The sequence below is a fragment of the Snodgrassella sp. B3837 genome (genome assembly GCF_026535955.1).
In the GTDB taxonomy this organism is placed as follows: domain Bacteria; phylum Pseudomonadota; class Gammaproteobacteria; order Burkholderiales; family Neisseriaceae; genus Snodgrassella; species Snodgrassella alvi_E.
The window spans coordinates 456-115,798 of sequence record NZ_JAFNPI010000015.1 but is presented as its reverse complement, the minus strand read 5'-3'; the positions used below and the strand labels follow the sequence as shown (position 1 = coordinate 115,798).

Annotated in this window: 104 protein-coding genes, 6 tRNA genes and 1 other RNA gene (1 of these 111 only partly in view); 45 read left to right on the top strand and 66 right to left on the bottom strand. The window is 44.0% G+C overall.

Translation table 11 applies throughout. The features are described 5' to 3' along the window. The 3 genes from hisH to hisB form a co-directional block, all read right to left on the bottom strand. On the bottom strand, window positions 1-27 hold the 5' end (the start) of the coding sequence (gene hisH, locus J3U67_RS05635) for an imidazole glycerol phosphate synthase subunit HisH (protein WP_267390675.1). The gene continues 621 nt to the left of window position 1, outside the view; only the first 27 of its 648 coding nucleotides appear in the window; it begins with the start codon at window positions 25-27; the stop codon falls past the left edge of the window. Between the two features lie 147 nt (window positions 28-174). Then, window positions 175-882 carry an ATP-binding cassette domain-containing protein gene (locus J3U67_RS05630; protein ID WP_267404219.1) on the bottom strand — a complete coding sequence of 236 codons (708 nt, stop codon included), beginning with the start codon at window positions 880-882 and terminating at the stop codon, window positions 175-177. Window positions 883-1,175: 293 nt separating this feature from the next. Then, complete coding sequence (hisB, locus tag J3U67_RS05625; RefSeq protein WP_267404217.1) at window positions 1,176-1,769, bottom strand: imidazoleglycerol-phosphate dehydratase HisB; 594 nt, start codon at window positions 1,767-1,769, stop codon at window positions 1,176-1,178. A 241-nt stretch (window positions 1,770-2,010) separates the two neighbouring features. On the opposite strand from hisB, the gene J3U67_RS05620 reads away from it, so the two are divergent. From J3U67_RS05620 to J3U67_RS05565, 12 genes are all read left to right on the top strand, one after another. Continuing rightward, window positions 2,011-2,973, top strand: coding sequence for a PhoH family protein (locus J3U67_RS05620; protein ID WP_267390678.1), 963 nt, complete (start codon window positions 2,011-2,013; stop codon window positions 2,971-2,973). Window positions 2,974-2,982: 9 nt separating this feature from the next. Beyond that, complete coding sequence (locus tag J3U67_RS05615) at window positions 2,983-3,822, top strand: SDR family NAD(P)-dependent oxidoreductase (protein ID WP_267404215.1); 840 nt, start codon at window positions 2,983-2,985, stop codon at window positions 3,820-3,822. Between the two features lie 60 nt (window positions 3,823-3,882). Further along, the gene (locus tag J3U67_RS05610) at window positions 3,883-4,503 is read left to right on the top strand and encodes a TetR/AcrR family transcriptional regulator (RefSeq protein WP_267404213.1); all 621 of its coding nucleotides are present in this window, start codon (window positions 3,883-3,885) and stop codon (window positions 4,501-4,503) included. Between the two features lie 151 nt (window positions 4,504-4,654). Continuing rightward, window positions 4,655-5,647, top strand: a complete 993-nt coding sequence (locus J3U67_RS05605; RefSeq protein ID WP_267404211.1) for an MDR family oxidoreductase — start codon at window positions 4,655-4,657, stop codon at window positions 5,645-5,647. 150 nt (window positions 5,648-5,797) lie between these two features. Beyond that, window positions 5,798-6,406 carry a Maf family protein gene (locus J3U67_RS05600; RefSeq protein WP_267404209.1) on the top strand — a complete coding sequence of 203 codons (609 nt, stop codon included), beginning with the start codon at window positions 5,798-5,800 and terminating at the stop codon, window positions 6,404-6,406. Window positions 6,407-6,429: 23 nt separating this feature from the next. After that, window positions 6,430-6,672: a hypothetical protein gene (locus J3U67_RS05595; RefSeq protein ID WP_100140436.1), complete on the top strand. Its 243-nt coding sequence runs from the start codon at window positions 6,430-6,432 to the stop codon at window positions 6,670-6,672. A gap of 273 nt (window positions 6,673-6,945) precedes the next feature. Beyond that, window positions 6,946-7,557, top strand: coding sequence for a LexA family protein (locus J3U67_RS05590; protein WP_267404208.1), 612 nt, complete (start codon window positions 6,946-6,948; stop codon window positions 7,555-7,557). A 10-nt stretch (window positions 7,558-7,567) separates the two neighbouring features. After that, complete coding sequence (locus J3U67_RS05585; protein WP_267404207.1) at window positions 7,568-8,959, top strand: 3'-5' exonuclease family protein; 1,392 nt, start codon at window positions 7,568-7,570, stop codon at window positions 8,957-8,959. Further along, the gene (locus J3U67_RS05580; RefSeq protein WP_267404206.1) at window positions 8,943-10,211 is read left to right on the top strand and encodes a Y-family DNA polymerase; all 1,269 of its coding nucleotides are present in this window, start codon (window positions 8,943-8,945) and stop codon (window positions 10,209-10,211) included. The genes J3U67_RS05585 and J3U67_RS05580 overlap by 17 nt, the downstream gene beginning before the upstream one ends. A 712-nt stretch (window positions 10,212-10,923) precedes the next feature. Beyond that, window positions 10,924-11,469 (top strand): cysteine hydrolase family protein, encoded by a 546-nt coding sequence (locus J3U67_RS05575; RefSeq protein WP_267404204.1) that lies wholly within the window; start codon window positions 10,924-10,926, stop codon window positions 11,467-11,469. 233 nt (window positions 11,470-11,702) lie between these two features. Beyond that, a complete protein-coding gene (locus J3U67_RS05570; RefSeq protein WP_267390688.1) occupies window positions 11,703-13,031 on the top strand; it encodes a hypothetical protein in 1,329 nt (442 codons plus the stop codon). Next, entirely contained in the window at window positions 13,028-13,933 is a 906-nt protein-coding gene (locus J3U67_RS05565) for a glycosyltransferase family 2 protein (RefSeq protein WP_267390689.1), read from the top strand. The genes J3U67_RS05570 and J3U67_RS05565 overlap by 4 nt, the downstream gene beginning before the upstream one ends. A gap of 707 nt (window positions 13,934-14,640) precedes the next feature. Here J3U67_RS05565 and J3U67_RS05560 read toward each other — a convergent pair. The 3 genes from J3U67_RS05560 to J3U67_RS05550 form a co-directional block, all read right to left on the bottom strand. Next, a tRNA-Lys gene (locus J3U67_RS05560) sits at window positions 14,641-14,716 on the bottom strand. Window positions 14,717-14,718: 2 nt separating this feature from the next. Beyond that, a tRNA-Asn gene (locus tag J3U67_RS05555) sits at window positions 14,719-14,794 on the bottom strand. Window positions 14,795-15,393: 599 nt separating this feature from the next. Continuing rightward, on the bottom strand, window positions 15,394-16,164 hold the full coding sequence (locus tag J3U67_RS05550; protein WP_267392179.1) for an exodeoxyribonuclease III: 771 nt from the start codon (window positions 16,162-16,164) through the stop codon (window positions 15,394-15,396). A 74-nt stretch (window positions 16,165-16,238) separates the two neighbouring features. On the opposite strand from J3U67_RS05550, the gene pyrE reads away from it, so the two are divergent. Then, complete coding sequence (gene pyrE / locus J3U67_RS05545; protein WP_267392177.1) at window positions 16,239-16,877, top strand: orotate phosphoribosyltransferase; 639 nt, start codon at window positions 16,239-16,241, stop codon at window positions 16,875-16,877. 90 nt (window positions 16,878-16,967) lie between these two features. Further along, window positions 16,968-17,537, top strand: a complete 570-nt coding sequence (locus J3U67_RS05540) for a DedA family protein (protein WP_267392175.1) — start codon at window positions 16,968-16,970, stop codon at window positions 17,535-17,537. Between the two features lie 153 nt (window positions 17,538-17,690). Here J3U67_RS05540 and J3U67_RS05535 read toward each other — a convergent pair whose 3' ends face one another. The 3 genes from J3U67_RS05535 to J3U67_RS05525 form a co-directional block, all read right to left on the bottom strand. Then, window positions 17,691-18,809: a porin gene (locus J3U67_RS05535; protein WP_267392174.1), complete on the bottom strand. Its 1,119-nt coding sequence runs from the start codon at window positions 18,807-18,809 to the stop codon at window positions 17,691-17,693. Between the two features lie 931 nt (window positions 18,810-19,740). Further along, window positions 19,741-20,859 carry a porin gene (locus J3U67_RS05530; protein ID WP_267392173.1) on the bottom strand — a complete coding sequence of 373 codons (1,119 nt, stop codon included), beginning with the start codon at window positions 20,857-20,859 and terminating at the stop codon, window positions 19,741-19,743. A 498-nt stretch (window positions 20,860-21,357) separates the two neighbouring features. Further along, window positions 21,358-24,099 carry an Rne/Rng family ribonuclease gene (locus J3U67_RS05525; protein ID WP_267392171.1) on the bottom strand — a complete coding sequence of 914 codons (2,742 nt, stop codon included), beginning with the start codon at window positions 24,097-24,099 and terminating at the stop codon, window positions 21,358-21,360. Window positions 24,100-24,663: 564 nt separating this feature from the next. Between J3U67_RS05525 and J3U67_RS05520 the strand changes: the two genes are divergently transcribed. Further along, window positions 24,664-25,653: an RluA family pseudouridine synthase gene (locus J3U67_RS05520; RefSeq protein ID WP_267392170.1), complete on the top strand. Its 990-nt coding sequence runs from the start codon at window positions 24,664-24,666 to the stop codon at window positions 25,651-25,653. Window positions 25,654-25,687: 34 nt separating this feature from the next. On the opposite strand, the gene galU is transcribed toward J3U67_RS05520, so the two are convergent. Both galU and J3U67_RS05510 read right to left on the bottom strand, forming a co-directional pair. Then, window positions 25,688-26,569, bottom strand: a complete 882-nt coding sequence (gene galU / locus J3U67_RS05515; RefSeq protein ID WP_267392169.1) for a UTP--glucose-1-phosphate uridylyltransferase GalU — start codon at window positions 26,567-26,569, stop codon at window positions 25,688-25,690. A 156-nt stretch (window positions 26,570-26,725) separates the two neighbouring features. Then, a complete protein-coding gene (locus J3U67_RS05510) occupies window positions 26,726-28,372 on the bottom strand; it encodes a dihydroxyacetone kinase subunit DhaK (RefSeq protein WP_267392168.1) in 1,647 nt (548 codons plus the stop codon). A gap of 455 nt (window positions 28,373-28,827) precedes the next feature. Between J3U67_RS05510 and sppA the strand changes: the two genes are divergently transcribed. The 4 genes from sppA (at window position 28,828) to cysE (ending at window position 33,730) form a co-directional block, all read left to right on the top strand. Continuing rightward, window positions 28,828-29,787, top strand: coding sequence for a signal peptide peptidase SppA (gene sppA / locus J3U67_RS05505; RefSeq protein ID WP_267392167.1), 960 nt, complete (start codon window positions 28,828-28,830; stop codon window positions 29,785-29,787). A gap of 285 nt (window positions 29,788-30,072) precedes the next feature. Continuing rightward, window positions 30,073-31,125: a quinone-dependent dihydroorotate dehydrogenase gene (locus tag J3U67_RS05500; RefSeq protein ID WP_267392166.1), complete on the top strand. Its 1,053-nt coding sequence runs from the start codon at window positions 30,073-30,075 to the stop codon at window positions 31,123-31,125. Between the two features lie 284 nt (window positions 31,126-31,409). Further along, the gene (gene rng / locus J3U67_RS05495) at window positions 31,410-32,906 is read left to right on the top strand and encodes a ribonuclease G (RefSeq protein WP_267392165.1); all 1,497 of its coding nucleotides are present in this window, start codon (window positions 31,410-31,412) and stop codon (window positions 32,904-32,906) included. Window positions 32,907-32,935: 29 nt separating this feature from the next. Beyond that, the gene (gene cysE, locus J3U67_RS05490; protein WP_267404202.1) at window positions 32,936-33,730 is read left to right on the top strand and encodes a serine O-acetyltransferase; all 795 of its coding nucleotides are present in this window, start codon (window positions 32,936-32,938) and stop codon (window positions 33,728-33,730) included. A 332-nt stretch (window positions 33,731-34,062) separates the two neighbouring features. Here the strand turns inward: cysE and J3U67_RS05485 are convergent. Continuing rightward, window positions 34,063-34,139: transfer RNA gene (locus J3U67_RS05485), tRNA-Met, on the bottom strand. A 255-nt stretch (window positions 34,140-34,394) separates the two neighbouring features. On the opposite strand from J3U67_RS05485, the gene ychF reads away from it, so the two are divergent. The 4 genes from ychF to J3U67_RS05465 all read left to right on the top strand — a co-directional run bounded on the left by ychF (window position 34,395) and on the right by J3U67_RS05465 (window position 39,503). Further along, window positions 34,395-35,486, top strand: a complete 1,092-nt coding sequence (gene ychF, locus J3U67_RS05480) for a redox-regulated ATPase YchF (RefSeq protein WP_100157306.1) — start codon at window positions 34,395-34,397, stop codon at window positions 35,484-35,486. 351 nt (window positions 35,487-35,837) lie between these two features. After that, window positions 35,838-37,103 carry a tyrosine--tRNA ligase gene (gene tyrS, locus J3U67_RS05475; RefSeq protein WP_267392163.1) on the top strand — a complete coding sequence of 422 codons (1,266 nt, stop codon included), beginning with the start codon at window positions 35,838-35,840 and terminating at the stop codon, window positions 37,101-37,103. Between the two features lie 40 nt (window positions 37,104-37,143). Further along, on the top strand, window positions 37,144-38,496 hold the full coding sequence (gene argG, locus J3U67_RS05470) for an argininosuccinate synthase (protein ID WP_267404200.1): 1,353 nt from the start codon (window positions 37,144-37,146) through the stop codon (window positions 38,494-38,496). Window positions 38,497-38,825: 329 nt separating this feature from the next. Then, window positions 38,826-39,503, top strand: coding sequence for a phytanoyl-CoA dioxygenase family protein (locus J3U67_RS05465; protein ID WP_267404199.1), 678 nt, complete (start codon window positions 38,826-38,828; stop codon window positions 39,501-39,503). A 279-nt stretch (window positions 39,504-39,782) separates the two neighbouring features. Here the strand turns inward: J3U67_RS05465 and J3U67_RS05460 are convergent, their stop codons facing one another. Together J3U67_RS05460 and J3U67_RS05455 are read right to left on the bottom strand one after the other, a co-directional pair. Continuing rightward, window positions 39,783-40,622: a hypothetical protein gene (locus J3U67_RS05460; protein WP_267404198.1), complete on the bottom strand. Its 840-nt coding sequence runs from the start codon at window positions 40,620-40,622 to the stop codon at window positions 39,783-39,785. Between the two features lie 327 nt (window positions 40,623-40,949). Continuing rightward, the gene (locus J3U67_RS05455; RefSeq protein WP_100140463.1) at window positions 40,950-41,678 is read right to left on the bottom strand and encodes an OmpA family protein; all 729 of its coding nucleotides are present in this window, start codon (window positions 41,676-41,678) and stop codon (window positions 40,950-40,952) included. A 465-nt stretch (window positions 41,679-42,143) separates the two neighbouring features. Here J3U67_RS05455 and J3U67_RS05450 point away from each other — a divergent pair, with 465 nt between their 5' ends. Beyond that, window positions 42,144-43,094 carry a LysR substrate-binding domain-containing protein gene (locus tag J3U67_RS05450; RefSeq protein ID WP_100140464.1) on the top strand — a complete coding sequence of 317 codons (951 nt, stop codon included), beginning with the start codon at window positions 42,144-42,146 and terminating at the stop codon, window positions 43,092-43,094. A 71-nt stretch (window positions 43,095-43,165) separates the two neighbouring features. On the opposite strand, the gene fabG is transcribed toward J3U67_RS05450, so the two are convergent. The 8 genes from fabG to J3U67_RS05410 form a co-directional block, all read right to left on the bottom strand. Then, window positions 43,166-43,912 (bottom strand): 3-oxoacyl-ACP reductase FabG, encoded by a 747-nt coding sequence (fabG, locus tag J3U67_RS05445; RefSeq protein ID WP_267404396.1) that lies wholly within the window; start codon window positions 43,910-43,912, stop codon window positions 43,166-43,168. Between the two features lie 8 nt (window positions 43,913-43,920). Beyond that, entirely contained in the window at window positions 43,921-44,865 is a 945-nt protein-coding gene (gene fabD, locus J3U67_RS05440) for an ACP S-malonyltransferase (RefSeq protein ID WP_267404197.1), read from the bottom strand. Window positions 44,866-44,903: 38 nt separating this feature from the next. Next, entirely contained in the window at window positions 44,904-45,767 is an 864-nt protein-coding gene (locus tag J3U67_RS05435; RefSeq protein WP_267404168.1) for a hypothetical protein, read from the bottom strand. A 22-nt stretch (window positions 45,768-45,789) separates the two neighbouring features. Next, entirely contained in the window at window positions 45,790-46,752 is a 963-nt protein-coding gene (locus J3U67_RS05430) for a beta-ketoacyl-ACP synthase III (RefSeq protein WP_267392155.1), read from the bottom strand. 76 nt (window positions 46,753-46,828) lie between these two features. Continuing rightward, window positions 46,829-47,854 (bottom strand): phosphate acyltransferase PlsX, encoded by a 1,026-nt coding sequence (plsX, locus tag J3U67_RS05425; protein WP_267392154.1) that lies wholly within the window; start codon window positions 47,852-47,854, stop codon window positions 46,829-46,831. A gap of 3 nt (window positions 47,855-47,857) precedes the next feature. Next, window positions 47,858-48,385, bottom strand: a complete 528-nt coding sequence (locus J3U67_RS05420; RefSeq protein ID WP_100140469.1) for a phosphoribosyltransferase — start codon at window positions 48,383-48,385, stop codon at window positions 47,858-47,860. Window positions 48,386-48,548: 163 nt separating this feature from the next. Continuing rightward, complete coding sequence (gene rpmF, locus J3U67_RS05415) at window positions 48,549-48,728, bottom strand: 50S ribosomal protein L32 (RefSeq protein ID WP_100140470.1); 180 nt, start codon at window positions 48,726-48,728, stop codon at window positions 48,549-48,551. A gap of 31 nt (window positions 48,729-48,759) precedes the next feature. Next, window positions 48,760-49,263: a YceD family protein gene (locus J3U67_RS05410; RefSeq protein ID WP_267404166.1), complete on the bottom strand. Its 504-nt coding sequence runs from the start codon at window positions 49,261-49,263 to the stop codon at window positions 48,760-48,762. 51 nt (window positions 49,264-49,314) lie between these two features. On the opposite strand from J3U67_RS05410, the gene J3U67_RS05405 reads away from it, so the two are divergent. The 4 genes from J3U67_RS05405 (at window position 49,315) to J3U67_RS05390 (ending at window position 52,396) form a co-directional block, all read left to right on the top strand. Then, window positions 49,315-49,905: a Maf family protein gene (locus J3U67_RS05405; RefSeq protein ID WP_267404164.1), complete on the top strand. Its 591-nt coding sequence runs from the start codon at window positions 49,315-49,317 to the stop codon at window positions 49,903-49,905. Further along, window positions 49,902-50,615, top strand: coding sequence for an SAM-dependent methyltransferase (locus J3U67_RS05400; protein ID WP_267404162.1), 714 nt, complete (start codon window positions 49,902-49,904; stop codon window positions 50,613-50,615). Before J3U67_RS05405 ends, J3U67_RS05400 begins: the two co-directional genes overlap by 4 nt. Window positions 50,616-50,699: 84 nt before the next feature. Next, window positions 50,700-50,776 (top strand) — tRNA-Pro (locus J3U67_RS05395). A gap of 330 nt (window positions 50,777-51,106) precedes the next feature. After that, window positions 51,107-52,396 (top strand): dicarboxylate/amino acid:cation symporter, encoded by a 1,290-nt coding sequence (locus tag J3U67_RS05390; protein WP_100140473.1) that lies wholly within the window; start codon window positions 51,107-51,109, stop codon window positions 52,394-52,396. Between the two features lie 136 nt (window positions 52,397-52,532). On the opposite strand, the gene metG is transcribed toward J3U67_RS05390, so the two are convergent. The 10 genes from metG to J3U67_RS05340 all read right to left on the bottom strand — a co-directional run bounded on the left by metG (window position 52,533) and on the right by J3U67_RS05340 (window position 64,003). After that, window positions 52,533-54,590, bottom strand: a complete 2,058-nt coding sequence (gene metG / locus J3U67_RS05385; RefSeq protein WP_267404160.1) for a methionine--tRNA ligase — start codon at window positions 54,588-54,590, stop codon at window positions 52,533-52,535. Between the two features lie 95 nt (window positions 54,591-54,685). Next, complete coding sequence (locus J3U67_RS05380; protein WP_267392147.1) at window positions 54,686-55,249, bottom strand: ubiquinone biosynthesis accessory factor UbiJ; 564 nt, start codon at window positions 55,247-55,249, stop codon at window positions 54,686-54,688. Beyond that, window positions 55,243-55,848 (bottom strand): TIGR00730 family Rossman fold protein, encoded by a 606-nt coding sequence (locus tag J3U67_RS05375; protein WP_267404158.1) that lies wholly within the window; start codon window positions 55,846-55,848, stop codon window positions 55,243-55,245. The genes J3U67_RS05380 and J3U67_RS05375 overlap by 7 nt, the downstream gene beginning before the upstream one ends. Window positions 55,849-55,911: 63 nt before the next feature. Then, entirely contained in the window at window positions 55,912-56,988 is a 1,077-nt protein-coding gene (pheA, locus tag J3U67_RS05370) for a prephenate dehydratase (protein ID WP_267404156.1), read from the bottom strand. Window positions 56,989-57,055: 67 nt separating this feature from the next. After that, a complete protein-coding gene (locus J3U67_RS05365) occupies window positions 57,056-58,279 on the bottom strand; it encodes a multidrug effflux MFS transporter (protein WP_267404154.1) in 1,224 nt (407 codons plus the stop codon). A gap of 34 nt (window positions 58,280-58,313) precedes the next feature. Then, window positions 58,314-59,312: an ornithine carbamoyltransferase gene (gene argF / locus J3U67_RS05360; protein ID WP_267404152.1), complete on the bottom strand. Its 999-nt coding sequence runs from the start codon at window positions 59,310-59,312 to the stop codon at window positions 58,314-58,316. A gap of 10 nt (window positions 59,313-59,322) precedes the next feature. Further along, a complete protein-coding gene (gene dapE, locus J3U67_RS05355) occupies window positions 59,323-60,480 on the bottom strand; it encodes a succinyl-diaminopimelate desuccinylase (protein WP_416384676.1) in 1,158 nt (385 codons plus the stop codon). A 121-nt stretch (window positions 60,481-60,601) separates the two neighbouring features. Then, window positions 60,602-61,660, bottom strand: a complete 1,059-nt coding sequence (gene alr, locus J3U67_RS05350) for an alanine racemase (protein ID WP_267404150.1) — start codon at window positions 61,658-61,660, stop codon at window positions 60,602-60,604. Between the two features lie 30 nt (window positions 61,661-61,690). Beyond that, a complete protein-coding gene (locus tag J3U67_RS05345) occupies window positions 61,691-62,599 on the bottom strand; it encodes a hypothetical protein (RefSeq protein WP_267404148.1) in 909 nt (302 codons plus the stop codon). Between the two features lie 147 nt (window positions 62,600-62,746). Further along, complete coding sequence (locus tag J3U67_RS05340) at window positions 62,747-64,003, bottom strand: D-amino acid dehydrogenase (protein ID WP_267404146.1); 1,257 nt, start codon at window positions 64,001-64,003, stop codon at window positions 62,747-62,749. Between the two features lie 179 nt (window positions 64,004-64,182). Here J3U67_RS05340 and J3U67_RS05335 point away from each other — a divergent pair, with 179 nt between their 5' ends. After that, window positions 64,183-64,647 (top strand): Lrp/AsnC ligand binding domain-containing protein, encoded by a 465-nt coding sequence (locus J3U67_RS05335; RefSeq protein ID WP_100140483.1) that lies wholly within the window; start codon window positions 64,183-64,185, stop codon window positions 64,645-64,647. Between the two features lie 44 nt (window positions 64,648-64,691). Here the strand turns inward: J3U67_RS05335 and J3U67_RS05330 are convergent, their stop codons facing one another. Further along, complete coding sequence (locus J3U67_RS05330) at window positions 64,692-65,567, bottom strand: LysR family transcriptional regulator (RefSeq protein ID WP_267404145.1); 876 nt, start codon at window positions 65,565-65,567, stop codon at window positions 64,692-64,694. A 121-nt stretch (window positions 65,568-65,688) separates the two neighbouring features. On the opposite strand from J3U67_RS05330, the gene J3U67_RS05325 reads away from it, so the two are divergent. After that, the gene (locus J3U67_RS05325; RefSeq protein WP_100151808.1) at window positions 65,689-66,192 is read left to right on the top strand and encodes a phenolic acid decarboxylase; all 504 of its coding nucleotides are present in this window, start codon (window positions 65,689-65,691) and stop codon (window positions 66,190-66,192) included. Window positions 66,193-66,617: 425 nt separating this feature from the next. Here the strand turns inward: J3U67_RS05325 and J3U67_RS05320 are convergent, their stop codons facing one another. The 3 genes from J3U67_RS05320 to J3U67_RS05310 form a co-directional block, all read right to left on the bottom strand. Further along, window positions 66,618-67,013, bottom strand: coding sequence for an ACT domain-containing protein (locus J3U67_RS05320; RefSeq protein ID WP_267392138.1), 396 nt, complete (start codon window positions 67,011-67,013; stop codon window positions 66,618-66,620). Window positions 67,014-67,488: 475 nt separating this feature from the next. Then, window positions 67,489-68,403: a prephenate dehydrogenase gene (locus J3U67_RS05315; RefSeq protein ID WP_267404393.1), complete on the bottom strand. Its 915-nt coding sequence runs from the start codon at window positions 68,401-68,403 to the stop codon at window positions 67,489-67,491. A gap of 46 nt (window positions 68,404-68,449) precedes the next feature. Beyond that, window positions 68,450-69,250, bottom strand: a complete 801-nt coding sequence (locus J3U67_RS05310; protein ID WP_100157322.1) for a 3'-5' exonuclease — start codon at window positions 69,248-69,250, stop codon at window positions 68,450-68,452. Between the two features lie 325 nt (window positions 69,251-69,575). Here J3U67_RS05310 and J3U67_RS05305 point away from each other — a divergent pair, with 325 nt between their 5' ends. Both J3U67_RS05305 and J3U67_RS05300 read left to right on the top strand, forming a co-directional pair. Beyond that, the gene (locus J3U67_RS05305) at window positions 69,576-70,427 is read left to right on the top strand and encodes a DsbC family protein (RefSeq protein WP_100140488.1); all 852 of its coding nucleotides are present in this window, start codon (window positions 69,576-69,578) and stop codon (window positions 70,425-70,427) included. Window positions 70,428-70,630: 203 nt separating this feature from the next. Beyond that, window positions 70,631-70,987 carry a DUF488 domain-containing protein gene (locus J3U67_RS05300; protein WP_267404138.1) on the top strand — a complete coding sequence of 119 codons (357 nt, stop codon included), beginning with the start codon at window positions 70,631-70,633 and terminating at the stop codon, window positions 70,985-70,987. A gap of 947 nt (window positions 70,988-71,934) precedes the next feature. Here the strand turns inward: J3U67_RS05300 and accD are convergent. The 9 genes from accD to J3U67_RS05255 form a co-directional block, all read right to left on the bottom strand. Next, a complete protein-coding gene (gene accD, locus J3U67_RS05295; protein WP_267392133.1) occupies window positions 71,935-72,807 on the bottom strand; it encodes an acetyl-CoA carboxylase, carboxyltransferase subunit beta in 873 nt (290 codons plus the stop codon). Between the two features lie 67 nt (window positions 72,808-72,874). Further along, the gene (gene trpA, locus J3U67_RS05290; protein WP_267404136.1) at window positions 72,875-73,660 is read right to left on the bottom strand and encodes a tryptophan synthase subunit alpha; all 786 of its coding nucleotides are present in this window, start codon (window positions 73,658-73,660) and stop codon (window positions 72,875-72,877) included. A 159-nt stretch (window positions 73,661-73,819) separates the two neighbouring features. Beyond that, window positions 73,820-75,181: a PFL family protein gene (locus J3U67_RS05285; RefSeq protein ID WP_100140492.1), complete on the bottom strand. Its 1,362-nt coding sequence runs from the start codon at window positions 75,179-75,181 to the stop codon at window positions 73,820-73,822. Window positions 75,182-75,190: 9 nt separating this feature from the next. Beyond that, window positions 75,191-75,466 carry an ACT domain-containing protein gene (locus tag J3U67_RS05280; RefSeq protein ID WP_100140493.1) on the bottom strand — a complete coding sequence of 92 codons (276 nt, stop codon included), beginning with the start codon at window positions 75,464-75,466 and terminating at the stop codon, window positions 75,191-75,193. Between the two features lie 51 nt (window positions 75,467-75,517). Next, complete coding sequence (locus J3U67_RS05275) at window positions 75,518-76,699, bottom strand: MFS transporter (protein ID WP_267404133.1); 1,182 nt, start codon at window positions 76,697-76,699, stop codon at window positions 75,518-75,520. A gap of 47 nt (window positions 76,700-76,746) precedes the next feature. Next, a complete protein-coding gene (gene trpB, locus J3U67_RS05270) occupies window positions 76,747-77,949 on the bottom strand; it encodes a tryptophan synthase subunit beta (RefSeq protein WP_100157328.1) in 1,203 nt (400 codons plus the stop codon). Between the two features lie 702 nt (window positions 77,950-78,651). Further along, on the bottom strand, window positions 78,652-79,296 hold the full coding sequence (locus J3U67_RS05265) for a phosphoribosylanthranilate isomerase (protein ID WP_267404131.1): 645 nt from the start codon (window positions 79,294-79,296) through the stop codon (window positions 78,652-78,654). A 39-nt stretch (window positions 79,297-79,335) separates the two neighbouring features. After that, the gene (gene truA, locus J3U67_RS05260) at window positions 79,336-80,187 is read right to left on the bottom strand and encodes a tRNA pseudouridine(38-40) synthase TruA (protein WP_267404129.1); all 852 of its coding nucleotides are present in this window, start codon (window positions 80,185-80,187) and stop codon (window positions 79,336-79,338) included. A gap of 424 nt (window positions 80,188-80,611) precedes the next feature. Then, on the bottom strand, window positions 80,612-83,020 hold the full coding sequence (locus tag J3U67_RS05255; protein ID WP_267404127.1) for a FimV/HubP family polar landmark protein: 2,409 nt from the start codon (window positions 83,018-83,020) through the stop codon (window positions 80,612-80,614). Between the two features lie 375 nt (window positions 83,021-83,395). Between J3U67_RS05255 and J3U67_RS05250 the strand changes: the two genes are divergently transcribed. The 5 genes from J3U67_RS05250 to J3U67_RS05230 are packed head-to-tail and all read left to right on the top strand — an operon-like array spanning window position 83,396 to window position 86,206. Next, window positions 83,396-83,932, top strand: a complete 537-nt coding sequence (locus J3U67_RS05250) for a septation protein A (RefSeq protein WP_267404125.1) — start codon at window positions 83,396-83,398, stop codon at window positions 83,930-83,932. Continuing rightward, complete coding sequence (locus J3U67_RS05245) at window positions 83,932-84,225, top strand: YciI family protein (RefSeq protein WP_267404123.1); 294 nt, start codon at window positions 83,932-83,934, stop codon at window positions 84,223-84,225. Before J3U67_RS05250 ends, J3U67_RS05245 begins: the two co-directional genes overlap by 1 nt. Beyond that, the gene (locus tag J3U67_RS05240; RefSeq protein WP_100157332.1) at window positions 84,218-84,496 is read left to right on the top strand and encodes a BolA family protein; all 279 of its coding nucleotides are present in this window, start codon (window positions 84,218-84,220) and stop codon (window positions 84,494-84,496) included. Before J3U67_RS05245 ends, J3U67_RS05240 begins: the two co-directional genes overlap by 8 nt. 34 nt (window positions 84,497-84,530) lie before the next feature. After that, entirely contained in the window at window positions 84,531-85,397 is an 867-nt protein-coding gene (locus J3U67_RS05235; RefSeq protein WP_267404121.1) for a SurA N-terminal domain-containing protein, read from the top strand. A gap of 50 nt (window positions 85,398-85,447) precedes the next feature. Continuing rightward, a complete protein-coding gene (locus J3U67_RS05230; RefSeq protein WP_267404119.1) occupies window positions 85,448-86,206 on the top strand; it encodes a peptidylprolyl isomerase in 759 nt (252 codons plus the stop codon). An 83-nt stretch (window positions 86,207-86,289) separates the two neighbouring features. Here J3U67_RS05230 and J3U67_RS05225 read toward each other — a convergent pair whose 3' ends face one another. From J3U67_RS05225 to rlmD, 3 genes are all read right to left on the bottom strand, one after another. After that, window positions 86,290-86,724 (bottom strand): GNAT family N-acetyltransferase, encoded by a 435-nt coding sequence (locus tag J3U67_RS05225; RefSeq protein ID WP_267392123.1) that lies wholly within the window; start codon window positions 86,722-86,724, stop codon window positions 86,290-86,292. A gap of 299 nt (window positions 86,725-87,023) precedes the next feature. Next, window positions 87,024-87,599: a YceI family protein gene (locus J3U67_RS05220; protein WP_267404392.1), complete on the bottom strand. Its 576-nt coding sequence runs from the start codon at window positions 87,597-87,599 to the stop codon at window positions 87,024-87,026. 173 nt (window positions 87,600-87,772) lie between these two features. Beyond that, window positions 87,773-89,074 carry a 23S rRNA (uracil(1939)-C(5))-methyltransferase RlmD gene (rlmD, locus tag J3U67_RS05215; protein WP_267404117.1) on the bottom strand — a complete coding sequence of 434 codons (1,302 nt, stop codon included), beginning with the start codon at window positions 89,072-89,074 and terminating at the stop codon, window positions 87,773-87,775. Window positions 89,075-89,203: 129 nt separating this feature from the next. Between rlmD and J3U67_RS05210 the strand changes: the two genes are divergently transcribed. Further along, window positions 89,204-90,220: a L,D-transpeptidase gene (locus J3U67_RS05210; RefSeq protein WP_267404115.1), complete on the top strand. Its 1,017-nt coding sequence runs from the start codon at window positions 89,204-89,206 to the stop codon at window positions 90,218-90,220. A 30-nt stretch (window positions 90,221-90,250) separates the two neighbouring features. On the opposite strand, the gene J3U67_RS05205 is transcribed toward J3U67_RS05210, so the two are convergent. From J3U67_RS05205 to tpiA, 12 genes are all read right to left on the bottom strand, one after another. Next, window positions 90,251-90,499, bottom strand: coding sequence for a GIY-YIG nuclease family protein (locus tag J3U67_RS05205; protein ID WP_267404391.1), 249 nt, complete (start codon window positions 90,497-90,499; stop codon window positions 90,251-90,253). Window positions 90,500-90,758: 259 nt separating this feature from the next. After that, complete coding sequence (gene dnaE / locus J3U67_RS05200) at window positions 90,759-94,205, bottom strand: DNA polymerase III subunit alpha (protein WP_267404113.1); 3,447 nt, start codon at window positions 94,203-94,205, stop codon at window positions 90,759-90,761. Window positions 94,206-94,716: 511 nt separating this feature from the next. Next, a non-coding RNA gene (gene ssrS / locus J3U67_RS05195) (6S RNA) lies at window positions 94,717-94,896 on the bottom strand. 6 nt (window positions 94,897-94,902) lie between these two features. Then, the gene (locus J3U67_RS05190; protein WP_100140509.1) at window positions 94,903-95,205 is read right to left on the bottom strand and encodes a cell division protein ZapA; all 303 of its coding nucleotides are present in this window, start codon (window positions 95,203-95,205) and stop codon (window positions 94,903-94,905) included. Next, window positions 95,205-95,531: a hypothetical protein gene (locus J3U67_RS05185; RefSeq protein ID WP_100140510.1), complete on the bottom strand. Its 327-nt coding sequence runs from the start codon at window positions 95,529-95,531 to the stop codon at window positions 95,205-95,207. The genes J3U67_RS05190 and J3U67_RS05185 overlap by 1 nt, the downstream gene beginning before the upstream one ends. Window positions 95,532-95,624: 93 nt before the next feature. Further along, a complete protein-coding gene (locus J3U67_RS05180) occupies window positions 95,625-96,602 on the bottom strand; it encodes an NAD(P)H-dependent glycerol-3-phosphate dehydrogenase (protein WP_100151824.1) in 978 nt (325 codons plus the stop codon). A gap of 325 nt (window positions 96,603-96,927) precedes the next feature. Next, the gene (gene fabF, locus J3U67_RS05175) at window positions 96,928-98,175 is read right to left on the bottom strand and encodes a beta-ketoacyl-ACP synthase II (protein ID WP_267404108.1); all 1,248 of its coding nucleotides are present in this window, start codon (window positions 98,173-98,175) and stop codon (window positions 96,928-96,930) included. A gap of 95 nt (window positions 98,176-98,270) precedes the next feature. Then, window positions 98,271-98,510: an acyl carrier protein gene (gene acpP, locus J3U67_RS05170; protein WP_025331393.1), complete on the bottom strand. Its 240-nt coding sequence runs from the start codon at window positions 98,508-98,510 to the stop codon at window positions 98,271-98,273. Between the two features lie 244 nt (window positions 98,511-98,754). Then, the gene (locus tag J3U67_RS05165) at window positions 98,755-100,782 is read right to left on the bottom strand and encodes a prolyl oligopeptidase family serine peptidase (RefSeq protein WP_416384678.1); all 2,028 of its coding nucleotides are present in this window, start codon (window positions 100,780-100,782) and stop codon (window positions 98,755-98,757) included. 254 nt (window positions 100,783-101,036) lie between these two features. Beyond that, window positions 101,037-101,122: transfer RNA gene (locus tag J3U67_RS05160), tRNA-Leu, on the bottom strand. A 20-nt stretch (window positions 101,123-101,142) separates the two neighbouring features. Further along, a complete protein-coding gene (gene secG, locus J3U67_RS05155) occupies window positions 101,143-101,505 on the bottom strand; it encodes a preprotein translocase subunit SecG (protein WP_100151827.1) in 363 nt (120 codons plus the stop codon). A gap of 14 nt (window positions 101,506-101,519) precedes the next feature. Continuing rightward, window positions 101,520-102,275 carry a triose-phosphate isomerase gene (gene tpiA / locus J3U67_RS05150; RefSeq protein ID WP_267404104.1) on the bottom strand — a complete coding sequence of 252 codons (756 nt, stop codon included), beginning with the start codon at window positions 102,273-102,275 and terminating at the stop codon, window positions 101,520-101,522. A gap of 504 nt (window positions 102,276-102,779) precedes the next feature. On the opposite strand from tpiA, the gene J3U67_RS05145 reads away from it, so the two are divergent. From J3U67_RS05145 to J3U67_RS05135, 3 genes are all read left to right on the top strand, one after another. Beyond that, window positions 102,780-103,436, top strand: coding sequence for a protein-L-isoaspartate O-methyltransferase family protein (locus J3U67_RS05145; RefSeq protein ID WP_267404102.1), 657 nt, complete (start codon window positions 102,780-102,782; stop codon window positions 103,434-103,436). Window positions 103,437-103,792: 356 nt separating this feature from the next. After that, on the top strand, window positions 103,793-104,020 hold the full coding sequence (locus J3U67_RS05140) for a ChaB family protein (protein ID WP_267392110.1): 228 nt from the start codon (window positions 103,793-103,795) through the stop codon (window positions 104,018-104,020). A gap of 237 nt (window positions 104,021-104,257) precedes the next feature. Then, on the top strand, window positions 104,258-104,581 hold the full coding sequence (locus J3U67_RS05135; protein WP_267392109.1) for a rhodanese-like domain-containing protein: 324 nt from the start codon (window positions 104,258-104,260) through the stop codon (window positions 104,579-104,581). Between the two features lie 590 nt (window positions 104,582-105,171). Here J3U67_RS05135 and J3U67_RS05130 read toward each other — a convergent pair. Beyond that, a tRNA-Arg gene (locus J3U67_RS05130) sits at window positions 105,172-105,247 on the bottom strand. Window positions 105,248-106,156: 909 nt separating this feature from the next. Between J3U67_RS05130 and J3U67_RS05125 the strand changes: the two genes are divergently transcribed. From J3U67_RS05125 to ubiG, 4 genes are all read left to right on the top strand, one after another. Further along, entirely contained in the window at window positions 106,157-107,224 is a 1,068-nt protein-coding gene (locus J3U67_RS05125; protein WP_267392108.1) for a metallophosphoesterase, read from the top strand. Between the two features lie 290 nt (window positions 107,225-107,514). Further along, window positions 107,515-108,927 (top strand): amino acid permease, encoded by a 1,413-nt coding sequence (locus tag J3U67_RS05120; protein WP_323811371.1) that lies wholly within the window; start codon window positions 107,515-107,517, stop codon window positions 108,925-108,927. Window positions 108,928-109,038: 111 nt separating this feature from the next. Next, window positions 109,039-110,703 (top strand): ArnT family glycosyltransferase, encoded by a 1,665-nt coding sequence (locus J3U67_RS05115; protein ID WP_267392106.1) that lies wholly within the window; start codon window positions 109,039-109,041, stop codon window positions 110,701-110,703. Window positions 110,704-110,705: 2 nt separating this feature from the next. Next, window positions 110,706-111,455, top strand: coding sequence for a bifunctional 2-polyprenyl-6-hydroxyphenol methylase/3-demethylubiquinol 3-O-methyltransferase UbiG (gene ubiG / locus J3U67_RS05110; RefSeq protein ID WP_267392105.1), 750 nt, complete (start codon window positions 110,706-110,708; stop codon window positions 111,453-111,455). 80 nt (window positions 111,456-111,535) lie between these two features. On the opposite strand, the gene ubiT is transcribed toward ubiG, so the two are convergent. The 5 genes from ubiT to J3U67_RS05085 form a co-directional block, all read right to left on the bottom strand. Continuing rightward, window positions 111,536-111,973, bottom strand: a complete 438-nt coding sequence (gene ubiT / locus J3U67_RS05105) for a ubiquinone anaerobic biosynthesis accessory factor UbiT (protein WP_267392103.1) — start codon at window positions 111,971-111,973, stop codon at window positions 111,536-111,538. Further along, the gene (locus J3U67_RS05100; RefSeq protein WP_267392195.1) at window positions 111,960-112,883 is read right to left on the bottom strand and encodes a U32 family peptidase; all 924 of its coding nucleotides are present in this window, start codon (window positions 112,881-112,883) and stop codon (window positions 111,960-111,962) included. The genes ubiT and J3U67_RS05100 overlap by 14 nt, the downstream gene beginning before the upstream one ends. A 16-nt stretch (window positions 112,884-112,899) precedes the next feature. Then, on the bottom strand, window positions 112,900-113,910 hold the full coding sequence (gene ubiU / locus J3U67_RS05095; RefSeq protein ID WP_267392102.1) for a ubiquinone anaerobic biosynthesis protein UbiU: 1,011 nt from the start codon (window positions 113,908-113,910) through the stop codon (window positions 112,900-112,902). Window positions 113,911-114,568: 658 nt separating this feature from the next. Next, the gene (locus J3U67_RS05090; protein ID WP_267404100.1) at window positions 114,569-114,778 is read right to left on the bottom strand and encodes a hypothetical protein; all 210 of its coding nucleotides are present in this window, start codon (window positions 114,776-114,778) and stop codon (window positions 114,569-114,571) included. A 142-nt stretch (window positions 114,779-114,920) separates the two neighbouring features. Next, a complete protein-coding gene (locus tag J3U67_RS05085) occupies window positions 114,921-115,181 on the bottom strand; it encodes a hypothetical protein (protein ID WP_267404098.1) in 261 nt (86 codons plus the stop codon). Window positions 115,182-115,343 lie beyond the last annotated feature (162 nt).

The following is a 115,343-nucleotide window of genomic DNA, read 5'->3' as shown; positions in this document are numbered from 1 at the left end:
ACCATAATTGACAATAGCTACTTTCATTTTCACATCTTTATCAGAATTTACTGTATTAACTTTAAGCAAGGTAATCCGGAATTTGGTTAAAAATAACGGGCTGTATGCAAATAAACAGCCCGTTATCATACCTTAAACCAAGTTAACTGAAAATCTGAAACCAAACCATTCTCATTATACGTAGCTAAAATTCCAAAGTGGAAAGAAACCACTTTCTTCCTTTAGCATCTCCATAGGTTCGGCTTCCACATTACTTTCTACATTATTATCTTGTCGACAAGCCAATTCTTTCACATCCAGCTCACTGGCTAAAACCAGTCCATCCATCAGCAATGCTTTCATCACTGTCTGCAAATCAACATCCCTGTCTGCTTCAGCATGCTGCTGCATCGCTTTATTCAACAAAATGACTTGTGGCCGCACACATAAACTGCGCGCCACCGCTACTAGAAACTGTTCACCAGCGGATAAATCTGCCGGAAATTTCAATGCCTGACGATATAAACCCACCTGAGACAGATAATTTAATGCTTTACTATGCGCTTCTAAACGATCCAGATGCAATACTTTCATTTGCATCAATGTCAGATTATCGACCACATTCAAATGCGGAAACAGATCAGCATGTTGCCACACTCTCACTATCTTAGTTATAGCATCATGAGACTGTTCAGTTTGCAAATCGACCTGCATTAATTTGTCTAAATAATATTCAGATTCAAAATCAGGCTGAAAACTAGCCTGAGTTTCATACTTCATATTCTCAGCATCGTTGTGCTGCCAATATTGGATAGGCCTTACATCAATTACCATTACATCATCATTCATTTGTCTACCTTGCTCTAAATCAAGGTCATTACATATTCCAATCAGCTTATCCATATCCGAACCTGTCAGACTGGCAATAAAAAAAATTACTAAAACAACCATCAGACCCGACAGATACACACTATCACAAAAAAACAAAAAAATACACAAATAAAAGAATATTCATAAATGTTAATTATAAAAAATTTTATTTGCACAACAAATTGAATAAAAACATTATTATACTTATAACGATGTTTACAATAACACCTTATCTGTTCTTTCAAAGCAATAAATCACATAAGCAGGATTAAAAAATAATCCGCTAATGTACACTCATTAACGGATTATTGAAATCAAACTAATATTTATGCAGTCAAAGTACCCTTAGTAGAAGGCATTACTCCAGCCATACGCTCATCCGCAGCTACAGCCATACGCAGAGCACGACCAAACGCTTTGAAAATTGTTTCAGCCTGATGATGCGCATTCACACCACGCAAATTATCAATATGCAGCGTGATCATTGCATGATTGACCAGTCCATGAAAAAACTCACTAAACAAATCAACATCAAAGCGTCCTATTAACGCACGACTATATTCAACGTTATACACCAGTCCCGGTCGTCCCGATAAATCAACCACGACACGGCTTAGCGATTCATCCAGCGGCACATAACTGTATCCATAGCGGGCAATTCCACATTTATCGCCTAACGCCTGCTTCAGTGCCTGCCCCAGAGCAATACCAATATCTTCAACAGTATGATGGTCATCAATGTGCACATCGCCGCGACAGCGGATATCCAAATCAATTAAACCATGACGGGCAATCTGATCAAGCATATGCTCCAGAAAAGGCACTCCCGTATCAAACCTGCCTACACCAGTACCATCAAGATTTAAACTTATCTGAATTTTCGTTTCACTGGTATTCCGTGTAATCTTCGCAGTTCGCATGCAATTTTCCATCCGCAGAATCATTGATAAGCTTGCGGGCGTATATTGCCAGCAGCATCCCTCTATTTACCGCCACAATCTATACCAAGTCCTGCCCGCAGGCAAGGCCAATCAGCCATTTTTAAATAGCCAATCAACAATTCAGCCCCTGTAACAGCAAATATTATTATCATCAAGTCACCCTTGCTTTCGACCAGCTTGACTACATATTAAAAATTGTTCAATTGCATTAAGTCTAACCATGAGTCAAACCAGCCATTACCAGCTCGAACCCATAGATAACACTGCCTTGCAACGCCTGTGTGGCGTTCTGGATCAACATATTGCCACTCTGGGCAAAGCACTGAATCTGGAAATTACCCGCCGCTTTGACCATTTCACTTTAACCGGCACTCAAATCACACAAGGAATCAACGCACTGGAGAGTCTAGCCACAATTGCACGCCAACGCGACCTAAATGACAGCGATATCCAGCTGGCTGCTGTAGAGGCCAAAACCACCACCCAGCCTGAAACCAATCATCAAGAACCCAAAACTTGGACCCTGCGTACTCGCCGCGGTAACATTGGCGGCCGTACCCCGCGGCAGAACAGCTACATACAGGCCTTATTAAAACACGATGTAGTATTCGGATTAGGTCCTGCAGGTACAGGTAAAACCTATCTGGCAGTAGCAGCAGCTGTCGATGCCATCGAAAAACATCAAGTAGAACGAATTGTACTGGTACGGCCTGCCGTAGAAGCAGGTGAAAAGCTCGGTTTTCTGCCCGGTGATCTGACACAGAAAGTCGATCCCTATCTTCGTCCCTTGTATGATGCTCTTTACGATCTGATGGGTTTTGACCGCGTCACTAAACTACTTGAAAAAGGCTTGATAGAAATTGCTCCTCTCGCTTATATGCGCGGGCGTACACTAAACGGAGCCTACATCATTCTGGACGAAGCACAAAATACCACACCGGAACAGATGAAAATGTTTCTTACCCGTATTGGATTTGGTGCCAAGGCTGCTATAACCGGTGATACCAGCCAAATTGATTTACCTAAAAATATCAAAAGCGGCCTGAAAGATGCCCGTGAAAAGCTCAGCAACATTGACGGTATTTATTTTCATGTATTCACCAGTGAAGATGTCGTACGCCATCCATTGGTACAGAAAATTGTCGATGCCTACGAAGCCGCTGCGGAAAACGAACTCCGATAAGGTCATCACATGCAAAAAAACATTCTGATTACCGGCTGCTCCAGTGGCATTGGCTACGCCACCGCCAAATTATTACGCCAAGACAACTGGCGAGTTTATACCAGTTGCCGTAGCGCTGAAGATGTTGCACGTTTACGTGCAGAAGGTTTTCACTGCCTCCAGCTGGATATTACCAGCGATGAACAAATACAAACCGCTTTTGATACAGTACTGAGTGAATTCGGCCATCTGGATGCGCTATTCTGCAATGCCGGCTACGGACAAACTGGTGCCGCTGAAGACATCAGCCGCACTGCTTTGCATGAACAATTTAATACCAATGTATTCGGTACATGGCAATGCATCAATGCTGCCATGAAAATATTTCGGCGTCAGCAATACGGCCGTATACTGGTCAATTCCAGCATACTTGGATATGCCGCTATGCCGTGGCGTAGTGCCTACAACAGCTCTAAATTTGCACTGGAAGGATTATGCGATACTCTACGCTTGGAAACCCATGCGAGCGGTATTTATATCAGCCTTCTCGAACCCGGACCTATAGCCACACGTTTTCGACCCAATGCACTGGTTAAATTCAAACAGTACATTGATGTAGAGAACAGCGTTCATCGTTCTGCCTATCAGGCTCAACTCAACCGCTTGCAAGCCACAAGCAGCGTCGCTCCCTTTACATTAACGGCTGAACAATGTGCCAGCGTTTGTGCGCGCGCCCTGAATGCCCACAAACCTAAAGCTCGCTATCCGGTTACCGTACCGGCACATCTTTTCTGGTATTTAAAAAAAATTTTTCCTATCACGTGGCTGGACTGGCTTTGTCGTAAAGCCGTCAGTAAACAGGGAAAGTAACAGCTCTTCAATCTGCCTGAAACAGACCATACCAAAAATTCAGAACAACACAATAGTACGATGACAGAACCAGCCACAACGCCAACGTTATCCCGTAAAGGCCGTAATACCAAAATTGCGCTTATCCGCAGCGGCGTAGAAGCCATGACCACATACGGCTACAACAGTGCAAATATTGAAAGCATACTTAAAAAAGTAGGCGTCCCCAAAGGCTCTTTTTATTATTATTTCAAAAGCAAAGAAGAATTTGGCTATGCCATACTCGATTACTACAATAGTTTTTTTACCAAAAAACTACAACAGCACTTACTCAACGAAAACATTTCTTCTGCACTAGCCAGAATCAAGGCATTCTGTACAGATGCCAGAAACAGCATGTCTGAATACCATTTCAACCGCGGCTGCCTAGTTGGTGAGCTAATGCAGGACGAATGCTTGCTTCCGCCGGATTACCCCGCTTTACTCAGCAATATTTTACACAACTGGCAGCACCTCATCGCCAGCTGCTTACGGTTGGCCCAGCAGCAACATGAAATAAACCAGCAAACAGACTGCAACCAACTGGCGTGTTTCTTTTGGCTAGGTTGGGAAGGAGCAGTCAGCCGAGCCAAACTGCTGAAAAATGCCAAACCACTAGACACATTTACCCAACAGTTTTTCAATTTAATCAAATCCGCCTAACGCACCCCAGCTGCCAGCCACATTAGCTACTTCAACACGTCTTTTTCGCTTTAACCAAACCAACCGCATTGACCAATTGCTCATTACTGACAACCAGCCTATAATCAAAATTAGACCATCCGTCTAGTTACCCCCTAAAAGGCATAATGTCATGTTATCCAAGGCCATATTCTTAGAAAAAACTGAAAACGATTTTTCCTGTAGCATCCAACAAATCAGAGAAGAAAATCTGCTACAACAAACAGGCGATACCCTGATACAAATTCAGTTTTCTAGTCTGAACTATAAAGATGCTCTGGCCATCACTAATAGCGGCCCCATAGTAAGGCAATGGCCGATGGTACCCGGCATAGACGGTGCCGGTACCATTATTCGCAGCAGCAGCGAGCACTTTAAAGCTGGAGATCGCGTCATCTTAAACGGCTGGGGCTGTGGCGAAACCCATTGGGGCTGTCTGAGTCAGTATGCCTATCTTAAATCAGACTGGCTTATCCCCTTACCAGCCGGCTTAAGCACCCAGCAAGCCATGATGATCGGTACGGCCGGATATACAGCCGCCCTTTGTGTTCAACGCATCATCAAACATGGCATTACTCCAGAACATGGCAACATTCTTATTACCGGCGCCACAGGAGGTGTCGGTTCCGTTGCCATTATGTTACTGGCTCAATTAGGCTATACCCTTACCGCTGCTACCAGCAAAATCAGTAACACCGATTATTTGCAACAACTAGGCGTACACCACTTCATTGACAGTAAAACACTAGCCAATGCAGAAAAACCATTACAAAAACAACAATGGGCAGCTGCTATAGATGTACTCGGTTCACACAGCTTGGCTAACATCTGTGCCCAGACCCAATATGGCGGTATCGTCACCGCATGCGGTCTGGCTCAGGGCATGGATTTACCGGCCACAGTAGCCCCTTTCATACTTAGAGGCATTACTCTAGCCGGTATCGACAGCGTTATGGCACCTTACTCTCAACGCATAGCAGCATGGGATTTTCTGGCCAAACATCTGAATACACAGCAACTACAGCACATTGCCCACACTATCAGCCTGACTGAGTGCCCTGAAACAGCTCAAGACATCATTAAAGGCAAAATCAGAGGTCGGTTTATCGTTGATGTAAACCTCTAACCAGACAAAACCAGCCCGCTGCTCGTAACTGGATCTAGACCAAAATCCAGCCGCACCGATATCCAGAGAAAAAACCATTTTGCGTAAGGCAATGCTAAAATAACCACAATCAACCGATAACATACACACCCAACACACCATTCCTTATCAATGAACCCGCCTACCGTCTACCTTGCTTCCGGCAGCCCCCGTCGGTATGAAATCCTCACCAATCTTGGCTACCATGTATTGCGGTTGCCCGCAGAGATTGATGAAACGCCCTACCCAGACGAAAACGCCACTAAATATGTGCAGCGCATGGCACGTATGAAAAACAGCGCAGCACTCAGTACATGGCACCAGACACAGCAACAGCCACCGGAATTTCCGCTGATCAGCGCCGACACCACCGTTAGCCTGAATAACCTCATTCTGGGCAAACCAGTCAACACCGACGATGCGGCACGCATGCTCAAACTACTTTCAGGCCGCCAGCATCAGGTACATACCGCCGTTTCCATCTACTGGCACAACCAAACCCTGCACAGCCTGCAAACCAGCACTGTACACTTTGCACCCTTACAGGATGAACAGATTACTGCTTACATTGCCAGCGGCGAACCACTGGACAAAGCCGGAGCCTATGGCATCCAAGGGCTGGGCGGAATGCTGGTTCAGCACATCAGCGGTAGCTTTACCGGTATCATGGGCTTACCCGTTTATGAAACCACCCAGCTACTCAACCAATGCGGCTGCACTCCACTTACCAATCCAGATTAATCCACACAATATCTATATTCATCATGAAAATACTGCCTTTACTACCTATTTTCGCCATTACCAGTCTGGCTGCCTGCTCACACCATGAAAATTATCGCAGCGCCAGTGAAGCTGCAGCCATCACCGCCTCCGATGTACAAAACGCTCACCTTGAAGCTACCACTACTCTCGACCGGATTGCTGATGAAACTGCCTCAGATAGCATTATCCCATCAACCTCTGTTAATTCTTCCCGACCAGCCTCTATACCTCAGCAACCAAACTAGACAACTCCCAGCTATACTTACACACCTAAAATTATCCAAACGCATATTGACTGCGCAACGATCTCACCCATTCACCTGCAATTAATAACAATGATTCAGAATAATCAAAAAATCACAAAACCGGTTAGCTTATATCAACAGAAGTAATATCCAACCGCATAACCCACATAAAAACAAATCATTATCAGCAGGCTACAGCTAGATACAATTGACGCAGAAAAATCACAGCCCTACCATTCTTGATTAAATAACTTAATCAAGATGAGCATATTAGTGGTTGATACAACAGCAAAATCCAACACACACGGTGGTAGCAGAACCGGCGCTGGGCGCAAAGCCAGAATTGCCGGACCAAAAATAGTCAAACGCATCCCCGTCAGCCTAATACCTACAGTAGAGCACCTGATTGATCAGCTGGCTGACAGTCCATTACAACCAGCACAACATCTACCACTCGACTGCTGGAAAATAGCCAGCGACCTCAGCCAGCTCAACATCCCGCTAGCCACAGAAACCATTCCTGCTGGTTTCCCTAGTCCAGCAGAGCCATACATCAGCGACTATCTGGATTTCAACCAATACCTGATCAAAAATCAGGCCGCCACCATTGCCGTACGCTGCGGCGGAGATTCCATGCACGACGCCGGCATCAGCCGCAACGACCTGCTTATCATCGACCGCTCCCTGCCCCCCAGACACCGCGACATCGTCATGGCCGATTTAGGTAACGAATTCACCATCAAACGCCTGCACAGACTCGACAACGGCAACGTCGAACTGCATTCCGAAAACAACAGTCAATCCTATCCTAACTTCAAATTCAGCGAAGGAGACACCCTCGCCATCGTCGGCGTCGTCACCTATGTCATCAAACACGTCCGCTAACCCATAAACCATGTACTCAGACCAGCAACTAGCCTTTGTCGACATCGAAACCACCGGTGGTCGCACCACCAGCGACCGCATAACCGAAATCGCTGTCGTCTATACTGAAGCCGGCCAACAGCAGCTCTTCCATACCCTGCTTAACCCCGGCACCAGCATTCCGCCTTTTATTCAAGCACTCACCGGCATCAGCAACCAAATGGTAGAACAGGCACCATACTTCAATGACGAAATTGCCAGCCAGCTTGCCGCCATCTTCAAAGATCGCATCTTCGTTGCCCACAACGTACGCTTTGATTACGGCTTCATCAAAGCCGCCTTCAAGCGACTCGGCCACACCTTTAATCCGCAGCAACTGTGTACCGTCAAACTGTCACGCCTGCTCTACCCCGAACACAAGCATCACGGTTTGGACAAAATCATTGCCCGCCACAATATCGACATGCACAACCGCCACCGTGCCTTTGCCGATGCCCGTGCCATCTACGACTTCTGGCAGCAACTCAAACACAACTTTTCCGCCGACACCCTGCAACAGGCCTGCAAAACCATCATGCAGCGCCCCAGTCTGCCCTCCCACCTCAACAGCGACGTCCTGAAAAACATCAGCGACGACTACGGCGTCTATCTCATATACGGCGACAACGACCTGCCCCTGTATATAGGCAAGAGCAAACAAGTTAAAACTCGTCTGCTGAGCCACTTCAACCAAGATGTGCACAACAGCAAAGAAATGAGCCTGTCACAACAGGCCAGAAAAATAGACATCATCCCCTGTAGCGGCGAACTGGATGCCTTGCTAACCGAATCAGCACAAATCAAACAGCGTCAACCCATCCTTAACCGCCGCCTGCGCCGCCAGAAAGACCTGTTTAGCTTCAGGGTCGACACCAATGCGCACGGCTACGACACCTTGAGTATCGTCCCCATGCGCCATGTTCTACTTAACCAGCAACAGCGCTACTACGGCCTGTTTCACAGTAAAAGCGATGCCCAGAAAACCATCAACAGCACCATCAGCAGCACCGACCTGTGCCTGCAAACCCTCGGTATCGAAAAAGGCAGCAGCAACCGCCCCTGTTTCCGCCACCAGCTACACCAGTGCAGCGGCGCCTGTGTCCACAAAATCAGCGCCGACATGCACAACCTCAAACTGGCATTGGCCTTACAAAAAATCAAACTGGCCGCTTGGCCATTTAATCACTACGCCTACGTCAAAGAAAAACAGAAATATCACCTCTTCCACCACTGGATTCATCTGGGCAGTGCCAGCAATAGCGACGAACTGCACACCATCCTTAGCCAACCACAAGGCCAGCTGGATCGCGACGTCTACCAGATCATCCAGCAACACAAACACTGCCTACAAGCCCTGAATCCCGCCCATGTTTGCCCTGATTGACGGCAATAACTTCTATTGCTCCTGCGAAAGAGCTTACCGCCCCGAGCTCAGACAACAGCCTATCATCGTACTCAGTAACAACGACGGCTGCGTCATCTCACGTTCCAACGAAGCCAAAGACTTAGGCATCAAAATGGGCGTACCCTACTTCCAGATTCAGCATCTCATACAGCAAGGCAAACTAACCGTTTTTTCATCCAACTACGAACTGTATGCTGACCTATCACGGCGCATGATGAGCACCATCGCTTCCCTTGTGCCCGCCATCGAAATCTACTCCATCGACGAATGCTTTGCTGACCTGCAAGGACTAAGCAACCTGCACCAGATTGGACACAACATCCGCAACCGCATCCAGCAATGGGTTGGCATACCCACCTGCGTCGGCATTGCCCCCACCCGAACACTGGCCAAATTCTGTAACCACCTAGCCAAACGCCACCGCCACCATTTCAACGGCGTTGTCGTCTGGACAGACTGGAGTCACAACATCCAGCAACGTGCTCTCGCCAGCGAACCCATCACCGAAATCTGGGGTATCGGCCGCCGAATCGGCCACAAACTAGCCGCACAGGGTATCCACACCGCCCTTGACTTCATCAACGCCCACACACCTACCCTGCGCAAACAGTTTGGCGTTGTACTCGAACGTACCCAGCGCGAAATGCAGGGTATCCCCTGTAGCGAACTCATTATTGAAGAAGCCAACCGCCGGAATATCGTACGCAGCCGCAGCTTCGGCAGAATGGTCACCAGCATCGAAGGCCTGCAAGCAGCCATCAGCCATCACATCACTGCTGGTGCCGCCAAACTGCGCGAACAGCATAGTCAGGCACATATCATCGGCGTATTTATCTACACCAACCGTTTTCGCCACGACCTGCCCCAATACAACGGCTACCAATTCATCAAACTGCCACAGGCCAGCGCCGACACCATCACCCTGAATCAAATCGCCCAAAATTTACTGCGCCGCATCTACCGCCCCGGCTACGAATACAAAAAATGCGGCATCGAACTGGGCGGCATCGAACCAACACATCACTTCCAACAACTGGATTTACTCTGCCCCAGCCAACACAACCACCGCCCCGAACTGATGGCCACATGGGACAACATCACCAACCACTACGGCCGCAGTAGCATCCAGCTGGGTAGCGAACTGCAATCCAACCACTGGCTCATGACCCGTGCCCAACTTAGCCCCTGCTACACCACTCAGATAACTGACTTAGCTGTAATCACCAGTTAAAAATACACATGAATTAAACCATAATAAGTTTTTTATATAAAAATAATTAAATATCAGCTTATCTAGCAATACAGCAATAATTTATCTAAACAAATTCTATAACTGGGAAATCTGTGCAATAAATGCCTTTTAAATTTAGCTAATCTGGAACCTTCTATTTTTTGTTTCACACTCCCTGAGCATCAGAATCCACCATCCCGCATTCTAAAAAATTTCCAAATTTCTTTATTCCGTTAAATATTCATCTCAATTTTCTAGTCCAGAAATCTTGATTCATTAAGAAAAAGAAGAATAAGTACAACATACTAATACCAAAAACATTCAGGTACGAAAAATCACAGTTTTCCCATATCAGAAAACAGTAACCGGTTTACCTGCCAGAACAAATGCATAACACATGAGTCTAGAAGCATTTTCTACAACTATTTACACACCAAATTTTTCAGTTCGGTATTTTGCCCTGATGTGGGAAAAATAAAAGGAGTATTTAACGAGAGAGTGAACAGCCATAGCTAAACAGTATTAATAAAATTTAAATACCCTCACTTAATAACAGAAGCCAACAGACCGTCTTAATTCCTACATTAAAAGATATTGAAACAGTCACAAAAGCTTATAAAATGAGTCTATTTTCTACAGACTTCTTCTAAGCAGAAGAGTTATTATTTGATCTTATGAGATATCATCAAAAACCACAATTTAAACATCATATATGAAAGCACTGATTTCAATCGATTACACCAATGACTTTATCGCAACAGACGGCGCGCTTACAACCGGAAAAGCCGGACAATCAATTGAAAACGCGATGGTGAATTTAACCAAAACCTTTATGGAACAGGGAGATTTCGTAGTATTTGCCATAGATGCACACAAAGCAGATGATAATTATCACCCTGAAAACAAACTTTTCCCGCCACATAATATCATCGGTACTCAGGGGCAAGAATTGTATGGCGTACTCAAACAACTATACAGACAAAATCAAACCAACCCACAAGTATACTGGCTGAATAAACGCCATTATTCCGCTTTCAGCGGCACCGATCTGGATATACGCTTGCGTGAAAGAAATATTACCGAAATACATTTAACCGGTGTATGCACCGAAATTTGCGTCCTACATACCGCCGTCGATGCCTATAATCTGAACTATAAAATAGTCATACATCAGAGTGCCGTTGCCAGCTTCGACTCTATTGGTCATGAGTGGGCATTAAATCATTTTCAAAACACTTTGGGTGCAACTATAGTATGATGATTTAATTTTGATAACTGAAATTAAAAGGAATAAACTAATATATTTCTAAAATAAGAGAAAATCATAACAATACTATTAAGTATAAGTGATGAAACTAATAAATCTTTATAATTATATAATGTATTGTTTTATACATATAGACATATATTAATTTTTAACTTAATCTATTATTTATTGGCAAATAGTATTTAATTATTTTAATAACACTAAGATAATAAGGAAAACAGGATTTGAACAAATATAATTTACATTTATTAATTATATCCATATTTTTAATACCATTATCTATCTATTTAGTTTATCCAGGCATAATATATGGCGACACATATAATCAATATTATCAAGCGTTGACCAATAACTATGAAGATTGGCACCCTCCAATATTAAGCCATATATGGCGCATTCTTTTAATTACAACAGGTACTAAATATTCTTTATATGCTATATTAATTATTATCAATAGTCTTTCACTAGTATTATTATTATCAAACTTAAAAAAAAGATACGTTGCACTACTTTATTTAATTTTATATTTTTCACCTTTATTTTTTAGTTATTTTGGCTGGGTTTATAAAGACTTTTTTCTTGCAACATTAATATTATTGATTAGTGGACTATTACCAATATATCTAAAGCATAAAAATATAATATTTAGAATTATATTAATACTTTTGTTAATCTTCACCTCTCTTTTTAGGGCAAATGCAGCTTTCATAACTGCTCCAATAATAATGTATTTAGCTTTTTCCAATTGGAATAAAAAAATCATATGTTATTCTGTTTTATTATCTATTTTATTAGTTTTAGTTCAAAGTCCAATAAACCATACAATACTTAAAGCACATAAAAATTATCCAATAATATCCCTAAAAATATTTGATATCTCAGGCATATCTCATTTTAGCAAAATAAATTACTTTCCTATTGGTCTTTCAGATCATGAGAAAGATATGGTACTAGGAAAATGTTACTCGTCAGAATTATGGGATAACTATGCAGGATGGGGAAAATGTAGTTTTCTTCTCAACAAATTAAGTAGTGGTAATAACAATAATATAAAAGCTGTCAATGAGTTACTGACAAAACAATGGATAGCTTCTATTAAGAAACATCCATATTATTATATTAAGCATCGTATCAGTCATTTTATAATATTTCTCACAAACCATAATTCATATGGATATGGTTTAGATTTGGGCTTTTACGATGCTAGTAAAGATAACGAAATAACTTATGAACCTAAATCCCAAAAATTTGAATCCACTTATAAAAAAATATTTTTGAATAAAAATAGCTTATTCTCCTATACGCTTAGTGGTCTTCCATGGCTATTAGTCTTAATCATATTATTTATAAAAACATTTAAGAAAAATTTTGATTTTAATTCACAACACTATAAATTGATTAATTGTCTTTGCTTTTCCGGTATTTTTTATATAGGAATGTATTTGTTTATTGGTGTTGCCAGTGACTTAAGATATTTATTACCATCTCAGTATTTAGGCATAGCAGCAATAATATATTTTTATACTTATAAAATAAAGGATATAAAGAAATGAATGTGGCAGTCTTAATACCATGTTATAACGAAGCCATTACTATTGAAAAAGTTATAAATGATTTTCGTAAGGCCGTCCCCAACTCAACTATTTATGTTTATGATAACAATTCATCTGATGGGACAAAAGAAATTGCAAAAAATACTGGAGCCTTGGTTAAAGAAGAATATATTCAAGGAAAAGGAGCTGTAATCAGAAAAATGTTCGTAGATATTGATGCGGACTACTATATCATGGTTGACGGTGATGATACATATGATGCCCAAATAGCGCCAAAAATGTTGGAATTAGCTATACAAAACAACTATGATTTAGTTAATGCTATTAGAATAGAAACTGAAAATAATGCTTATAGGTCAGGTCATAAACTTGGTAATAAAGTAATCACGGGAGCAGTAAAAATATTATTTGGTAATCGAGTTCATGATATGCTATCAGGATATAAAATTTTTTCTAAGCGATTTGTAAAGTCATTTCCTGCAAATGAAAAAGGCTTTGCAATTGAAACTGAAATAGCCATACATGCTCTCCAATTGAATGTAGCTATTGGACATATTGAAGCTCCTTATAAAGGAAGACCAGAAGGCTCTACGAGTAAATTAAATACCTACAAAGACGGTATGCGCATCTTAATGCTGATTATCAAATTATGTAAACATGAAAGGCCATTATTATTATTCGGATTTATTTCAATGATATTCATAATAATATCGCTTATATTATTCACTCCAATTTTAATTAATTACTATAATACGGGTTTAGTTCCAAGATTTCCTACATTAATAACATCTATAGGAATTGGAATTGTAGGTATTATTACTTTTTTTTCTGGACTTATTTTAAATACAGTCACCAAAGGTATAAAAGAACTTAAATACTTGTGTTTTTTAAATGTTAAATAAATTATAAAATTTATAAATGAAATAAAAATTCAGGTAGCTTCTTAGCTACCTGAATAATAAGAATACACTTAATATAATTAAAAATTAAATATTATTATTTAAATAAACTTAAAAATTTATTAGAACAAACCTATCTGTTTGCTTATTTTGTAAACATAGATCTAAATAATTATGATAAATGATAAAGTTAATACATAAAAAATAAAATTTATTTCTCTCAGTAGTAATACGATTAATTTCAATTAAATGCTTTTTTATCAAGAATCAACCCAATATTTTTATTATTCCGATGCATTGAGTACATTCAAACATTACTTATTCCAATATATTTTAAGAATAGCTGAACAATGAAATAATTATATTTAATGTGTAATTTTTATTATAAAACAATAATTTTTACGTGTTAGGTCAATTAAACCCACATATTTAAAACCAATTAAAATTAACTATATAATTATTTAAATCAATCAATACAATCGAAAATATCTTCCGAAGACAATGGCCAGAAATCAAAGTAAATTTTTTTGTCCTAACGAAATCAGATAACTTTATACAATATTCATAAGTACTCTTCTTTAAAAAATATGAATATTTGCCGAATTACTGGCAACTGATCACAGCATAATTATTGATATACATTAGACAGAATAAATAATAAATAGAATTTGAAAATAAAAAAGCCAACATTAAATATGTTGGCAGTAATTTGGTGGGTCGTGAGCGATTCGAACGCTCGACCAACGGATTAAAAGTCCGCTGCTCTACCGACTGAGCTAACGACCCTTTGGCTCCCCGACCAGGGCTCGAACCTGGGACCTGCGGATTAACAGTCCGTCGCTCTACCGACTGAGCTATCAGGGAAAGGAAGAGCGAATTATAGGTGGCGTTGCGCACTTCGTCAACCCTTTCGTTCTAAATAGACATTATCTTTAATGCAAACCACTGTAAATAATATACATTTAATTTTTGAATTTCATAAAACATGGGAAGTATTCATGTGTAAAAGCTGATGGATTAACTGAATGATTATTAAGTATGGTTTTAAAAATGTTCAGAAAGAAATTCAGCCAGTTTATGATGGCAGATTCCAAATTTATACAGTATTGTTGTTTAAATATATTGAATTGATTTGGTTCAGAATAAAAGATTTTTGCCAAGCTGAAATTTTGGACAAATATAAAACCGGCTGTAACAATACGTTCTCAAAATCAGCAAAAATTAACTTTGGAATTCTAATACTCTATTGTGTGATAATTTTGCTATTTTTTTGAAATTAATATGAATAGTCAGCAAAGCCGGTTCAGTAAAGGCAGAATACAATTTCTATATATGAGTTAATGTTCCAATTATTGGGACATTAGATAACGATGCACTGAGACTAAACCAATTTTTCCTTTTTCAAGCCACACACATTTTACTCTCATAAATAACTAAACTTCTCGCATTCTATTATGCTAATACTATGGATAGGCGTAATCCACAATCAAAGGAGCATGGTCGGAAAACTTAACATCTTTGTAGACGCTTGCTTGCTGCGCACAGGCTGCCAGATTTGGCGTGGCCAGATGATAGTCTATACGCCAGCCTACATCTTTTGCATAAGCCTGCCCTCTATTGCTCCACCATGTGTAGCCGGGTATTTCCGGATACAAGGTGCGCCAGATGTCGACCCAGCCCAGTTCATTAATTACTTGACTTAGCCACTGGCGCTCTTCCGGCAAAAAACCAGAATTCTTCAGATTACCCCGCCAGTTTTTTATATCAATATTTTGATGAGCTATATTCCAGTCACCGCAAATCAGAATATCTCGTTGTGATGTCTGCAAGTCTCGCAGTATAGGCAGAAATTTATCCATAAAACAAAACTTAGCCTGCTGCCGCTCTTCTGAACTACTGCCAGAAGGCATATATAATGAAATAACTGTTAATTGACCAAAATCTGCACGCACGTATCGGCCTTCTCTGTCAAAATCCTCCCAACCTAATCCAATTTGAATAGCATCCGGCTGCTGTTTACTATATATAGCCACACCACTGTAACCTCGTTTAAGAGCGGTATGCCACGCCCCATGCATGCCCAGTGGATGCTTCATCTCTTCTGTCATATCAGCTTCCTGCGCCTTTAGTTCCTGTACACACACGATATCTGCCTGAGCCAGAGCAAGATAGTCAATAAAACCTTTACTGGTGGCAGAACGTATTCCATTAACGTTGGCAGAAATGATGCGCATCCGCATGTCCTTTCGTTTGATGATAAAATTTAAAGCTTAAGTTTTTGTATTCCATTTTATCATTAAGGATAGTTATGTCTGATTTTCGTCTGGATTTTCTGCATTTTGCCTTGCAACAAAAGGTTTTAAAATTTGGCCAGTTTACTACTAAAGCGGGCAGACAAACGCCCTATTTTTTCAATGCCGGTCTCTTTAATGATGGCTATAGTATTTTGCATCTGGCACGGTTTTATGCTCGTTCTATTCTGGAAAGCAAAATTGAATTTGATATGCTGTTCGGACCAGCTTATAAAGGCATCATTCTGGCTGCTGCAACGGCGATGATGTTGGCTGAACAAGGACGTAATGTACCTTACGCATATAACCGTAAAGAAGCCAAAGATCATGGTGAAGGTGGTGTATTAGTCGGTGCACCTTTACAGGGGCGCGTACTGATTATTGATGATGTCATTTCAGCTGGTACTTCGGTTCGTGAGTCGGTAACAATTATTCAGCGAGAAGGGGCAACTGCTGCCGGAGTAGCCATTGCACTGGACCGAATGGAAAAAGGCCAAGGTATGCAATCTGCTGTTCAGGAAGTACAGCAGCAATATCAGATTCCAGTGTTGGCTATCGCTACTCTGGATGATTTGCTGCGTCTACTCGAAAATGATTCAGCTTTGGCTAGTTTTCATCATCCGGTGACTGAATACAGACAGCAATATGGTGTGTAAAATTTGTCTGGTTCTAGCAAAAAGGATTGCATGAATGATTTATACAATCTTATGTTTACAATTTGATTATCTTTAGCTGGTATTGACCAGATGAATGTTGAACAATTACTTAGTCATTATGGCTATATGGCCATCTTTATTGGCAGTATTCTTGAAGGTGAAACCATTTTGACCTTGGCTGGCTTTTTTGTGCATAAGGGTTATCTGCTATTTTTACCTTCTATATTATGTGCTGCCGGTGGTGGTATGCTGGGAGACCAGTTGTGTTTTTTTCTTGGTCGCTATTATGGTACGCGTCTAATACAACATTTTCCTAAATTGGATCCAATGGTACGGAAAACTGACCGACTTCTTTGTAAACATAGTTCATTGATTATTGTTGGGGTACGTTTTATGTATGGACTGCGGATCGCTGGTCCCATAGCCATTGGTATGAGCAAAGTACCTTTCCGCCGCTTTATTCTGCTTAATTTACTGGGCGCATTGATCTGGGCAACTATAATAGTAAGTTTCGGCTATGTATTCGGACAATCTGCACAGTGGTTGTTTACTCAGTTTGAGCAATATACTGAAATTGCTTTAGTTGTTGCTCTGTTGATAGCTGCAATAGTTCTGGCTGTTTATCTTTATATTAAACATCGGCACAGTAAACAAGACTGATTTATTTTTCGCTAAGCAGGTGTATGCAACCTATATAAAATGTTTAACTTGAATAATTGTTTGATTCAGATTTTGTTTTTTTCAATATAAGTAAGTAAGAAAAAAACCCGCATCAGCGGGTTTTTTCTTCTAAATTCAGATTCTAAACCTGGATTAGAATGTGTGTTTTAAGCCAACACCAAAGGCGGTAGTTTTGTCTTTACCATTGCTTTCGCCGTTACCTTCGCGCAACCAGCCTGCTTGTACGTTAGCGGTTGTACTTTTAGAGAATGCATAGTCAGCACCAAGTACAACCTGATCGTATTTGGTATTTTTCTCTTTGGTACCGTTGATTTTTACATCCCAGCCATGAACATAGGACAATTTCGGGAAAATATTACCAAAGTAGTAGCCTACTGTCAGAGCAGCTTCCTGACCCTGATTGTCCATAGTCAAGTGATGGTCACCAATATCAACTTTTTCTTTTGTAGCCGGATCTACGATACTCAGGTTGTTCAGACCACGGAAGTAAGAGCTGGTATTTTTGGTGTATTGATAGCCCACACCAACAAATAAGTTGTTAGCATCGTAACCGCCTTCAATACGGTGTACCTGTCCATCTTTCATATCTTTTTTTAGACCATCTACTTTAACAGCAGAGTTTTTCAGGTAATCAAAACCATATTTGGCAAAATAACCAGCATTCTGATAATTCACTCCAACGCTATATTTATCGCCGGAGCCAATACCATGATCGTATTCCGCATTGCGATCGCCGCCATTAACGTTATCACGTGGAGAATATAAAGCGCTTAATTTGAAGCCAGCAAACTCTGGAGAATTGTAAGCAATACCTACATAACGTGCTCCAGTACGGGTGAATTTACCCAAACCTAAAACCTGGTTGTTGTATTCCCACGGATCTACAGCATCCATATTGGCCTTCATGGCATTACTGATGCGACCAGCTCGAATAGTACCGAAATCACCTTGCAATCCTATGAAGGAATCACGATTAGCCCAGCCATCAGCTTTACCATCATTGTTACCCAAATGAATAGCAGATTCTACCTGCCAAATAGCTTTCAGACCGTTACCTAAATCATCAGAGCCTTTAAAGCCAATTCTTGAACCATAGTCAGCAATACCATTCTGGTATGGACCACGGCTTTCTCCACTGGTTTTAGTGGAAGAAGTTTCATAGCCTGCTTTCATTTGGCCGTACAAAATAACCTCTGCCATAGCAGCAACCGGTAATGTAGTTAAAGCTAAAGCAATCAGGGTTTTTTTCATTACTGTATTCCTAGTTTCAACGTCAATAATACAAACCTCAAAAACCAAATGAAGCACTTTTGAAGTTTTAGATCAATCGTCAAAATGACGAGTGTGCGGAATATAAAGGTCGGATATTAAAAAAGCAAACCTTCAGATCCGATTTCGAGCATGAGAAAATTTTACTTGTAACTGATTAAGTAAAATACGTATAAATAAATATCAGAAATGTTTTTAAATAGTCGTAATAACCTTTGAATTGATATTTAGATGCACTGATTCATGCATTATGTTCACACTAATCACCATCTGAAGTATATTTTTAGATATTTGAAAATTTTTATTTAGAAAAGTCAGTTACAACACTTTTATTACGGTTTTTGATAAGCAATATTGAATCTTTAGCTGATACCTAGGCATATATTAAAACTACAAAGTGCTTATCAGAAAATTCTTATTTATAAATCGTTGCTGATGATTAACTATTCAACATAAATTTGTAGATTGCAATTTTTATTATATATTAGTAAGTAAAATCGATTGAGGAAGAAATATATTCTCTTTAATTGACAATATAAAAATTAAATATCCCAGTACAAAAGATAATGACCATTCAGATGAAAGATTTACAAGAAAAATCATTAAATATATAGACACTTTCTTATTGTACTAATGATTTTATATTGATGTTACAGTACAGCCTTTAAGTGTGGATAAGCTTTTCTATTTTCTAAAATTCTAATCAATATTTGTTCTTATATAACTTGTTGAATATAACAACTACTAATGAATAATGAAACCATTCGATCTGCTATGCTATTCAATAGATATTCTGACTTATAGATTTAATAAATAAATTTTATATAAATTAATCCCCGACTAAGAACAGTTTTTAAGTGTCCTACTGTCGGGGATTAATTTTAAATACTAATCAGTATGTATTAACAACCAATTAGAAAGTGTGTTTCAAGCCAACACCAAAGGCAGTAGTTTTGTCTTTACCTAAGCCATCGCCGTTACCTTCACGCAACCAACCAGCCTGTACATTAGCGGTAGTGCGTTTAGAGAAGTCATAGTCAGCACCTAACACAACCTGATCGTATTTAGTGTTTTTCTCTTTAGTACCATTAACTTTTACATCCCAGCCATGAGCATAAGAGATTTTCGGGAAAATGTTACCAAAGTGGTAGCCAACAGTCAGAGCGGCTTCCTGACCCTGATTGTCTTCAGTCAGTTTGTGATCACCAACATCAAGTTTTTCTTTAGTAGTTGGGTTAACAACGCTCAAATCATTCAAACCACGGAAGTAAGAACTGGTATTTTTGGTGTACTGATAGCCAACACCAACAAACAAGTTGTTAGCATCGTAGCCACCTTCAACACGGTGAACCTGACCATCTTTCAGGTCTGATTTCAAACCATCTAATTTAACAGCAGAGTTTTTCAGGTAGTCAAAACCGTATTTAGCATAGAAACCAGAGTTGTGGTAGTTCAAACCAGCACTGTATTTGTCACCAGAACCGATACCACGCTCGTATTCTGCGTTACGATCGCCACCATTCACGTTGTCACGTGGAGAGTACAAAACGTTGAAGCTGAAACCAGCCCATTCTGGAGAATCATAGGCGACACCAACATAACGAGCATCGGTACGGGTGAATTTACCCAGACCTAATGCTTCATTGTTATATTCCCAAGCATCTACAACGTCCATATTAGCGTTAATGGCATTGCTGATACGACCAGCACGGATAGTACCGAAATCAGTTTGCAGACCTATGAAAGAGTCACGGTTAGCCCAGCCATCAGAACCGCCATCACTATTACCCAAATGAATACGGGATTCTACCTGCCAGATAGCTTTCAAGCCATGGCCAAGGTCTTCAGAACCTTTGAAGCCGATACGTGAACCATAGTCACCGATACCATTCTGGTATGGGCCACGTGATTCGCCACTAGATTTAGTAGAAGAAACTTCATAGCCTGCTTTCATTTGGCCATACAAAACAACCTCAGCCATAGCGGCAACCGGCAAAGTGGTCAAAGCCAAAGCAATCAGGGTTTTTTTCATTGCTGTATTCCTTTTCTATGTCGAAAAAACAAACTTCAAAAACCTAATGAAGAGCTTTTAAAGTTTTGCATTAATCGCCGCGTTAGCGATTTCATGGCTGTCAATATAATGCTTTAGTTGCAAAAAAACAAATTCATTTGCAAACACACAACACTTTTAGCAACCTGCACCGCGGCAAATAATAGTTAACTCACTATATAAATCAATAAAATCATATGTTTATTTTGATAATAATACATTAAAATAATTTATTATTCTTATTTAAAAGTGTTGTAGTTTTTCAACACATTAATTGAAATAAATAATCATATTGGCAATTGCATATTATGAATCAGACAAATTTTATGTAGTTTGCCACTGATTTTATCACTAGGTAGTTTTTACCATACTTTTAACTACCATAATCGTCAACCCATAAAGGCCTGCCAAAATTCTGCCCGTTTTACTAAGTCTTATAAACGAGCAGATTAAAGATTATCAAATTCAAGAAAAACAAATCTATATTCTAGTTTCAATCTGTTCCAGTTTGACAGGCGTACCTTGCACTGCGTCTGGCTGACTCTGTAATCTGTCTTTGCGTCGTAATTTAGATTGAGCGGAACTTTCAATATTATCGGAGACAATAATATTTGTACTGGTTTCAACCAGTATCAGCCCACCCAATTCAGCAATTTGAGACAATTCTATATCTACTGTTTCAGGGATGCTGACAATCAACTGATCGGCTTCTGGCTGTTTAGTTTGTACGGCAGATGCTGTGCCTAATTTTACCGGTTTATCAGTGGTCGTAGGATACTGAACTGACTCCATCTGAGCTAGAACATGAGTAATCACATTCTTTGCTTGTGCTACTGCCTGCTGTACCAAGATATTGTCATCTATATACAGATGAGCTGGCTGAACTGAGCAATCAGCAGCTTGATTTCCAATATTTTCAGGATGAAGTACGTGCTCAGTAGTCTGCTGCACTTGCGCTGCAATGGCATGGATATCAATATTGCGGCTGATTTTACGTGCTGAAATGATGTAGCTGCGTTTTTTCTTACCATTCTGTCGCCGGCTGTTTTTATCATGCCGCGATTTATGGCGTTCATTTTTTGCCTCTCCGCCCGATAAGGTAATAATCAAGGGATCAGTTGCCTGATTTTCATCAATTAATTCAATATTATTTACTTGCTGGGCTGGAACTTCATTTTTGCCAGAAGTACGCTGACGGCGGCGGCGAGAATTATTTTGCTCCTGCCTGATACTACTGCTTTCCTGACTGATTTCGGATGACGTTTCCGTCTGAGATACATCATATTTGTCAGAACGTTTTTCTTCACGGCGATTACGCTGCTCATTTGCAGTACGAACTGCTGCTATGTGAGTTGCTTGTGTTTTATTTTCAGAATGATGCTCGCCTTTTTTAGCTGTTTCGGCATTTTTAGATAGACGGCTACTAGTGCGCGACTGTCGGCGTTCGTGTGGCTGATTTTTCTGCTGTCTGGATTTAATAGTTCTTTCAGCATGAGAAGCGCTTGGCGAAACTGGATCGGCTGGTTTTGCACTGAAAAGATTACTTAGCCATCCTGAAAGTTTTTTCCACATACCCGGTGCTGTATCTTTTTCTACAACTACCTTCTCAATAACCGGAGCCGGCTGAGTATGATGTATCCCTTTCACTGCTGCTTCCGGTCTAACAGGTTTGTTCTGTCCAATTGAAAATGGTAGTTCACCAATGTTTTCAGGTTCCTGTACTTGATGGTAACTGGGAACAGTATTTTCTTCTATGTTATCAGTACGAACACGGGTAACACTGTAATGCGGGTTTTCGAGATGAATATTCGGAATCAGTAACACGCATACATCCAGCCGCTCTTCCAATCCGAATAACTCGGCACGCTTTTCATTTAAGAGAAAAGTAGCCACATCCACCGGTACCTGTACGCGTACTTCGGCAGTGTTATCTTTCATTGATTCTTCCTGAATGATGCGGAGAATATGTAATGCTGTTGATTCAATACTACGAATGGAACCAGTACCGGCACAGCGCGGGCAAATGGTATGGCTACTTTCACCAAGAGAAGGCTTCAGACGTTGTCGCGATAATTCCATTAAACCAAAACGCGACAACTTAGCCATCTGTACCCGTGCACGATCTTTTTTCAAGGCTTCGCGCAAGGTGGTTTCAACATCACGCTGGTTTTTACTATTTTCCATGTCTATGAAGTCAATCACAACTAATCCGCCAAGATCACGTACGCGCATCTGGCGGGCAACTTCTTCGGCTGCCTCCATATTAGTTTTGAATGCTGTGTCTTCTATATCTGCTCCACGGGTGGCTCGGGCAGAGTTTACATCAATGGAGACTAACGCTTCAGTATGATCAATGACGATGGCACCACCGGACGGGAGGGCAACTTCACGGGAAAAAGCAGACTCAATCTGCTGTTCTATCTGAAAACGAGAAAAAAGCGGAGTATGGTCAGTATAATGACGTAAGCGACTGATATATGCCGGCATCACATAGGACATGAACTCACGGATCTGATCATATACTTCCTGCGAATCAATCAGTATTTCTCCAATATCAGGCTGGAAGTAATCGCGTATGGCACGAATAAGTAGTGAGCTTTCCATAAACAGCAGATAAGGTTTGTTGTGCTGTTGTGCGGCCTGCTCAATGGCTCGCCATAGCTGTACCAGATAATTTAAATCCCATTGCAGTTCTTCTGTACTGCGACCAATACCGGCAGTACGTGCAATCAGACTCATACCACGCGGGGTATCCAGCTCACTCATAGCCTGCTTGAGTTCCTGCCGATCTTCACCTTCAATTCGGCGTGACACACCACCACCTCGAGGATTATTGGGCATCAATACCAGATAGCGTCCGGCCAGGCTAATAAAAGTGGTTAGCGCTGCACCTTTGTTCCCTCGCTCATCCTTTTCCACTTGTACAATGACTTCTACGCCTTCGGACAAGACATCCTGTATACGAGCCCGTCCACCTTCATAATTCTGAAAATAGCTGCGCGATATTTCCTTGAATGGTAAAAAACCATGGCGATCTGTGCCATAGTCAACGAAACAAGCCTCCAGTGAAGGTTCAATGCGAGTAATGATACCTTTGTAGATATTGCCTTTACGCTGTTCCTTACCCAGTGTTTCGATGTCAAGATCAAGTAGACTTTGTCCATCTACAATAGCCACGCGCAATTCTTCTGCCTGCGTAGCATTGAATAACATTCGTTTCATGAATACCTCGTTATGTGCACTGACGAGGCGTTGTAATTAGTATTTGACACCCGTAGCCTTGCCAGATTGTTTTATATACGGCAAATTAAGCAGGCTTTCATCATAAAGAAGGTATAAAGAGCGTTTTGACTATTCAGTATCATTATGCTTTCTGAACAGCATGTACTGGATAATTTTACAAACAATCCAAGCACTTAATCGGGGGAGCCAGTCTTCTGTTATTCAGTCAGGTGCTTGGGCTCAGTAGCGGCTGCGTTATCCGGTTTTGTCCTGCCCGATGACGTCTGAAGCCGTGGCTTGCCACCTGATGGAGTCAAACTTAATCACTAACCCTTGCTGCCGAGGGCTGGTCAGCAACATGGGGAAATACGCCTGCTACAGTGCGTTTTTCCAGTAAATACGTTAACATTTCATTGTTTGCAGCCAAAAAACGATTACATGCGTTTTTCAGCTCCGGGCCAAATGCGCCTTTTTTATGGTTCAGTCTTGCTTGCCGTGAATTCTTACGGCGAAAACAACTGATGACTTTTATTTATTTATAAAAGCTTACGGATTATAAGCAATATGACGGTTTTAAGCAAAGATTCAGTGCAGTTTTTATCTGTCGGTGCCGAAAGTGCTGGACAGCGACTGGATAATTATTTGATACGGGAATTAAAAGGTGTGCCAAAAAGTCATATACAGCGCATCATCCGCAGTGGTGAGGTTCGTTTGAACAAAAAACGCTGCAAAGGAACTGACCGAATTGCCGTTAACGATGAAATCCGTTTACCACCCATTCGTGTTGCCGACAGAATGGCTTGCCCTGATTATTTAGCAATTCCAGCACATGAATTTGAAATCATTTATGAAGACGATGTTTTGCTGGTTATAAACAAACCATCCGGCGTCGCGGTTCATGGTGGTAGCGGCGTTAGTTTTGGTGTTATTGAGCAGCTGCGCCGTGCCCGTCCTGATGCACGTTATCTGGAACTGGTACACCGGCTGGATAAAGACACTAGCGGATTGCTTATGATTGCGAAAAAACGCAGTGCTTTGGTTAAGTTGCACGAATCAATCAGACAAAACCATCCACACAAGGTCTATCAGGCACTTTCGGTTGGATTTTGGCCAGAAAAAGTACAACATGTAAAACTCCCTCTTATAAAATACACTGGGGCTCAGGGTGAAAAAATGGTACGTGTTACCGGCAATAATCAGGAAGGTCAGCGTGCACATACTATGTTTCGTGTACTGCAAAGGTTTGCAGGACAGCAGCTATACGCTACAGGAATTAAATCTCTTACCTTGATGGAAGCTACGTTGAAAACAGGCCGCACTCATCAAATACGTGTACATATGCAATCGCAACAGTGTCCGATTGCTGGTGATGAACGCTATGGAGATTATCAAATAAACAAACGCCTGCAAAAAGCAGGGTTGAAAAGAATGTTTTTACATGCATCTGAATTAACACTTCCTCATCCGGTCAGTGGCGATATATTACAACTTATCGCCCCTTTACCAGATGAGTTACAACAGTTTTTGCTCAGTTTACCATCTGCTCCAGATTAGGATTATCCGCCCACATTTAAACCGACTTCGGTTTTTAAAATGTTTGCTGTTGTAACCAATTTTTAAGCTGAGCACCGCATTTGTCATGTCGCAGGCTGTATTCTATAAATGTTTTCATATAACCAAGCTTATCGCCGCAGTCATGTGAATAACCCTGTATAACAAATGCATCTACTGCTTCCTGCTGCATTAATGCAGCTATAGCATCAGTCAGCTGAATTTCACCACCTGCCCCAGGCAATGTTTTTTCCAGTAGCGGCCAGATACTGGCAGAAAGCACGTAGCGACCCACGACAGCCATATCAGATGGAGCCTCTTCCAGCGCAGGTTTTTCAATAATGGCTGTCATAGCTATACTACATCCCTCCTCGGCCTGTTGCTGATGACAATCCACTATACCGTACTTATTTACTTCACTCATCGGCACGCGCTCAACCATAATCTGGCTACGTTGTGTGTCTCTGAAATGCTTTACCATCGCTGCCAGATTATCTGTTGCCAGATTGCAGGCGCTTTCATCTATGAGCACATCCGGCAGTAAGACGGCAAACGGTTCGTTACCAATCACAGAACGCGCACACAGCATAGCATGACCCAGTCCTTTTGCTTCACTTTGTCGTACCTGAATAATTTGAACATCAGGAGGCAGCACGGCACGGGTTTCTGCCAGCAACGCAGTTTTACCCTTGTTCTGTAACTGCGTTTCCAACTCAAACGCAGTATCGAAATGATTTTCAATTGCGGTTTTAGAAGCATGGTTAACCAGCACAATTTGCTTAATTCCTGCTTGTGCACACTCCTTTACGATATACTGAATTAACGGTTTGTCTGCCACCGTTAGCATTTCTTTAGGGATGGCTTTTGTAGCCGGCAACATTCGAGTTCCTAAACCAGCAACTGGGATAACTGCTTTCATTTCTTTTTCCATTCTTGCAAATCAATCACATATATGACGTTCACGAGGATAACGATTCGTATTTAACTTATAATATAAATACTGTTATATATTATCTGAATAATAAGTAATTTTTATTGGTTGAAAATTTTTCGTGGTTAAATATATATAGTTCGACTATTTATTATCCAATTCAGTCAATACAGTAAACACCTCAGCCACAGCCACTGCACCCGGATCAGGTACACTGACTAGATTCTGTTTGTTAACATAAGATGAACGCCCAGCTCCGGCTTTATGCATATCTGCGGTTCTATCTGCACCCTCTCTAGCAGCATGTACCGAAGCCTCAATACCATGTTGTTGCCAGCTTAGCAAAGCCGGCTGTAAAGCATCAATCAAAGTACGGTCACCCAAATCGGCACCGCCATAATGTTTCATCTGTGTCAGCCCGTTTAACAATGCTTCTATCAGCGTACTTCCCTTTTGTAGATGCTGTCCGGCAGCAGTGAAGAAAATCGACATCAGCACCCCGCTTGACCCCCCCATGACTACTGCAAGTCGCTCACCGATACACAGTAATAACTGGGGCAAATCGTTAAGTGGCAACTGCTGCTGTGTCAGCTGCTGTGCTATAGCATGAGCACCATGCGCAAAAGTGGTACCTGTATCACCATCACCTACTTTAGCATCCAATGCATTAAGTCGACTTTCCAGTCCAATGAGTTTATCTGTTATGGCTGTAATACAAGCAGCAGCCAACGCATTTTCAGATGGCTTGTATTCAGACTGCTTTAATACGGGCTGGCAGGCAAGCTTTTTTAAAGGTTTTAAAGCAACCGGCTTCTGCCATCCTTGTGTTTCTACCGGAGCATTCAGTGCCTGAACAAAATAATCATTCAATCTGAGTACAGAAAGGGAGAAACCTTTCATATCCAGCGATGTAACCAGAGGAGCAGGGCCAATCAGCCAATCAGTCTGCTCACTGATTGAGGAATGTGCTACTTCACGCGTTAGCAAAGCCATTTCCAGAGATGACACTCCACCGAGATTATTGATCAAAACAGCAAAACGCCCCTTACCAGCCGAATGCTGTAAAGACTTCACCAAATTATCGATAAGAATTTTGCTGTTTTGAGTATTAACCACCGACGCACCGGGTTCACCATGTATACCTAATCCAAGCTCTACCTGCCCGTCTTTGATCCGTGTTTCTTCCATATAGTCTGGCAGATGACAGGTTTGCATGGCCAGACCCAGACTCCAAAGATTATCACAAGCCTGTTGAGCCAATGCGCGAACCTGTGCTAGTGACTTTCCTTCCTCAGCAGCATAGCCTGCAATTTTGTGAACGAGCACCGTGCCTGCTACACCGCGTGGCTGGCGATTTTCCGGCAGGGAAATATCGTCAGCCACAATGACCATTTCCACTTTCAAGCCATGGCTTTTGGCTTTTTCTGCTGCCAGTCCAAAATTTAATCTGTCCCCAGTATAATTTTTCACAATCAGCAAACAACCCTGTTCACCAGTGACAGCTACAATGGCGTTAAACACAGCATCAACACTCGGGGAAGCAAACAAATCACCGCATACAGCCGCCGTTAACATACCTTTGCCCACAAACCCAGCATGAGCCGGTTCATGTCCCGAACCACCGCCGGAAATTACAGCTACACGGCTTTTATCCCAGTCATTGCGAGCCACTATTCTGATAGCCGGATCAGTATCCAGCTTGACAAGATTGCCATGTGGTGCAGAAATCACCGAACCTTCAATGGCTTCATCAATTAATTGTTTACGATTGTTAAAAAAGAATCTGGACATGATTTTCCAAAATGATTATGAGTATAGACAACAGGCAATATTCGAATCAAAAAATTCATAAGGTCGAAAAAAAATATTTACTGCTTTCCTTATATCAAACTTCATCGGCATTTAAAGCAAGATTCTTATCAAAGATTAGATATATAAATTTAATATACTGAATCCATTATTTTCTGCCACAGTAGTATCTTGCTTTAATTTATATTGCCTTTTTTAAGCGGCGGTTCAAAATTTAACTGTGCTGACACGCTGTTTGCAAGACTATTATAATGTACGGCGATAGCAGGATAAAGTTTAGCCTGCAATCCAAACACGACAAAAGCATACTAAAAAAATAAAATTCGGCTATAATTTTACTTATAACTGATTTAAATGATTGGATAATAGAGAATGAAACGGCTTAGCCTAATCATTTAACTACACATACATCAGCACCAAAACCTGAGAATAAGCAGATGAAAATCAATATTAAAGGATCAGAACCAGCTGGTTCAACGCCCGAGGGCAGCAGCTGGGAACGCAATTTACTAGAAAAACTATTGCTTGAAGTATATCGTGAGCAGCGGCGTAATCGAATCTGGCGCTGGTTCTGGCGTCTTCTATGGCTGCTGATTTTTATCTTGATAATTATTGCTTCTTCAGGCAGCAGCAAACCAACCGGTGCCCATACAGCGGTTATTAATTTGGAAGGCACCATCAGCAGTGACAATAATCAGGCCGATTTATTACGTAAAAGCCTGAAAGAAGTGTATAAGAACAAAAATGTCAAAGGAATTATTATTCGTGCTAATAGCCCCGGCGGCTCCCCGGTTATTTCCAGCATCGCATATGAAGAAATTCGATATTTTAAAGCCAAACATGCCAGCATACCTTTATATGTTGTAACTGAAGATATGTGTGCTTCTGGTTGTTACTACATTGCCAGTGCCGCAGATAAAATCTATGCAGACCCGTCTAGTTTGGTCGGCAGTATTGGAGTAATTGGCAGCAGTTTTGATTTTACGGGATTGATTGATAAACTGGGCATTAAACGCCGAGTTAAAATTGCCGGCAGTAATAAAGATATGGGTGACCCTTTTGTTCCCGAAACACCGGAACAGGCACAAATTTGGCAACAGATGTTGAGTAGCATTCATGAACAGTTTATTCAGGCTGTACAACAGGGAAGAGGCAAACGTTTGAAAATTGCTGAAAACCCAGATATCTTCAGTGGCCGTGCGTATACTGGAGAACAAGCCAAAAAAGTGGGACTGATAGACGATTTTGGCAATGTTTATACTGTCGCACGTGATGTAATTGGTGCACCTGATTTAGTAGATTACACTGCTGAAACCAGCTGGGAAAAACGTTTCAGCAAAAGTATTGGCAGCACTATGCTGCAAAACATTCGCGGCATGACTGATCAGCCTTGGTAAATGCCATTAGATATAACTGCAAATCTTTTGTAAAAAAAATTATGCCCGTTTATGTTCGCCACAACTATTGATAAACATAAACGGGCAATTTTTTTAACGTATCCTGATTAATACAACAGGCAATTTCTTTTTCAAACATGCGCTTTGTATCACCAGCCAGCTAACTTGAAATATACCTAATTAAATGATTTATTTCACCAACACATACTGAATTTAATTGTTTTCCACTCGAATTGATAGAGTTGTTGGTTATAATATTTCTCCACCTTATCCAGCATCAATATCATGTATTCGCTTATAAAATCTTTGTTATTCCGACTGGATCCGGAAAAGACCCATTATCTGTCATTGAAATGTTTACAGCTGCTACATCGTTATCACTGCGGTTTTTTGCTGAGAGACGGACAAGCTTCTGCCAATAACAATCAAAGCACCGGAACAGACAGCAATTTAATAGACTTAATGGGTTTGACTTTACCCAATCCGGTGGGATTAGCGGCTGGTCTGGATAAAAATGGTGAGTATATTGATGCACTGTCAATGTTGGGTTTTGGCTTTATCGAAGTTGGCACCGTTACACCGCTACCACAGGCAGGCAACCCCAAACCCCGTTTATTCCGGTTACCAGAACATCAGGCTATCATTAATCGCATGGGCTTTAATAACTATGGTATCGATACCCTGATTGATAACATTGTAAACAGCCAATATCGTGGCATACTAGGAATTAACATTGGAAAAAATGCTGCCACTCCCATAGACAAAGCCACTGATGATTATCTAATCTGTCTTGAAAAAGCCTATCCTTATGCTAGTTATATAACTGTAAATATCTCATCTCCCAATACACGCAATTTACGCAGTCTGCAAAGTGCCAGCGAATTGGACAGACTCCTGAATCATTTAAAAAACCGGCAGGCGCAGCTAGCAACGCGTCACAGTCGTTATGTCCCTATTGCTGTTAAAATTGCACCAGACCTGATTGAAGACCAAATTACTGCATTAGCAGATGTAGCATTAGCCACCCAGATTGACGGCATTATTGCCACAAATACCACTATAGATAAAACGATGCTGGGTAAGCATCGATATGCACAAGAAACTGGAGGATTATCCGGTCGTCCAGTGCAACCACAAAGTAATCAGGTATTACGCCACCTATCTGCGCTGCTTGAAGGGAAGATTCCTCTTATCGGTGTAGGCGGAATTAACACTGGCGCCGATGCAGCTGAAAAAATCAGCCTTGGTGCCACTGCAATACAGCTGTATTCCGGCCTGATATTTCGTGGCCCCAAGCTCATCAATGAATGTATTCGTGCGTGCAGTAAGCTAAATTAGAGACCCAACAGATTAATATTATTTATTTCGCTTCAATTTGTATTCTTGTTTTACATGTTGGTAAAGCATGATCACGAAAACCTGCTCTGCCCCATTACAGAATTATGTCGTTTTTGTGCATTGAATTTGCTGATAGCTATCTTTATGCAGCTGCGTTTGGCATGACGCTTGTGCTGCGCTATGATATTAGTCATAAGCAAGTATTCGCCCAGATTACTTTGCACAGTCCTGTAGACAATTATCAGGACTGTACAAAGTGATTTGATTAAATTGAAAGCCCTATCATGCATAACAGCGACATATCGCTGCCGAAGGATATCCAGCGGCCGGCTGAAGCGGTATTGGTAAATATTACTCCGAAAGAAACCCGTGTAGCCGTTATGGAAGAAAGCAGCTTGTGTGAAATTCACATTGAGCGCAACTGTGGTCATGGCCTGGTTGGTAATATTTATAAAGGAATTGTGCGCCGCGTATTACCTGGCATGCAAAGTGCTTTTATTGACATTGGCCTTGAGCGAGCAGCTTTTCTGCATATTGTCGATGTACTGGAACAGCGCCAGAAACCTGAACAACCTTTACGCATCGAACATATGTTGCATGAAGGTCAGAATATAGTGGTACAGGTTATCAAAGACCCTATCAACACCAAAGGAGCACGCCTGTCCACACAGATATCATTAGCTGGACGCTTTCTTGTACACCTACCTCAGGATCAGCATATCGGTATTTCACAGCGCATTGAGGATGAAGAAGAACGTAATCAATTAAGAGAACGTTTGGAAAATTTGTTACCGGATGGTGCCGGTCATGGCTACATTATCCGTACAAGTGCAGAAAACGCTACTGATGCAGAATTGCAGTCTGATATCAATTATTTAACCAAACGCTGGCAAAATATTCAGCAACTGGCTAAAACCAGTGCGCCCGAAACTTTGTTATATCAGGATCTGCCTTTGTCACTGCGTGTACTACGTGACATGTACAGCGACAATATTGATAAAATAATTGTTGACTCGAGAGTCAATTATGAGTTGATGTGTGAATTTGCTACCAATTATTCTCAAGGTGCACTGGATAAACTGCAATTATTCCAGAATGATAGCCCCTTGTTTGAAGCTTACAATATTGAAGCAAGAATCACACAGGCTTTGCAGCCACGCGTTAACCTTAACTTTGGTGGTTATATCATTATTGAGCCTACCGAAGCCATGACCACTATTGACGTAAATACCGGCGGATTTGTCGGTGCACGCAATTTTGAAGAAACTATCTTCAAAACCAATCTTGAAGCCTGCCATGTTATCGCACGCGAACTGAGATTGCGCAATCTAGGTGGCATCATTATCATAGACTTCATTGACATGGCTGATGAAGCACATCAGCAGGAAATTCTCACTGAGCTGGCACAGGCACTGGCGTACGACCGCACCCGTGTCACTCTGAATGGTTTTACCAGTCTGGGACTGGTAGAACTTACACGTAAGCGCACGCGTGAAAATCTGGCACAAATCCTGTGTGAACCTTGTCCTACCTGTCAAGGGCGCGGCCGCCTTAAAACCGCACAAACTATTTGCTATGAAATTCAGAGGGAAATTATACGGGAATCCCGACGCGTGAATGCACAGGAGATACGTATACTGGCCGCTCCAAGTGTAATTGATCTGTTTCTAGATGAAGAAGCACAGTCATTGCAATGCTTAAGTAAATTCATCGGCCAACCGATTACGCTAGCTGTAGAGACCACATACAATCAGGAACAATATGATATTGTTCTGCAATAGAATTAATCTGCAAACGAGAAATGAGAAGTATGAACTTACCTGACGCTGAACAGGCAGAAACCCTGTGGCAAACCATTCGTCGAGAAACTGAACATGCAGTACGCAACGAACCAATTTTGGCCAGCTTTCTGCATCTGAGCGTATTACGACATAAAAACTTTGCCCGCATGCTCGCTTTTCATCTGTCCACCAAAATGTCCAGTGCGGTGATGGATGCGCGTGCATTGTTCGAAATATATTTGGAAGCCTTACAGCAGGATTCGGCCATTATTCATGCAGCATTGGCGGATATCGTAGCCTATTATGAGCGCGATCCGGCCTGCGACACCTATTCCTTACCCTTACTATATTACAAAGGTTTTCATGCCATTCAAACACATCGGATAAATCATTGGCTCTGGCAGCAAAACCGCCACACCCTTGCCTATTTCCTGCAAAACCGAGCTTCGGAAGTACTAGGAGTGGATATCCATCCCGCAGCATCAATGGGCTATGGCATTATGATTGACCATGGAACCGGAGTGGTAATTGGTGAAACAGCTGTGCTCGGGAATAATATTTCTCTGCTACATGGCGTCACACTGGGTGGTTCCGGTAAAGACAGCGGTGACCGGCATCCGAAAATCAGTGATGGGGTTATGATAGGTGCCAATGCATCAGTATTAGGCAATATTCGTGTACATACCTGTGCCAAAGTCGGAGCTGGCAGCGTGGTGGTCAACGATGTACCTGAATACTCTACCGTTGTTGGCGTACCTGCACGGGTTATTAGCAAAACCGATAATCATGAGAGTCCAGCACAGGAAATGGATCAGCGGATTTAATATTCAGTTTACTAGGTCTTGTTCTGCTTAGACGATAATAATTATCAGAAAAAATATGGGTTTAAATTAGTTTTTGCCTTGATGATACTTAAATTTCATATAAAAAAATTTATAGGATCTTCCTTAAATCACTTAGTAAACTTGAATAGTCAATATTAAATATATTGAGATGAAATGTCAGTTAGTCCAGATCAAATCAGCTTTTTTCATTTTATGAATGTATATGATAAAAGCTGGTTTATTTTGATAAATTTAAGCCTTAAGTATTTATTTAGTATAATAAAAGCAAGGCATAAAAAAACGCAAACACTGTATAGAGTTTGCGATTAATATGGTGGCGAATCAGGGATTCGAACCCCGGACACAAGGATTATGATTCCTCTGCTCTAACCGACTGAGCTAATTCGCCGTATCTCGTTTTAAGAGAGACGCAATTATACGATATTTTTTTGCGCACGCAAGCATCATTTAAGCAAAAACTATCAAACTATTGTTTTAAAAAATAATTTTATTTAGCTTAAAGGCTTAAATTTTCTTATACCTGAAAAATTCTTGCATTGTTTGTTTTAGCAGACTTTGCCATTCTGGTCGGTGCCGCATAGGTACAGCAAAGCTTTATGTTACAATTCAGCCATTTTTATATTCTGCTATTTCAAGGAATATCATGAGTTTGAAATGTGGCATTGTGGGTCTGCCCAATGTAGGCAAATCGACCCTGTTTAACGCCCTTACCCAGTCTGGCATTGAAGCTGCTAACTATCCTTTCTGTACCATCGAACCGAATGTCGGCATCGTTGAAGTACCGGATGATCGTATGGCTGAACTGTCCAAAATTGTGAATCCGAAACGGACTCAGCCGGCTATTGTAGAATTTGTTGATATTGCCGGACTGGTAGCTGGAGCCAGCAAAGGTGAAGGGCTGGGTAATCAGTTTCTGGCCAATATTCGCGAAACCGACGCCATTGTGAACGTAGTGCGCTGCTTTGACGACGACAATATTGTGCATGTTGCCGGTAAGGTTGACCCGATTTCTGACATAGAAGTGATTGGTACGGAACTGGCACTGGCAGATCTGGCCAGTGTGGAAAAAACTATTGTTCGCGAAAGCAAACGTGCTAAATCCGGTGATAAAGAAGCACAGAAACTGGTAGCCGTCCTTGAACGTTTGCAGCAACACTTGCTAGAAGGCAAACCAGTACGCGCAGCCGGTCTGGATCAAGATGAATTAGCTCTGATTAAACCTCTGTGCCTGCTCACGGTTAAGCCAGCCATGTATGTGGCCAATGTGGCCGAAGATGGCTTCGAAAACAATCCCCATCTACAGCGCCTGCAACAACTGGCCACTGAAGAAAATGCACCAGTCGTAGTTTTATGTGCGGCCATGGAAAGCGAAATAGCAGATTTGGATGAGGCTGATAAAGTAGAATTTTTAGCTGAAATGGGATTAAAAGAACCAGGATTAAACCGCCTGATCCGCGCCGGCTATGAATTACTTGGCCTGCAAACTTATTTCACCGCCGGCGTTCAGGAAGTTAGAGCGTGGACAATCCATAAAGGCGATACAGCACCGCAGGCAGCCGGTGTAATCCATACAGATTTTGAACGCGGATTTATTCGTGCACAGGTCATTGCCTATGATGATTTTATTGCCTGTGGCGGCGAAGCTAAAGCCAAAGAAGCCGGTAAAATGCGTGCCGAAGGTAAAGAATATATCGTCAATGACGGCGATGTTATCCATTTCTTGTTCAACGTCTGACCTGAATTCATAACCATTCACGAACAGCCCGTCAGGGCTGTTTTTTCGACCAGCTAAAATGCGGTTCCATCAGATAGACATTAGCTGTTTTAACATGTCTCGCTAGCAACAATAATGAAATATACTTTTATCAATCATACTCAACTGAAGAATAATCAATTTATTGTAGGCACAAATGCACTGGCAAACAAATCGTGTAAAATAATGCATCATTATTAATCAGCTAATCAGAAAACAGGCTGTCTGGCCAAACTGGGCATATTCGATTAAAGATATATGCCATTTCGAATTTCAGATAACCAGCATTTTTCTGTTTCGGACAACTTTTATTTGAAAGTATAAATTTTTACCATGACCAGTGTTGTATACGATTTACAGCAACGTGGCCTGATTGCTCAGACCACTGACGCAGAAGCGCTTGATAACTTATTAAACCAGCAAAAAATCACCTTATATTGCGGATTCGATCCCACTGCAGACAGCCTGCATATCGGCCATCTATTACCTATCTTGGTTCTGCGCCGTTTTCAACTTGCCGGACATACACCTATCGCCCTTGTAGGCGGTGCCACAGGCATGATTGGCGACCCCAGCTTCAAAGCACAAGAACGTTCACTTAATACACTGGAAACGGTACAGGAATGGGTAGCCAAAATCCGTGCCCAGTTAGAACCATTTCTCAGTTTCGATGGCAACAATGCGGCAATCATGGCCAATAATTTTGACTGGTTTGGCAGCATGAACTGTCTGGATTTTCTGCGCGACATCGGCAAGCACTTTTCTGTGAATGCTATGCTGAATAAAGAATCAGTGAAACAGCGTTTAAGCCGTGATGATGTCGGTATTTCATTTACGGAATTTGCCTATGCCCTGCTTCAAGGCTATGATTTTGCTGAATTGCATCGCCGTCATGGTGCCGTATTACAAATTGGCGGTTCAGACCAGTGGGGTAATATAACAGGCGGTATCGATCTGTCACGTCGTCTGCATCAAGCTACCGTTTACGGATTAACCCTACCTCTCGTTACCAAAGCCGACGGTACCAAATTCGGTAAAACTGAAGGTGGCGCAGTATGGCTCAGCGCAGAAAAAACCTCTCCTTATCAGTTCTACCAGTTTTGGCTGAAAGTTGCTGATGCCGATGTCTACAAATTCCTCAAATACTTTACTTTCCTCAGTGTGGCCGAAATAGAATCCATTGAAGCTCAAGATAAGGCCAGCGGTACCAAACCGGAAGCTCAGCGCATTCTGGCTGAAGAAATGACAAGACTGATTCACGGGGAAGAAGCGCTGGCAGCAGCGGAGCGAATTTCAACAAACTTATTTGCCGAAGACCAAAGTGCGCTTACAGAAAGCGATTTTCAGCAATTATCTCTGGACGGTTTGCCCACTTATACAATCAGTGAATCCATCAATATCGTACAGGCATTAACCACAACAGAACTGGCCAAATCCAACAATGAAGCACGCGGCTTCATCAGCCAAGGAGCGGTAATGGTAAACGGACAAAAAATCAACACTGCTGACTATATTTTCAGTGACAGCGACAAACGTTTCGGCCGCTACACCATTGTACGCCGCGGCAAACGCAACCACGCCTTGCTGATATGGCAATAATTCTACAGCTTCAGTAAGCACATCACTCAAGGGAGTCAATATGAGTAATCACAGCACCATTTTGCAACACCTGCCCGTTGGCGAGAAAGTCGGTATCGCTTTTTCCGGCGGGCTGGATACTTCTACAGCTTTGCTGTGGATGAAACTGAAAGGCGCATTACCTTACGCCTATACAGCCAATCTAGGACAGCCGGACGAAGATGATTATGATGCCATTCCTAAAAAGGCACTAGAATATGGTGCAGAAAAGGCTCGCCTGATTGATTGCCGCACACAGCTGGCACATGAAGGAATCGCCGCTATTCAAAGCGGTGCCTTTCATGTTCACACCGGCGGTATGCCGTATTTCAACACCACACCATTAGGGCGTGCCGTGACCGGTACCATGCTGGTAGCGGCCATGAAAGAAGATGAAGTGCATATCTGGGGAGACGGTTCAACCTACAAAGGCAATGATATAGAACGTTTCTATCGCTACGGACTGTTAACCAATCCTGCTTTACGCATTTATAAACCGTGGCTAGATCAACAGTTTATAGACGAGCTGGGCGGACGACATGAAATGTCTGAATTTCTCATAGCTCAGGGCTTCAACTACAAAATGTCTGTAGAAAAAGCCTACTCCACTGATTCCAACATGCTGGGCGCAACCCATGAAGCCAAAGATCTGGAAATGCTCAACAGCAGCATGAAAATTGTGCAGCCCATTATGGGCGTAGCATTCTGGGATGAACAGATAACAATTAAACCTGAAGAAGTAAGTGTTCGTTTCGCAGAAGGCGTACCAGTGGCATTGAATGGAATTGAGTTCAATGATCCTGTAGCACTGATTATGGAGGCCAATCGTATTGGTGGGCGCCATGGTCTCGGTATGACCGACCAGATTGAAAACCGCATCATAGAAGCCAAATCACGCGGCATCTACGAGGCACCGGCAATGGCTTTGCTGCACATTGCCTATGAACGCCTGCTGACGGGTATTCACAACGAAGACACCATCGAACAATATCGTATTAATGGTCTGCGTTTAGGCAGATTACTGTATCAAGGGCGCTGGTTTGATTCACAAGCACTTATGCTGCGCGAAACAGCTCAGCGTTGGGTAGCCAAAGCCATTACTGGTGAAGTGACATTGGAACTACGTCGCGGCAACGATTATTCCATACTCAATACCGAATCTCCGAACCTTACCTACCAGCCAGAACGGCTTAGCATGGAAAAAGTTGATAATGCCGCTTTTTCTCCTGCCGACCGTATCGGCCAGCTCACTATGCGCAATCTGGATATTATCGATACACGCAATAAACTCGGTATTTATACACAAAGTGGGCTGTTATCAGTTAATCAAGATGCATTGCTGCCGCAATTAACCGATAAAAAAGACACGTTGTAATATTTATTAAGCTTTAAACCGGATAGTGTTGGTTCACTATCCGGTTTTATTTTTACCTGCAATCATTTGCACCAAGATAGAACCTAATATCTTAACCAACATAATTTGAAGATATAAAAATTTTGTTTTTAATACATTAAGACGATCAATTTCTGTGAGTAAATATTTAAAATCAAGCTTGCAGCACTTCATAAGCTTATAGACTTACATTAGAGAGATAAAGAGAAAATTACGCTTCAGAACGAAGCATTATCAATAATGATAGATATGTATCATTACCGTATGAATCGTTATATTATTTGTATAAATACATAATGATGAGTTGATTAATGAATAAAACAGATAATTTTAGTCGCCATGGCTTTACCATCATCGAAGGGCTGATAACAGAAGACCAGCTATCTCAAATCGAACAGCAACTAATACAATTTAAATTAACTAATGCTGGAAGCCGGGAATTACTCACCCAGCCGTGGTGCCAGCAGCTAGCTGAAACATTAAAAATGAATGCTCAGCTTGCGCATTTGCTGCCAATAAATACTGTAGCCATACAATGTACATATTTTAAAAAAACGGCTGAAAAAAACTGGTTGGTGGCTTTACATCAGGATTTAAGCATTCCTGTCAGACACTACTTATCCGCAGAAGGGTTTAGCGGCTGGTCTCACAAACAGAATATGCTGTTTGTACAACCGCCCATACAATATATGGAACAATTGGTCGCAGTGAGGGTACATATTGACGATTGCTTACATGAGCATGGGCCACTGAAAGTGGTTGCAGGTACACACCGTGATGGAAAAATAGCAGAAGCAGATTTGCCTCGGATTCGCGACCAAATAGGTGAGCAGGAATGTACAGTAGTGAAAGGAGATGCGGTAATCATGCGTCCACTTATCGTACATTCATCTTCTAAAGCAATCCAGACCAATGGAAGAAGGGTGTTACATTTTTTATTTGCGCCCGCCACACTGGCTGAAACCATTCCGTTTCAATTCTGTGTCTGAGCATTGATTAATCACAAAATAAAGCAACCAAATTAATGCAATAAAATTTGATTTTTGTGCAGTAAATACCAGACCCATTCTTTTATTTATTTTCTACTCTACTTAATCAGCCTTGATTAAGCAAAAATATTATATTTATTTCAAAAATACAATTTGAGTATGCTAATCAACAAAGATACACCATTGCTGATAAATTATTTACAACCGCAGTATCTTTCATCTTTAGATGGGTTCAGAACAGCCCATTGTTTTCTGGATTAACCATAACAGCATAAATTTTTAGATATCCGCTAGGGTACAAGTGCGTTGCCATAATGATGTTTTACAGCGTAAATGGCCAACATAATGCAAAGGATAAATTGGTACGACAGAAGGTATATCACCACTACGCATATGAAGTAAATCTGCAGGCGCTACCCATTCAGCAGGCGTATTGGTTAGCGGCAGCCCAGCATAACGATACGCTGCTACCACAAATTGGGAGCAGAAATAGCGGTCAGAAGAAAAAGGGGTGACCTGCACCACTGCCATGGTATTCAAGCATAAATGGCGAAAGGCACGAGGTATAACGGGCAGCTCACATACTTTGCGAGTAATAGTATATGGGGTCTGTTTGGCAATACCTAGATAATTGTATTTACTACCCGCTTCAGCCTGAGCAAAAGCACGAATTTTTTCTGCCTGCAACTCGGTTAATTGCGGATGGCGATAAACCACCAGTAAGGGGCTTTCATCCACACTTTCTGCAAGTGACATAATATGCACACCACTGCCAACAGCTTCGGCAATTTCACCCTCTCCCAAGTATAGAAAGGCATGACTAATCGATGTATTACCAAATAGACGTAGTACGCGCGAATTAAAACTGGAATCGGCGGAAAATAAAATATCACCCACTTGCAAATCCATTGGCTGCACTAGAACTATGCCAGTTTGTGGAGCCGTATTTTGGCGCTGAAACTTTACTGCTACATGTTTTTTATCTCCTGTTGCATCAGGAACTCGCTGAAACTGTGCCGCACACGCCGCCAGCACACAACAGCAAATACATAAAAACAGCAATTTTGATTGTTTGAGTCTAGAACAGATTACATATAGTTTTTGTTTTAAATTTGCCATTATGATGCGCAGAATTGTTCCTGAAGCATTACTTATCAATGCTACTTCCCCAATATTTATGCTTGATCAAAGCCAATCTGAATAATACTTTTAAACAATACAATTAAAATCTATCAATTCTTAGTAAATACTGATTATTTCCCTTTTCATAATAACATATATTTACATAAATATTTTGATTCACTGCAAGCATTAGTTCCAATAAGATTTTTCTCAAAAGATGGTTGAACAGATCATTTTTTTATCGTTAGAACATTATTGCATAGTTCAAACTCAAACAAAAAACCCTGCTCATAGCAGGGTTTTTTGTTACCAAAGAAGCTAAAATTATTTAACTTTTTTAGCTACCATGGTGCGGATTTTAACGTCTACACGACGGTCAGGTGCGATACATTCGATCAAAGCAGCACGTTTCTTAGCAGCTGAAACTTTTTTACCCAGTTTAGCTACTTCAGCCTGACAAGATTCGGTCATACGAGCTTCGGATTTACCCAAGCCAACAGCAGAGATTTTCTCAGCAGGAACACCCTTAGAAACCAGATATTCAGCAACAGCATGAGCACGACGATCAGACAGGGTTTTGTTGTAAGCTTCAGAACCTTTAAAGTCTGTGTGACCTTCAACACGTACAACCTGTACGCTGCTGTCAGCCAGACGGGTAGCCAATTGATTCAGAGTATCAATAGCTTCTGGACGAAGTGTAAATTTATCAAAGCCAAACAAGAAGTTAGCTGATAAAGAAACAGTTTCATCAACAAATTTCGGTGCTTCTGGAGCAGCCTGAACTACAGGGTGACCACAGTTGTTACCCAGAGTAGGATCTTTATCGTCGTTGAAACGGTTTTTCACGCACTCAGGGGTGCCATCAGCACCATTTTCACGAGTGACAAGAATTTCGCCAGTACCTTTTTCAGGAGCAGAACTGGTAGTATAGCCATTGTAAGCACCAGCAGGTTCACCGGTCCAGTCGGCACCCGGTACAACACCATTGGCAAAAGCGGCAGTTGAAGCAGCCATAGCAACAATCAATGCGCTCAATTTTAGCTGTTTGGTCATGTTATTCCCTCATCAAAAAATTTGTTATGTGTTGATTCAGCCAGAAATAAGCCTGATCAATACACAAATACCATTTACAGGCCGCTCAAACCGGGCGGGTAGCTTGGTAAATCAGGTCTATACTATAAAAAACCGCAGCATAAACTGTCAATATGCAAACTACCAAGGCTAAGCTGCTAGACGACCCGCTTCCTAACTGTGCATCATGCCTAAAAAACAACTTTGTGTCACTTATTTACAACTAAATTCACACCATTACGCTAATTAAGTTGCATTAAAACAACAAGGAAGCCATAGCCTGCCTGATAGGCCGCAGCAAACGGATTAAGCTGAGAAATTGTTAAGCCAGCAATAAAAGTGTCTCATGTCAGAATGGGTAAATTGAGTTATGATGCAGATAAAGAAGCTTTTTTGTTGTATTTGAGCGACAGTAAATAATGCCAAACTTAAAGGGGCAGAAACAATATGAAGCTGCAACAGTTGCGCTATGCGGTAGAAGTATATCGTCAGAATCTGAATGTATCGGAAGCAGCAGAAGTACTGTTTACTTCCCAGCCAGGGATTTCAAAACAGATTCGCATGCTGGAAGAAGAACTGGGCGTGCCACTGTTTATCCGCCATGGTAAACGCATGGTGGCGGTAACAGCTCCGGGCAAAATTGTACTGGAAACCGCCGAGCGGGTATTGCGTGAAGTACAAAATATCAAACGCATCGGTACTGAATTTGCTGACCAAAATATTGGTTTTCTTACGATTGCCACCACTCATACTTTGGCACGTTATGCATTACCAAAAGTTGTAGCGGCGTTTGTTGAACGCTATCCTCAGGTACAGCTGAGTATTCATACTGCTAGTCCGAAAGCTATTAGCCATATGGTATTGGATGGCGAAGTGGATTTTGCCATCGGTATGGAAATGGAAGTTGAACACCCTGAACTTCGTAAACTAAGTTGTGAAGCATGGAATCGCAGTGTAATTGTTCCAGATAATCATGCGCTGCTGAGTCTCAACCGACCATTACGGCTAGAAGACATTGCTGCATATCCTTTGATTACCTATGATATTGCGTTTAGTGAACAATCTAAAATTGCCCGCGCTTTTACTCAGGAAGGCTGTAATATACCTAAAGTAGCATTGGCTTCGGCTGATACCGATGTAATCAAAACCTATGTTAAACAAGGATTGGGTATTGGACTGATCGCCAGTATGGCTTTTGACAGCTTACAGGATCAAGGACTACAGATACTGAGTGCCGAACATCTATTTGAGCCTTCATTTTCACAGATTATTCTCAGACATGATGTTTATCTTCGAGGCTTTGGCTACGAGTTTCTGACTCTGTATGCACCGCGGCTTACTCGCTCACTGATTGAGTCTGCGCTTTATTCACCTTTTGAAGAAGATTTTTCAATTTAATCAATTTTTTAAAATAAAAGCCATTTTATACAGAATGTACAAAATGGCTTTTCAATCACTATAATCAGCGATTATGGCATCAGCATGCCTCCATTGACATGTATAGTTTGTCCTGTGATGTAGCGTGCTTCTTCACTAGCAAGAAACAATACCGCTGCAGCAACATCTTCAACAGTACCGAAATGATGTAATGCAGTTTGTGCGACAAAGGAATCTCGTTGTTTCTGTGGCAGTGCCTGTGTCATATCGGTTTCAATAAAGCCTGGAGCCACACAGTTTACGGTAATACCACGCGAACCGACTTCCCGTGCCAATGATTTGCTAAATCCGACCAAACCAGCTTTGGCCGCCGCATAGTTTGTCTGACCGGCATTGCCGGTGAAACCGATTACTGAAGTCACATTGATAATACGTCCCCAGCGGGCTTTCATCATGCTGCGAGTGACAGCTTTACTGGCACGGAAAGCAGATTTGAGATTGACCTGCATGATTTCATCCCATTCGGTTTCTTTCATGCGCATCATAAGGTTGTCACGAGTTATACCGGCATTATTTACCAGTATGGCGATATTGCCGATATTACTTTCGATATCTGCTATCAGATTTTCAATACTGTTTTCTTCAGCGATGCGTAATTCACGCCCTTCTCCACCGAATTTAGACAGTGCTTGATTAATACTGGCTACTCCTGAAGCAGATGTGGCAGTACCAATGACTTTTGCACCTTTTTCTGCCAAAAAGCGGGCAATTGCCGCTCCAATGCCACGAGTAGCTCCAGTTACCAGTGCGACTTTTCCTGTTAAATCCTGATTCATTATTTTTTCTTTCAGCTAGCTGCATGTGCAGTAATAAAATTTTCAATGGTCTCAACAGTCGTAAATGCAGTACAGCTGGCACTTTTATCTATACGCTTAGCCAGACCGGCCAGTACTTTACCCGGACCACATTCTGCAAATTCAGTAATACCCTCTGTGACCAGTTTGCTCACGGTTTCTGTCCAGCGTACCGGTGAATACAACTGTTGCACCAATGCCTGCCTGATTGCTTCCGGCTCACTATGCACAGCCACATCCACATTATGTAATACTCGAATTTTTGGCGTTTTGATTTCTGTTTGTGCCAACGCGGTAGCAAGTTTAGCCGCAGCAGGTTTCATAAGACTGCAATGTGATGGTACAGAAACCGGTAATGGCAAAGCACGTTTAGCGCCAGCTGCTTTAGCCAGTTCACAAGCGCGGTTAATTGCTTCAGTGCTACCGGCAATCACTACCTGTCCGGGCGAGTTAAAGTTCACTGCTTCGACAACAGATCCGGACAGTTCGGTCTGTGCCTGCAGACATACTTGCCGTACACCATTATCATCCAGTCCTAGTATAGCGGCCATTGCACCTTCACCGTTCGGTACAGCTTCCTGCATCAGCACAGCACGCAGGCGAACCAGTTTTACAGCATCTTCAAAGGCCAGACTACTGGCTGCAACCAAAGCTGTATACTCACCCAGACTATGGCCAGCTAGCATAACAGGATTTTGGCCATGCAGCTGCTGATAAACACGCCATGTAGCGATACCTGCTGTCAGCATCAGTGGCTGGGTATTAATGGTTTCATTCAGAGCAGCAGTATCTTCGCCATTCATCAGCGCCCATAAATCCTGCTCAAGCACTGCTGAGGCTTGGTCAAATGTTTCTTTAACCACAGGCATGTCATTGAAACCGGCCATCATATTGAGACTTTGAGACCCCTGACCGGGAAAGAAAAAAGCAATACTCATTGTTTTCCTTGATATGAATAAAACTGACTTCTGATTAATTATAAATGTGGCGGTAGGTTGGCTTGCAGAGGCTGATTATGATGCAGATACATTTTTGCTCCAGCCGGTGCACCTATTGCATAAGCCAGATTGGCTTCTAGAGTCTGGGTAAACGGCCCTTTATAGATTTTATTGCCCATATGAGTGAGATTAGATTGCGCATCTATGTAGACTTTGCCGCCTAGCTGATTCCATAAACGGCAAAAACTGAAATCCTCAGATAAGTAACGTTTGGTCTGCGGATCAACCAAACAATCGTAAAAACGGTAGTGATAGCCCTGATTGGCTACACCAAGCGAATCAGGCTGATATTGCAGCTCGGGATAAGCTTCCATCAGACGGGTAAAAACCTGACGTTTTATCACCATAAAACCTGTCGGTGCTTCTGGTAATTCAATAAACCCTTCGTCATCAACCTCTACATGCACTTCACGATTCTCATCTTCGCGAGTGATATTAATGGTATAGCGTGTATAAGCAGCATTAAACTGCTGCTGGGTCATATGCGCATCAATACCATCAGGCGGCCAAGATTCCCGCTTGAGCGGATACACACCGGCAACAATATCACGATCAGACAGAAGCAGGCGCTGAAATGCTTCGGTTGAAAATCCGATGTCCGTATCTATCCAGCACAGATGCGTCCATTCGGAATGAGCCATAAACTCAGCAACACAGTTATTACGGGCTCGTGTAATCAGGCTTTCACCCTGATGCATGAATACCTGAAGGGGAAAACCGGCACGACTATGTGTATCCACTAAAGCCAGTAACGATTGCACATAATTGCCGAAGTAACGGCCATCATGGCTGGGAGACATGACAACTGGATACATACTTGCTAATGCAGTTTGAGGTAGCATAATCCGACTCTGAAAAACAAGGTTAGTATTTCAGGGTAATGGCTCCCCAGGCGAATCCGCCTCCTATTCCTTCAAGCAGCAATGTCTGGCCATGGCGGATTCGTCCGCTTCTAATACCTTCATCAAGAGCCAGTGGGATAGATGCTGCTGAAGTATTACCCTGCTCTGACAGCGTAACAATTACTTTATCCATAGGCACTCCCAGATGGCGTGCTGTGGATTCGATAATACGCAGATTAGCCTGATGCGGAATAATCCAGTCTATATCAGCTGGTTGCAGATTGGATTCTTCGATCACTTCTCTAGCCACATTGGCCAGTGCTTTAACTGCGAATTTATAAACTGCCTGTCCATCCATGTAGAGATATGGCGAACCTTCTATAGAACCGGCAGCAATCTTTCCCGGTGTTTGCAGAATTTGGCTATAACTGCCGTCTGCCTGTAATTTGGTACTAATGATACCACCTTCCTGTTCGGAAGCACCAAGAATCACTGCACCGGCACCGTCACCAAACAGAACACAAGTGCGCCGGTCATTCCAGTCCAGCAGCCGGCTAAATGTTTCGGCTCCGATTACCAGTGCGCGCTTCGCCATTCCACTTCTGATATAAGCGTTGGCTGTAGCCATGGCATACATGAATCCGGCACAAACTGCCTGAACATCAAATGCCGGACAGCCGGCAATACCAAGTTTGTTTTGTACGATACAAGCGGTAGCCGGAAATGTCATATCCGGTGTAGAAGTAGCCACGATAATCAGATCAATGTCTTTTGCACTTATGGCTGCATCGGCCAACGCTGCTTTGGCTGCAGCAACGGCCAAATCACTGGTCTGTTCATTTTCTGCGGCAATATGGCGCGCTTTAATTCCTGTTCGGGTAGCAATCCATTCATCAGAAGTATCGACGATTTTGCTCAGGTCATCATTAGTCAGCCGGCGTGCAGGCAGATAACTGCCTGTACCCAGAATATGAGCATTTAGCATGGCATAGTCTTTATTTACAACAAAGGCCACATTTTAAACAAAGTCATTTAACTTGTCTGCCTTTGTCACAGAGTGATTATTCTTCCAGTGCAGCCAGCTGCTGCGCCACACCAGCCTGAATTTTGGTGATTGAATCTGCTTTAATGGCTTTGTAAGCTTCCTGCAAGGCAAAACAGAAACCAATAGCATCGGTACCACCATGGCTTTTGATTACCACGCCACGCAGACCCAGAAAAATAGCACCGTTAAAGCGGCGCGGGTCGAGGCGGCGTTTAAATCCTTTGAGGGTAGGTAAAGCAATCAACGCAGCCAGTTTGTTGTATATGCTCCGAGTGAATTCTTCCTTAACGACTGTACCAACAAATTTAACCGCACCTTCAATGCTTTTAAGCATGGCATTGCCGGTAAAGCCATCGACAACCAGCACATCCACCTCAGATGTAAAAATAGCGTTGCCTTCTACATTGCCAACAAAATTCAAATCGCTGCGCTGTATTAGCTGGTGCGTTTCCTTTACCGTGGCATTACCCTTGATATCTTCTGTGCCCACATTGAGCAATCCCACCCGCGGTCGAGTGTTTTCAGGCGAAAGAGCGGCTACTTGCTGGCTACCTACAATGGCAAACTGTAAAAGCTGAGCACTGCTACAATCAACGTTGGCGCCCAAATCCAGCACCAGTGTCATGTGGTTGTTGCGGCCAGGTAAAAACTTAGCTATTGCCGGCCGGTCAATACCGGCAATGGTTTTCAGGACAAAGCGCGCAGTTGCCATCAGAGCGCCGGTATTACCGGCTGACACAGCAGCCTGCGCCTGCCCTTCTTTAATCTGGTTGATGGCCACACGCATGGAAGAATCTTTTTTATTCTTAAGTGCTGAAGTTGGCTCTTCATCCATACCGACGACTTCACTGGCCGGACAGATTGTAATCCGCTCCAGTGAAGCATTGGCTTTGATCAAAGCATTTCTGATTTTGGTTTCATCTCCGACCAGAATCAGGGCTGCATCAGTCTGCTGCTGTAAAAATGTCAGCGCTCCGGGAATGGTCACATCCAATCCGAAGTCACCACCCATTGCATCTACTGCGATGGTTTTTAAGGTCATAACCTATGCCTCAGGAGTTGTCTGCGCAGCTACATTTTCATAATGCTCATCAATATCAAGGGCATCCCATGGATAGTTAATCCACCAGTCATCAACCTGAATGGCACTGTAAAAAGGTAAATCTGCTGGCAACACCCCTTTTTTGGGTTTGCGTTTTTCATGCAGCACGGCTACACCAAGCTGCTGAAATCCTTCATGCTGTAATTCACGAACACAGTATTCGAGCGTGGCTCGACTGTCGTCTACTTCGTCAACAATCAGCAGTTTCTTGTCTTTCATTTTCTCGTCAAAGCCATTTGTCCATTGAATTTTCTGCGGACAGTCAGTTGGACGGTCATTGATATCGTAATAAGACAATGTAACGGTATAAACAGGAATATTCAGAAAGCTACGTAAGATACGTGCCGGAATGAATCCGCCGCCGCCAATAGCAATCATTGCATCGAATGATTGTCCTGATTTCTGAATTTTTTCGGCCAATTGCTTGATGGCTCGATGTATGTCTTCGTAGTTATACCAGATTTTTTTCATGGGAAACTCGAGTCAATATACAGCAGGCCGCTGATGGCTGCTGGTAAAGTGAAAGTATTATTTTAGCTGGAAAATATATCCTGCTAATTATGGATACAAAAAAGCCAGTGATTGCACAAGCAATGTCTGGCTTTCATACGCTCTGAATAATCACAGATGTGAGTTATTCACCTTTGGCTTTAATTACCTTGCGTCCACGGTACATACCGTTTGGGGAAATGTGGTGACGCAGATGTACTTCGCCGGTAGCGGTGTCAGTAGACACCTGTACAGCGGTCAGTCCGTCATGGGAACGGTGCATACCACGTTTTGAAGGTGATTTTTTGTTCTGTTGTACTGCCATGTTAAAGCTCCTGGAAAATTAGGTAAATTCGTTAGTGGCCGCTTTTCAGTCCTGCCAGTTTGACAAATGGATTGCCAGCGTCTTGATTGGTTTTGGTTGCCAGAGTGTGATCACAGTCTTCATGTCGCGGAGCTACCGGAATGGCCATTAAAATCTGGTCTTCCAGAAGCGCAGTCAGATTATATTCTGCACTCCATACCACGCCTTCGAGTGTTTCATCAGCGGCCATGGCCTCGTCCAATAGCTGTTCGCTGGCAAACAGCACCACACGCGACTGGTCATTCAGCGTCCAGGAAACAGCCTGTAAACAGCGCTGACACACCAGTTTTAGTTCACCTTCTATACTGATATCGATAAAAGGACGCTGCCAACGGTCAATACCTCCGCTGACTTTATACTGGATAACGCCATCGCGTTGTGCTAAAAGTTCATGTGACCAGACCCGCCGATCCAGTGCTTGAAGCTGCAATTGACCGCTGAGTTGTTGCTGTTCACGTGTGAACGTCGCCGTATCAATCAAAATAGGGTCTAACATAAACGGCGGATGATATAATTTAAGCTTTATCATGTCAATGAGTTCGCACTTATGCCGAATGAGAAAAAGCTGATTCTGGCTTCAAGTTCATGTTTTCGACAGCAGCAGCTTAGGCAGCTGAATATCCCATTTGAAGCGGTTAAACCTGATTTTGAAGAAACACCACTTGCGGCAGAAACCGCACCACAGACTGCATTGCGTCTGGCTGGAGGTAAAGCACAGTCACTGGCTGAGCTTTATCCGGAAGCACTGATTATCGGCTGCGATCAGGTAGCTTGGTGCCGTGAACAGCAATTAGGCAAACCTCTGACCGTGGCAAAAGCACAACAGATGCTGAAATATTTAAGTGGTCAGGAAGTGATATTTTATAGTGCGCTAACTCTGCTGAATGTAGCTGAAAAGCGTCAGCATCAGCATATTGATGAAACTCGCGTACAAATGCGCGCACTGACTGATACACAAATTAATCATTATTTAACACTGGAAGCAGATGCGGTGTACTGTGCAGGAGCGGCAAAAAGCGAAGGACTGGGAGCACTGTTGATTAAACAGATTGAAACCACTGACCCAAATGCATTGATTGGTTTACCAATTTTTCGTCTGGTGGATTTTTTGCTGGCAGAAGGAATTAAAGTTCTATGAGTAATCCGGTGCTTTATCTGATTCCTACACCATTGGGTACAGCAGATACGCCTTGCCTGCTGGCACATGAACGGGAATATATTGTTGATTTGACTGATTTTGTGGTTGAAGCAGAAAAAACTGCACGGGCACATTTAAAAGCGTTTGGTGTACATACGCCGATTCGGGAGCTGAATCTGCGTACTTTAAATGAACACACCCTAGAACGCGATATTGCTGCTTTATTGGAGCCTTTACAGGCTGGGCGTAGTATGGGCTTACTTAGTGAGGCCGGCTGTCCAGCTGTGGCCGATCCGGGCGCACAACTGGTTGCACTGGCTCATCAGGCTGGTTTTACGGTCATACCGCTAGTAGGCCCTTCCAGTATTATGCTGGCACTGATGGCTTCAGGAGCAAATGGTCAGTGTTTTGCGTTTAAAGGTTATCTGCCGGCTGAAAAAAATGCGCGGATTGAACGGTTGCGCGTTTTGGAAAACCGTTCACGGCAGGAAAATGAAACTCAGCTTTTTATTGAAACGCCTTACCGTAACGATGCTTTGCTTGCTGATGCTATTGCCAGCCTGCATCCTCAAACTCGTCTGTGTATTGCCGCGGATTTAACGCTGCCTACTCAAACTATTATTAGTCAGAATATTGCTAAGTGGCGCAGCATGAAAACCTTGCCAGTGCTGAAAAAAAGACCCTGTTTGTTTGTGTTGTATGCGGGCTGATAGCTGATAGACATTTTTTATCAAATTATTTCTTCACTACCCTTGTCAAGGTACATATCGCTGCCTATAATGCACAACTTATTTCGGAGTGTAGCGCAGCCCGGTAGCGCACCTCGTTCGGGACGAGGGGGTCGAAGGTTCGAATCCTTTCACTCCGACCAGATTTTTAAAACCGTCTGTACCAGTGGTACAGACGGTTTTTTATATATTGCAATATATGCTATTGGACTTTTATTGTAAATAATTAATCTTTCTATTTATACCAAAGTAAATTATATTATGCTGTATGGTAATAATTTTTTTTAACCTATTGTTTTTATATTATTATTTATCTTCCATTCTACTTGAGTAGCATATAACTGTCATTTAGTAATTAATAATGCTTTTCTGTTAAGTTATGTTGGCTTTATAATCAACAAATTATGTCTCTTATGGCTCATAATAAATTCTATACTCTGTAGTTTTTAAACACAAACCATCGAAAGATCAGTATGTTACCACTCGAAATTGAGGAAATGAATCCGCCACCGAAAAAACAGCGGTGGTATCAGGTTCTTTATGTACAGGTAATAATTGCCATTATTATTGGTATTTTACTTGGCAATTTTTTCCCCAGTGTTGGCGAAAGCATGAAGCCGTTGGGAGATGCTTTTATCAAGTTAGTTAAAATGATCATCTCACCGGTTATTTTCCTTACTGTGGTAACCGGCATCGCTGAGATGACCAATATGAAAACCATGGGACGAGTGGCCGGCAAGGCCATGGTTTATTTTCTGACCTTTTCTACGCTGGCTCTGGCTATCGGTTTGATTGTGGCTAATATTGCTCAGCCGGGACATGGTCTGAATATTGACCCGAGTTCTTTACAAAGTGCAAAAGTACATGAATATGTACAGAAATCACATGAATCCAGCCTGACTGGTTTTCTGATGGACATCATTCCAACTACAGCGATGAGTCCGCTTACTAATGGCAATATTTTGCAAACTCTGTTTATTGCCATTCTGTTTGGTATTTCACTGGCATTGATTGGTGAAAAGGCCCGTCCGCTGATTAATATCTTTCAGGATTTATCGGCTCCGGTTTTCAAAATGGTGTCTATTCTGATGCGTGCGGCTCCAATAGGTGCGTTTGGTGCCATGGCGTTTACTATCGGTAAATACGGTATTAGTTCGATTGGTAATCTGCTCTATTTGATTCTGACTTTCTATATTTCTTCGGTGTTATTTATTCTGATTGTGTTGGGTGCAGTAGCACGTTACAACGGTTTTTCGATTATCAAACTCGTGAAATACATTAAAGAAGAACTGCTGCTGGTACTGGGTACTAGCTCTTCCGAAGCAGCTTTACCTACACTGATGCAGAAAATGGAAAAAGCCGGCTGTCAGAAATCAATTGTGGGGCTGGTGGTACCAACGGGCTATTCATTTAATCTTGATGGTACCAATATTTACATGACAATGGCTGCGCTGTTTATTGCACAGGCATGTAATATTGATCTTACTCTGGAACAGCAGGTTCTGCTGCTGCTGGTAGCCATGCTCAGCTCTAAGGGCGCAGCCGGTGTGACTGGCGCTGGCTTTATTACACTAGCTGCTACATTATCTGTTGTACCATCTGTACCGGTAGAAGGCATGGCGCTTATTCTAGGTATTGACCGCTTTATGTCTGAATGCCGCGCCCTAACCAATCTAGTAGGAAACGCCTGTGCCACGATTGTGGTAGCTCGCTGGGAAAAAAGTTTGGATTCAGAACGCCTACATGAGGTATTGAACAAATAGCTCTTTCGGAGCATCACAGCTCTTGTCAGACAATAGTAGGTAATAAGTGATGGAATAAGTATTTCGTCACTTATACTAATACATCCAATAAAAAAAAGACCCGTTAAATTAAACGGGTCTTTTTTTATAGCTTAAATCAACCGACTTTCATACCGGGTTTGGCACCACTATCCACATCCAGTAAAAACAATTTGCCATTTCCGGCGGCAGAAATAATCATGCCTTCTGACTTACCGAATTTGGCCATTTTACGAGCTGCGAAATTGGCCACCACAATAACCATGCGGCCGACCAGTTTTTCCGGCTCTGGATAGCTGGCCGCGATACCAGAAAAGATGGTGCGTTGTTCAAAACCAAGGTCTACCTGAAATTTCAGTAATTTGCTGCTACCTTCCACTTTTTCACAGCTCATTACTTTGGCGACGCGCATATCAATTTTCATGAAGTCGTCAAATGAAGCGGTGGCAGCCACGGGTTCATACGAGGCTGCCGGAACCTCTGCTGTCGGCTGGATATTCTGACGATTGGCGGCAATTAGGTCATCTATCTGTTTTTGTTCAACACGCTGCATGAGATGCTGATAGGTATTAATGCTGTGTCCGGCAGGTAATACAGAAGTACTATCAGACCAGTTTAACGGAGCCACATTAAGAAAGGCTGCCGCTTCAGTGGCCAGTTGCGGTAATACAGGTGACAGATACACTGTTAGGATACGGAAAGCATTAATCAGCTCGCTACATACCTGCTGTAACCTTGCTTCCTGCCCTTCTTGCCGTGCCAGTTCCCATGGTTTGTTGGCATCGACATATTCATTCACCACATCAGCCAGTGCCATGATTTCACGCAGTGCGCGTGCATATTCGCGTGCTTCATAGCTGGCGGCAATGGTTTCACTCTGTGCCTGCAACTGCGGCAGTAATGAGCTGGTGCTGACGTCTGTTAATTTACCTTGAAAACGCTTGCTGATGAAACCAGCTGCGCGGGCGGCAATATTGACATATTTGCCGACTAAATCGCTGTTCACGCGGGCAATAAAATCATTCAGATTTAAATCCAGATCTTCAATTTTGCTGTTGAGTTTGGCAGCAAAATAATAACGCAGCCATTCTGGATTCAAGCGTTGTTCTAGATAAGAACGTGCAGTGATGAATGTACCACGGGATTTAGACATTTTCTGCCCGTCAACGGTAAGAAAACCATGAGCAAATACACCGGTTGGTGCGCGCAGATTGGCATATTTCAATGTAGCCGGCCAAAATAGTGCATGGAAATAGAGAATGTCTTTGCCAATGAAATGATACATTTCGGTATCAGTATTAGGTTGGAACCATTGCTCAAAATCAACGCCAATACGATTACACAGATTTTTAAAGGAAGCCATATAGCCAATTGGGGCATCCAGCCATACATAAAAATATTTGCCCGGTGCATCCGGAATTTCAAAACCGAAATAAGGAGCATCCCGACTGATGTCCCAATCACTCAGATTGTCATCATCCAACCACTCTTTCATTTTATTCAGGGCTTCTGCCTGCAGGTGCGGTTGCATGCGGCCGTCTGCCAGCTGAGTACTGCCGGCAGTCCATTGCTTCAGATAATCAGCACACTCGCCAAGTTTGAAGAAGAAGTGTTCTGACTCTTTCAGTACCGGTGTCGCACCGGAAATTGCTGAATACGGCTTAATTAGCTCAGTTGGGCTATAGGTCGTGCCGCAGACTTCACAATTATCACCATATTGATCTTGTGCATGGCATTTTGGACATTCGCCCTTTACAAAGCGGTCTGGCAGAAAAAGATTTTTTTCTGGATCGAATAGTTGCTCAATCGTACGGCTTTCAATTTTGCCATTGGCTTTTAAGGCCAGATAGATGCTGCGTGATAAAGCTTCGTTTTCTGGAGAATGGGTGCTGTAATAGTTATCGTAGCCAATGCCGAAACCACTAAAGTCGGCCAGATGGTCTTCCCGTACTCTGGTAATCATTTCTTCTGGCGAGATGCCTTGCTTTTGTGCCGCCAACATTACCGGAGTGCCGTGAGTATCATCAGCGCAGACGTAATAACATTCGTGGCCACGTGCTTTTTGAAAACGTACCCAGATATCGGTCTGGATGTGTTCTACCATATGTCCCAGATGTATGTTGCCATTGGCGTACGGCAAAGCTGAGGTAACCAGTATTTTGCGTTGTTGTGTCATGATTTGCTGTATCGTTGAAATTCACTAAAAACTGCTGAAATTATACCAGAGCCTTTTTGCTGCAACAGTAATGACCGCTGGCAGCTTAATGGGTATTATTTCGTCTGTTGTTGCAAAAGGCTGAGGCGGGCTGCAAGGCGAGCTGTATCGTCGCGCAGCATTTCAACCTGTGCGGCAAACTGCTGCAACTGAACTTTGCTCACAACCACTGCATCGCTTTCCTGTGCATAGTCAGCAATCTGTGCTGCAATACTCTGACTGATGCCACACCCCTGCTGATATAGATTTTCCAGCTCCAGCGCTGCTTTCCCGCCGATGGCATCGCCCAAAAGCCGCGCCAAATCATCACGCCAGTCATACTGTAATGCCTGTATCAACGGCAGAATAGCCATGCCCAATGCACGGTCACCAGTAATGGCAATATCACCAACTCCCGGTTGCTGGCCAATGAGCATTTTAGTCAAAGCGGTGGAAGCAATGGTAATGGTAGTTTCAGCTTCAGTGTTGTCTTCTTGCCAGAAACCCTGAGCATCGATGCGGCCTTTGAGTGTCAGCATTGGTAGCACCAGTGCTACTACCCGTTGCTGGTATTGCTGCCAGCTGGCTTTCAGTTCAACATTTTGCTGAATAAGGTGATTCAGTACTGCCAAAGTCAGCATAATGTATCTCTTATCTGCTGCGCCCATTGCGGAGTCACCCATTTCACCGCATCACGCGGCTGCCAGTGGCGTAACTGATCTAATAACGCTGCAGGTGTTGTGGCTTTACACAGTAAATCCATGTTTTCTGGCGGCATGAAACCGGCGGTAACTGTGTTTTGCAACATTTGAATCAATGGATCAAAAAAACCGGCTACATTCAGAATTCCTACTGGATGAGGATGCAGCTTGAGCTGTGCCTGTGATAAGACTTCAAATAATTCTTCATAGGTACCCAGTCCACCGGGCATGGCAATGAAGGCATCAGCCAGTTCTATCATTTTGTTTTTGCGCTCTGTCATATTAGAAGTTTCATACAGTTCGCTTAGCCCCGGATGTGCGCCTTCAAGATTTTTCAAAAAGCCAGGAATTACGCCTATGGCTTCTCCGCCATGGTCGAGCACAGATGAAGCGATGGTACCCATCAGACCGATATTGCCACCTCCGTAAACTAGACGATAGCCTTGTTGTGCCATTTCTTTGCCCAGTTGCTGGGCTGCATCGAAATAGGCTTTATTCTGTCCCAGATTGGAACCACAATAGACAACGATATTTTTCATGCTTGTTTTGTCTCCAAGTCAGAGGCGAATATTATCAGTTAGTATCAATTATTAGCTTTACATTCATATTACTGCCTGCGGATAAGAACCGATTATTTTTAGGAATGCTGAACGTTGCTGTAAGGCAGTCAATGCGGCGGCTACATCAGCATCTTGCTGATGGCCCTCAATATCAATAAAGAAAACATATTCCCATAATCCACCACGACTGGGGCGGCTTTCAAGTTTGGTCATGGATACATGATGGTCTGCAAAAGGCTGGAGCAAATCATGTACGGCACCTGCTTTGTTGGGTGCAGCTACAATCAATGAGGTTTTATCGCGCCCACTGCTAGTGGTGACATTGCGCCCAAGTACGAGAAAACGGGTTGTATTGTTGGGTTCGTCTTCGATATTCTGAGCCAGTATCCGCAACTGGTAATGGTCTGCTGCCATTAGAGAAGCAATGGCGGCAGCGCTACTGTCAGCAGCAGCCAGCCGTGCTGCTTCGGCATTACTGGCAACCGCAATGCGAGCTGTTTGCTCGGGCAGATTTTTATCCAACCAGCTTCGGCACTGTGCCAGTGCCTGCGCATGCGCATAAACTTTAGTAATGTTTTCTGTGGAATCGATGATACGCAATAATTGATGATGAATGCGTAGATTAACTTCACCACAAGCTTTTAATGGTGTGGTTACCAACAAATCTAGGCTGCGCCCGACGGAACCTTCGGTCGAATTTTCAATTGGCGTGACAACATAATCGGCTTGTTGTGCCTCTACCAGACGAAATCCTTCGTCTATTGAAGTGCATGGCTGTGTCTGCGCGGCCTGACCAAAGTGTTTGATCGCTGCTAGCTGGGTAAAGGTACCCTGCGGACCAAGATAAGCAATGGTCAAAGGTCGTTCCAGCGCCAAACATTCACTCATAATGGCTCGCTGTAAACGGGCAACCGCCTGACTGGATAGTGGTCCAGGATTCTGCTCCTGTATACGGCGCAAAACAATTGCTTCGCGTTCAGGACGATAGACGATTCCTTCTCCTTTTAAAGTACCGATAGCCTGAGCGTGGCTGGCACGCTGGTTCAGTAAGCGCAAAATTTCGCTGTCTATCTGGTCTATGGCATCGCGATGTGGTTTGAGTTTATCGTTATCAGACATAATTAGTAGTGTTTTAATTGTTGTTCAGAAAAACATGAAAAAGGCAGCCTGCTGCGGCTGCCCATAATCAACGGTGCTTTTTCTGCCACGCAGTGCGCGACAGAGCCCATAGTAAAATGGCACCGCAACTAGTAGAAATCAGCATCATGGTGGGCATCACATGAGTCGAACCATTATGCAGCAAGGTAGTCAGCCAGCCAACAGTAGCGGCGATCAAAAATTGCATGGTTCCGAGTACAGCATTGGCACTGCCACCGATTTTACGGAAATAGCTCATAAAACAAGCCTGAGTATTGGAACCAATTAAACCCTGTGAACCGATGGAAAACATAATCAGACCCAATAGCAGAAAAAATGGTGGCCGGTTCATGCTCCACACCACGATGGTCAGCAGTAAATTACAGCCTAGTTGTAGCAGCACACCACTAAGCAGAATATTGCGTGCCGGCGTCGTACGCAGACGGTAAGCTGTGATCCGATTAAAGAGCATCATGGTAATCACATTAGCACCGAATGCCCATGAATACTCATGCGGACTCAGGCCGTAGATATTCATGTATAAGAAAGACGATTCGGTGAGAAAAACAAACATTGCCGCAAACGCAGCAGTCTGAAAAAACATGAACCCCAATGCCTCGCGCTCATGGAAAACCATTGAAAAATTCTGTTTTATCTTATGAAATACCTGACTATCTAACGGCTGAATATCCATTTTGACCTGCGGCATAAAGCGCCACACGCATAGCAGCACAATTAGAGCATAAACCAGCAGAAAGATAAAAATAACACGCCACCCACCTAATGCCGCCAGCGCCGTACCCAGCATCGGTGCAGCTAACGGAGCAGCAAGGGTAATGATACCAATGGTGGCAAACATTTTTGCTGCTTCATTTCCATGGAAAAAATCACGCACGGTTGCGCCAACAGTAACCGTAGCCATGCCGCCACCAATGGCCTGAATCCAGCGCCAAAACAGCAGCTCATCTGCTGAATCAATGAATACAATGGCAATGGCTGAAAGCAGGTAAACGCTCAGGCCAATCATGGCAATGACCTTACGTCCTTTAATATCGGATATTGCTCCCCCAAATAGTTGTCCCAGTGCCACGCCAAACATAAAGCTGGCCAAACTGCGTTCAATCTGATCGATAGGTGCATGCAGAGAAGAAGCCATTTCCGGCACAGAAGACAAATAAATATCTGTAGAAAATGGCATAATGGCCACCATCACTGACAATAAAAAAGCCAAATGATGCGGATTGATTAATAACTGATTGGAGGTTGCTTTCATAACCATTCTCTCCGTTGACAGCAGGCTAAACCTTTCAGGTACTCAGTAATGCCACCAGTACAGCTTTGATGGTGTGCATACGATTTTCTGCCTGCTCAAATACGATAGATGCATTACTTTCAAATACATCCTCACTCACTTCAGCACCATCCAGAGCAAACTCTTCAAAGAGCCACTGACCTATGCCGGTATCACGATTGTGAATAGCGGGCAAACAGTGCATGAATCTAACATTGGGATTGTGACTAGCAGCCAGTAACTGTGAATCTACGCGATAAGACTTTAGCTGCTCTATCCGTTCCCGCCACACTTCTTTGGCCTCACCCATCGATACCCAGACATCAGTGTGGATAAAATCGGTTTGATCGACTGCGGCGGCTGCATCTTCGGTTAAAGTTATCCGCGCTCCAGTCTGCTCAGCTATACTACGACACTGACTGACTAAATCATCGTTTGGCCAGAAAGCACGTGGTGCGCCGATGCGTACATCCATTCCCATTTTGGCACCGGCTACCAGCAAAGAATTACCCATGTTGTAACGCGCATCACCCACATAGGTATAAGCAATCTGGTTTAGAGATTTTTTACAGTTTTCCTTCATAGTCAGCAAATCAGCCAACATCTGTGTCGGATGGAATTCATTGGTTAATCCGTTAATCACCGGCACACCGGCAAATTCTGCCAGCTGCTCGACAATCTCCTGACCATAACCTCGGTATTCAATCGCATCATACATGCGGCCGAGAACACGTGCGGTATCACGAATGCTTTCCTTATGACCAATCTGACTGCCGCTACTGTCCAGATAAGTTACATGTGCTCCCTGATCGTGTGCTGCCACTTCAAAGGCACAACGGGTACGGGTAGAAGTTTTCTCAAAAATCAGAGCAATGTTTTTACCGCTTAGACGGGGTTGTTCCACACCGATTTTCTTTTCGGTTTTCAGTCTCGCCGCTAGGTCGAGCAGATTCTGAATTTCAGCTGGCGTATAGTCCAGCAGTTTTAAAAAATGTTTCTGGTTCACCGTACTCATTATTTTCTCCTTATTTATGTAGGCAGGCATCAGGCCAAGCCAGCTGCTGAAGCATGTTTTCATATATTGCCGATAACTGTGCCAGCGCAGTAATATCCACGCACTCATCAATCTGATGAATGGTCGCATTAACCGGCCCTAGCTCAATGAGTTCCCGAGCTATGTTTTTAATGAAACGGCCATCAGAAGTACCGCCCGTGGTAGACAGCTCGGCATCTACACCGCAAACAGACTTGATGGCTTTCTGCGCTACGTCGGTTAAACGACCGGCAGTCGTTAGAAAAGGCTGTCCGGACAATGTCCAGTCTATATCATAGTGTAAATTATGCTTATCTAAGATAGTGTGTACACGCTGACGTAGATTTTCGGCACCGGATTCAGTGGAAAAACGGAAGTTAAACTGCACAGTAAGCTCGCCTGGAATCACATTGGTGGCACCAGTACCGGCATGTATATTGGAAATCTGAAAACCGGTAGGAGGAAAATAGGTATTACCATCATCCCAGTGCATGGCAGTGAGTTCAGCCAGTGCTGCCGCTGCTAAATGGACAGGGTTGGCGGCCAGATGCGGATAAGCCACATGTCCCTGCCGGCCGTGCACCCGTAATGTGCCAGATAAGGAGCCACGCCGGCCGTTTTTAATCATGTCCCCCAGTGTATCTACAGCAGTAGGCTCACCAACAATGCAATAATCAATCAGTTCACCACGCTGTTTCAGGGTTTCGACCACACGTTTGGTGCCATCGTGTCCGTCACCCTCTTCATCTGAAGTAATCAGCATAGCCAAACGCAGTGGCAAATCCGGCTGTTGCAGTAGTAAGCGTTCGCAGGCAGTAATAAAAGCCGCGACACTGCTTTTCATATCAGCAGCTCCGCGGCCAAATAATTTGCCTTCACGCTCTGTCGGCGTAAATGGAGGCGAGTTCCAGCGGCTTTCATCACCGGCCGGTACCACATCGGTGTGTCCGGCAAAGCATATCAGCGGCCCCTGATTGCCCCATCGCGCATAAAAATTATCGGTCTCTCCAAAACGCATGGTTTCAATGTTAAAACCAAGTGCGCTGAGCCTGCTCATCAGCAGAGGCTGGCAGCCATGATCATCTGGTGTGACAGACGGCTGTGCAATCAATGCCTTGGCCAGTTTCAGTGTTTCTATTTCCATTATCATAAACTCAATAAAAAATAACTTCAGGCAGCTTGCACAGCTGCCTGAAAACATATTACATCTTTATAAACCAAATTTTCTGTCTTGCCAAACATTTACTTAAAAATTGACAAACCATGGCATCTTATTCATATACCATTTCAGCCCGTTTAACATTACACAGCAGCTCATAGGAAATAGTGCCGGCAGCAGCAGCCACCTCATTGACATTCACCACATCCCCCCATAATTCAACTTCGCTGCCAAGAGACTGGCGGTGGTCATCCAGCTGTACTGTCATCATATCCATAGAAACTCGCCCCAAAACACAGCTACGTGCTCCATCTATGGCCACAGGTGTACCCGTTGCCGCACGACGCGGATAACCGTCAGCATAGCCGCAAGCCACCAACCCGACGCGGGTTGAACGTGAAGTCACAAAGCTGGCACCATAGCCGATTGGCTCTCCCATCTGCAAAACACGCTCACCAAATACTTTACTTACCAGCCGCATCACCGGCTTAAAGCGGCTGTCAGTTCCACCCATCGGCGAAATTCCGTACAGCGCCAAACCAGCACGTCCCCAGCCGCATTGGGTTTGCGGATACGCCATAATCGCGGCAGAATTGGCCAAACTGACATCTCCAGGCAAATCGGCACATACCATCTCGAACGTGTGAATTTGTTCTGCAGTCATGGTTTTCATAGGTTCATCAGCACAGGCAAAATGAGTCATTTTAACCACTTCAGCTACCTTATCACTTTGAGCCAGTGCCTGATAGGCCGGTGCATAATCATGCGGAAAAAAACCAGTACGATGCATGCCCGAATCCATTTTCAGCCATACCGTTACCGGTTTTTGCCAGTTGTGCGCCAACAATGATTCCAGCTGCCATAAATTACCCACTACCGGCCACAATCGATATTGATCAACCAGTGCATATTCTTCCTGCGCAAAAACACCTTCCAGCATAACAATAGGTATTTCTATACCCGCATTACGCAACTCTACCGCCTCGTTGATGCAAGCCACTGCAAAACCATCGGCCACATCAGCCAGCGCCTGTGCACAACGTACCGCCCCATGGCCATAGGCATTGGCCTTCACCACAGCCAGCATTCTGCCGCCGCCATGCATCTGTTTCAGAGCCAGAAAATTATCACGCAAATGATTTAAACGAATATGCGCAACTAACGGACGCATTATTGATCCCCTGTATTGATGTCTGTCATATTATTGTTTCAGTAAAGCAATGCCGGTAAGCGGACCAAACTGTGCCAGTTTACACAAAGGCCCGCGCTGCTGTATATCATAACGCCACAGATTACCACCCAAATCGGTAATATAGATTAGCGAATGGACAAAATCCGCAGCCAGCCCGATTCCTTCCTGTAAACCGGTAGCCAATACCTGATGGTCTCTCAGCCCGTCTGCACAGATGGCTGCACAATTCAGGCTATTTCCCCCAGCAGCATCGAGACCTCTGTCCGTCCAGTACAGCATCTGGTTGACATGGTCTATTTCCAGATCAATAGGTTCGGGCAGATTATCCAGTACCGTCTCAATATCGCAGCGGGTCGCAGCATCAAATTCAGCTTCCGGCTGCAGATGGGCTCGCAGAATGCGACCTTCTCCGCCTTTCGGCCGCCCTTTCTGTGTCCAGTAAAAATAATTATGCTGCTTATCCAATGCAATGCCCACACAATGACGCGCATAATCATGCGCATCTCGCGGATATAACCCAGTTTGTACCAGTACATCCGTTTTTCCGCTTCGCAAATCATAGCGGCAGACACGCATTCCCTCACGGTCACACCAGTAAAGCTGACCCTCATCTTCATCAAACACCAGTTGCTTGCCGGTAACAAACAAACCATGTCCAACCAGCTCATGCCGCTGCTGTCCATCGAGCGAAACTTCAGCAATCATTCCATCGGCCTGAAAAAATTCCAGAGAATCCGGTTCTTTTATTCGACCCATACTAGAATAAAACAATCGTTGATGGTGGATATCAACAGCAATTCCATCTGGAAAATCATGCAGCTCATCAGCCAGAATCTGGTGTGCTCCCGTCTGAGGATTGAATTCGATTATCCTGCCAACAGGTGCAACTTCCAGCAACAAAATTTTATCGTCAGCCATATACAAACCTTTTCAACAGGATAACCTACATTTTCCGGCCGGAAAATTGGAGCCTGTCAGATTAATAATATATTAACCGTAATGATAAAACTTTTTACATCCTGTGTATGCCACAGACTGTTAACCAGACCGAACTATCTGACATATCTACACATATCGAGCTAACGACAAATCACCAGTTTCAATTTCCGGCTTCACTCCGCTAATGATATCTGCCAAAACTTTTCCCGAACCCAGCCCCATCGTCCAACCCAGCGTACCGTGGCCGGTATTCAGCGACAGATTCACAAACCGGCTGGCACCGATAATCGGCGTACTATCCGGCGTCATCGGCCGCAGGCCGCTCCAGAAAAAAGCTTCCGATGTAGGGCAACTGCCAGGAAATAGATCATTCACCACTAAATCTAACACCACCTTGCGAGCCGGATTTAAATGAATACGATAACCCGATAATTCAGCCATTCCACCAGCACGGATGCGTTCATCAAAACGTGTCACAGCCACCTTATAGGTTTCATCAATCACCGTAGAAACAGGAGCTTTATCCTTATCAATGATAGGAATTGTCAGTGAATAACCTTTTACCGGATAAACAGGCAAATTTATTCCCAGTTTACGCATCATACTGCGGCTGAAACTTCCCAAAGCACAAACATAATGGTCCGCATTAAACCACTGACCATTTGCCTCTACCCCTTTAATCGAACACTTATCCTGCCGGATATCAGTAATCGCATGCCGATACAGAAATTTTACCCCCAGCGCCTCACATTTCTCAGCCAGACGGGTGGTGAATAAATGACAGTCTCCAGTACCGTCTTGAGGCAAATATAGAGCACCAGCTAACCTGCCGGCCATATGAGCCAATGCCGGTTCATACTGCGTACATTCCGTCACGCTGTTTAGTATCTGCAACGGCACACCAAAATCCTGTAAAACAGCAATATCCGAACGCGAATCAATCACTTCTTTTTCGGTACGGAAAATCTGCAACGTACCCTGCCGGCGTCCTTCGTACTGAATATTCTCTTCAGCTTCCAGCTGCCGCAACATTTCTCGGCTATATTCTGAAATACGAACCATACGTTCTTTATTGGTCGCATAGCTTTGCGCATTGCAATTGCGATACATCTGCCACAGCCAGCGTAGCTGAAACAGACTGCCATCAGGCCTGATCAGCAGCGGGGAATGTTCTTTAAACAACCACTTACTTATTTTGGCTGGTATACTTGGTGCAGCCCACGGCGTGGTATAGCCATAGGATAACTGGCCGGCATTAGCAAAACTGGTTTCCATTGCTGCTTGATCAGCTCGCTCCAGCACTGTTACCTCATGACCGGCCTTGGCTAAATACCAGGCAGTGCTTACCCCAACAATACCTGCCCCCATAATCAGAACTTTCATTACATTAGCTCCCTGAAAATCAAACCGGAATATCGCGGCTGTTTAATGGCAGAATCCTGAAAATAAACTGTTTAGCAACTTCTCCTAGTGTAAACAAAGAATGATAGTGAATTTCACTTTATTTTTACCAAAAAAAGGTGTATTTTAATAATTTATCACATTCAAACTACAAATTAATCATGCACCAGATTGATAAAGTGGACATGAAGATTTTGTCCTTACTCCAAAAAAATGCCCGCACCACCATGACCGAACTGGCCGATAAAGTAGGATTGTCTACCACACCGGTTACCGAACGAGTACGGCGGCTGGAGCGTGAAAACATCATTACCGGCTATCACGCTCGTCTGAATCCACGTGCCCTGAATCAAAGCCTGCTGGTATTTGTCGAAATCAAACTGCGTTCTAAATCCGGCAACATCTTCGAGGATTTCCGGCGAGAAGTTTTGACCATTCCGCAAGTACTGGAATGCCATCTCATATCTGGCGAATACGATTACCTAATTAAAGTGAGATTGCCCAATATGCACGCCTACCGCAATATGCTGGGCAATATATTGCTCCAGCTACCTGCGGCAGCCGAAAGCCGCAGTTATGTGGTAATGGAAGAAGTAAAAGAAGAACAACTACTACACCTAGAATAAAATCACAGCACTAGCTATTCTAAAACTGAATAATCAGCCTTCTTTCATACTTTATCCTGAATCAGCCTGACCAATAACGCTGTTTCATTGTCCAGCTGAGCCTCATCCTGATTCAAAAACAAATATACCGGCGTAGCACGCCGCACACCATATTTTAATGGTAAAACCTGTAATTCCCCACTGGCCAACTGCGCCTGAATCCGCTCTTCCGGCAGCCAGCCATAGCCTACACCCTGAGTCACAGCCTCAATAGCCGTTTCAATTGTGGTGAACGTCCAGTTTTCTGCTGCACTTACTTGCCGGTAGGGTAGCTGCTGCTGTTCGCGGCTAACAATCTCAATCAACGGATAGCGAACCAGCACATCCTGACCCAGTGGTGCCGGCAAAGTCAGCAGCGGATGCTCACGCTGCGCCACAGCTACAAAGTTCACCTCCAGCAATAACTTTCCCTGACGTATCATTTCTGCGCTCGGCGTGATTATGTAGACATCCGCCTGTTGCTGTTGAAGCACAGCACAGCTTTCACTTCGTAGCACTTCAGTCAGATGAATTTGGGTAGAGGGATAAACCTGTTGAAAACGGCGTAAAACTGTAAACAGACGCGTTTTAGGAAAAATACTGTCCACCACCAAATCTAGCCGTGCCCGCTCACCGCGTTGCAGCGCACGGGAACGGTTTTCCAGCTTCTCAAACCCCTGCAACAGAGGCAAGGCCTGTGCCAGTAGCTGCTGACCAGACGCTGTCAGCTCTGCCTTGCGGCCAACAATAGTCAGCAACGTTACACCCAGCCGTTCCTGCATTAACGTCAACTGGTAGCTCAGGGAAGACTGGCTACGGTTAAAGGCTTCCGCAGCACGGGCAAAACTGCCATAGCTCACCACAGCCTGTAAAAGCTGCCATTGTTCCAGTGTTGTTTTCATCGCGAATCAATCGAAATTTTAGAACATTTTATCTCAAAAATAACGTTATTCATCTGGTCCATACCTGTTTAAACTTCACTTATCCATTTAATCAAAATATCTTTTAATTGAAAGGAAAAAAATGTCTGTATTTGATAAAAACGATCTGAGCAATATTCTAGGAAAACATTTGGTTTACACCTATGATAATGGTTGGAACTACGAAATATACGTGAAAAATGCCACCACAATCGATTACCGCATTCACAGTGGCATAGTGGGCAATCGTTGGGTAAAAAGTCAAAAAGTCTATCTAGTACGGCTGGCTGAAAATGTATACAAAATCTCATGGACCGAACCAACCGGTACCGACGTCAGCCTGAGCGTCAACCTGGCCGACAAAATCTTCCACGGCACCATCTTTTTCCCACGTTGGGTAATCAACAATCCGGAAAAAACCGTTTGCTTCCAGAATGAGCATATTCCACAAATGGAAGCTTACCGAGAAGCTGGTCCGGCCTATCCTACGGAAGTAATTGATGAATTTGCCACCATTACCTTCATCCGTGATTGTGGTGAAAATGATGAAAGCATCATTAACTGTCCTGCCAGCGAACTGCCAGCCGATTTTCCGAATAATCTTTAATTAATATCTTCAGAAAACAGGGCGGAAATTAAATTTTCCGCCCTGTTTTTTCATCCTCAAGCCAGTAACAACCATTCGCAGCAATACTTTTTTTAAATATTCAGAACATCTCCATCACACTGCACACTACTTTATTTTTGCTGGTAAAACATGCTTTCAAATATCGAACATATAGATTTAGAAGCTTCAGCACATAGCAGACCTAATTTTTATCAAATAGTATGTAAATCAGAATGAAATTGTACTAAGGCCGAGACAAAGCCTTGAAATTGAGAATGAAATTAAGCAATCCATATAACTATTTTCAAGCAACTAAAAATATTGATAAACCCGACCTATGTTAACAAATTAACAAAATCGAAATATAGTCAAATCATGATTTTTGCCAACGCAAAATCATGATTTAAGCCGGTCATATATTATTATTATGCTTTGTCCAAATGATTGAGAATATCCAAAGCCGGTGCTACATCAGTTTCTGCAACAAAAATATGATCATGATAATAGCCGGCCACAACATTACAGCTGATATTCTGCTGTGCCAGAGCGCGAGAAAAAGCGGCGGTAAGTCCTACAGCAGACAGAGATGAATGCACCTTCAAGGTAATCCAGCCGGCAACATAGTCATAGCTTAGCTGATGCTCATCAGCCACAGCCTGAGGCAGAATCAGCGTAGTTCCCTCACTTTCCTGCACAGTAGCCACAGCAGCAGACAGCAATTCAGCCACCGGCTGCTTTACGGTACAGAACACATATTTGCCCGCATTATGCTGCGGCGCTGCCGATTGGAGCAAAACATGCAAATTACTTTCACCAGACATAATCTTCCCCTGAGTCTAAATATAAAACAACTATCCTAACAGCATTCATATACCAACAAAAGCTTAGGCGTATATTTTTCTGGCTTTCCGACAACACTTCGCTATTTAAAACCAAATATCCAGAATGCACCTCTTTAGTAACAAACAAAATACAGCTAAGAGGCGAGTCGAATATGACTTATAAAAATTCCGTTAGCATAATAAAAAACAGATAAAAAAATGCGCACACGGTTAAGTGTGCGCCAAGTCTACAAAGGAGAAATAGAGGAGAAACTGTTAAACCAACTAGGAGCTGATTTAACGAAGCGAATTATGCCTCAACTACGCCTGCATAGCAAGTCATATTTTGTATTAATTCGACAAAATAAGGTTATTTTAATTAAAAATACCGCAAAATTCATTAACTGCATCTAACTTGTGCTGAAAAAATATCAAAAAAGACTTTATCTTACTATCACTTAGCCATACCAAGGTATTATCTGCCTGCCGGCACACCTGCTGTAGCCTGAATTTGCTCATTTTGCCAGCTTTCACGGATTTTCTGAGCCTTTGCAAAAAAAGCCGTGAGCTTCTGCGCATCACCATCTTGCAGGCATTGCTTCAAATATGCCAGCTCCTGCTGTTGTTTCTCAAGCAGACCAGCCAGCACCTGTCGGTTCGCCAAACAAATATCCGTCCATATCTGCGGATGACTGGCAGCAATTCGAGTGAAATCCCGAAAACCGCTACCAGCAAATTGTAACAGCTCATCCGCATTAGCTGCTTCCGCCAGCTGATGCACATAGGCATAAGCCAGCATATGCGGCAAATGGCTCACAGCAGCAAAAATCGCATCATGTCTGGCTGCATCCAGATGATAAATTTGCGCCTGCACCGCTTGCCACATTGCTTCCACAGCCTGCAAAGCCGTTTTATCCTGCTGCTCATGAGCACAGATAATACATTTTTTTGCAGCAAACAAACCAAACTGTGCCGCCAGCGCCCCATGACGGTCGGAACCAGCAATCGGATGTGCCGCCACACAGCGCTCATAATGCTGTGGCAACTCAGCAGCAAAAGCCTGTAAAGCCAGCTTCTTAGTACTGCCCACATCAGTAACAATACATCTATCTGGCAAAAATGGCGCAAGCTGGCGGCAGATAATCGGCAAAGTATTAACTGGCGTAGCGATGAGCACCATATCGGCATCAGCCACACTTTCTGCATTAATGCATTCGCAGGCACAATCAATTACTCGTCGCTCTAGTGCCCGCGTCAGATTGTCGGCATCAATATCAATACCAACCACTTCTTCCACCCGTGCCGCCCGTTTTAAATCCAGTGCAAGCGAACCACCTATCAGCCCTACCCCAATCAGCACCAGCTTATGCATACTTATCTCAGCAATCATTCTATCCACAACATCATTACCGTGTCCGGCTTATCAGCTTTCATCATCAGAGTGGTCGTCCCCATGCATCCAGAAATTCCTGCCAGTGCGGCGCCTGCAATCCTTTCAGGTAAACCTTCAGACCACGGATTTCCTGTTCGTATTCATCGGCATTCAGAAACCCACGCAACAGATTAAAACGCAGATACATCAAATAAGTATTAGCGGCATCTGTCTCACAGTACTGCCGAATCTGGGTTAATTCTCCCTGCTGATATGCTGCCCAGACCTTACTGCCATCCATCCCCAGCTTACCCGGAAAACCACACAGCTTAGCCATATCATCCAACGGAACACAGGCACGCGCTTGATAAAGAGAAAGCAAATCCATCAAATCACAATGGCGTGCATGATAGCGGCTGATATAGTTGTTCCATTTGAAATCTCGGCTGTCACCAAAATCCCCTTCCCCCATATCCCAGTAACGGGCGGCACTGATACCATAAATTAGCGCACGATAATGCAACACCGGTAAATCAAATCCACCACCATTCCAACTCACCAATTGCGGCGTATGTGTTTCAATCAACTCAAAAAAACGTGCAATCAGCGTTTCTTCACTATCTTCTGGCGTGCCAATACTACCAACATGAATCTTTTCTGCCCCCCAGCGCATACAGCATGAAATGGCTACTACCTGCTGCAAATGCAGCTGCATAAAATCATTACCGCCAGTTTTTGCCCTTCGCTGCTGCAAAGCAAACTCCACCACATCGGCATCACTTACTTCCGCCGGCAAATGATGAAGTACCCGGATACCGGCCACATCAGGCACGGTTTCAATATCGAAAGCCAAAATCGGATTCATGGCAATGGTTCACATTGATTAACGAAAGAGTATTGTGGCATGAAGCAAGAAGCCGCGCCATACGTTTTAGCCTCAAAACAGTATTACAACACGGTCAGGATTGTTTTATACTCACAATCAGTCAGAACCAGTGAAAAATGCAGAAAACCCTAAACTCAGAATCATTTTTCTAGCGGCCAAATAGATTTACTTGCCGTATGATTTAAGCCTGTTTTAGCAACAAAATAGCAACATTTTTCACGCTCATACTGACACATACTTCACAGGCTGGGCATAATGGCCACAGATTATCAATAACCCCTTATTAACTCATTCTCAGACATTTATGATAAACAAAATCCGCTTATGGCAATGGCTTGTTCCTTTACTGGCCATACCTGTCCTCGCCTCTTGCGACGGTACTCCCGTTCATAATATAGACAAAACCGCCAGTGCCACATCCGGTATCAGTGCCCCAGCATCAGCCAATAAAGCTGCTACAGTTGGTGCGGCAGTAGATGACGCAACCAATAAAAAAATTAGCGATAATCTGTCCAAAAACATGCAAAAAGCATTTAAAAGCTCAGAGTTAAACGTCCAGAGTATCTATACCACTCCATTTAAAGGTATATATGAAGTGGTAATCACCGGTAATCAGATTATCTATACTGATGAAAATGCCGATTACATCATGCTGGGTAATCTGATTGATCTCAAACACCATCAGAATCTGACGGAGCAACGTATGAGTGATTTATCAAAAATAGATTTTGACCAGTTACCACTGGATAAAGCAATCAAAGAAGTACGTGGCAACGGCACGCGGGTAATGGCAGTATTCTCCGACCCAGATTGCCCTTTCTGTAAAAAACTGGAAGAAGAAATCGCCCAGATTGATAACCTCACAGTTTATACTTTCCTCATGCCGGTACCCGATCTACATCCAGGCGCACAGAAAAAAGCAGTACAAATATGGTGTCAGAAAGAACGCACCACCGCTTGGACAGAATGGATGCGTCATGGCAAGGAACCAGCCAGCGTAGCCAATTGCAGCAACCCCGTAGAAGACACCATGAAATTAGGCAATAAATTTGGTTTTGATGGTACCCCCACCATGGTATTTCCGAACGGCAAAACCATTTCCGGCCTAATGCGTAAAAATGAACTGGAGCAGGAATTAATCAAAAATCAGAAATAAAAACTGGTCACACGCAAAAGCAGCCGTAAACGGCTGCTTTTTTATTCTGTTTTGAAAAAGTAGTATCCATTTATTCAGCAAAGCAGTCTGAAAAGAGCAGTGAGCACACTCAGATCTTACTTTAATCAACGCTAGCATATCATCTTGTCAAAACAAGCTATTATATCTATTATTAATTAAATTTAGCTTCTCCTTCAGCAACCATGTATAACATTGAGCGGGTTTACACCTATCAGCAACAACAGCCAGCTGTATTGATTGACCGCCTGTGGCCGCGTGGTATCAGCAAAACCAGAATGAACAATGTTTTATGGCTAAAAACCGTTGCACCTTCCAGCCAGCTGCGACAGTGGCTACATCAGCAGCCCGATACCCGCTATGGTGAATTTTGCTTACGTTACCAGCAGGAACTGAAGCAGCCACAACAGCAACAAGGCTTGCAGAAGCTACAACAACTGCATCAGCAGCACCAGCAATTATGGCTGCTAACCGCTGTTAAAGATATTACCCACAGCCATGTACCAATATTACTGGCACAATTACAGAATAGAGACAGTTAGAAAACAGTAAAAAGCTGTCTGATATATGGAAACCGCCATCGATCCAAGATTGTCGTAAGATTTCAAAGGAAATTCACTGGGCGGCAACAGTAATTTCACACACAGGCTTTGGGATTCCAGATGGTTTTCAGTTCGTCATGCTGAGCAGATTCAAACATGAGTAAACAGACTCAAAAATCTGAAAGAAGACCATAAAAATATTGTGTTAGTAAATGAAGATCAATAATTTAGAATAAATCCCATTAAGAAAATATTTACTGGGATTTTATAAGAAAAAATAAAATTTTTTACATCAATAAAATATTGAGCAAATTGAATAAAGAAATAAGAAAAAGAATTTTGTTAATACCCTATAAGATGGGGGTTGATTCCAAATAGTGTCTTGGATTTGAAATATGTTTATAAAAAATTTCTTGTAAAAACTAATCTTGAAATGCGAAATTTATTACGGCGTAGTTGCTGTAGATTATGTCATTGCCTTAATACAAATACTCCTTTGCCATTTTATTATTATATTCATGGGCTTATTGATTATATATCAATAGGCATAACCAAGGTATAGACTCTTAAGATGCAGCCAATTCTTTTTTTCATTTGATTAAAGAAAAGTTAGAAAAAAACCTAATTTTTTAATATCAAACAAAGATAAAGTTTTAATGACAATTAATTTCTAATGGATAATCAATCTTCATTTTGTATAGATGTATAAAATGACAAGTCGAATTTGCATCAAAATACAGTTATATCTATGAAAAACTGGAAAAAATGCAATCTGAACCGCTTAACTGTGGTACCTTTTCCCAGTGACAGATCAGATATTATTATTGGCATATTCGGGAAATCAGTTCATGTGAAACATAAATAACCTATGTCTGAAACAAATACCCGGCCGAAAATTACTTTCTGACCGGGTATTAAATTAATATTCTTATATTAAGTTCCGTCGCTCAGGCTGCATTAGCACTAGGCTGTGAACGTAACAGTTGAATCAGGCGCACAATACGTTCTTTCATTTCTCGCCGGTCGACAATCTGGTCAATGGCACCCTTATCCAGCAGAAACTCTGCCCGCTGGAATCCCTCCGGTAAAGTCTCACGCACTGTCTGTTCAATCACACGCGGACCGGCAAAGCCAATCAGTGCATTCGGTTCCGCCAGTACCACATCACCGATAAAGGCAAAGCTCGCAGAAACACCACCCATAGTAGGATTGGTCAATACCGAAATAAACGGCAGCGATTTATCCGTCAGCAGATGCAGAGAAGCACAGGTCTTGGCCATCTGCATTAGCGAATTCAAGCCTTCTTGCATCCGTGCCCCGCCAGAAGCAGCCACACAGATAAAAGTACAGTTATGTTTTACCGCTTCACGCACACCACGCACAAAACGTTCACCCACAACTGAGCCCATAGACCCGCCGATGAAATTGAATTCAAAAGCAGCTATTACAACCGGTACGCCATTCATAGTGCCACGCTTCACCACCAGCGCATCATCCTCTTGCGTCAGTTTGCGAGCAGTACTCAGACGGTCTGTATATTTTTTGCTGTCTCGGAACTTAAGAATATCAATCGGTTTAATATCAGCACCAATTTCATACTGTTTACCTTCATCCAGCATCAAGTGAATACGCTCACGCGCTGAAACCGGATTATGGTAGCCGCACTTTGGGCACACTTCCATGTTTTTCTTCAAATCCGTGGCATACAAAGTCGCCGCACAAGACGGACATTTTTGCCATAAACCTTCAGGAATACCGCCGGATTTGGCCACAGGATCTTTTTTAATCTTGGGTGGCAGGATTTTATCTAACCAACTCATACTTTCATTCCTGGTTATTACCGTCCGCATACTTCTCACGGGCGGCAGAATTAGGATTGCACGCAGATTATTCCAGCGCCTGTCTCAGCTCGGCCACTACCGGTGCGAGCGCCTCAGCTTCATGGCCTGCATGCTCAGCAATCGTCTGTACAAAGCGGCTGCCCACAATCACTGCATCAGCTACTGCACCGATACGGCGGGCACTGTCAGCATCGCGGATACCGAAACCCACACCAACAGGCACCTTAATAAACTGGCGTAAATGATCAATTTTACGCGAAACTTCAGTTGTATCCAACTGTGATGAACCAGTCACACCTTTTAGTGACACATAATAAACAAAACCACTGGCCTTACTGCCAATCAGTTTAATCCGTTCATCAGTTGTAGTCGGGGCAATCAGAAAAATACAATCCAGCCCGTGTAATTTCAGCTGTTCATGCAAATCATCAATTGCCTCTGCCGGACAATCTACAGTCAACACACCATCTACACCAGCCTGAGCAGCCGCACGGGCAAACGATGCATAGCCCATATGAAAAACTGGATTCAGGTAGCCCATTAATACCACCGGTGTAGTCTGATTATCCTGTCTGAACTGTGCCACCACGGACAGCACATCTGTCAGTGACACATGCTGACGCAAAGCCCGTTCTGATGCGGCTTGAATAACCGGCCCATCTGCCATCGGGTCGGAGAAAGGTACGCCTAGCTCAATAATATCCGTACCATTGGCAACCAGCGTCTGCATTAGCTTTACGGTAGCAACCGGATTAGGATCGCCACAGGTAATATACGATACCAGAGCAGTACGACCATGCAACTGCTCAAACGTCTGTTGAATTCTACTCATTTTTCTTATCTACCCTTTTCGGAGTGTGCCAATGCTGCTGCGACACCAGACGGACATCTATTCTAGCTGCCTCTAGCAACAGCGGGATTCCTGCTAGACTGCAATACCCGCTGTACAGTTAATCTCAACTTAATCATAGCATGCACCACAGCACATCCTTTAATTTTTCATCGACTGCACTGGTGCCGGCACGCGACCGCCGCGATTGATAAACACCTCGCAGGAACCGGATTTTACCGGCATCACCGGCGCCCGTCCCAGCAGGCCTCCAAACTCTACGTAATCACCAACATCTTTACCGCTAACAGGAATTACCCGCACTGCCGTGGTTTTACTATTAATTAGTCCGATTGCCGCTTCATCAGCAATAATACCGGCAAGCGTACTCGCCGGTGTATCGCCCGGTACCGCAATCATATCCAGACCTACCGAACACACTGCGGTCATCGCTTCCAGCTTATCCAGTGTCAATACACCTGCTTCTACTGCGGCTATCATACCTTCATCTTCCGATACCGGTATAAATGCACCACTCAGACCGCCCACAGCACTAGACGCCATCATACCGCCTTTTTTCACGGCATCATTAAGTAAGGCCAGTGCGGCTGTGGTACCGTGGGTACCGCATACACTCAACCCCATTGCTTCCAAAATGCGTGCCACACTATCACCCACTGCCGGAGTAGGCGCCAGTGATAAATCCAGAATACCAAATGGAATACCGAGCATTTTGCTGGCTTCGTGCCCAATTAACTCACCTACGCGAGTAATTTTAAACGCAGTTTTCTTCACCAGCTCGGCCACTTCGGTCAGAGAAAGACCCTGCGTATTCTGTAATGCCGCACAAACCACACCCGGTCCGGACACTCCCACATTAATCACGCAATCCGCCTCGCCGGCACCATGAAAAGCACCGGCCATAAATGGGTTATCCTCCACAGCATTACAAAACACAACGAGTTTGGCACATCCAAAGCCCTCTGGCGTGATTTCAGCAGTCTGACGGATGGTTTCGCCCATTAACCTAACGGCATCCATATTAATACCGGCACGTGTAGAGCCAATATTTACCGAGCTACATACCACATCAGTACAGGCCATTGCCTTAGGAATAGAACGAATCAATACCTCATCGGCCGGACTCATACCCTTATGTACCAGAGCGGAAAAACCACCAATAAATGAAATACCAATGGCTTTGGCAGCCTTATCCAGCGTCTGCGCAATTGATACATAGGAATCCGCACCAGTGGCAGCACCAATCTGTGCAATCGGTGTGACCGCAATGCGTTGATTTACAATAGGCACACCATATTTGGCAGAAAGTTCTGTTGCCGTCTGCACCAAATTTTTTCCCACCCGCGTAATCTTGTTAAAAATCTTTTCATTGAGGCGGTTAATATCTGTATCAATACAATCATGCAGATCAATACCAATGGTAATGGTACGCACATCAAAATGCTGGTCAGAGACCATACGCACCGTTTCCAGAATTTCATTATTCTGAATAGAAAACGACATAGACAACTCCTAAATCCGATGCATAGCATTAAACAGAGCTTCGTCCTGCACACGGATATGCAAACCCCGCTTTTCACCTTCACTGTCCAGAAATTCACTGAACTGCAAACGCGGCATTGTGCATCGCTCCGTATCCAGCAGAATAATCATAGTGAAATAATCATCCATAAGCTGCTGGCTAATATTCATAATGCTTACCTGATGCTCTGCCAGCAAAGTGGCAACTTCAGCAACAATACCAATACGGTCCTTACCAATTACTGTCATCACAGCATGACTAGACATACTCAATCCTATTCACAATAACGATTTCAAATCAGAAGAGCGCAAACAGCCTTATGACATTTGCTCACATTTAAACAAAAGCGCACACAGCAGAATTAAAAGAGCAATTCCGCCCCCAAGCATTGCCACTCCATTCCAGCCGACATGTGCATAAGTCATAGCGGAAGCCAGCGAACCAAGTACACCGCCGATAAAATACATACTCATATAGCCCGATGCAATACGGCCTTTTAGCGCCGGATCAGAACGATAAATTAACGACTGATTGCAGATATGCAAAGCCTGAATAGCAAAATCCAGCAGTATTACCCCGCCAATCAGCGCCCATAGATACTGGCCACCGGCATACAGCAGTGCCCAGCTGAAGAGAAACAGCAGCGCACACACCACGGTCATTGCATAACTGCGGCCTTTATCAGCCGCCCAGCCTCCGACATTGGAACCGAATATACCCAGCGCACCAAACAGTCCGAACAAACCAATCGTACTTAAACTGAAATGATACGGAGCGTTACTGAGCAACAGCGTCAGCGGCGTCCACAACACAGAAAATAGACAAAAATCCAGCGCCCCCAGCACACCACGCTGACGCAATAACGGCGTACGCCACAACAAAGACCACACCGATACCAGTGTCTGCCAATAGCCAAAAGATCGGCTGCGCTCACGTTGTACATGCGGTAACTTCCATTGCAAAGTCAGCGTCATCAGCATCAGCATGACCGCGCCTAATACATACACCATGCGCCAGCCCCACCAATGAGCCACCAAACCGGAAAAAGTGCGCGACAGCAGAATCCCCAGCAACAAACCGCTCATCAACGTACCAATTACCCGCCCGCGCTGCTCAGGATCAGTTAGGCTGGCTGCTAATGGCATCAGTATCTGCGCAACCGTACAAAAAGCACCCACCAGCAACAGTCCGGCTACAAATAAATATATATTCGGCGCCAGTGCAATGAGTAGTGCACTAATACTGACTACACCGTACAGAGAAACGATTAGTTTTTTGTTATCAAGCAAATCACCCAAAGGCACCAGAAACATCAGACCCAGCGCATAGGCCAACTGTGTGAGTGTAATCAGCATTCCGCTACTGTCCACATCCAGCCCAAAATAGCGAGCCATGACCTCAATCAGCGGAAAAACAAAATAATTACTAGCTACCGCCAGACCGATGGCCAACGCCATCACAAAAATCTGTACAGAAGACAGCCTGATACGATTATTCATACACCACAAACAATATTCAAACAATTACAGCACAGTGGCCTGCATAATTACAGGCTGATACCATCCAAACGGGCAACCGTATTGATATCCTTATCACCGCGGCCGGAAAGATTCACCAGAATCACTTCATCCGGACTCATTTTCGGCGCATTGGCCACAGCCCATGCCAGAGCGTGGCTAGATTCCAGCGCTGGTATGATTCCCTCTTGATGACAGAGCAAATGGAACGCTTCCATCGCTGCCTCGTCACCCATAGCTTCATACTGAACACGACCAATATCATGCAGCAAGCTGTGTTCAGGACCGATTCCTGGATAATCCAGACCGGCAGAAACTGAATGCGTGGAAACCACCTGCCCGTTTTCATCCTGCATCAAATAACTGCGGAAGCCGTGTAAAACCCCTACCGGACTATGTGAGCTGATGGGCGCAGCATGCTGATGTCCAGTCAGACCCAGACCTCCAGCCTCTACTCCCACCAAACGCGTTTCAGGGACATTAATATAAGGATAAAATAGCCCGATCGCATTCGAACCACCACCAACACAGGCTACAGCTACATCCGGCTGACGCCCGATTGCCTCTTGCATCTGCTGCTTGGCCTCATTGCCAATCACGCACTGAAAATCGCGTACCATTTCTGGATAGGGCATCGGACCGGCAGAAGTACCAATAATATAATAAGTATCATCTACCCGTGCCACCCACTCACGTAAAGCCTCATTCATGGCATCTTTCAGCGTGCATGAACCTGAATCCACACCCACCACCTTTGCACCTAAAAGTTTCATCCGGTACACATTCGGTGCCTGACGCTGAATATCCTCTGTGCCCATAAACACTGTGCATTCCATGCCGAATCGTGCTGCCACTGTCGCTGATGCCACGCCATGCTGGCCAGCGCCGGTTTCGGCAATCACTCGCTTTTTACCCATGCGCTGTGCCAGTAAAGCCTGACCAATCGTATTGTTGATTTTGTGCGCACCGGTATGATTCAGGTCTTCCCGCTTCAAATAAATCTGTGCCCCACCCAGATGGGCAGTTAGGCGGCGGGCATAGTACACAGGACTAGGTCGTCCCACATAATATTTCAAATCTTCATGGTATTGTGCCCAGAACGCCGGATCAGCCTTCGCTGCATAATAAGCCTGTTTTAACTCAGTTAGAGCCGTAATCAGTGTCTCTGATACAAACAGCCCGCCATGCTCACCATAAAATCCCTGTTCATCCGGATAATGATAATTTTCCATATTTTTTTCCATTGAGCGACTAAATACCTAGAGAATAAAACTATTCGGCCATATTAACATTTTTTAAATACATTATCCTGTAAACTGTCTAACCTTAAAAATAATTGCACTCACAACTTTGCTTTCATCTGTCTATGTCGCAATTTCGGGTATCAAAAAAAACAAACATAAATAATTACCAAAATGACGCCGATGCAGACTTGTGTTCTGAATAACCTGTTTCGCAGTATCAGAAACAAATGTCATATAAGAATGTTCGTTTATTCAATTATGATGAATAATGAAAAACCATCGTTAGATAAATTGATTGTAGCGACACGATAAAATCATATTTTTAGTAAATGACTTTTCGTATCTAGACATCAGAACCACTTTGAAAATCTTGTACCCTACCATTCACACATAACAACGAGCTTATTACATTGAAATTTTCCATCAAAATCTGAAATAAAACACAATACTCAGAAAGACAGGTAAATATCGTTTTACTTTAGTACAATAGAAAAATTTAGCTTTAAAGCATCATCTATATAAGCTAATTTAACCAAAACTCCTTAATACTTTTCCGCGTAAAAGTCAAAATCAGCACAGATTTGGAAATCTTTAAAGCCCAAAATAAAAATTCCACGTTCGCAAAATTTATTTAAATAACTAATTGTTTTATAAAAAGAATATTATCATACCGTACAAACAAAGGTATTATTAGCACCTAGAATCAACACTCCAAGTAGAAAAAGTACTAATTGCAGACATCAGATCCTGCATCTTTTGCTTATCCTTGATACCAGGTAACTGCTCCACACCACTGCACACATCAATAGCCAGCGCATTACTTTGTCTGATTGCAGAGACAATATTTTCCGGTTTCAAACCACCGGAAAGCACCCATGGCCGTGCCAGCATGGACGGCAAAATTTGCCAATCAAAACTCTGCCCAGTACCGCCATATTGTCCACTGACCGCAGCATCAAACAATAAAGCACGTGCATCCGTATGCACAGCAGCAGCCGTTTCAATATCAGCCCTGTTTTGTACCCGTACAGCCTTAATATATGGACGCTGGAATTGGCGACAGAATTCCGCATTTTCATCACCATGAAACTGAAGCACATCCAGCGGCACCTTCGCCAGTACATCCTCTATCTCAGCAGCCCGTGCATTCACAAACAGCCCAACCACCGTAACAAAAGGTGCTATTGCACGCACAATCGTCTGAGCCTGCGCAATTGTGACACAGCGCTTACTGCCAGCAAAAAATATCAACCCAATGGCATCTACCCCTAATTGTGCAGCAAACTGTGCATCTTCAACCCGCGTCATGCCACAAATCTTCGTACGAATATTCATATTTCACCTTTTTTAACTGCCAGCTAGTGCTCACCTAAATTAATCAAGATCCGGCCACAGCCATAGCGGCAATGGCTGCGTATCCACATCCCATTGAGCGGGATAATCAACACCGGTAAGGTACAGCCCGTCCGGCATAAATGTTGGCGGAGCCAGTTGCCGGCTTTTTGCCGCCAGCAATTGTGCAAATCCAGACACACTTAGCTTACCCGCTCCCACATACACCAGCGCACCTACAATATTACGCACCATATTATGGACAAATGCACTGCCATGGAAATCTATCGCCATCAATTCAGGACTACCACTGAGTCTCAGTGCATACAAAGTTTTTACTGGTGATTTAGCCTGACAGTCACTGGAGCGAAAGCTGGAAAAATCGTGTTCACCAACCAGCAATGCAGCTGCTTCACGCATCAATTCCATATTGAGAGGATAATGAGTCCAGCCGACGCGTCCACGCAGTTGCGGCATACGGACACGACTGGATTCAAGCATATAACGGTAACGCCGTCCGCAAGCATCAAACCGTGCATGAAATTCAGCAGCAACCATCTGAGCTTTAAGAATCCGGATATTTTTATCCATTGCCGTATTGCTTCCACGCAGCCATGCCTCCGCACTTCGTCTGGCATGCGTGTCGAAGTGTAAAATCTGACCGGTAGCATGCACACCAGCATCAGTGCGCCCTGCCACCACCACCTCTATTTCTTCCGCCGCTACAGAGCTTATTGCTTTTTCCAACACCGACTGAATGGTATATAGTCCGTCTGGCTGTTTCTGCCAGCCATGGAAAGCCGTACCATCATAAGCAATTGTTAATGCCCAGCGCTGCTTATAGCCAATATCATCCTGCATATTTTCTGGACGCTTTACCACAATACCTACCATTACTTTTCCAAATCCACACTAATACACACTGTTATATGGCATTATTATCGCATAGCCATCATTTGCGTTCATATTTATAACGAGTTGCTTACCAAATAAACAGGTAAGACAAACAATTTAGCGGCCGGCACACTCATCCAAATCATTAGACAGATGCTGATTGATGATAGTTTCCGTTTTTGCTACCAGACTTAGCAAAAAGCTGTTTAAAGACAATAGCAGTTGGATAACATACCAAAGATTTTGCAAATACATTTTTCAACACCAGCCGCATATAATCTATCTAAATACAGCATTTTTACTGCTTCCAAAATATCGTCATATAAATCAAATCTAGATACGTACTCGAAATAAAAAGACTGAATCCTGATACAGGATTCAGTCTTTACCAAATATGAACTGCATTTAGCATGCTCTGTACAGATTAGCCACCTAGCTGTTGTAACAGATTCTGAGCTTCCGCCAAAACTGCGCCATTAGCTTCATCGACCAATTCTCGTAAAGTCTGGCGTGCAGTCACCGCATCATCCATCTCCAGATACATCTTAGCCAGCTCCAGCTTGGCCTGTAACGGAATCGCCTGCTGTTCAGGTGTCAATGGCTTATCAGTTTCTTCTTCCTCTTCGGCCGACTGTTCCAGCCAATCCTGTGCACCGTTGCCAGTTGCAAAAGAAGAAATTGGAGCTGGAGAAGGGGCAGCGCTACTTTCAGTAGCTGTGGATTCTGCCTGATTATCATCCAGTGTAAAGTCCATGGACGAAACATCCACCACATCAGCATCAGTCGGTTGTGCTGAAGTAGATGGAGCAGCTTGTGAATCCTCATGCTCATCACTAATACTTAATGCATCCCAATCAATATCATTTGAAATCGCTTCATCTTCAGCAACAAACGCATGTTGATCCTGAGATGACAAAGCCTGATCAATTGTAGAGGATGTATCCTCTGCCACAGCAGCAGATTCGTTTTTGGACTCTTCATCAAACTTAAAGTCCTCGTCCCATTGCAAATCAGCCAGAGCATTAAGTGTATCCACTTCAGCTGCCGCCGGTTTAGATTCCGGCTCAACAACAGCAGGCTCCTCCTCTGGGCTGAAATTCATATCTAATGATGGCAAATCATCAGTATCTGTGGCTGTTTGCTCAGCCATCACTACATCAGAATGCGCAGCCGATTCATGCTCATCTTTACTAGCATCATCAGCCACCACCCATTCAAAATCCGCGCTGTCTGCTTCTTCTTTTTCCGGCTCAGTTACAGGAGATTCTTTAGAAGTCAGCACTTCCGGCTGTTCAGTTTCATCAATTTGATCCAGCCAAGATAAATCGTCGCCATTATCCATCTCTGCTACTGATGGGGCTGTTGTATCTGCAGGAGCAGCTGGCGTATCATCGGTGAAATTAAAATTCAGCCAGTCAATATCATCTTCTTCAGGCTTGTTTGCAGCAGCCTCCGGTTTTGATTCGGGAAGCTGAGTAGTAACGGCAGATTCGGAAACATTGTCAGCCGGCGCGTCAGCTTTCTCGGAGCTGTCAGAAGACTCATCATTTAGCCACGACCAATCATCTGCATCGGCTGACGCTGATGAGGCTGCCACTGCAGTAGATGCCTGATTAGTTGCAGCTGGCGATGCCGGTTCTGACTGTTGAAGTTTCGGTGGTTCATCATTGAATACCACATCATCATCGTCTTCATCATCAGATGAATAATATTCCTCAGCTTCCTCAGCATCGCGTTTTTTACGTCTCTGCCATATAAATGCGGCAATCAGCAGCACACCAGCGAGACCAACCAAAGCATAAGGCCACCAGGATGGCAACAACGATTCTTCTGGTGTAGGTTCTACAGGCTGTACAGGTGCTGGAGTTGGATTGACCTTAGGCTGCACTGGTTTCGCTTTCACTACAGAAGCAGCAGAAGCGGCTGGCGCAGATGCGGAGGCAGCAACGGCTTCAGTTTTACCTGCATCTTGCGTTTTAGCTACTTCTGGCTTAGTTGGAGCTATAGGTTCTGAAGCAGCAGCCTTCTGAATTTTGTTTGCAGATAAATCAGATTTGGTTGGAGTAGCGGCTGCAGTATTTTCAGCAGCCTTAGCATCTGGCGCAACAGATACAGGTGATTTACTCTGTGCAGTCACCGGCTGTTGAACCGTTTTAATTTTTACTTTAGATAATTTATACAGCTGGGTAGTAGAAGGAATATTCAGACTGATATTCCGATACATCAAATCCGGATTACCATTACGAAATGCCTGTGGATTGGCCACAAGCAGAGCATGCATTGTCTGCTCTACTGTCATATTCTGCGGCCGTACCTTACGTGCAACATCCATCAGTGTTTCATTATTGTCTACATTATATTTCACCACCGCATTGTCTGAAGCAAGCCTGTTTTGCAAAGCTGCAGTAGCCCGTGCAGCAGATTTATTTCTGACAGAGTGTGCCTGCTTATGATGTTTACTGCCATTTCGAGCAGAAGCAGAGGAGCCATGCCCATTTTCCGGCGGATCAAGTAATGCTGTATATTGCCTACCCTGACTACCTGAGACGAGGCTAAAAGACATCATCGGATCACTAATTGGCTTACTAGATCGCAAATGAATCACTGCATTCTGCCCTTGCGGTGTCACCCGCACCTGTAGCGGTGCGCCTGAAATTGTCGGCCGACCCTTTAAAGCGGCTCTGGCTTCATCACCAGTTACAACCACGCTACCTGAAAATGGCTCTCCCAAAGCAGAGTTAACCTGCAGGCTGCCAATTCCTGCCCATGCAGGTGCACTGGCCGAAAAACATAAAGACAGTGCGATGATTTTTAAATTATATGCGTTCTTCAATCCCGTACCCTCACCGGTAATGCACCATTGCCATCAGGCTCGTGCCTATTCATTTGAAAATTTCTGCAAGTACTTAAAATGCAACTGGTGTTTAACGTTCACTAAACCTGTTTTTATATTATCTCACGCTATAATAGCTTTTGCGACCATTTAATGCCAAATCACCTTGACCTATTTTGCTCTTATAACATGCATAACTGTGGATATTTTCAGACGAAACATCATCCAAAAAACACTAAACCAATATACAACAATGGTTAAATTTTGTTTAATACCTTGCTTTAACAGGTGCCAAGTGTAAAAACTCAGGGTATCATGGAGATTATTTCATACCCTACAACAACAAACCTGAAAAAAGATATACAGTCCTGAATAATGAAAGCAGTATTCGAATTTCTGGTAGTTATTCTCTTCTTTGCTACCTATGCCTTAACCAAAAATATTATTCTGGCCACCGAAGTGGCTATCGCAGCCGGCTTGATTCAGGCCGCATGGTGTTTAACTAAATACCGGCGTCTGCAAACCATGCAGTGGATAAGCCTGCTTTTGGTTGTAATACTGGGTGGTGCAACCATAATATTAAAAAACCCGCACTTCATAATGTGGAAACCAACAATCCTTTTTTGGGTAATGGCTATAGGCCTGTTGATTTCACATCTATGCGGAAAAAACGTGCTAAAAAGCACAATTGGCAAAGAAATTAGCCTGCCAGCTCCGGCATGGCGTAAACTTACGTATGCTTGGGTAATATTTCTACTGGCACTGGGTACACTCAACTTGTGGGTTGCTTATTGCTTTACCGAAGCACAATGGGTTAATTTCAAACTTTTTGGCAGTACCACCATTTTAGTTCTGTTTACCATCGGACAGACGGTATATATTAGCCGATACATTAAAAAGGATGAGTTGTAATGCTGTTTATGCTGATGGCCACTGATGCCGACAATAGTCATGAAGCACGTATCAAGGCCAGACCCAGACATCTGGCTCGATTGCAAGAGCTACAAGCACAAAACCGTTTGGTTTTGGCCGGTCCTAATCCTCTGCCAGATGATGACAGCCATTTTTCTGGCAGTCTGGTCATTGCCGATTTTGAATCTTTAGATGAAGCACAGGCATGGGCGGAACAAGATCCTTATGTGGATGCAGGCGTCTATGAAGAAATACTGATTCGGCCTTTTAAAAAAGTTTTGCCTGATGACTGACATCCAAACAGCCATCCGTATGCGCCTGCAATCACTGAATCCGGTACAACTCGAACTGATTGACGACAGCCATCTGCATGCAGGGCATAAAGGTCATCATGGCGGGGGACATTATCGTTTGCTGGTGGTCAGCGATGCATTCAACGGTTTATCGCGTCTGGCTCGTCAGCGGAAAGTTCATCAGCTACTGAAAGATTTATTCAAGGCTAATACCATCCATGCCCTCAGCATCATGGCATGTACAAACAGCGAATATTTAACCAAGCAATAATCTATTTCTATCCACTTAAATGAGAGAGTTAACCATGAAAAAACAATTAATTGCTGCTGCCATTTTACTGGGACTAACCGGTATTGCTACTGCCCAGACGGTTGCGACCGTAAACGGAACCAAAATCGACAGTAAAGAGGTCGATAATCAGGTAGCCGTATTGGTTCAGGAAAGCCAGAACCAGATTCAGGATACACCCGAATTACGCAAGAGCATCACTGGCCGTCTGGTGACTCGTACCTTACTGATTCAGGCCGCCAAAAAGCAGAATCTTGATAAAGATCCAGAATATTTGAATGCATTGAATCAGGCAGAAGCAGAAGCTAAACGTCTGGGCGATGATAAAAAGCCTGGTTTCAAAGAAGAATGGGCTTTCTTTAAAGATAATCTGCTGACTCAGGCTTATCTGGCCAGCGTTGCCAAAAATAACCCTGTAAAACCTGAAGATGTGCGCAATGCCTATAACGACATGGTGAAATATTACAGCGGCACTCAGGAAGTTCAGTTAGGTGAAATTATCACACGTGATGCAGACACGGCCAATAAAGCCATAGCTAAACTAAAAGAGAAAAAAAGCTTTGCGACCGTAGCCAAAGAGTTCACAATTGATCCGGCCGGCCGTGAAAACGGAGGTATTCCAAAAGGCTATGTTGCCATGAAAGACCTTCAAGAGAGTGCCACACCCGTTTATAACGCCATTAAAGATTTGAAAAAAGGTCAGTACACTCCTGCTCCGGTACAGGGTAACGGCAACATTTACGCTGTATTCTACGTAAACGACAAACGCAACCTAAAACTGCCAACCCAGAAAGAAATGGAACCAATCCTGTCACGCCGTCTGCAAAGTGCCACTCTGGCTCAGGCTATTGACCAGCTGTACAAGAATGCAAATATCAAATAATTATTTTTTCCGACTTTAATAAACGGATCAGATAACAAGGAATTTACGATATGAAAAAAAGCATTACCTGGCTGGCCGGCTTCAGTATCATGGCCGCTGGGCTCGCTTTTGCCGATGCACCCAAAATTGATTCACAGCGCATTAATGTCATGCTAAAACAGTATGAGCGTCAGATGCAGGCACAGCCGGGTGCTCCAGCGCCGAATAAAGCAGAGATTCAGAAAGAAATCACGTTGCGCCTGCAAACGGCCGATATATTGAAAGCAGAAGCCCTTAAGGCCGGTTTGGATAAACAACCAGACACACAGGCCGCTTGGCAGAACATGCAGGCTCAATTCTATGCAGCCCAGTATGTAGACCATCTGGCTGCCAGCATTGAAGTAAGCGACAGTGATTTGCGCCGGCAATATCAACAGGTTAGTCAGGAAATCAACTTACTGCCCATTGTTTTTCCAAGCGAACAAGCAGCTGAAGAAGGTTTAAGCAAACTGAAAAAAGGACTGGCTTACGAAACTTTGCTTAAACAGGTAAACCCAGAAGCACCACAAAGCAATTGGATGAACCCACAGCAACTGCCTCCTGAATTTGCCCAACTGGCCTCACAACTGAAAAGTGGTCAGATTTCACCTAATGTGATCACGATTGACGGACATTACATCCTGTTGAAACTAGCTGGTACGCGTCAGGCACCTGATGCTCCCGCATTTGACCAGATTAAAGAGCAGCTTCGCAATCAGGCCAAACAGGAAAAAGTATCCCAACAAATCAATCAAATTCTGAAAAACAATGGCATTAATCTAAACAATTAATAGCCTGAATATAAAAAACCGGTACTTTAGTACCGGTTTTTTATATTCAGCTCACCTAAAACGCGAGAAAACTTACTAGAAAATCATTCTGGCTGATATAGCATATCTACAAAAGGAATACCATCCGTAATATACGGCGCACCTTGAATTTTAAAACCATGTTGTTGATAAAATTTAAGAACCTGACGGCTCGACTCAATTTTAATCGGATAATCCGAATAGTGACTCTGTGCATAATGCAGGATCAGTTTAATCAGCTGGTCTCCTAAGCCGGTACCACGAAAATCCGAGCGGGTGACAAAGCGACTGAATGTAAAATGCACACCAGCTAAATACATTCTGGCATAAGCCAGAATTTGCCCGTCTCGCTTATAGTAAACATGTTTGGCCAACACATCCCAGTCATCCAGCTCTTGATATATCCGCTGCTGCTCTACCACAAAAGTGTCAATACGCAATCGAGCAATGCGATAAAAATCTTGTGACGAAAGTTCATCTAATTTTTTGATACACCACATAAAACTTTCACACTCCTCTTAACCACAAAACTGATTGCATTTGGTACTGGTTTGTTACTAAAATCAAATAAGCATAGATTTAATACACTGTTTCTCAAAAAAATATCTTGTAATTACATTATGCCGGCTTGCTATGCTTACACTTAAAACAAACTCAGTATAAAAACAATAAGACAAATAATCAAATAACAATCTTAATTCTGGCAAAAATAAAAATACCGCTTTAACCTAAACCAATATATAGAGAAACGGATTACCCAAACTCAAACAAGGTAATCCGTAGCTAGGATAATAGAAGATTATTGTTTCGCCGCTTCTACTTGAATATTCAGCTTAACATAACGACTTGCCGGCATAACCTGCACATACTCATTAATTCCCCATTGAGTACGATCAATAACAGCTTCAAAATCACCGCCACAAACTTGAGATTGTGTCATCGGGCTTTTATAACAATTGAATTTAGTAGCACGCAAAACTACAGGGTGTGTTTGCCCTACCATTGTTAATTGGCCGCGCAAAGCCCTTACTTTTCCATTTTTATCGAAAATCCAGTTCTGCGAAACAAATCGCAGTGACGGATATTGTGCCGCATTAAAAAAAGCTTTACTTTGCAGATGTTGAGTAAATTCACTGCGGCCCGTATCCAGCTTAGCCAGTGGAAGAGTAATATCTACTGCACCGGTTTTAGCTTTCGCATCATATTGCAACTCACCCTCTAGATTATAAAATCCCCCTACATTGCTGGAAGTGGCAAAATGATCTAAAGTGAATCGTGCGTTGGTATGCAAGGGATCAAGTTTATAAGTTGCAGCCATTGCTGGGACACTTATACCCAGCAATGTGGCCATCAAAATACGGGTAAATCGGCTCATCATTTATTTCCTTTGTCCATTTGGCTAACAAATTAATAGTAGCCTGAATATACCTACGGACAAATCCCGCAGAGTAAATATATTTTTTCTTTTAAAGAAACAATTAAACATATTCAGGTCTGTTCTTAATCACAATTCCTTTCACTAATTTCTATCCAAAGCTTAAGCTACATTCATCTGTCAAAAACTGCCATAGATTCAAGATGTGCTGTTTGTGCAAATAAATTCATAATTCCGCCGGCACGGTACTGGTAACCACGTTTAACCAGTAAACCAGCATCACGTGCCAGCGTAGCCGGATCACAGGACACATACACAATCCGCTTAGGCAGAAACCGTTCTTCAAGCTCATTTAAAGCCAATATCAAAGCTTGAGCACCTGCCCGCGGCGGGTCGAGCAGCCATTTATGCGCATATCCAAATTTACGTAAACGTTGCCCATTCATTGCAAAGAGATCAGCCTGCTGAAAATGGGCTAAATGTTTTAGGCCATTATATTGGGCATTGGCACTGGCACGTCTGCACATGGCAGCCATCCCTTCCACACCCACTACTTCAGCCTGCATCCGAGCAATCGGTAGACTGAAATTACCCAATCCGCAGAACCAATCTATAATTCTTTCCCCGGCTTGCGGTTGTAGCGATTGTATGGCACGCTGAACCATTAAAGCATTAGTCAGCTGATTAACCTGCGTGAAATCTTCTGGCTGGTAAGGAATCACTGTCTGAAATTGAGGGAGATGATAGCTTAGTTTGTACATGTGCTTAGCGGTCTGCAACGCCGTGGTTCGGCCTGTTTGTAACCACCATTGCCATAGCTTTCCGGTTTGTTGCTGCAATTGCAGCAACAAAGAATCAATTTGTTTGCGCTGATTATGGTTTATGGCAGAAGCCTGCAATGTAAGAGCATTTACCTCATTGCCCTGATGCAGCATCACACCGGACACACTACCCTCCGGCCAGCTTTGCAATAATGTTTTAATCGGCTTTAATGCTTCTGACAACACTTCCGACAACACCATACATTCATCAATATCTACAATATTATGGCTGTGTCTGGCCTGAAAGCCCAGTTTCAGACGCCCAGCCTGATACACAGCGCGCAAACGTACCCGTTCACGATAACGCCATGGCAGTCCATATATTGGTGCCATCAGCTCGTCTGGTTGCACCTTTCCTAAACGCCGCATCTGATTCATCCACGCACGTTGTTTCAGAGCTACCTGAGTTGTAAACTCAATATGCTGGCTGTTACAGCCACCGCACCGTCCATAGTACACACAAGGTGGCTGTATACGTGCATTAGCAGCGCGCAGCAGTTTGCCAATTTTGCCCTCAGTGTAGGACTTTTTTTCCCGTACCGACTGCCACTGCACCACCTCACCCGGTAAAGCATCTTCAATAAATACAGCCTTACCGTTTACACGGGCAACACCGCGCCCTTCCTGATTCCAGTCAATAATATGTGCTGTCAACTGTTGTTCCAAACTGAACCCTCAAGCCAGAAAAAGACCGCAAATAATCTTAATTGTGTATATTTTCTCACATCACAGACAAATTACGTTATGATTATATTCATATTGCCATACCGGATTTTCAGAATAATGTTGAAACCTATACTTTATGCACTCACCACTTCCATCATATCTGCTAGTGCATATGCTGCCATCCCCATGCCAGATTATGCCGTACCTAGTAAGGGGCAGCAGGTCATACTGAATATTCCGCAGCTACGGCTGTTTTTGTTTCAAGATGGCAAGTTAATCAAAACCTATCCCATAACTGTCGGTAAAGCGAGCACACAAACACCGCTAGGTGAATACAAAATTGGTGCTAAAGTGGCCAATCCCACTTGGAGCGTACCACGTAGTATTCAAAAAGAAATGGCGGCCAGTGGAAAAGCGGTACAGAAATCAGTGCCGCCCGGCCCCAAAAATCCGCTTGGTCCGGTATTTGTCCGTCTTGGTGAACCCAGACTCGGTCTAGGCATTCATGGTACAAATGTACCCAGCAGTGTACCCGGCGTACGAAGTCATGGCTGTGTTCGGCTGCAAAGCCCCAACGCATTGGATTTTGCTGCAACTGTTCAAAGCGGTGCAGATGCAGCGGTAATCTATCAGCAAGTTTCAGTAAACATCGACGAACAGAACGATATTTGGATTGCGGTTTACCGAGACCCCTATAACAAACGCAATCTAAACAAAAAACTACTTAATCAGAGTATTAGTTCTTGGGCAAATCAGCATCAGCAACAGGTAGACCAAAAGCGTCTAGCTTCTGCCTTGATTAAACCGGCCAACACATTAATCTGTCTCACATGTACTGCCGGCAAAACTAAAGTCAGCGGTGCGCTCAGCTCGTTACAGTGGACTAGTGGTAAGGGTGAGCTGGTTGAACTAAAACACATCAACACTATAAACTCACAACCTAAACAGGAAATTGCTCCAGAAAGCAGCAACGTAGAAGTGGATGAGGATATGGATGATACATCCAAACAAGACATAACCCCGTTAAATCCCACCCACACAGTACCAGAAAAAGTACATCCAGCTCCGGAAAAAAATATTCCAGTTAACAAAATTCCGGCCTCATCCGATCCGGGATTTGACGCATTGCTATAAGATATCAGCAACGAATTAATTGCACAGAAATTAAATTCGTGTCTGAAAATCGGGCAACAACTGCCACAATACACTTTTTTCTGCCACCTTTAGCCGCTTAAGCCGAAATTCACATCTGGCTGCCGCGGCTTTATTTATACCCACGCACACCAGCCGCATCTGCACTGGAGTATGCATACGCGTATACTTTGCCCCTTTCCCCGAACAATGCGCCAGCCAGCGCAGCAAAGGCCGGTTTGAGATTCCACAGTAATACGCACCATTATCACAAAGCAGCATATACACTGACCAATCAGCGTGAAACTGTGGCAACGGAGGTAGAGCGGCCAGAATAGAAGCAGATAAATTCAATCGCAATACTCAATAAATTTAAATACAGTAGATAGTTAAAAATATCTTCAATAAATTTCATTAGCATTGTGAATAAAATTAGAGAAATCAATCACATTTAAAACTTAAACATAAGATTTGATCATTATCTTATGAATTAAATATTTCTAACTTACGTAAATTACATGAAAAAGCAATAAAATCCTATTTAAAAGCTTACATGTACCGCTTCATCCCCTAGTAAAGAATACAAGCTATCAAACAAAACAGCTTCTGGCCTAATCAGCCAGCTTTTATCTGCGCGTAGCTCGCCATAAGCATGTTGGTGGCGGCAGCAGAATTTTAGCGGTACATGCGCCTGTTCTCCGCAATAAGTCTTTAGCAAATCAGCTAGCTTTTGAATTGGCGCATCAGCAGCAATATATAATTGCAGACTGCGCGCATAACGCGCACTGGCCTGAGCCAAAGTAAATGCATCATCTGCGGTGATACGCAAACCATCACCGCCATTGTATTCATCTACCGCTACCTTACATTCCATTATCAGCACCTGATCCGCTTTCAGACTGGCGCCGTATTCTTCCAAGGCCTGCCCTGCTACCACCACCTCCTGCTTATCAGTGCCGTCTTCCAGCTGCACCACAGCAAACTTACCACGTTTTCCCATAATATAGCGTACACCGGTAACAAATCCGGCTACCTTCTGTTTATTATTGGATGGTTTTAACGCAGAGAGCTTAGTACCCACCAGTGCACGCACCTTATCAGCATAAGGCTCGAAAGGGTGACCAGAAAAATAAAAGCCCATGGCCTGTTTTTCTTCTGCCAGCTTCACAGCCAGAGACCATGGCGCCACTTCTTCCATCTGCAAGGGTTCTATCGCATCCTCCACCAGATCAAACAGCCCACCCTGATTGGCATTGGCTGCCACCTGTTCAGCATTTTCCATAGCCAATCCTATATTGGCCAGCAACTGAGCCCGATTCGGATTCAGTTCATCAAAGGCACCGGCACGCACCAGCGCTTCAATAGTGCGACGGTTGATATGCTGGCGGTCAACCCGCTGACAAAAATCAAATAGGTCTGTAAATGGCCCGCCTGTTTCACGTGCTCGCACAATCGCTTCTACTGCACCCTCACCAGTGCCCTTAATCGCACCCAATGCATAGCGTATCTGTTTTTGATTGTTCGGAGTAAACCGATAAAAAGACTGATTAATACTGGGCGGCAAAAAAGTAATACCATTTTCAATGCCATCATCGACAAAGATTTTTAGCTGGTCAGTATTGGTCAACTCACTGGACATCGTACCAGCCAGATATTCCGCCAGATAATGGCATTTCAGCCATGCCGTCTGATACGACACCAGCGCATAAGCGGCCGCATGAGATTTATTGAAACCATAACCAGCGAATTTTTCCATATAATTGAAAATTTCGTTGGCAGTATGCTTATCAATGCCCTTTTCCGCGGCTCCGGCTTCAAAAATGGCACGATGCTTCACCATTTCCTCAACCTTTTTCTTACCCATAGCTCGCCGCAATAAATCGGCGCCACCTAGTGTATACCCCCCGCAGACCTGCGCCGCCTGCATCACCTGTTCCTGATACACCATTACACCGTAGGTAGAATTAAGCACCGGTTCCAGATTTGGATGCAAATATTCCACTTTTTCTTCACCGTGCATACGCCGGATAAAGTCCGGAATCAGATCCATCGGCCCCGGCCGATACAAGGCCACAAAAGCAATAATTTCCTCAAATTTAGTCGGACGCGCGGTTATCAGCATTTTTTTCATGCCCACCGACTCAAACTGGAAAACAGCGGTGGTATTACCCTTGGCAAAAATGCTGGCGTAAGTAGCCGCATCATCTAATGGAATATGATTAACATCAACTTTCTGGCCGGTCGTCTCCAGAATAAATTTCTGCGTCATTTCAATAATGGTTAAATTCCGCAATCCAAGAAAGTCGAATTTCACCAGCCCTATCTGCTCTACATCATCCTTATCAAACATGGAAACCGGCGATGCATCTTCACCACTGGCCTGATAAATCGGGCAGAAGTCGGCAATTTTACCCGGTGCCATCAACACCCCACCGGCATGCATACCCAACCCACGGGTCAAATCTTCCAGTTTTAACGCCAGCGTCATCAGTTCCTCAGCCTCTTCTTCGCGTAATAGCTGCTGTATCTGAGGTTCTGCTTCCATTGCCTTAGTTAAACTTAACGGCTTATTGGCCTCCACAGGTATTAGCTTGGATAAACGGTCACACAAACCAAACGGCAAATCCAATACCCTTCCCACATCGCGTACCACCGATTTGGACGACATCGTACCAAAAGTTACAATCTGGCTAACCGCAGGCACACCATATTTGTGCCGGACATACTGAATCACACGCCCACGGTTTTCCTGACAAAAGTCGATATCGAAGTCAGGCATCGATACCCGCTCCGGATTCAGAAAGCGTTCAAAGAGCAAGTTATAGCGCAGCGGATCCAAATCAGTAATCTTCAGCGAATACGCCACCAGTGAGCCCGCACCTGAACCACGCCCCGGTCCTACCGGACAGCCATTCTGTTTAGCCCAATTAATGAAGTCCTGCACAATCAGAAAATAGCCTGGAAACTGCATCTGAATAATAATACCCAGCTCATAATCCAGCCGCTGCTGATATTCCGGCATTTTCTGAGCCCGCTCAGCCTCATCCGGATACAGAAACGCCATACGCTCACGCAACCCTTTATTACTAAGCTGCACCAGCAAATCATCCAGTGTCATTCCTTGTGGTGTCGGAAACAACGGCAGATAGTGCTCGCCCAGTGTCAGCGTCAAATTACAACTTTGTGCAATTGCTACGGTATTAGTCAGCGCTTCCGGAATATCGGCAAACCGCTCAGCCATTTCCTCAGGCGTCACAAAATACTGACTTGGAACAAAATCATGCGGACGCCGTTTATCAGCTAAAACATAGCCGCTGGCAATACATACACGGGCTTCATGTGCCTGAAAGTCTGCTGCATCCATAAACTGCACTGGATGCGTCGCCACCACCGGTATCTGATGTGTAGCAGCCAGCGCAACGCTACCAGCCACCACTGCTTCCCATTCCGGCCGTTCAGGCAAACGCTGTACTTCCAGATAAAAACGTTCTCCAAACCATTGCTGATATTTAGCACACACCTGTGCAGCCAGCTCCGGCTTCTGCGACAGCAGAGCCTGACCGATTTCACCATACTGCGCCCCGGACAGACAGATCAGACCACTATTATCCCCATTAGCCAGCCATTGCTGGCGGATAACAGGCTGATTCGGATTGCGGTCTTCCCCTACATAAGCGTCAGTCAATAACTGATTCAAACGCAGATAACCACCATGATTCTTTACCACCAGCATCAGACGAAAAGGTTTATCCGGCTGCTCTGGATTTTCCACCCGCACATCCACTGCCATAATCGGCTTAATACCCGCATTGCGGCAGGCTTTGTAAAACTTCACCATGCCGAACACATTCATCAGATCACTGATACCGAGTGCCGGCAAACCGAGCTCACTGGCACGTTTCACCGCTTCTTTAATCCGCACAATGCCATCTTCAATAGAAAATTCGGTATGTAGCCGCAGCGGAATATAAGGAGAATTGTCAGACATAGCACTTTTCACGCCAGTACATTAACTGTCTGGCTCAAGAGAATTGAATTAAACACTCACCGTTCACATAGAAAGCGACAACAGATGTGAAACAAGGTGATAAAGCTTCAGCTAAAACAGCAGGTTTCAGGACAGAACACAGCCACCATAATTCTACCTGATTTGCACATTCCATCGCCGGGATAAATACAATGATAATAGCGCAATCTCAAAAAAGATTGAAAAACGTACTTCTGAAATAGCGAAACATCTTAGCGCGGATTGACGTACTCATACTTAACCCAGTCAGACCAATATATTTTCAAAAAAAATGAAAATAGCAGTAAATAATGAATTTTATTATAAAAAAGCAGATTTTTATCGCAAATAACAACTTTTCATATGCAGCTATGACTGGTATTCCACCCGATCAAACGCGAAAGATTAATCCTGAACAATGTGATTTAGCAATACACATTTGGCAACAACTGAAAACAGGCTGCCTGAAATATCAGACAGCCTGTTCAAATGGGTTTCCCCCACATGTGCCGTTTTGGACGCTATCCGCTTGAACCTTGAGGACAAGGCTGGCAGTATCGAATGGCTTCGGGTTCATTCACACAGAATGCTCACGCCCACCATTACCCAACCGCCAAAAAAGCGAATTATTGGTTCAAAGGAATATATGTCCTTGCGAACACAGCAGGGGAAGAAAAAGTTATTTTACCACAAGAGTGAGGGTACTTTCACACAGCTGAATCATATCCTGCATTTTACGCTCAAAATCACCGATTTCCAAATTACCATGTACCGTAAGCTTGAGTAAATCATGAGCTAAATTCAGCGCAGCCATAATCACGATTTTATCTGTTTCAACAATTCGTCCGGAACTTTGAATCGCAGCAATCTTTTCATTGAGCATTTTTACCGCCTGCATCAATGTTTCATGCTCACTTTTGGGCGTACCGATATTAAAAGGACGACCAAGAATTTCCACACGAACCTGTTGAATTTCATCCATTAGGATTCCTCCTGCGCCTTAGGCAAGCGTTTCAGCAATTGCTGTAATTCATCACTGGATGCCTTAATTACCGAAGTATAACGGTTTTTTTCAGCAATTAATCCATCAATCGTTGTCTGCATGCTTTCCTGCAAGTGTAATTTTTCCTGCTCGTGCTGGTTTCGTATCCGTTCACGTTCAGTCTGAAATTTTTCATTCTGCTGCTGCATTTCTTCTTTTACCGATGACAGTTGCTGTGTCAGCTGCTGCTTTTCAGCCAGAAGAGAATTAAAATGTATTACCAGCCGCTTAATGCAATCTTCCAGTTGTTCTAATTGATTTTCCATTCCCTACCCGCTTCCATCCTCAGAATACACAGCATGAATGCCTGAATTTCCATGCTGCCACTTTAAATTGTTATTCATTATTGAATTTGATTATTATTCCGTCTTAGGTGCACGTTCCATTAGTATTTCAGCCATTTCCTGAACTTCTATGCAACCATCAAACAATTGCTTGAGAATACAGGCTACTGGCATATCCACCCCGAGCGAAGCAGCCTGTCGGCAAACTTCCTCGACAGTATATACACCTTCCGCCACATGTCCAAGTTCAGTAAGCGCTTCCGGCAGTGATTTACCCTCTGCCAGCAGCAACCCTACTCTGCGATTGCGCGACAGCGAGCCGGTACAGGTCAGAATCAAATCTCCCATACCCGATAGTCCCATCAACGTCGCAGCCTGACCACCCAGCGCCTGATTCAGACGGGATATCTCCGCCATACCGCGCGTCATTAACGCAACACGCGCATTAATACCATAGTTCAATCCGTCAGCAATACCTGTTGCAATCGCCATGACATTCTTTACCGCACCACCAACGGCCGCCCCAATCACATCTGCATTGGCATACAAACGCAAAACGGTATTATTCAAACTCGCCGCCAGCGCCTGAATCCAAACAAAATTTTCTGATGCCAGTGTTACCGCACAGGGCAGCTGCTGTGCCAGCTCCTGAGCAAAACTCGGGCCGGATAAAACACCGATACATGGATTCTTAGGCATCACCTCCGCCAGCACCTGCTGCGGCAGTAAACCGGTTTGCTGCTCGAATCCTTTGCAAGCTGCAATAATGGGTACATCACTCAAGCCAGCATCCACCAGCTTCTGCGCACTTTGCCGTAAAGCTGCCACCGGCGTAGCAATAATAATTAACTCGGCTGAGGCCAGCTCTGCCACAGCAGCTAAATTTTCCGGTAAATCAAAACCCGGTAGATAACGCTGATTCTGCCGCTGCTGCTGTAATTGCTGCACATGCTGTATATTATGGGTCCATAGCCATACTTTATGCGAATGTAGGGCAAAATGAATGGCCAGCGCAGTACCCCACGCTCCCGCACCCAGTACACCAATATTCATGACAAATATTCCCTATAACAAACTTCCGCCAAACCCTGGCCGGCTTAGAGCACTGCTGCACATCAGTAATCACTGAAATATCTGGATTAAGGCTGCAACAGGCAGCACATTGTATCCAAAAAACCAAGCTCAAGCTGCAACATCTATAGCAAAAACTGGTAATCCACATTGAATATCAGCAAATTTACCTGATTGTCGCGCAAATTTTTTACCGTAGCCGACATTATTCTGCAGCTACCCAGGTTACCGTCGGTCGGCTAATATAAAAACACAGGCTGCCTGTTAATCAGACAACCTGTGTGTACATTGCGGACTTCAAAAGCGCTTAATCTTCAAAACGCTTAAACGCCAGCGACCCATTGGTACCGCCAAAACCGAATGAATTGGAAATAGCTGCACGAATCGGCAAATCCCGTGCTTCATTAGCACAATAATCCAAATCACAGCCTGCCTCAATATCCTGCTCAAAGATATTAATCGTAGGCGGAGATTTCTGCGTGTGAATAGCCATTACAGTGTAAACGGCTTCCACACCACCAGCACCGCCCAACAGATGGCCGGTCATCGATTTAGTAGAATTCACCACTAGCTTTCTGGCCTGTTCGCCTAAAGCCAATTTTAATGCGTTGGTTTCATTCACATCACCCAGCGGAGTGGAGGTACCATGCGCATTTACATAATCAATATCTTCTGGATTCAGGCCACCATCTTTCAGAGCACGCATCACCCCCAGAGCCGGACCCTCAGTATTCGGAGCAGTAATATGATATGCATCGGAGCTCATACCAAATCCAACCAGCTCAGCATAAATCGTGGCACCACGCTTACGGGCATGTTCATACTCTTCCAGCACCATTACACCAGCACCTTCACCCATCACAAAACCATCACGATCCTTGTCCCATGGTCTGGAGGCTGTGGCCGGATCATCATTGCGGGTAGATAGTGCTTTCATGGCAGCAAAACCACCCACACCCAACTCACAGATGGCGCCTTCGGCACCGCCAGCAATCATAATATCCGCATCGCCATACTTAATCAGGCGTGCAGAATCACCGATACTGTGCGCACCAGTAGTGCAGGCAGAAACCATACCGTAGCTTGGTCCCTGATAACCTTTTAAAATCGTAACATGGCCAGATATCAGATTAATCAGTGAGCTGGGAATGAAAAATGGATTGATTTTACGGGCACCCTGCTCCACTACAGTACGTGCAGTGGCCTCAATTGCCGGCAAGCCACCGATACCCGCACCAATATTTACCCCTACTCTGGTTTTATCCAAACCCGGAATATCATCCAGCCCTGCATCGGTTATCGCCTGAAGAGCAGCAGCCACACCATAATGGATGAAAGAATCCATCCGGCGTGCCTCTTTCGCACTGATGTACTGCGTTACATCAAAATTCTTAACTTCACCAGCAATCTGGCAAACTAAAGACGAAGCATCAAAATGGGTAATCGTGCCAATGCCGCTTTTACCTGCAAGTAAATTCTGCCATGCTGTGGTGATATCATTACCCACAGGAGATACTTGACCCAGGCCGGTAATGACTACTCGTTTTTTACTCATAATTTGCTCGTAAGAAAAAAACCTCTACCGAATCAGGCGATACTTGGCACCTTAGTTCGACAGAGGAATTTGAATTTGACCAACACTACACGGAATTAATTCAGGTGTGCGCCAACAAAGTCGATAGCTTGTTGCACAGTAGTGATTTTTTCAGCTTCTTCATCAGGAATTTCGCAACCGAATGCTTCTTCCAGAGCCATTACCAATTCAACGGTGTCCAGTGAGTCAGCACCCAAATCTTCCTGAAATGAAGATTCGTTTTTTACTTCAGCTTCGCTCACGCCTAATTGTTCTGCAACAATTTTTTTCACGCGTTGTTCGATATTGTTATCCATTGACTGATCTTTCTTTTCTTTGCCCGCTGCGATACGGACAGGGTTAATTGAATTAATCAACTTTTTAGTTGTTGATATTATTGTACCTAATAAAAATAGAGTTTACCATTCAAATTGTTTTTTGCCGTATTTTCTATGGTTTTCAGCGATTTTCAGCGCATTTTTACTTATCACCCTGCGCAGATTACACGACAAGCGGCAGCCATATTAGCACAGCCTGTTTTTTTGCCACAAGTTATTAGATTTAGATTGAATCATCGCCAGCAATCGTTTTATATAAAAAATTCATAATCAGCGCCAATTCTGCTGCGGTATTTTCCTGAGTCACACCCCCTGCATGCCCACCTGTGTCGGGTACAGCCAGCCATACTGGCTGTCTGGACGAACGCAAACGTGCAAAAAACTTCAGTGCATGGGCCGGATGTACACGGTCATCATGAAGATTAGTCGTAATTAAAGCAGGTGGGTAGTGTTGCAATTTGCCCAAATTATGATAGGGAGAAAGTTGAAGCAATGCATTTTTTTCAACCGAATCAACAGGATCACCATACTCATCTACCCATGAAGAACCGGCTGAAAGATAAGGATAGCGCAACATATCCGTAAGCGGCACCTCGCACACCATCGCCCCCATACACTGCGGTTGGCGGCAAAATGCAGCAGCCACCACAAGCCCTCCATTACTACCGCCCTGAATTGCTGTATGCATCGCACTGGTTCGCCCATGAGAATACAAATCATCTAGCACTGCCAATAAATCATCTACACTGACATGCTTATGAATACCGCGGGCAGCCTCATGCCATTGAGGTCCAAATTCACCACCGCCACGAATATTTGCCAGTACAAATGCATAACCTTTTGCCAACCAGTACCGACCAATACTACCTAGATAATAGGGTAGCTGAGGCATACCAAAGCCACCATAAACATAAACAATAGTGGGCATTTCCTTATTCATATGTTTACCAACATGAAAATAAGGAATAAACGTCCCATCAGATGCAGTAGCACTGAACTGCTTCACCTGCATCCCTGCCGCATCAAACTGCTGCGGCTGTCGCCGCATCACACACAATTCTCCCAGATGCACATCAAGCGTATATAGTGTCAAAGGATCCAAAAAACTACTGATTGCCAGATAGACCACATCGCCGCCCCAAGGCTGGTCTGTAATTTCAAGCGCACCATCCGGCAGATTGGGCAATGAAACTTCCTGCCAGCCATTGCCACCAAATTGCCACGCCAGCAAACGGCTGCGTACATTATCCAGTATCGACACCAATACAAACCGCCGTGTGGTTTCAATACTTTCAATTGCCTGAGTGGCCTTAGGCTGAAAAATCACTTCAGCAGCACCCAGCTCACCTTTATGTAATTTCACTGCAACCAGACTACCGGCGGGATAACTTCGGTTCGCACGCTGCCAGCCACTGCGCAACTGCACCAGCAACTGCCCGTATAGATAGCCCATCAGTTCACAATCATCAGGCAGTCCCAGCGGTTTGGCACTTAAATCCGCCATAACTTGATAATATTGCTTGTGATAAAAGCCGCTTGCCGCCTCAATTAAATCAATCGGTGCGCCCTGACTATCTAAATAACGCCATGCATTCACCATCATGCCATCAGCTGGCATTTCTAGCACTGGCTGCGCCTGCGCAAAGGTTTGCCCGCGTTGCATCAGCCATACCTGCCGTGGATAGCCAGCCTGAGTCAGCTGCCGCTCATCCCATGCCGGACATATCCATACACTTTCTGTATCACGCCAGCTAATGATGCTTTTACTCAGAGGAAAATGAAAACCTCCCTCAACCACTTTGCCTTCGTTTAAATTAAACTCAATGGTATAGGCTGCATCAGCACCGCCGGCACTCAGACTGATAAGCACATGCTCGGGCGCCTGCACATAATGTGCCACACCCTGCAAATACACATCATCTCCAAGCAGTTCATCAAAATCGGCCACAGAAAACAGAATTTTCCATTCAGGCAAACCAGCACGATAACTGGCAGCAGAACATACCCGATACACACCTTTCGGAAATTCAACCGATTGATAAAAATGATACATGCGTGCACGATGTTCCTGACAAAACGGTATTTGCTGCTCATCACGCAGTATTGTCACCATATCATCACGTACTGCTTCATACTCAGCATCTGTTGCAAACTCAGCCTGAGTCGCTGCATCCGCCTGCTGAATCAATGCCAGAGTGCGCTCATCGTTTAAGTCTTCTAAATAGGCAAAAGGATCAGTATTGGTCATCAGGATTTTTCCATAAACTAAGGTTCATTCCAAACAGGTAAACAGACAGACAATCTTTACAGTCTGATACCTCTGTATAAACATAATTAATCAACTCATCCTACCCAATCACGTTCAGATATATTCGCCATAAATAAAAAGGGCAGCCCCTATAGGCTGCCCTATCATCCAATTGAAATCAACAATACATATTAGCTCAATTGTTTAGCTAACCTGCATACCTGAATATACCTGTTGTGTATCGTTTGTTTCTAATATGGTGCCGACAACGAGAATCGAACTCGTACGACCTGAGGTCACCACCCCCTCAAGATGGCGTGTCTACCAATTTCACCATGTCGGCATGTAACTGTAAAAAAATTCCTATTCCGGTATCAGCGGCTTCTGTGCCGGTTTCACCGGTACCGCCGGTGCACTGGCAGCTGCTGGCTTAGCCGGTACCACTACTTGCTGTTGCTTCACATTACTAAAATCCAAGCCGCTGTGGCGGTGCGTGGAAATATAGCCTAAAGCCAAGCAAGTAATAAAAAATATAGTGGCCGCAATCGCTGTGCTGCGGCTGAGAAAATTTGCATTGCCCGCAGCACCAAATACACCCTGAGCACTACCGGAACCAAATGCTGCGCCCGCATCCGCACCTTTGCCCTGCTGCATTAGCACCAGCACAATAACACTCAGCGCCGCGAAAATATTCACGATTAAAATAAGGGTTTTGAATGCTTCCATGATATCAACTTTTATCAAGCAGGCGCATATGCAGCCTGAATAATAGCGGCAAAACTGTCAGCCTGCAACGAGGCTCCGCCAACCAGCGCACCATCAACATGTGGCACAGCCAGAATTTCAGCCGCGTTGCCAGCGTTGACGCTACCGCCATAAAGGACGCGGATTTTAACATCTTCACCACACAAAGACAAGATTTGCTGATAAATCAGCTGATGCATCGCAGCGATCTGCGTTACAGACGGCACTTTGCCGGTACCAATTGCCCATACTGGCTCATAAGCCACCACCACTTCTCTCATCCCAAGACTGGCGAGCACATCCAGCTGTGCACTTACTACTACCTGCTCCTGTCCTTGTTCACGTTCAGCCAGTGTTTCCCCCACACACAGCACCGGCAGCAGGCCTGCTGCCATGCTGTTTTGCAGCTTAATCAGCAATTCTTGATTATCTTCGTGAAAATACTGCCGCCGCTCAGAGTGTCCGATCAGCACAAACTGCGCACCCACATCTGCCAGCATTTGCGCACTAACTTCTCCAGTAAAAGCACCGTTTGCAGCAAAACGGCTCACATCTTGTGCCCCTACCGCCAGCGATGTATCACGCGTGAATTCATTCACTCCGGCAAGATAAACATTCGGCACCGCCACACCACAGTAAACATAAGCCGCAGCTACATCTACTGGTTTCAGCAATGCTTGTAGCAGTTGCCGGCTTGCCGACTGACTGCCATTCATCTTCCAATTGCCGATTATCCATTTCTGCTGCCACATATTTTTTCCTTACTGACTATAGATTGGCCAACACTGAACAAAACAGTATATAGAGTATTTATTACACATACTGCAAACTGAAAGAGCTTGCAAACGGCGGCATTGTAACGGAAAACCACTACTTGCGTCCTATTAATATAATAAGTCAAAACCTACCGATTACCCCCTGTGCAGAGCCACACTGCAGAAGATAAACAATAGATCTCTTCCGACTCCAAAGCTAAACGTTGCAGCATCACGCATCATTTATCTGACAAACCACTACAACCTGTGCTTTTTCGACATGTCGACATAACCTTACCCAATCACAATGAGCCTGCTCGTAGATATTCGTCTACACCGCAACTGCCTTTGCCCTATTGTCACAACGTAAATAGTTTTATAATCTTTCTGGGTCAAATTCATGTGGTGTACCCAATCCAACATCACATAACAATGTTTTTATAATACAAACCTACTTAATTACCCACCCGCCGCGCGGGTAATCAGCCTTTCGGAGCAGACATGGATTTCAATACCGCCCGCTATAACATGGTTGAGCAGCAAATCCGTCCATGGGACGTATTAAATTTCGACTTACTAGATGTATTATCCGATATTCCGCGTGAACGCTTTGTTCTGCCACAGCAACAGGAAGTAGCCTATACAGATCAGGCACTCGGACTGGCCAATGGTGGCAAAATGCTTGAACCAAAAGTAGTCGCACGCATGATTCAGGCATTACAACTCAACCTCACCGATACCGTAGTAGAAATTGGTACCGGTTCTGGCTACGCCACGGCCATACTGGCAAAAATGGCCGGCAAAGTCATCTCTGTAGATATAGATGCCGAACAACAGCAGCGTGCTCAGTTCGTTCTCAGCGACCTTGACTACACCAATATCAGCTACAAAACCTGCGACGGATTAGCAGATAAGCTACCTGGCGCTCCATTCAGTGCCATTTACGTAGGCGGTTCTCTGCCTACCCTGCCAGCCACCCTACTTGAGCAACTGGCTGAAGATGGCCGCATGGTAGCCATTATTGGTGAAGCGCCAGTAATGCGTGCCATACTGTTTGAGCGCCAGAATAATCAGCTTAAAGAAACCGTACTGTTCGAAACCGTAGCACCTGCATTACACAGTCTGGAAACACCGGCACCCAATCAATTCAGATTCTGATTCTATCGTTTTCTTAAAAAGCAGCACTTGTAGCCATTACGGCAACGGTGCTGCCTGTGCATTCTCAAATTCAAATATTGCAGTACACTAACTTCTCCGCCATATCTAGCACTTAGCTTTCAGCCAGCAAATCAACAGTCCAATCAGTATGCATACATACGCCAAACAACATGTTTGACTTCTCTTGCCTATTGGTATCGGCCGCATACAGTCCATCCATCTGTCCGTCATCTTCGCTCTTTAAGTAATAAAAAATTAAAACCTAGTTAAAACAAAAACATAATTAGAAAAACTGATTGCATTAAGCCACTTATTGCGATTTACTAGGCTATAGAAACAAAATCGGGAGCAATATCATGCCTTATCAGCACCGTAGTGATCTACCTGCATCAGTCCGGAACGCTTTACCGGAACATGCGCAAGACATATTCAAAGAAGCATTTAATCACGCCATAGCAGAATATCAGGATCCGAAAAAACGCCGCGATAATAGCGATGCAGAAACCATTGCGTTCCGAGTAGCATGGGCTGCTGTCGAAAAGGTTTATCATAAAGGCAATGATGGCAAATGGCAGCCTAAGTAAGCGCCCAATCATCATACAACGAGACAGAATTCACGCAAAAATCCAGCCTCTTCGATACTGCCACTACAATTAAGCTAGCCAATAGTCTGAGCTACTGCCAGCTGTGCTGCATTGGCATATTCAGACAAACACAGGTATCATTTGATCCGGCTAACAAAGCAAATGCCAGCAGGCATACAGCCACATTATCAAATTAGATTAATATCCATACACATCACACAGAATCAATTTATTAATATGACCATTCAGACAATAAATGCAGCACAATTGCAGCAATGGCAGCAGCAAAAAAAAGATTTTGTCCTCCTTGACGTACGCGAAGACAACGAAGTCCAGTATGCAGCTATTCCTGGGTATCTCCATATTCCGATGAATATGATTCCCTTGCGCCAAAACGAATTACCGGACGATAAACCAATCGTAATTTACTGCCATCATGGCATGCGCAGCATGCAAGTAGCATTGTATTTACAGGATACCGGCTTCGAAAATCTTTATAATCTCAAGGGCGGCATCGATGCATGGTCACGAGAAGTAGACAGCAGTATACCCACCTACTAATTTCAGATTCGTAGCCTCGAAATCATTGGCTTTCAAAAAAGGCACGCTTTAATTGAGCAACAATTATCTATACAGCATAATGATTATTATTGCCTTAACTTGCTATCTATTAACAACACGCCAGCCAGCGTAAGTATCGTATCGATAGCAGCAATTGCCTTGAAAGATTTATGTAAAATAACCACCGCTGTAATAATCATAATAGGTGGTACCAGTTGTACACTCAATTTAGCAAAAAATATCAAGATCAAATTTTGCTTACAGATAGTAAAAATTTCAGAACTGATTAGAAAAAAATCTAGCAACAGTACAAATAGCCACGTTCCGCATCAGCCTTAATCATAATATTACGAATGATTCAAACTAGACGCTATGTAGGCCGCTCCCTACTGATACACAGCCACAATCAAACCTGAATCCTTACAACCCTTACCAGCGCATTAATTACAATACAGTACAGTTTTTCATGTAGCACTGTCTAAACACTGCGTGATTAAAACTTATATTTTGTTTGAAATTTTGTTTTAAACAAATGTACAGATAGCAAAATTTAAGGGTTTCAGCCATCCTGAAACCCTTAAATGCTAACTTGGTGCACCCAACAGGGATCGAACCTGTGACCTCCGGCTTCGGAAACCGACACTCTTCCAACTGAGCTATAGGTGCAAATATACTAAAGAGGCCAGATTTTAGCTGAAATCAAGCAGCTTGGCAAAATCATTTACCAGCAAAAGCAATCAATCACACTAACAACCAATACTACTCAAAATAAACAATTGAAATTAATATTTTAATTTCAGCAATAATAACGACAATCCGAACACATCACGGATAATGGGTTATATAGAGACATTAAATGCCAACGCAAATAACCGTTACCTTATCCACATGCGAATAGCGGCCAACACACTATCGTACAATTGCTGTTAAACATGCCCATATCTTCATCGGCTCATTTCCAGAAAACACTAATAAATATATGCATATTGCAAAATACGTTATTGCCAGATGTTAGAGCACGATATGCCTTAATACTTTATTAACAATAAATATTTTGTCTGAATTGCCCAGAATGTTTCTAAACATCAAACAGGGACACAAACGGAAAATAGCAGACTGGTAATAGCAATGAGTAAGCGAAAGACCTCCCAGCCAATGGTCAGTTTAAGGTACTCATGGCATTGGAAACAAATATAAACGTTTAATGGAGTTATCAAGAACACCTAAGTAGCTATTATTGAAAATAATACATTGAATTTATTCGTTTTTTTAAGTACAAAACAAACAGCCGATGTTAGCGGATAAGTTTTCGTTTCTGGATATCTGCTCAGTAAATAATCTAACGGTAAATATCTAATTTTTAGTCAGCTCCTTAATTATTGAATATTTATAGCCAAATCATTTCCATACACTTTTACTGACATTAATCATACATAAAAGGACATTTATAGCGGGGAATTGGCATACTTGAATATTTTGTGCTATGTTAATTGGATTTAGTTGATTAAATATTGTTTTTAAAATAATAAATATTCGCACAGACAGCAGTCAGGTCTGTTAACACAGGCCATTAAAATGAAGTATTCTGACTTAAGTACCTTTATCCGCCCCTTACCCAACACCGCGCTGGACGTGATTGGTGATGTTCATGGCGAGTGGGAAGCTTTACAGCAGTTATTACACTTTCTTGGCTACGATGATTACGGTCGCCATCAACACGGACGTAAACTCGTGTTTGTTGGCGATTTGTGCGACCGTGGGCCAAACAGCCCTGCTGTTCTTGACTGGGTGATACAGGCCGCCGCCTCTGAAAACGCATTTACCATCATCGGTAATCATGAACTCAACTTATTAATTAACGATCCCAAAGACGGAGCTGGCTGGTATTTTGATAACCGGCCACAGGATGAAGCACGGTTCGCGCCATGGCAGCATTATCCCGCTGCCCAACGCAGGCAATTACAGGAAACCATCGCACAATGGCCATTAATTCTGCAACGGGACGATTTGCGCATCGTTCACGCTGCGTGGTTGCCGGAAAGTATTGATAAATTACTAGAATGCAGTGAAACTTCACTGGTAAAACAATATCATTACTGGGAAGACCGCTTTTTAGATGATTTCCGAAATACGCAATGGTACGAACCATACCAGCAGGAGCAGCGGCAATTAAATAAAGACCTGGAAAATGAGCACTATCCGATGACGTTTCAAGCAGGTACAGCCCATTATGATCTACTACGCAGCTGTCACAATCCAATACGTGCGCTCACCAGCGGCATTCAGGCCATCACACAACAGCCTTTTTATATCAACGGCCGCTGGCGCTTCACAGTACGTAAACCGTGGTGGCAGCAGTATACCGACCCTGTGGCGGTAATAATCGGCCATTACTGGCGCAGCTGGTATGGCGCTGGCATAGCCGAACACCGCAAAGAACTGTTTCAGGAGCCTCCAACACATTGGCTGGGGCAGCAACGTCAGGTATTTTGCGTGGATTTTTCCATTGGTGCACGCTGGCGGGAACGCAAAAAAGCCATTGCTGTGACAGACAGCCAGATGCATCTGGCTGCACTGCGCTGGCCCGAAAATATAATTATGCTGAATAATGGTAAATATTATCATGGAGAGCGTTACCTCTGAATTCTCATGCCAGTAATGCATACAATTTGTTATAATAAAGACTTTTGCAACAAAACCCAGTATGCAAAAAGGATAAAAATATCCGGCATACGCTATTAAACCCTAAAATAGACAATCCATTCCGGTATGTCACACCGTACCTCCGGTGCGCGCCTGAAGTTGGCCGCAAGGTAGTGCAGTTCTGCTCAATTACAACATACCGGCGCATATAGTTACACATTATCAGAATGACAGACGCCAATTCCTCTCCCAACCAAGTTAAACGCCATCTGAAAACCCGCCATCTGTCAATGATTGCCATTGGCGGCAGTATTGGTACAGGCTTGTTTATGGCCAGTGGCAGCGCGATTCACGATGCCGGCCCTGGTGGCGCCTTACTGGCGTATATGGCCATCGGAATTATGGTGTATTTTCTCATGACCTCACTAGGCGAAATGGCCACTTACCTGCCTACTTCCGGTTCATTCTCCACTTATGCAGCCCGCTTTGTTGATCCGTCGCTGGGTTTTGCGCTGGGCTGGAATTACTGGTTTAACTGGGTGATTACCGTGGCTGCAGACATCTCCATTGCCTCATTGGTAATTACCTATTGGGAACCATTGCGCTTTATGCCGGCATGGAGCTGGAGTTTGCTGTTCTTTGCTCTGGTGTTTATGCTCAATATACTGTCTGTACGCGCCTATGGTGAATCTGAATACTGGTTTGCTCTGATTAAAGTAGTCACAGTAATCGTGTTTCTCGGCGTTGGCGTGCTGACCATCTTCGGCATTCTTGGCGGCCAGTATGTCGGCCTGAGCAACTTCACCATTGGCGACGCACCGATACTCGGACATGGCTGGTCGGGTGGTTTCTTTACCGTACTCGGTGTATTTTTGATTGCCGGATTTTCATTTCAGGGCACCGAGCTCATCGGCATTACCGCCGGCGAATCAGAAAACCCGCAGGAAAGCATTCCCAAAGCCATCAAACAAGTGTTTTGGCGTATTTTGATTTTCTATATTTTAGCCATGTTAGTAATTGGCCTGCTGATTCCTTATAACAGTGATGCCTTACTCGGTGCTGACGTGGATCAGGTTGCCAAATCACCGTTTACACTGGTGTTTGAGCGAGCTGGGCTGGCTTTTGCCGCTGCCGTGATGAATACGGTTATTCTCACTTCCATCTTATCTGCCGGTAATTCAGGCCTGTATGCTTCTACCCGTATGTTGTACGCCATGGGTAAAGATGGCATGGCACACCGGCGCTTTTCAGCAGTCAACCAGCGCGGCGTGCCCGTATTGGCTTTGCTGGCTACAGCCATTGTTGTATTGGCGATTTTTTTGCTGGAAAGTGTGGACGAAGGTGCATACGAGTACATCGTAGCTGCTTCCGGTCTAACTGGTTTTATTGCCTGGCTAGGCATAGCCATCAGTCACTACCGTTTCCGCCGCGCCTTTGTGCAGCAGGGTAACGACATCAATTCACTGGTTTATCGCGCTAAATGGTTTCCATTTGGCCCCATTCTGGCGCTATTACTGTGTATTCTGGTGATTATCGGACAAGACAGCCAATTATTACTACATGGTGATTTCAAATGGCAGCGTTTTGCTATTACCTATATGGGTCTCCCAGTATTTGCTGCCTTTTACCTGTATCACAAACTTCGCTACCGTACCCGCAAAGTACCACTGACACAGGTGAATCTAAGCAAACACCTTGATTAGGATTAATTTTCGCCCTAATCATCGTAGCCACAGGCAGCCTCATCTGGCTGCCTACTGCATTTTCCGCTAACATAAAGCCTATATCACACCCTAAACAGCTGTTAATCACCTATGCTCACCTATACACCCAGCAAACCCAGCTCACAAAGCATGAATAAAAAGCGTTCATGGCTTTGGTTGTTACTGGTATTCGTGTGGCTGTGGCCGGGGGTATTGCATCATGATTTATGGACACCAGGTGAACCTTATCTGTTCACCACCGCCAGCCAGTGGCACAAGGCACACTGGGCAGTTCCTACTATTTTTGGCGAAATAAACTGGGAAGCCTCCCCACTCTACATTTGGTTGTCTGCCCTATGCCAACATTTATTTAGCCCCAACCAAATGGACGCCTTTGAAGCCACGCGTCTAACCAATGTCATTTTGATTGTGTGTACGTTTGCCTGCATCGGCGGTTCCGGACGCCAGTTTCTTGGCCGTGGCTACGGACGCATCACCATTCTCATATTACTCGGCTGTACCGGCATTCTAATACCAGCTCATTTTATCAACGACAGCATTATCCTATTTCTTGGTTCTGCCATGTGCTGGTATGGTTTTTCCCTGTCAGATCGTCGCATCATGATGGCCTGCATGATGCTGGGCGGTGGCTGGGCTGTACTGTCTCTGACCGGCAGCCTATTGTGGCCATTACTGCTGATGCTGGTAGCGTTCAGCTTGCTTTTTTACCCTCAGTGGCGTCGCCGTCGCTATTATCTAGTTTTACTGATATCCCTGCTCTGTGCCCTACCTCTAATGATAGTTTGGCCACTTGCTCTGCATCAGACCGCTGCCAATATTTTTAATCTGTGGTGGCAGTATCATGCTCTCGCCCCTTTTGGTGGTTTTCAACATCAAGAAGTACACTTCTCGCTTGGATACTATTTAAAAAATTTGCTTTGGTTTGCCTTTCCTGCATGGCCTCTGGCCATCTGGACTGCTACGCGCGGCAAGTTAAAAAAACAGCGCTGGGGCGTGCTTGCTATCGTATGGCTAAGTCTATGCCTACCAGTTTTTGCCTTGCTGCCGCTGCAATATCAGGATTTATTGGTAATCGTGCTGCCACCTATGGCCTTACTCGGAGCCGCCCAGCTGGATGCACTGCGTCGCGGAGCCATCGCTTTCCTCAACTGGTTTGGCATCATGGCTTTTGGTTTTCTGGCACTTTTCCTCTGGCTTGGCTTCATCGCCATGAATTATGGCTGGCCGGCCAAACTGGCTGCCCGTGCCGTTTATTTCAGTCCCTATTACCGCTACGATGTCAATTACTTTCCCTTGATTGTCGCTTGCGTGTTGACACCACTTTGGCTATGGGCCATTACCCGCCAGCATATCCGTGGCCGACAAGCAGTAACCAACTGGGCAGCCGGAGTTTTATTAGTATGGTCACTGCTATTGACCCTGTTTTTGCCTTGGCTGGATGCGGCCAAATCGGCACGGCCAGTGGTTCAGCAAATGGAAAACAGCCTGAGCAAACAGCAGTTACAGGCATTCAGCGATCGGCATGCCTGCATCAGTATCAATCACGACAATTTCAGTACCCGCATTGCCTGGCAGCAATATAGCTGGATACCTTTGCAGGCAGACAATCCTGAGTGTGAATACCGTTTAGTGACCCGCGACCCCAAAGCCGAACCTCCGCAACCATGGCACGAAATCTGGTCGGGAGCACGCCCGCGTGAAAAAAACAATATCATTGCCTTGTGGGCTAAAACCACCGCAACCAAGGAAAAATAATCATGAATACCCCAACTCAGGAACATACTCATCTACCGGAGGCCCCGGCCAACGTTGATGCTAGCGAAATTGACAAATTCAGCCAGCTCGCGCACAAATGGTGGGATAAAAACAGTGAATTCAAACCATTGCACGACATTAATCCATTACGTCTCGAATTTATCGACCGCTATGCTCGACTGGCCGGCAAAAAAATTCTGGATGTAGGCTGTGGAGGCGGTATTCTAAGCGAAGCTATGGCCAAAGCAGGCGCCAGCAGCGTGACTGGCATCGATTTAGCCGGAAAATCGCTCAAAATAGCCCAGTTGCACGCCATGCAGGAGCAAATCAGCAATGTAAGCTACCGTAAAGTCAGTGTAGAAGATTTAGCCGCAGAAATGCCGGCCAGCTTTGGTGCCGTTACCTGTATGGAAATGCTGGAACACGTTCCTGATCCTGGCAGCGTAGTCAGAGCTTGTGCCGAACTGACGGAACCCGGCGGAGTTGTTTGTTTCTCCACCATCAATCGCAACACAAAATCCTATTTGCAAGCCATCATTGCCGCCGAATACATTTTACAACTGATGCCCCGCGGCACCCATGATCACCACAAATTCATCACACCGGCCGAGCTGGCGCGTCTGTGCCGGCAGGCTGGTCTCGAATGGCTGGGCAGTAGCGGTTTCACATATAATCCGCTAACCAAACACTACCATCTTACCGAAAACCTAGACGTCAACTACATGATAGCCTGCCGTCGTCCGGCGAACTAACCATCTGCTTTAAAACCACAAAGCCGGTATCGACATGATACCGGCCACAGAATTATCTTCATTACATCAATAAAACAAACTCATTGCTTTACCAATGATTTCATCATCGGAATAGTCGACCAATCTATACTATCAAGCAAATTCTTAACAATCAGCCCAAGCTCCGTGTCACCCTCAATTTTTAACCGGCGATTAAAAAACAGCGTATCCGGGTCTTCCTGCCGTAACAACATCTTCATAAAATCAGCAGTATTTGCGCTCAGACACAAATCCACGTCAGTACTAACATCCGAGACCATAAACCGCTGCTCCGAAGCACTGAAAAATAGATTTAATCCTAAGTCAGCCACGTCAACCCGAAATAAACGTCCGGCTAGCAATGACATATCAGCCAGCAAAATTTCTCTTTTTAGCAGCTGATTCAACGTCTGTACCAGCAACCATGCCGGCGGTTTAGCCGGCAGCCTTTCCACCACATTTTTCAGCAATCCCGGCATTACCCTGTCAGGTATTTGCATACATCACCTCTTTGCATTGATTCATTCCTGCCTTACCCTGCCAGTAGCCATCTACCAGCGTACCACCGGCATACCCTTTGAGCTCAGACAAAGCCGTTTCTGTTTCCAGTACACCAGCCATCACCTGCTGATGTAGCCGTATCGTATCCACCATATGTTGTGCTTGTGGAGAAAGCCTAAAACGGTTTACCCCGATTGCCTGCAATTGCTGATATTGTGCCAGTAAAGAATGACAACCAGCAGACATCGTCTGTATACCATTAATCGTTAAAAAAGCCTGCTGCTCACGCGTGAGCAATGGTAAACCATCTGCATGCTCCAAGCATTTAAATTCACAACTGTCCTTTTTCAGATTGTAATGGCGCGCCGTAAAACAGCGAGAAGAATAGGCCAACGGCATTCTCCCCCAGCCAAACACCTCACAGTTTACATCCGGTACCGCCGCAATCATCTGCTCCAGCCGACCGGCTGACAGCTCAATCGAAGCCACCCAGCGTTTAGCGCCAAGCGACTGCATCAACGCCAGCGTTTGCTCGTTATAAATATTCAATGCCTGTCCGGCGACAAAAGGAATTCCTTTAGCATGCAACAACCGTACAGCAGCAAGGTCATTAGCCTCTACACAGAAATCTTCCTGCTCCACCAATTTACGCAAACGTTTTAAATCAGACTCACTTTCCAAAAGCACCTGTGAAGACAGCACCACTTCACAGCCACCAGCCGCCACATCGCGCGCCAAATCAATCCAGTCTGCTACTTTCAACTCCTGCCGGCGCGAGCATACCGTTTCACCCATATAAACAGTGGCTAGCGGTTCGCCAATCAGCTGCTGATAAAATTCAACAATCTGCTGCTTGTGCCAAAAAAACAAAATCGGCCCTAGAGACAAAGCCAGTTTATCCCGTTGCATCACTCACACCCCTTCATCACTTCCACGGCCGGTTATACGCTCCAAGCGTCACCTGCTGTCCTTCAGAAACCTTAGCCAACGCCTGCTGCCACTGCGGCTGCACCGTAAACGATTCAGGACACTGTACCGCCAAATCAAGCGCCTGCCGCAATACCTTAGTTACCTGCGCCGTATATGCCGGACTGCGCTGCCGTCCCTCCACCTTAATCGCCGCCACACCCATGGACAACAACTGCGGTAAAATCTCCAGCACATTCAGGCTTGTCGGTTCTTCCAATGCATAATAGGTTTCATCATTTACCAGAAAACGCCCTTTGCACAAAGTCGGATAACCAGCTGGCTCGTCTGCTGCATACTGATCGATTAGAATATTATTTAAGCGTGCGTTCATCCTTGCTGCCTGCTGCTCCCAGCGCACATATTTTGCCGGTGAGCACACCCCAAACGTATTTGGAGATTCACCTGTCACATAACTAGACAGTAAGCAGCGCCCCTCCACCATCACACATAAACTGCCAAAGCCAAATACCTCAATTTCTACTGAAGTATGCTTAATCACTTGCTCCACCTGCGGCAGTGTCAGTACTCTCGGCAACACTACCCGCCGGATACCAAACAGCTCTTGTGCCAGATTAATTGCTTCATAATTAGTTGCCGAACCCTGCACAGACATATGCAGCGCCAGTTGTGGATGCGTCTTGTGTGCATAATTCAGCAATCCAAAGTCCGCCAGAATCACCGCATCCACGCCAATTTCGGCAGCCGTATCCACCGCCTGCTGCCATTTTCTTACTTCTCCTGCCTGTGCATAGGTATTTATAGCCATCAACACCTTACGCCCACGCCGGTGCGCATATGTAATTCCCTCTACCGCAGACTTAGAGTCAAAATTCAGACCAGCAAAATTTCGCGCATTGGTTGCATCCTTCAGCCCCATATAGACCGTATCCGCGCCATGATCTATCGCCATCTTCAACGCCGGCAGATTACCAGCCGGACACACCAGCTCTGGAACCTTAACACCCATCCGTTCTCACCATCCCAATCAACAGTAATCCAATCAGCTACCCATAATCAGTCGCAAATACCCAGTCCGCCTTGCGCCTTCCCAGCAGCCCACAAAACACCGGATTAAAACATCTAAGCCAAACGGATTTATTGACACGAAACAAGCAAAAACAGAAAAAAATTGAACTTTAATACCAATTTAAAACAAAAAAACACAAAAAAGTCTAAATTAAACAATGCTAACATTTACATACATCTATCAACTTACCCCTGTTTAGCCAGCCAAAACCCAACTCTCAAAACCGTTACCCTCAAGAATATCTCCCCAGCTTTCTCACAACCTATTACCAATATCCATACCAATCAAAATCTACTCAATTCAAATTATTAAGTGCATAACAATCAAATTAATGACATAATTCACATAAAAATCATATAACTTAAACCAACCTAACATTAAATTACATGATTCAACCCAAACAAAGAAGATAACCACAACCTCATACTTAGATAATATCGCTAAAAATCTAGAAAATTAGCACTATCAAACAACGAATTAAAAGATTTTAAAGGGGTTTACACATGGCAGACACCTACTGGGCCGCCCGAGAAGGAGACATCCTTTTACATACTTCAATATGGGCTGACATAGCCGGCGCAGCAGTAGAACTTGCGTGCTATGGAGCAATAGGTCTTATTCCCGGTGGTTTTATAGTGTCTACACTTGTTGGTATCGCTGTCGCAGCTTCTGGACTTAATGACGTCATATCAGATTTATCTGAAGAGGTCAGTAATTTATTTCCCTTGGCTGAAGATGGCAAAATCAAAACCGGATCACCCAATACCCGCACCAATGGCAAAGCTTCCGCCCGCGCCGCAGGTGCCATAGATCAAAGCATTGAACTAAGTGACAGCAGCGAAGAACCACAGCAGCCCGAAAGCTTTATCGATATTGCTTCAAATGCACTAAATGACTTTGTAGAGTTTGCTGAAAACCTTCCCATGCAACTATACAGGCCTACCGTAGCCTCACCTGATCCCAGAGCAAAACCCAGAGATGATGACAAAATACTTTGCCGCAAACATCCGCATCTGCCCGGTACAGATGAATATCTGGCCGAAGGCTCCAGCAAAGTCTACATCAACAGCCAGCCGGCCGTGCGCAGCAACGACCGCAGCACCTGCGAAGCCAAAGTCACCGACGACCATGCCGGCGGCGTCAAAGTATCCAACAACGTACGCATCGGTGGTGAGCCCATCGTCGTCCGTGAAATCAGAAGCGGCAAACATCCGGTTGCCCTAGCGGCTAGCATTTTTACAATACTCCTCAACCCTAAAAAAATTTGTAACAAATTTTTTTGCTTTGCCACTACCTCTGTTGCCGTCGGCTATCTATCTTCTAAAATTACTGCAGCCACAAGGATCGGCCACCCCGTCCACCTCCCCACCGGC

Excerpts from the sequence above, each read along its gene's own strand:
- J3U67_RS05630 (WP_267404219.1), bottom strand. The coding sequence starts at position 882 with ATGGATAAGCTGATTGGAATATGTAATGACCTTGATTTAGAGCAAGGT.
- hisB (WP_267404217.1), bottom strand. The coding sequence starts at position 1,769 with ATGCGAACTGCGAAGATTACACGGAATACCAGTGAAACGAAAATTCAG.
- J3U67_RS05620 (WP_267390678.1), top strand. The coding sequence starts at position 2,011 with ATGAGTCAAACCAGCCATTACCAGCTCGAACCCATAGATAACACTGCC.
- J3U67_RS05615 (WP_267404215.1), top strand. The coding sequence starts at position 2,983 with ATGCAAAAAAACATTCTGATTACCGGCTGCTCCAGTGGCATTGGCTAC.
- J3U67_RS05610 (WP_267404213.1), top strand. The coding sequence starts at position 3,883 with ATGACAGAACCAGCCACAACGCCAACGTTATCCCGTAAAGGCCGTAAT.
- J3U67_RS05605 (WP_267404211.1), top strand. The coding sequence starts at position 4,655 with ATGTTATCCAAGGCCATATTCTTAGAAAAAACTGAAAACGATTTTTCC.
- J3U67_RS05600 (WP_267404209.1), top strand. The coding sequence starts at position 5,798 with ATGAACCCGCCTACCGTCTACCTTGCTTCCGGCAGCCCCCGTCGGTAT.
- J3U67_RS05595 (WP_100140436.1), top strand. The coding sequence starts at position 6,430 with ATGAAAATACTGCCTTTACTACCTATTTTCGCCATTACCAGTCTGGCT.
- J3U67_RS05585 (WP_267404207.1), top strand. The coding sequence starts at position 7,568 with ATGTACTCAGACCAGCAACTAGCCTTTGTCGACATCGAAACCACCGGT.
- J3U67_RS05580 (WP_267404206.1), top strand. The coding sequence starts at position 8,943 with ATGTTTGCCCTGATTGACGGCAATAACTTCTATTGCTCCTGCGAAAGA.
- J3U67_RS05575 (WP_267404204.1), top strand. The coding sequence starts at position 10,924 with ATGAAAGCACTGATTTCAATCGATTACACCAATGACTTTATCGCAACA.
- J3U67_RS05565 (WP_267390689.1), top strand. The coding sequence starts at position 13,028 with ATGAATGTGGCAGTCTTAATACCATGTTATAACGAAGCCATTACTATT.
- J3U67_RS05550 (WP_267392179.1), bottom strand. The coding sequence starts at position 16,164 with ATGCGCATCATTTCTGCCAACGTTAATGGAATACGTTCTGCCACCAGT.
- pyrE (WP_267392177.1), top strand. The coding sequence starts at position 16,239 with ATGTCTGATTTTCGTCTGGATTTTCTGCATTTTGCCTTGCAACAAAAG.
- J3U67_RS05540 (WP_267392175.1), top strand. The coding sequence starts at position 16,968 with ATGAATGTTGAACAATTACTTAGTCATTATGGCTATATGGCCATCTTT.
- J3U67_RS05535 (WP_267392174.1), bottom strand. The coding sequence starts at position 18,809 with ATGAAAAAAACCCTGATTGCTTTAGCTTTAACTACATTACCGGTTGCT.
- J3U67_RS05530 (WP_267392173.1), bottom strand. The coding sequence starts at position 20,859 with ATGAAAAAAACCCTGATTGCTTTGGCTTTGACCACTTTGCCGGTTGCC.
- J3U67_RS05525 (WP_267392171.1), bottom strand. The coding sequence starts at position 24,099 with ATGAAACGAATGTTATTCAATGCTACGCAGGCAGAAGAATTGCGCGTG.
- J3U67_RS05520 (WP_267392170.1), top strand. The coding sequence starts at position 24,664 with ATGACGGTTTTAAGCAAAGATTCAGTGCAGTTTTTATCTGTCGGTGCC.
- galU (WP_267392169.1), bottom strand. The coding sequence starts at position 26,569 with ATGAAAGCAGTTATCCCAGTTGCTGGTTTAGGAACTCGAATGTTGCCG.
- J3U67_RS05510 (WP_267392168.1), bottom strand. The coding sequence starts at position 28,372 with ATGTCCAGATTCTTTTTTAACAATCGTAAACAATTAATTGATGAAGCC.
- sppA (WP_267392167.1), top strand. The coding sequence starts at position 28,828 with ATGAAAATCAATATTAAAGGATCAGAACCAGCTGGTTCAACGCCCGAG.
- J3U67_RS05500 (WP_267392166.1), top strand. The coding sequence starts at position 30,073 with ATGTATTCGCTTATAAAATCTTTGTTATTCCGACTGGATCCGGAAAAG.
- rng (WP_267392165.1), top strand. The coding sequence starts at position 31,410 with ATGCATAACAGCGACATATCGCTGCCGAAGGATATCCAGCGGCCGGCT.
- cysE (WP_267404202.1), top strand. The coding sequence starts at position 32,936 with ATGAACTTACCTGACGCTGAACAGGCAGAAACCCTGTGGCAAACCATT.
- ychF (WP_100157306.1), top strand. The coding sequence starts at position 34,395 with ATGAGTTTGAAATGTGGCATTGTGGGTCTGCCCAATGTAGGCAAATCG.
- tyrS (WP_267392163.1), top strand. The coding sequence starts at position 35,838 with ATGACCAGTGTTGTATACGATTTACAGCAACGTGGCCTGATTGCTCAG.
- argG (WP_267404200.1), top strand. The coding sequence starts at position 37,144 with ATGAGTAATCACAGCACCATTTTGCAACACCTGCCCGTTGGCGAGAAA.
- J3U67_RS05465 (WP_267404199.1), top strand. The coding sequence starts at position 38,826 with ATGAATAAAACAGATAATTTTAGTCGCCATGGCTTTACCATCATCGAA.
- J3U67_RS05460 (WP_267404198.1), bottom strand. The coding sequence starts at position 40,622 with ATGGCAAATTTAAAACAAAAACTATATGTAATCTGTTCTAGACTCAAA.
- J3U67_RS05455 (WP_100140463.1), bottom strand. The coding sequence starts at position 41,678 with ATGACCAAACAGCTAAAATTGAGCGCATTGATTGTTGCTATGGCTGCT.
- J3U67_RS05450 (WP_100140464.1), top strand. The coding sequence starts at position 42,144 with ATGAAGCTGCAACAGTTGCGCTATGCGGTAGAAGTATATCGTCAGAAT.
- fabD (WP_267404197.1), bottom strand. The coding sequence starts at position 44,865 with ATGAGTATTGCTTTTTTCTTTCCCGGTCAGGGGTCTCAAAGTCTCAAT.
- J3U67_RS05435 (WP_267404168.1), bottom strand. The coding sequence starts at position 45,767 with ATGCTACCTCAAACTGCATTAGCAAGTATGTATCCAGTTGTCATGTCT.
- J3U67_RS05430 (WP_267392155.1), bottom strand. The coding sequence starts at position 46,752 with ATGCTAAATGCTCATATTCTGGGTACAGGCAGTTATCTGCCTGCACGC.
- plsX (WP_267392154.1), bottom strand. The coding sequence starts at position 47,854 with ATGACCTTAAAAACCATCGCAGTAGATGCAATGGGTGGTGACTTCGGA.
- J3U67_RS05420 (WP_100140469.1), bottom strand. The coding sequence starts at position 48,385 with ATGAAAAAAATCTGGTATAACTACGAAGACATACATCGAGCCATCAAG.
- rpmF (WP_100140470.1), bottom strand. The coding sequence starts at position 48,728 with ATGGCAGTACAACAGAACAAAAAATCACCTTCAAAACGTGGTATGCAC.
- J3U67_RS05410 (WP_267404166.1), bottom strand. The coding sequence starts at position 49,263 with ATGTTAGACCCTATTTTGATTGATACGGCGACGTTCACACGTGAACAG.
- J3U67_RS05405 (WP_267404164.1), top strand. The coding sequence starts at position 49,315 with ATGCCGAATGAGAAAAAGCTGATTCTGGCTTCAAGTTCATGTTTTCGA.
- J3U67_RS05400 (WP_267404162.1), top strand. The coding sequence starts at position 49,902 with ATGAGTAATCCGGTGCTTTATCTGATTCCTACACCATTGGGTACAGCA.
- J3U67_RS05390 (WP_100140473.1), top strand. The coding sequence starts at position 51,107 with ATGTTACCACTCGAAATTGAGGAAATGAATCCGCCACCGAAAAAACAG.
- metG (WP_267404160.1), bottom strand. The coding sequence starts at position 54,590 with ATGACACAACAACGCAAAATACTGGTTACCTCAGCTTTGCCGTACGCC.
- J3U67_RS05380 (WP_267392147.1), bottom strand. The coding sequence starts at position 55,249 with ATGCTGACTTTGGCAGTACTGAATCACCTTATTCAGCAAAATGTTGAA.
- J3U67_RS05375 (WP_267404158.1), bottom strand. The coding sequence starts at position 55,848 with ATGAAAAATATCGTTGTCTATTGTGGTTCCAATCTGGGACAGAATAAA.
- pheA (WP_267404156.1), bottom strand. The coding sequence starts at position 56,988 with ATGTCTGATAACGATAAACTCAAACCACATCGCGATGCCATAGACCAG.
- J3U67_RS05365 (WP_267404154.1), bottom strand. The coding sequence starts at position 58,279 with ATGAAAGCAACCTCCAATCAGTTATTAATCAATCCGCATCATTTGGCT.
- argF (WP_267404152.1), bottom strand. The coding sequence starts at position 59,312 with ATGAGTACGGTGAACCAGAAACATTTTTTAAAACTGCTGGACTATACG.
- dapE (WP_416384676.1), bottom strand. The coding sequence starts at position 60,480 with ATGATAATGGAAATAGAAACACTGAAACTGGCCAAGGCATTGATTGCA.
- alr (WP_267404150.1), bottom strand. The coding sequence starts at position 61,660 with ATGCGTCCGTTAGTTGCGCATATTCGTTTAAATCATTTGCGTGATAAT.
- J3U67_RS05345 (WP_267404148.1), bottom strand. The coding sequence starts at position 62,599 with ATGGCTGACGATAAAATTTTGTTGCTGGAAGTTGCACCTGTTGGCAGG.
- J3U67_RS05340 (WP_267404146.1), bottom strand. The coding sequence starts at position 64,003 with ATGAAAGTTCTGATTATGGGGGCAGGTATTGTTGGGGTAAGCACTGCC.
- J3U67_RS05335 (WP_100140483.1), top strand. The coding sequence starts at position 64,183 with ATGCACCAGATTGATAAAGTGGACATGAAGATTTTGTCCTTACTCCAA.
- J3U67_RS05330 (WP_267404145.1), bottom strand. The coding sequence starts at position 65,567 with ATGAAAACAACACTGGAACAATGGCAGCTTTTACAGGCTGTGGTGAGC.
- J3U67_RS05325 (WP_100151808.1), top strand. The coding sequence starts at position 65,689 with ATGTCTGTATTTGATAAAAACGATCTGAGCAATATTCTAGGAAAACAT.
- J3U67_RS05320 (WP_267392138.1), bottom strand. The coding sequence starts at position 67,013 with ATGTCTGGTGAAAGTAATTTGCATGTTTTGCTCCAATCGGCAGCGCCG.
- J3U67_RS05315 (WP_267404393.1), bottom strand. The coding sequence starts at position 68,403 with ATGATTGCTGAGATAAGTATGCATAAGCTGGTGCTGATTGGGGTAGGG.
- J3U67_RS05310 (WP_100157322.1), bottom strand. The coding sequence starts at position 69,250 with ATGAATCCGATTTTGGCTTTCGATATTGAAACCGTGCCTGATGTGGCC.
- J3U67_RS05305 (WP_100140488.1), top strand. The coding sequence starts at position 69,576 with ATGATAAACAAAATCCGCTTATGGCAATGGCTTGTTCCTTTACTGGCC.
- J3U67_RS05300 (WP_267404138.1), top strand. The coding sequence starts at position 70,631 with ATGTATAACATTGAGCGGGTTTACACCTATCAGCAACAACAGCCAGCT.
- accD (WP_267392133.1), bottom strand. The coding sequence starts at position 72,807 with ATGAGTTGGTTAGATAAAATCCTGCCACCCAAGATTAAAAAAGATCCT.
- trpA (WP_267404136.1), bottom strand. The coding sequence starts at position 73,660 with ATGAGTAGAATTCAACAGACGTTTGAGCAGTTGCATGGTCGTACTGCT.
- J3U67_RS05285 (WP_100140492.1), bottom strand. The coding sequence starts at position 75,181 with ATGTCGTTTTCTATTCAGAATAATGAAATTCTGGAAACGGTGCGTATG.
- J3U67_RS05280 (WP_100140493.1), bottom strand. The coding sequence starts at position 75,466 with ATGTCTAGTCATGCTGTGATGACAGTAATTGGTAAGGACCGTATTGGT.
- J3U67_RS05275 (WP_267404133.1), bottom strand. The coding sequence starts at position 76,699 with ATGAATAATCGTATCAGGCTGTCTTCTGTACAGATTTTTGTGATGGCG.
- trpB (WP_100157328.1), bottom strand. The coding sequence starts at position 77,949 with ATGGAAAATTATCATTATCCGGATGAACAGGGATTTTATGGTGAGCAT.
- J3U67_RS05265 (WP_267404131.1), bottom strand. The coding sequence starts at position 79,296 with ATGAATATTCGTACGAAGATTTGTGGCATGACGCGGGTTGAAGATGCA.
- truA (WP_267404129.1), bottom strand. The coding sequence starts at position 80,187 with ATGGTAGGTATTGTGGTAAAGCGTCCAGAAAATATGCAGGATGATATT.
- J3U67_RS05250 (WP_267404125.1), top strand. The coding sequence starts at position 83,396 with ATGAAAGCAGTATTCGAATTTCTGGTAGTTATTCTCTTCTTTGCTACC.
- J3U67_RS05245 (WP_267404123.1), top strand. The coding sequence starts at position 83,932 with ATGCTGTTTATGCTGATGGCCACTGATGCCGACAATAGTCATGAAGCA.
- J3U67_RS05240 (WP_100157332.1), top strand. The coding sequence starts at position 84,218 with ATGACTGACATCCAAACAGCCATCCGTATGCGCCTGCAATCACTGAAT.
- J3U67_RS05235 (WP_267404121.1), top strand. The coding sequence starts at position 84,531 with ATGAAAAAACAATTAATTGCTGCTGCCATTTTACTGGGACTAACCGGT.
- J3U67_RS05230 (WP_267404119.1), top strand. The coding sequence starts at position 85,448 with ATGAAAAAAAGCATTACCTGGCTGGCCGGCTTCAGTATCATGGCCGCT.
- J3U67_RS05225 (WP_267392123.1), bottom strand. The coding sequence starts at position 86,724 with ATGTGGTGTATCAAAAAATTAGATGAACTTTCGTCACAAGATTTTTAT.
- J3U67_RS05220 (WP_267404392.1), bottom strand. The coding sequence starts at position 87,599 with ATGAGCCGATTTACCCGTATTTTGATGGCCACATTGCTGGGTATAAGT.
- J3U67_RS05210 (WP_267404115.1), top strand. The coding sequence starts at position 89,204 with ATGTTGAAACCTATACTTTATGCACTCACCACTTCCATCATATCTGCT.
- J3U67_RS05205 (WP_267404391.1), bottom strand. The coding sequence starts at position 90,499 with ATGCTGCTTTGTGATAATGGTGCGTATTACTGTGGAATCTCAAACCGG.
- dnaE (WP_267404113.1), bottom strand. The coding sequence starts at position 94,205 with ATGTCTGACAATTCTCCTTATATTCCGCTGCGGCTACATACCGAATTT.
- J3U67_RS05190 (WP_100140509.1), bottom strand. The coding sequence starts at position 95,205 with ATGGATGAAATTCAACAGGTTCGTGTGGAAATTCTTGGTCGTCCTTTT.
- J3U67_RS05185 (WP_100140510.1), bottom strand. The coding sequence starts at position 95,531 with ATGGAAAATCAATTAGAACAACTGGAAGATTGCATTAAGCGGCTGGTA.
- J3U67_RS05180 (WP_100151824.1), bottom strand. The coding sequence starts at position 96,602 with ATGAATATTGGTGTACTGGGTGCGGGAGCGTGGGGTACTGCGCTGGCC.
- fabF (WP_267404108.1), bottom strand. The coding sequence starts at position 98,175 with ATGAGTAAAAAACGAGTAGTCATTACCGGCCTGGGTCAAGTATCTCCT.
- acpP (WP_025331393.1), bottom strand. The coding sequence starts at position 98,510 with ATGGATAACAATATCGAACAACGCGTGAAAAAAATTGTTGCAGAACAA.
- secG (WP_100151827.1), bottom strand. The coding sequence starts at position 101,505 with ATGGAAGCATTCAAAACCCTTATTTTAATCGTGAATATTTTCGCGGCG.
- tpiA (WP_267404104.1), bottom strand. The coding sequence starts at position 102,275 with ATGTGGCAGCAGAAATGGATAATCGGCAATTGGAAGATGAATGGCAGT.
- J3U67_RS05145 (WP_267404102.1), top strand. The coding sequence starts at position 102,780 with ATGGATTTCAATACCGCCCGCTATAACATGGTTGAGCAGCAAATCCGT.
- J3U67_RS05140 (WP_267392110.1), top strand. The coding sequence starts at position 103,793 with ATGCCTTATCAGCACCGTAGTGATCTACCTGCATCAGTCCGGAACGCT.
- J3U67_RS05135 (WP_267392109.1), top strand. The coding sequence starts at position 104,258 with ATGACCATTCAGACAATAAATGCAGCACAATTGCAGCAATGGCAGCAG.
- J3U67_RS05125 (WP_267392108.1), top strand. The coding sequence starts at position 106,157 with ATGAAGTATTCTGACTTAAGTACCTTTATCCGCCCCTTACCCAACACC.
- J3U67_RS05120 (WP_323811371.1), top strand. The coding sequence starts at position 107,515 with ATGATTGCCATTGGCGGCAGTATTGGTACAGGCTTGTTTATGGCCAGT.
- J3U67_RS05115 (WP_267392106.1), top strand. The coding sequence starts at position 109,039 with ATGCTCACCTATACACCCAGCAAACCCAGCTCACAAAGCATGAATAAA.
- ubiG (WP_267392105.1), top strand. The coding sequence starts at position 110,706 with ATGAATACCCCAACTCAGGAACATACTCATCTACCGGAGGCCCCGGCC.
- ubiT (WP_267392103.1), bottom strand. The coding sequence starts at position 111,973 with ATGCAAATACCTGACAGGGTAATGCCGGGATTGCTGAAAAATGTGGTG.
- J3U67_RS05100 (WP_267392195.1), bottom strand. The coding sequence starts at position 112,883 with ATGCAACGGGATAAACTGGCTTTGTCTCTAGGGCCGATTTTGTTTTTT.
- ubiU (WP_267392102.1), bottom strand. The coding sequence starts at position 113,910 with ATGGGTGTTAAGGTTCCAGAGCTGGTGTGTCCGGCTGGTAATCTGCCG.
- J3U67_RS05090 (WP_267404100.1), bottom strand. The coding sequence starts at position 114,778 with ATGGCACCTGCGGCGCGGGCGGAAGCTTTGCCATTGGTGCGGGTATTG.
- J3U67_RS05085 (WP_267404098.1), bottom strand. The coding sequence starts at position 115,181 with ATGTTTGCCGCTTCTGATTTCACGGACGACGATGGGCTCACCACCGAT.